General features: G+C 29.8%; 106 protein-coding genes and 1 other annotated feature. Of the genes, 78 read left to right on the plus strand and 28 right to left on the minus strand.

Translation table 11 applies throughout. The features are described 5' to 3' along the window. The first annotated feature begins 170 nt into the window (after window positions 1-170). The 10 genes from FGQ49_RS00920 to FGQ49_RS00965 are packed head-to-tail and all read left to right on the plus strand — an operon-like array spanning window position 171 to window position 8,967. On the plus strand, window positions 171-1,307 hold the full coding sequence (locus FGQ49_RS00920; protein WP_138268043.1) for an ATP phosphoribosyltransferase regulatory subunit: 1,137 nt from the start codon (window positions 171-173) through the stop codon (window positions 1,305-1,307). Window position 1,308: 1 nt separating this feature from the next. After that, complete coding sequence (gene hisG, locus FGQ49_RS00925) at window positions 1,309-1,935, plus strand: ATP phosphoribosyltransferase (protein WP_138268044.1); 627 nt, start codon at window positions 1,309-1,311, stop codon at window positions 1,933-1,935. 4 nt (window positions 1,936-1,939) lie between these two features. Further along, complete coding sequence (hisD, locus tag FGQ49_RS00930) at window positions 1,940-3,223, plus strand: histidinol dehydrogenase (RefSeq protein WP_138268045.1); 1,284 nt, start codon at window positions 1,940-1,942, stop codon at window positions 3,221-3,223. Next, window positions 3,223-4,281, plus strand: coding sequence for a histidinol-phosphate transaminase (gene hisC / locus FGQ49_RS00935; protein ID WP_138268046.1), 1,059 nt, complete (start codon window positions 3,223-3,225; stop codon window positions 4,279-4,281). The genes hisD and hisC overlap by 1 nt, the downstream gene beginning before the upstream one ends. Further along, complete coding sequence (hisB, locus tag FGQ49_RS00940) at window positions 4,282-4,860, plus strand: imidazoleglycerol-phosphate dehydratase HisB (RefSeq protein WP_138268047.1); 579 nt, start codon at window positions 4,282-4,284, stop codon at window positions 4,858-4,860. Next, entirely contained in the window at window positions 4,857-5,462 is a 606-nt protein-coding gene (gene hisH, locus FGQ49_RS00945; RefSeq protein WP_138268048.1) for an imidazole glycerol phosphate synthase subunit HisH, read from the plus strand. Before hisB ends, hisH begins: the two co-directional genes overlap by 4 nt. Window positions 5,463-5,464: 2 nt before the next feature. Continuing rightward, window positions 5,465-6,169 (plus strand): 1-(5-phosphoribosyl)-5-[(5-phosphoribosylamino)methylideneamino]imidazole-4-carboxamide isomerase, encoded by a 705-nt coding sequence (hisA, locus tag FGQ49_RS00950; RefSeq protein WP_138268049.1) that lies wholly within the window; start codon window positions 5,465-5,467, stop codon window positions 6,167-6,169. Then, window positions 6,163-6,918 (plus strand): imidazole glycerol phosphate synthase subunit HisF, encoded by a 756-nt coding sequence (gene hisF / locus FGQ49_RS00955; RefSeq protein WP_138268050.1) that lies wholly within the window; start codon window positions 6,163-6,165, stop codon window positions 6,916-6,918. The genes hisA and hisF overlap by 7 nt, the downstream gene beginning before the upstream one ends. 1 nt (window position 6,919) lies before the next feature. Continuing rightward, a complete protein-coding gene (hisIE, locus tag FGQ49_RS00960; RefSeq protein WP_138268051.1) occupies window positions 6,920-7,561 on the plus strand; it encodes a bifunctional phosphoribosyl-AMP cyclohydrolase/phosphoribosyl-ATP diphosphatase HisIE in 642 nt (213 codons plus the stop codon). Between the two features lie 29 nt (window positions 7,562-7,590). Further along, window positions 7,591-8,967 carry a citrate/2-methylcitrate synthase gene (locus FGQ49_RS00965; protein WP_138268052.1) on the plus strand — a complete coding sequence of 459 codons (1,377 nt, stop codon included), beginning with the start codon at window positions 7,591-7,593 and terminating at the stop codon, window positions 8,965-8,967. Between the two features lie 8 nt (window positions 8,968-8,975). On the opposite strand, the gene FGQ49_RS00970 is transcribed toward FGQ49_RS00965, so the two are convergent. Further along, window positions 8,976-9,878: a DMT family transporter gene (locus FGQ49_RS00970; protein ID WP_138268053.1), complete on the minus strand. Its 903-nt coding sequence runs from the start codon at window positions 9,876-9,878 to the stop codon at window positions 8,976-8,978. Between the two features lie 57 nt (window positions 9,879-9,935). Further along, window positions 9,936-10,130 (minus strand): hypothetical protein, encoded by a 195-nt coding sequence (locus FGQ49_RS00975; protein ID WP_138268054.1) that lies wholly within the window; start codon window positions 10,128-10,130, stop codon window positions 9,936-9,938. 75 nt (window positions 10,131-10,205) lie between these two features. Here FGQ49_RS00975 and uvrC point away from each other — a divergent pair, with 75 nt between their 5' ends. Next, window positions 10,206-12,074, plus strand: coding sequence for an excinuclease ABC subunit UvrC (gene uvrC / locus FGQ49_RS00980; protein WP_138268055.1), 1,869 nt, complete (start codon window positions 10,206-10,208; stop codon window positions 12,072-12,074). Window positions 12,075-12,083: 9 nt separating this feature from the next. Next, a complete protein-coding gene (locus FGQ49_RS00985) occupies window positions 12,084-12,575 on the plus strand; it encodes a phosphatase PAP2 family protein (RefSeq protein ID WP_138268056.1) in 492 nt (163 codons plus the stop codon). Here FGQ49_RS00985 and FGQ49_RS00990 read toward each other — a convergent pair. Beyond that, complete coding sequence (locus FGQ49_RS00990) at window positions 12,572-13,159, minus strand: YitT family protein (RefSeq protein ID WP_138268057.1); 588 nt, start codon at window positions 13,157-13,159, stop codon at window positions 12,572-12,574. The two genes, FGQ49_RS00985 and FGQ49_RS00990, sit on opposite strands and share 4 nt — an antisense overlap. Window positions 13,160-13,237: 78 nt before the next feature. Here FGQ49_RS00990 and FGQ49_RS00995 point away from each other — a divergent pair, with 78 nt between their 5' ends. Both FGQ49_RS00995 and FGQ49_RS01000 read left to right on the plus strand, forming a co-directional pair. Next, window positions 13,238-14,041 carry a MerR family transcriptional regulator gene (locus FGQ49_RS00995; protein ID WP_138268058.1) on the plus strand — a complete coding sequence of 268 codons (804 nt, stop codon included), beginning with the start codon at window positions 13,238-13,240 and terminating at the stop codon, window positions 14,039-14,041. A gap of 139 nt (window positions 14,042-14,180) precedes the next feature. Further along, window positions 14,181-15,080, plus strand: a complete 900-nt coding sequence (locus tag FGQ49_RS01000; protein WP_138268059.1) for a helix-turn-helix domain-containing protein — start codon at window positions 14,181-14,183, stop codon at window positions 15,078-15,080. Window positions 15,081-15,103: 23 nt separating this feature from the next. On the opposite strand, the gene FGQ49_RS01005 is transcribed toward FGQ49_RS01000, so the two are convergent. From FGQ49_RS01005 to FGQ49_RS01025, 5 genes are all read right to left on the minus strand, one after another. Continuing rightward, window positions 15,104-16,021 carry a SufB/SufD family protein gene (locus FGQ49_RS01005; protein ID WP_138268060.1) on the minus strand — a complete coding sequence of 306 codons (918 nt, stop codon included), beginning with the start codon at window positions 16,019-16,021 and terminating at the stop codon, window positions 15,104-15,106. Beyond that, window positions 16,014-16,745, minus strand: a complete 732-nt coding sequence (locus tag FGQ49_RS01010) for an ABC transporter ATP-binding protein (protein WP_138268061.1) — start codon at window positions 16,743-16,745, stop codon at window positions 16,014-16,016. The genes FGQ49_RS01005 and FGQ49_RS01010 overlap by 8 nt, the downstream gene beginning before the upstream one ends. Before the next feature lie 99 nt (window positions 16,746-16,844). Then, window positions 16,845-17,774 carry a DMT family transporter gene (locus FGQ49_RS01015; protein ID WP_138268062.1) on the minus strand — a complete coding sequence of 310 codons (930 nt, stop codon included), beginning with the start codon at window positions 17,772-17,774 and terminating at the stop codon, window positions 16,845-16,847. A gap of 36 nt (window positions 17,775-17,810) precedes the next feature. Beyond that, complete coding sequence (gene rsmI / locus FGQ49_RS01020; RefSeq protein WP_138268063.1) at window positions 17,811-18,638, minus strand: 16S rRNA (cytidine(1402)-2'-O)-methyltransferase; 828 nt, start codon at window positions 18,636-18,638, stop codon at window positions 17,811-17,813. Between the two features lie 2 nt (window positions 18,639-18,640). Then, on the minus strand, window positions 18,641-19,921 hold the full coding sequence (locus FGQ49_RS01025) for an adenylosuccinate synthase (RefSeq protein WP_138268064.1): 1,281 nt from the start codon (window positions 19,919-19,921) through the stop codon (window positions 18,641-18,643). A 194-nt stretch (window positions 19,922-20,115) separates the two neighbouring features. Between FGQ49_RS01025 and FGQ49_RS01030 the strand changes: the two genes are divergently transcribed. After that, the gene (locus FGQ49_RS01030; protein ID WP_138268065.1) at window positions 20,116-20,937 is read left to right on the plus strand and encodes an MBL fold metallo-hydrolase; all 822 of its coding nucleotides are present in this window, start codon (window positions 20,116-20,118) and stop codon (window positions 20,935-20,937) included. Between the two features lie 3 nt (window positions 20,938-20,940). On the opposite strand, the gene FGQ49_RS01035 is transcribed toward FGQ49_RS01030, so the two are convergent. After that, window positions 20,941-21,429, minus strand: coding sequence for a hypothetical protein (locus FGQ49_RS01035; protein WP_138268066.1), 489 nt, complete (start codon window positions 21,427-21,429; stop codon window positions 20,941-20,943). Window positions 21,430-21,584: 155 nt separating this feature from the next. On the opposite strand from FGQ49_RS01035, the gene spoIIIAA reads away from it, so the two are divergent. The 9 genes from spoIIIAA (at window position 21,585) to FGQ49_RS01080 (ending at window position 26,767) form a co-directional block, all read left to right on the plus strand. Further along, complete coding sequence (gene spoIIIAA, locus FGQ49_RS01040; RefSeq protein WP_138268067.1) at window positions 21,585-22,499, plus strand: stage III sporulation protein AA; 915 nt, start codon at window positions 21,585-21,587, stop codon at window positions 22,497-22,499. Further along, window positions 22,496-23,014 carry a stage III sporulation protein AB gene (locus tag FGQ49_RS01045; protein ID WP_138268068.1) on the plus strand — a complete coding sequence of 173 codons (519 nt, stop codon included), beginning with the start codon at window positions 22,496-22,498 and terminating at the stop codon, window positions 23,012-23,014. Before spoIIIAA ends, FGQ49_RS01045 begins: the two co-directional genes overlap by 4 nt. A gap of 11 nt (window positions 23,015-23,025) precedes the next feature. After that, the gene (gene spoIIIAC, locus FGQ49_RS01050; RefSeq protein WP_138268069.1) at window positions 23,026-23,223 is read left to right on the plus strand and encodes a stage III sporulation protein AC; all 198 of its coding nucleotides are present in this window, start codon (window positions 23,026-23,028) and stop codon (window positions 23,221-23,223) included. Window position 23,224: 1 nt separating this feature from the next. Continuing rightward, window positions 23,225-23,608: a SpoIIIAC/SpoIIIAD family protein gene (locus FGQ49_RS01055; protein ID WP_138268070.1), complete on the plus strand. Its 384-nt coding sequence runs from the start codon at window positions 23,225-23,227 to the stop codon at window positions 23,606-23,608. Next, the gene (locus tag FGQ49_RS01060; protein ID WP_138268071.1) at window positions 23,605-24,762 is read left to right on the plus strand and encodes a stage III sporulation protein AE; all 1,158 of its coding nucleotides are present in this window, start codon (window positions 23,605-23,607) and stop codon (window positions 24,760-24,762) included. The genes FGQ49_RS01055 and FGQ49_RS01060 overlap by 4 nt, the downstream gene beginning before the upstream one ends. A gap of 1 nt (window position 24,763) precedes the next feature. Next, a complete protein-coding gene (locus FGQ49_RS01065; RefSeq protein WP_138268072.1) occupies window positions 24,764-25,276 on the plus strand; it encodes a stage III sporulation protein AF in 513 nt (170 codons plus the stop codon). Further along, complete coding sequence (locus FGQ49_RS01070) at window positions 25,269-25,832, plus strand: hypothetical protein (RefSeq protein ID WP_138268073.1); 564 nt, start codon at window positions 25,269-25,271, stop codon at window positions 25,830-25,832. The genes FGQ49_RS01065 and FGQ49_RS01070 overlap by 8 nt, the downstream gene beginning before the upstream one ends. A 13-nt stretch (window positions 25,833-25,845) precedes the next feature. Further along, a complete protein-coding gene (locus FGQ49_RS01075; protein ID WP_138268074.1) occupies window positions 25,846-26,475 on the plus strand; it encodes a SpoIIIAH-like family protein in 630 nt (209 codons plus the stop codon). Between the two features lie 115 nt (window positions 26,476-26,590). After that, window positions 26,591-26,767, plus strand: a complete 177-nt coding sequence (locus FGQ49_RS01080; protein WP_347559319.1) for a toxin-antitoxin system protein — start codon at window positions 26,591-26,593, stop codon at window positions 26,765-26,767. Between the two features lie 26 nt (window positions 26,768-26,793). Here the strand turns inward: FGQ49_RS01080 and FGQ49_RS01085 are convergent, their stop codons facing one another. The 6 genes from FGQ49_RS01085 to FGQ49_RS01110 are packed head-to-tail and all read right to left on the minus strand — an operon-like array spanning window position 26,794 to window position 31,632. After that, entirely contained in the window at window positions 26,794-27,705 is a 912-nt protein-coding gene (locus FGQ49_RS01085; protein WP_371922829.1) for an RluA family pseudouridine synthase, read from the minus strand. 6 nt (window positions 27,706-27,711) lie between these two features. Next, window positions 27,712-28,455, minus strand: a complete 744-nt coding sequence (locus tag FGQ49_RS01090; RefSeq protein ID WP_138268077.1) for an RNA-binding protein — start codon at window positions 28,453-28,455, stop codon at window positions 27,712-27,714. A 6-nt stretch (window positions 28,456-28,461) separates the two neighbouring features. Further along, complete coding sequence (locus tag FGQ49_RS01095; protein ID WP_138268078.1) at window positions 28,462-28,929, minus strand: cell division protein SepF; 468 nt, start codon at window positions 28,927-28,929, stop codon at window positions 28,462-28,464. Next, entirely contained in the window at window positions 28,919-29,620 is a 702-nt protein-coding gene (locus FGQ49_RS01100; RefSeq protein WP_138268079.1) for a YggS family pyridoxal phosphate-dependent enzyme, read from the minus strand. The genes FGQ49_RS01095 and FGQ49_RS01100 overlap by 11 nt, the downstream gene beginning before the upstream one ends. 10 nt (window positions 29,621-29,630) lie before the next feature. Next, the gene (locus tag FGQ49_RS01105; protein WP_138268080.1) at window positions 29,631-30,995 is read right to left on the minus strand and encodes an HlyD family efflux transporter periplasmic adaptor subunit; all 1,365 of its coding nucleotides are present in this window, start codon (window positions 30,993-30,995) and stop codon (window positions 29,631-29,633) included. Window positions 30,996-31,008: 13 nt separating this feature from the next. Then, entirely contained in the window at window positions 31,009-31,632 is a 624-nt protein-coding gene (locus FGQ49_RS01110) for a sugar transferase (RefSeq protein WP_138268081.1), read from the minus strand. Between the two features lie 161 nt (window positions 31,633-31,793). Here FGQ49_RS01110 and FGQ49_RS01115 point away from each other — a divergent pair, with 161 nt between their 5' ends. From FGQ49_RS01115 to FGQ49_RS01125, 3 genes are all read left to right on the plus strand, one after another. After that, window positions 31,794-32,894, plus strand: a complete 1,101-nt coding sequence (locus tag FGQ49_RS01115) for an LCP family protein (RefSeq protein WP_171020547.1) — start codon at window positions 31,794-31,796, stop codon at window positions 32,892-32,894. Window positions 32,895-32,898: 4 nt separating this feature from the next. Continuing rightward, window positions 32,899-34,809: an ABC-F family ATP-binding cassette domain-containing protein gene (locus FGQ49_RS01120; protein WP_171020548.1), complete on the plus strand. Its 1,911-nt coding sequence runs from the start codon at window positions 32,899-32,901 to the stop codon at window positions 34,807-34,809. A 61-nt stretch (window positions 34,810-34,870) separates the two neighbouring features. Beyond that, window positions 34,871-35,473, plus strand: coding sequence for a hypothetical protein (locus FGQ49_RS01125; protein WP_138268084.1), 603 nt, complete (start codon window positions 34,871-34,873; stop codon window positions 35,471-35,473). Window positions 35,474-35,493: 20 nt separating this feature from the next. On the opposite strand, the gene FGQ49_RS01130 is transcribed toward FGQ49_RS01125, so the two are convergent. Next, window positions 35,494-36,486, minus strand: coding sequence for an isocitrate/isopropylmalate dehydrogenase family protein (locus FGQ49_RS01130; protein WP_138268085.1), 993 nt, complete (start codon window positions 36,484-36,486; stop codon window positions 35,494-35,496). Window positions 36,487-36,688: 202 nt separating this feature from the next. Between FGQ49_RS01130 and FGQ49_RS01135 the strand changes: the two genes are divergently transcribed. From FGQ49_RS01135 to FGQ49_RS01155, 5 genes are all read left to right on the plus strand, one after another. Continuing rightward, a complete protein-coding gene (locus tag FGQ49_RS01135; RefSeq protein WP_138268086.1) occupies window positions 36,689-37,489 on the plus strand; it encodes a Cof-type HAD-IIB family hydrolase in 801 nt (266 codons plus the stop codon). Between the two features lie 46 nt (window positions 37,490-37,535). Continuing rightward, entirely contained in the window at window positions 37,536-38,333 is a 798-nt protein-coding gene (locus FGQ49_RS01140; protein WP_138268087.1) for a Cof-type HAD-IIB family hydrolase, read from the plus strand. A 3-nt stretch (window positions 38,334-38,336) separates the two neighbouring features. Further along, complete coding sequence (locus FGQ49_RS01145) at window positions 38,337-39,128, plus strand: HAD-IIB family hydrolase (protein ID WP_138268088.1); 792 nt, start codon at window positions 38,337-38,339, stop codon at window positions 39,126-39,128. Window positions 39,129-39,130: 2 nt separating this feature from the next. Then, on the plus strand, window positions 39,131-39,934 hold the full coding sequence (locus tag FGQ49_RS01150) for an HAD family hydrolase (protein WP_138268089.1): 804 nt from the start codon (window positions 39,131-39,133) through the stop codon (window positions 39,932-39,934). A gap of 74 nt (window positions 39,935-40,008) precedes the next feature. Beyond that, window positions 40,009-40,821 carry an HAD-IIB family hydrolase gene (locus FGQ49_RS01155; RefSeq protein ID WP_171020549.1) on the plus strand — a complete coding sequence of 271 codons (813 nt, stop codon included), beginning with the start codon at window positions 40,009-40,011 and terminating at the stop codon, window positions 40,819-40,821. Between the two features lie 25 nt (window positions 40,822-40,846). Here the strand turns inward: FGQ49_RS01155 and FGQ49_RS01160 are convergent, their stop codons facing one another. The 4 genes from FGQ49_RS01160 to FGQ49_RS01175 form a co-directional block, all read right to left on the minus strand. Then, complete coding sequence (locus FGQ49_RS01160) at window positions 40,847-41,482, minus strand: SdpI family protein (RefSeq protein ID WP_138268091.1); 636 nt, start codon at window positions 41,480-41,482, stop codon at window positions 40,847-40,849. Beyond that, window positions 41,463-41,747: an autorepressor SdpR family transcription factor gene (locus FGQ49_RS01165; protein ID WP_138268092.1), complete on the minus strand. Its 285-nt coding sequence runs from the start codon at window positions 41,745-41,747 to the stop codon at window positions 41,463-41,465. Before FGQ49_RS01165 ends, FGQ49_RS01160 begins: the two co-directional genes overlap by 20 nt. Before the next feature lie 90 nt (window positions 41,748-41,837). Next, complete coding sequence (locus tag FGQ49_RS01170; protein ID WP_138268093.1) at window positions 41,838-42,446, minus strand: GNAT family N-acetyltransferase; 609 nt, start codon at window positions 42,444-42,446, stop codon at window positions 41,838-41,840. A gap of 74 nt (window positions 42,447-42,520) precedes the next feature. Further along, the gene (locus tag FGQ49_RS01175; RefSeq protein WP_138268094.1) at window positions 42,521-43,033 is read right to left on the minus strand and encodes a putative ABC transporter permease; all 513 of its coding nucleotides are present in this window, start codon (window positions 43,031-43,033) and stop codon (window positions 42,521-42,523) included. 116 nt (window positions 43,034-43,149) lie between these two features. Between FGQ49_RS01175 and FGQ49_RS01180 the strand changes: the two genes are divergently transcribed. The 3 genes from FGQ49_RS01180 to FGQ49_RS01190 are packed head-to-tail and all read left to right on the plus strand — an operon-like array spanning window position 43,150 to window position 44,893. Next, a complete protein-coding gene (locus FGQ49_RS01180) occupies window positions 43,150-43,752 on the plus strand; it encodes an N-acetylmuramoyl-L-alanine amidase family protein (RefSeq protein WP_138268095.1) in 603 nt (200 codons plus the stop codon). Window positions 43,753-43,796: 44 nt separating this feature from the next. Continuing rightward, on the plus strand, window positions 43,797-44,225 hold the full coding sequence (locus tag FGQ49_RS01185; RefSeq protein ID WP_138268096.1) for a hypothetical protein: 429 nt from the start codon (window positions 43,797-43,799) through the stop codon (window positions 44,223-44,225). A 56-nt stretch (window positions 44,226-44,281) separates the two neighbouring features. Beyond that, on the plus strand, window positions 44,282-44,893 hold the full coding sequence (locus FGQ49_RS01190) for a M23 family metallopeptidase (protein ID WP_138268097.1): 612 nt from the start codon (window positions 44,282-44,284) through the stop codon (window positions 44,891-44,893). Window positions 44,894-44,949: 56 nt separating this feature from the next. Here the strand turns inward: FGQ49_RS01190 and trxA are convergent, their stop codons facing one another. Next, complete coding sequence (trxA, locus tag FGQ49_RS01195) at window positions 44,950-45,285, minus strand: thioredoxin (protein WP_279222098.1); 336 nt, start codon at window positions 45,283-45,285, stop codon at window positions 44,950-44,952. 482 nt (window positions 45,286-45,767) lie between these two features. On the opposite strand from trxA, the gene FGQ49_RS01200 reads away from it, so the two are divergent. The 8 genes from FGQ49_RS01200 to FGQ49_RS01235 all read left to right on the plus strand — a co-directional run bounded on the left by FGQ49_RS01200 (window position 45,768) and on the right by FGQ49_RS01235 (window position 53,183). Then, the gene (locus FGQ49_RS01200; protein ID WP_138268099.1) at window positions 45,768-46,439 is read left to right on the plus strand and encodes a Crp/Fnr family transcriptional regulator; all 672 of its coding nucleotides are present in this window, start codon (window positions 45,768-45,770) and stop codon (window positions 46,437-46,439) included. A 35-nt stretch (window positions 46,440-46,474) separates the two neighbouring features. Next, window positions 46,475-47,236, plus strand: a complete 762-nt coding sequence (locus FGQ49_RS01205; protein WP_138268100.1) for an SDR family NAD(P)-dependent oxidoreductase — start codon at window positions 46,475-46,477, stop codon at window positions 47,234-47,236. A 196-nt stretch (window positions 47,237-47,432) separates the two neighbouring features. After that, window positions 47,433-48,473 (plus strand): heat-inducible transcriptional repressor HrcA, encoded by a 1,041-nt coding sequence (gene hrcA, locus FGQ49_RS01210; RefSeq protein ID WP_138268101.1) that lies wholly within the window; start codon window positions 47,433-47,435, stop codon window positions 48,471-48,473. 9 nt (window positions 48,474-48,482) lie between these two features. Further along, window positions 48,483-49,106 (plus strand): nucleotide exchange factor GrpE, encoded by a 624-nt coding sequence (grpE, locus tag FGQ49_RS01215; protein ID WP_138268102.1) that lies wholly within the window; start codon window positions 48,483-48,485, stop codon window positions 49,104-49,106. Between the two features lie 25 nt (window positions 49,107-49,131). Beyond that, window positions 49,132-50,979, plus strand: a complete 1,848-nt coding sequence (gene dnaK / locus FGQ49_RS01220) for a molecular chaperone DnaK (RefSeq protein ID WP_138268103.1) — start codon at window positions 49,132-49,134, stop codon at window positions 50,977-50,979. Between the two features lie 73 nt (window positions 50,980-51,052). Next, on the plus strand, window positions 51,053-52,192 hold the full coding sequence (gene dnaJ, locus FGQ49_RS01225; protein ID WP_138268104.1) for a molecular chaperone DnaJ: 1,140 nt from the start codon (window positions 51,053-51,055) through the stop codon (window positions 52,190-52,192). Window positions 52,193-52,258: 66 nt separating this feature from the next. Beyond that, window positions 52,259-52,672: a DUF3788 domain-containing protein gene (locus tag FGQ49_RS01230; protein WP_138268105.1), complete on the plus strand. Its 414-nt coding sequence runs from the start codon at window positions 52,259-52,261 to the stop codon at window positions 52,670-52,672. Window positions 52,673-52,736: 64 nt separating this feature from the next. After that, a complete protein-coding gene (locus tag FGQ49_RS01235) occupies window positions 52,737-53,183 on the plus strand; it encodes a GNAT family N-acetyltransferase (RefSeq protein ID WP_138268147.1) in 447 nt (148 codons plus the stop codon). Between the two features lie 103 nt (window positions 53,184-53,286). On the opposite strand, the gene FGQ49_RS01240 is transcribed toward FGQ49_RS01235, so the two are convergent. Continuing rightward, entirely contained in the window at window positions 53,287-56,397 is a 3,111-nt protein-coding gene (locus FGQ49_RS01240; protein WP_138268106.1) for an ABC transporter permease, read from the minus strand. A 33-nt stretch (window positions 56,398-56,430) separates the two neighbouring features. Further along, entirely contained in the window at window positions 56,431-57,135 is a 705-nt protein-coding gene (locus FGQ49_RS01245; RefSeq protein ID WP_138268107.1) for an ABC transporter ATP-binding protein, read from the minus strand. Between the two features lie 173 nt (window positions 57,136-57,308). Between FGQ49_RS01245 and FGQ49_RS01250 the strand changes: the two genes are divergently transcribed. The 8 genes from FGQ49_RS01250 (at window position 57,309) to FGQ49_RS01285 (ending at window position 65,463) form a co-directional block, all read left to right on the plus strand. Beyond that, entirely contained in the window at window positions 57,309-58,151 is an 843-nt protein-coding gene (locus tag FGQ49_RS01250) for a fumarate hydratase (RefSeq protein ID WP_138268108.1), read from the plus strand. A 1-nt stretch (window position 58,152) separates the two neighbouring features. Further along, window positions 58,153-58,707 (plus strand): Fe-S-containing hydro-lyase, encoded by a 555-nt coding sequence (locus tag FGQ49_RS01255; protein WP_138268109.1) that lies wholly within the window; start codon window positions 58,153-58,155, stop codon window positions 58,705-58,707. A 98-nt stretch (window positions 58,708-58,805) separates the two neighbouring features. Further along, window positions 58,806-59,450 carry an HAD hydrolase-like protein gene (locus FGQ49_RS01260; protein ID WP_171020550.1) on the plus strand — a complete coding sequence of 215 codons (645 nt, stop codon included), beginning with the start codon at window positions 58,806-58,808 and terminating at the stop codon, window positions 59,448-59,450. A 116-nt stretch (window positions 59,451-59,566) separates the two neighbouring features. Continuing rightward, window positions 59,567-62,665, plus strand: coding sequence for an isoleucine--tRNA ligase (gene ileS, locus FGQ49_RS01265; RefSeq protein WP_138268111.1), 3,099 nt, complete (start codon window positions 59,567-59,569; stop codon window positions 62,663-62,665). 295 nt (window positions 62,666-62,960) lie between these two features. Next, window positions 62,961-63,311 carry a helix-turn-helix domain-containing protein gene (locus FGQ49_RS01270; RefSeq protein ID WP_138268112.1) on the plus strand — a complete coding sequence of 117 codons (351 nt, stop codon included), beginning with the start codon at window positions 62,961-62,963 and terminating at the stop codon, window positions 63,309-63,311. Between the two features lie 4 nt (window positions 63,312-63,315). Then, window positions 63,316-63,573 carry a hypothetical protein gene (locus FGQ49_RS01275; RefSeq protein ID WP_138268113.1) on the plus strand — a complete coding sequence of 86 codons (258 nt, stop codon included), beginning with the start codon at window positions 63,316-63,318 and terminating at the stop codon, window positions 63,571-63,573. 75 nt (window positions 63,574-63,648) lie between these two features. Further along, a complete protein-coding gene (locus FGQ49_RS01280) occupies window positions 63,649-64,164 on the plus strand; it encodes an SLOG family protein (protein WP_138268114.1) in 516 nt (171 codons plus the stop codon). A gap of 99 nt (window positions 64,165-64,263) precedes the next feature. Continuing rightward, entirely contained in the window at window positions 64,264-65,463 is a 1,200-nt protein-coding gene (locus FGQ49_RS01285; protein ID WP_138268115.1) for a MalY/PatB family protein, read from the plus strand. Between the two features lie 32 nt (window positions 65,464-65,495). Here the strand turns inward: FGQ49_RS01285 and rbr are convergent, their stop codons facing one another. Then, complete coding sequence (gene rbr / locus FGQ49_RS01290) at window positions 65,496-66,035, minus strand: rubrerythrin (protein WP_138268116.1); 540 nt, start codon at window positions 66,033-66,035, stop codon at window positions 65,496-65,498. Between the two features lie 258 nt (window positions 66,036-66,293). On the opposite strand from rbr, the gene rpsU reads away from it, so the two are divergent. The 24 genes from rpsU (at window position 66,294) to secF (ending at window position 86,198) form a co-directional block, all read left to right on the plus strand. Continuing rightward, entirely contained in the window at window positions 66,294-66,473 is a 180-nt protein-coding gene (gene rpsU / locus FGQ49_RS01295) for a 30S ribosomal protein S21 (RefSeq protein ID WP_138268117.1), read from the plus strand. A gap of 16 nt (window positions 66,474-66,489) precedes the next feature. Further along, window positions 66,490-66,933, plus strand: coding sequence for a GatB/YqeY domain-containing protein (locus FGQ49_RS01300; RefSeq protein WP_138268118.1), 444 nt, complete (start codon window positions 66,490-66,492; stop codon window positions 66,931-66,933). 46 nt (window positions 66,934-66,979) lie between these two features. Next, window positions 66,980-67,423, plus strand: a complete 444-nt coding sequence (locus FGQ49_RS01305) for a DUF523 domain-containing protein (RefSeq protein ID WP_138268119.1) — start codon at window positions 66,980-66,982, stop codon at window positions 67,421-67,423. Between the two features lie 169 nt (window positions 67,424-67,592). Then, window positions 67,593-67,817, plus strand: a complete 225-nt coding sequence (locus tag FGQ49_RS01310) for an acyl carrier protein (RefSeq protein WP_138268120.1) — start codon at window positions 67,593-67,595, stop codon at window positions 67,815-67,817. A gap of 165 nt (window positions 67,818-67,982) precedes the next feature. Then, on the plus strand, window positions 67,983-68,429 hold the full coding sequence (gene accB, locus FGQ49_RS01315; protein ID WP_171020551.1) for an acetyl-CoA carboxylase biotin carboxyl carrier protein: 447 nt from the start codon (window positions 67,983-67,985) through the stop codon (window positions 68,427-68,429). Next, window positions 68,430-69,800, plus strand: a complete 1,371-nt coding sequence (locus FGQ49_RS01320; protein WP_138268122.1) for an acetyl-CoA carboxylase biotin carboxylase subunit — start codon at window positions 68,430-68,432, stop codon at window positions 69,798-69,800. Continuing rightward, window positions 69,784-70,659, plus strand: a complete 876-nt coding sequence (accD, locus tag FGQ49_RS01325) for an acetyl-CoA carboxylase, carboxyltransferase subunit beta (protein ID WP_138268123.1) — start codon at window positions 69,784-69,786, stop codon at window positions 70,657-70,659. Before FGQ49_RS01320 ends, accD begins: the two co-directional genes overlap by 17 nt. After that, window positions 70,656-71,579 carry an acetyl-CoA carboxylase carboxyltransferase subunit alpha gene (locus tag FGQ49_RS01330; protein ID WP_138268124.1) on the plus strand — a complete coding sequence of 308 codons (924 nt, stop codon included), beginning with the start codon at window positions 70,656-70,658 and terminating at the stop codon, window positions 71,577-71,579. The genes accD and FGQ49_RS01330 overlap by 4 nt, the downstream gene beginning before the upstream one ends. Before the next feature lies 1 nt (window position 71,580). Beyond that, entirely contained in the window at window positions 71,581-72,549 is a 969-nt protein-coding gene (locus tag FGQ49_RS01335) for a beta-ketoacyl-ACP synthase III (protein ID WP_138268125.1), read from the plus strand. Between the two features lie 9 nt (window positions 72,550-72,558). Continuing rightward, window positions 72,559-73,503 (plus strand): DUF561 domain-containing protein, encoded by a 945-nt coding sequence (locus FGQ49_RS01340; protein ID WP_207669778.1) that lies wholly within the window; start codon window positions 72,559-72,561, stop codon window positions 73,501-73,503. Further along, complete coding sequence (locus tag FGQ49_RS01345; protein ID WP_138268127.1) at window positions 73,503-74,591, plus strand: NAD(P)H-dependent flavin oxidoreductase; 1,089 nt, start codon at window positions 73,503-73,505, stop codon at window positions 74,589-74,591. Before FGQ49_RS01340 ends, FGQ49_RS01345 begins: the two co-directional genes overlap by 1 nt. Next, window positions 74,591-75,508, plus strand: coding sequence for an ACP S-malonyltransferase (gene fabD, locus FGQ49_RS01350; RefSeq protein ID WP_138268128.1), 918 nt, complete (start codon window positions 74,591-74,593; stop codon window positions 75,506-75,508). Before FGQ49_RS01345 ends, fabD begins: the two co-directional genes overlap by 1 nt. Next, complete coding sequence (gene fabG, locus FGQ49_RS01355; protein WP_207669779.1) at window positions 75,505-76,245, plus strand: 3-oxoacyl-[acyl-carrier-protein] reductase; 741 nt, start codon at window positions 75,505-75,507, stop codon at window positions 76,243-76,245. The genes fabD and fabG overlap by 4 nt, the downstream gene beginning before the upstream one ends. An 11-nt stretch (window positions 76,246-76,256) precedes the next feature. Next, entirely contained in the window at window positions 76,257-77,495 is a 1,239-nt protein-coding gene (gene fabF, locus FGQ49_RS01360; RefSeq protein WP_138268130.1) for a beta-ketoacyl-ACP synthase II, read from the plus strand. Window positions 77,496-77,500: 5 nt separating this feature from the next. After that, on the plus strand, window positions 77,501-77,926 hold the full coding sequence (gene fabZ / locus FGQ49_RS01365) for a 3-hydroxyacyl-ACP dehydratase FabZ (RefSeq protein WP_207669780.1): 426 nt from the start codon (window positions 77,501-77,503) through the stop codon (window positions 77,924-77,926). Window positions 77,927-77,998: 72 nt separating this feature from the next. Further along, window positions 77,999-78,760 carry a class B sortase gene (srtB, locus tag FGQ49_RS01370; protein WP_138268132.1) on the plus strand — a complete coding sequence of 254 codons (762 nt, stop codon included), beginning with the start codon at window positions 77,999-78,001 and terminating at the stop codon, window positions 78,758-78,760. A 214-nt stretch (window positions 78,761-78,974) separates the two neighbouring features. After that, window positions 78,975-80,156, plus strand: a complete 1,182-nt coding sequence (locus FGQ49_RS01375) for an iron-containing alcohol dehydrogenase (RefSeq protein ID WP_138268133.1) — start codon at window positions 78,975-78,977, stop codon at window positions 80,154-80,156. 14 nt (window positions 80,157-80,170) lie between these two features. Beyond that, window positions 80,171-80,410 (plus strand): glutaredoxin domain-containing protein, encoded by a 240-nt coding sequence (locus tag FGQ49_RS01380; protein ID WP_138268134.1) that lies wholly within the window; start codon window positions 80,171-80,173, stop codon window positions 80,408-80,410. Between the two features lie 164 nt (window positions 80,411-80,574). Further along, window positions 80,575-81,729, plus strand: a complete 1,155-nt coding sequence (locus FGQ49_RS01385; protein ID WP_138268135.1) for a cysteine desulfurase family protein — start codon at window positions 80,575-80,577, stop codon at window positions 81,727-81,729. A 12-nt stretch (window positions 81,730-81,741) separates the two neighbouring features. Beyond that, a complete protein-coding gene (locus tag FGQ49_RS01390) occupies window positions 81,742-82,119 on the plus strand; it encodes an iron-sulfur cluster assembly scaffold protein (protein ID WP_138268136.1) in 378 nt (125 codons plus the stop codon). A gap of 69 nt (window positions 82,120-82,188) precedes the next feature. After that, entirely contained in the window at window positions 82,189-82,323 is a 135-nt protein-coding gene (gene scfA / locus FGQ49_RS01395) for a six-cysteine ranthipeptide SCIFF (RefSeq protein ID WP_138268137.1), read from the plus strand. Window positions 82,324-82,384: 61 nt separating this feature from the next. Further along, window positions 82,385-83,749, plus strand: coding sequence for a thioether cross-link-forming SCIFF peptide maturase (scfB, locus tag FGQ49_RS01400; protein WP_138268138.1), 1,365 nt, complete (start codon window positions 82,385-82,387; stop codon window positions 83,747-83,749). Between the two features lie 54 nt (window positions 83,750-83,803). After that, complete coding sequence (gene secD, locus FGQ49_RS01405; protein WP_138268139.1) at window positions 83,804-85,096, plus strand: protein translocase subunit SecD; 1,293 nt, start codon at window positions 83,804-83,806, stop codon at window positions 85,094-85,096. Then, window positions 85,086-86,198 (plus strand): protein translocase subunit SecF, encoded by a 1,113-nt coding sequence (gene secF / locus FGQ49_RS01410; protein ID WP_243112198.1) that lies wholly within the window; start codon window positions 85,086-85,088, stop codon window positions 86,196-86,198. Before secD ends, secF begins: the two co-directional genes overlap by 11 nt. A 24-nt stretch (window positions 86,199-86,222) precedes the next feature. Here secF and FGQ49_RS01415 read toward each other — a convergent pair whose 3' ends face one another. From FGQ49_RS01415 to FGQ49_RS01425, 3 genes are read right to left on the minus strand one after another with little or no spacing between them, the layout of a single operon-like run. Then, complete coding sequence (locus FGQ49_RS01415; RefSeq protein WP_138268141.1) at window positions 86,223-88,061, minus strand: heavy metal translocating P-type ATPase; 1,839 nt, start codon at window positions 88,059-88,061, stop codon at window positions 86,223-86,225. A gap of 21 nt (window positions 88,062-88,082) precedes the next feature. Continuing rightward, window positions 88,083-88,298 carry a cation transporter gene (locus tag FGQ49_RS01420; protein WP_138268142.1) on the minus strand — a complete coding sequence of 72 codons (216 nt, stop codon included), beginning with the start codon at window positions 88,296-88,298 and terminating at the stop codon, window positions 88,083-88,085. Window positions 88,299-88,319: 21 nt separating this feature from the next. Further along, complete coding sequence (locus FGQ49_RS01425; RefSeq protein ID WP_138268143.1) at window positions 88,320-88,679, minus strand: ArsR/SmtB family transcription factor; 360 nt, start codon at window positions 88,677-88,679, stop codon at window positions 88,320-88,322. Window positions 88,680-88,841: 162 nt separating this feature from the next. Between FGQ49_RS01425 and FGQ49_RS10675 the strand changes: the two genes are divergently transcribed. The 3 genes from FGQ49_RS10675 to FGQ49_RS01440 all read left to right on the plus strand — a co-directional run bounded on the left by FGQ49_RS10675 (window position 88,842) and on the right by FGQ49_RS01440 (window position 92,057). Next, window positions 88,842-89,234: a MerR family transcriptional regulator gene (locus FGQ49_RS10675; RefSeq protein ID WP_171020552.1), complete on the plus strand. Its 393-nt coding sequence runs from the start codon at window positions 88,842-88,844 to the stop codon at window positions 89,232-89,234. 12 nt (window positions 89,235-89,246) lie between these two features. Beyond that, window positions 89,247-90,251, plus strand: coding sequence for an aldo/keto reductase (locus FGQ49_RS01435; protein ID WP_138268145.1), 1,005 nt, complete (start codon window positions 89,247-89,249; stop codon window positions 90,249-90,251). A 135-nt stretch (window positions 90,252-90,386) separates the two neighbouring features. Next, window positions 90,387-90,639 (plus strand) — a binding site (T-box leader). A gap of 47 nt (window positions 90,640-90,686) precedes the next feature. Continuing rightward, window positions 90,687-92,057 (plus strand): TrpB-like pyridoxal phosphate-dependent enzyme, encoded by a 1,371-nt coding sequence (locus FGQ49_RS01440; protein WP_138268146.1) that lies wholly within the window; start codon window positions 90,687-90,689, stop codon window positions 92,055-92,057. 34 nt (window positions 92,058-92,091) lie between these two features. Here the strand turns inward: FGQ49_RS01440 and FGQ49_RS10270 are convergent. Further along, window positions 92,092-92,468: hypothetical protein (locus FGQ49_RS10270; RefSeq protein ID WP_171020553.1), on the minus strand; the 377-nt coding region annotated here is incomplete at its 5' end.

Here is a 92,468-nt window from a genome sequence, read left to right on the forward strand (position 1 = left end):
ATTTATTTTGTTAGCTTTTTTGGAGTTATAAGGATATAACTATTTAAATTGATTTTATAAATATAAATAGATTAAATTTTCTGAATTTTTACTTATTTATGTTTCCCATATAGATAAAATATGATATAATGAATTAATTATACTTAACTTGTAAGCTGGGGGAGGTTTATATGTTACAAAAAGAAGACAATACTCAAAAAAAATATGCGTTTATGAAAGATACTTTAAGTATGCTATATAAAAAATATGGTTATGAACAAATAACAATACCAATGTTTATGCCTTATGATTTATATAAAAAATATGATATTAGTCATAGCAATGAACAATTAAAATTAATTGATGGGGAAGGTAATATTCTTGTAATAAGACCTGACGCAACTTTTCATGTTTTAAAAACTGTTGCTAATATGAAAAATAAAGAAAGCGAAAAATATTTTTACGAATCAAAAGTATTTAGAAATAAATTTAAAGATTATACTTTAGATGAAATTAACCAAACAGGAGTTGAATGTTTCTTAAAAGAAAGCGACTTAGTAGATAGTGACATTATCGCACTTGCTCTTAATAGTGTTTTTGCTCTTGGAATTGAAGATATAAGACTTGATTTATCTCATGCAGATTTTGTTTATGGACTTATAGAAGAAATACATGAAATAAAAAAAGAAGAGGTAGAAACTGTTCATAAATACATAGAACAAAAAAACAGTGCAGACTTAATAAGCTTTTTGGACGGAAGAAATATAGATAAAAAATATCTAGATAAACTTATTGATATATGTATGCTTTTTGGTGACTTTGAAGATGTAATGAATAAAGCAAGAGACATAGCCGTTAATGATAAAATGAATAATGCTCTTGATAAAATTGAAGGCGTTTATGAACTTTTAAAAATTCATGGTCTTGATAAGTTTGTTTACTTAGATTTAGGTTTTACAAACGCAATGCATTATTACAGCGGAATAATGTTTAAGGTTTATTCTATTGATGCCGGAGGAGAAATCATTACAGGGGGAAGGTATGACAGACTTGCAAAGAAATTCGCAGGTAGACAAGGTGCATGTGGATTTAGTCAAAACTTAGATTTAACTTCTCAAATACTTAAAGAAGATACAAAATTCTTCGGGGTAGATTATATAGTTCATTGTTTGGAAAGCGATAGTAAAAAAGGTATTGAAGTTTCAAATAAATTAAGACAAAAAGGCTATAATGTTTCAATGGTAGCAGATAAGAGTTTTAAGGTTGTAGCAAAAGAAAATAATAAAACCTTAAAAGAAAATGAATTATTAGATATTTTAGGAGAGTAATATGATAAAAATAGCAGTTGCAAAAGGAAGAGTAGCAAAACAAGCCATAAAGTTGTTTAATGAATTCGGTATTACTTTTTCCGAATTTGATTTGAATAGAAAACTTATTTTAAACAGCGATGATAACAGTGTACAAATGGTTCTTGTAAAACCAAGTGATACTCCTATATATGTAGAAAGCGGAGTATGTGATTGTGGTATTGTAGGTAAGGATATACTTCTTGAAGATAATCCTGATGTATATAGATTGTTCCCTTTAAATATTGGAAAATGTAAAATGTGTGTTGCAGGATTTAAAGGTACAGATGTAAAGAATATGAAGCAAATTGTTGCTGCTTCAAAATTTGTAAATATTGCAAAAGAATATTTTGACAAACTTGGAATAAAAGCAAAAATTATAAAAATAAACGGTTCCGTTGAGCTTGCACCCCTTCTTAAAATGTCAGATGTAATAGTTGATATTGTTGAAAGCGGGGTTACTTTAAAAGAAAACGGACTATGTGTATTAGAAGAAATTTTTGATATATATTCTGTTTTTATCGTAAATAAAGCAAGTTTAAAAATGAAACATTCTTCATTAAAACCATTTATAGAAAACTTAAAAGCAGCAAATGAAAGAATGGAGTAAAAAGATGAAAATAATAGATTTAAAAAATAAAGAAAATTATTTAGATATATTAAAAGAAATTTTACAAAGACATGGTAATAAGTTAAACGAAGTAGAAAAAATTGTTGAAAATATAATTAATGACGTAAAAGAAAATAAAGATGAAGCTTTAAAAAGAATGATGAAAGACTTTGACCATGTTGAAGTTAAAAGTTTAAGAGTTGATAAAGAAGAAATAAAAAAAGCATATGAAAATGCAGATGAATATTTTATTGAAGTATTAAAAGAAAGTAAAGAAAATATAGAAAAATATCATAAGAACCAAAAATATTCTCATTTTGATATGGATGAAGGAACAAAAAGACTAACTCAAAAAGTTACTCCTATCGAAAGAGTGGGATTATATATTCCAGGAGGGAAAAGTCCTTATCCTTCAACCGTTCTTATGAATTCGATACCTGCAAAAGTTGCTGGAGTAAAGGAAATTGCCCTTATTACTCCTCCTGATAAAGAAGGAAAAGTAAATCAAAATATTCTTGCTGCGGCTTATGTTTGCGGAGTTGATGAAATTTACTTATCAGGTGGTGCCGGAGCAATAGCGGCTCTTGCTTATGGAACAGAGAGCATAAAACCCGTATATAAAATTTGTGGTCCTGGAAACTTATTTGTTGCAGAAGCAAAAAGAAAAGTTTATGGTGATGTAGATATAGATATGCTTGCCGGACCAAGCGAAGTTTTAGTGATTGCCGATGAAAATGCAAATCCTGTTTATGTTGCTGCTGACTTATTATCTCAAGCAGAACATGACGAGAATGCGGCTTGTATTTTGGTTACTACAAGCGAAAAATTGGCAAAAGAAGTTGAAAAAGAAGTATACAGACAATTAAAAGAACTTACAAAAGAAGATATAGCTTCAAAAGCTGTTGAAAATTACGGAATGATATTCCTTGTTGAAGATATAGACAAAGCCTTTGATGTTGCGAATGAAATAGCACCGGAACATTTGGAAATATCTCTTGAAAATCCTTTTGACTATATAGATAAAGTCCAAAATGCAGGAAGTGTATTTATGGGTGAATATACTCCTGAACCTGTGGGAGATTATTTTGCAGGCTCAAACCACACAATTCCTACATCAGGTAAAGCAAAGTTTTATTCCCCATTATCAACTTATGATTTTATGAAAAGAACAAGTATAGTTTATTATTCAAGAGAAGAACTTATGAAGCATAAAGATAAAATCATTGCATTTGCAAACAAAGAGGGGCTTACTGCCCATGCAAAAGCTGTTGAAAGGAGATTTGAATAATGGATATAAGAGAGCTTGTTGTTCCAGCCTTAAAAGATTATGAATGTTACAAGGCTGCGGGACAGGATTACAGAATAATATTAAATGCAAATGAGCATTATGAAAATTTTCTTGGAACAAAACTTCAAAATGATTTTATTGAAAAAATGAAAAATATCAATATAAATCGTTATCCGGATCCTGATGCAAAAAAATTAAGAAAAGCATATGCAGATTTAATAAATGTTGATATGGATAAATTGATTGCAACTTCAGGCTCAGATGAAGGTATTACTATAATCAGTGCTACTTTTGTGGATAAAGATGATGTTGTAATGAGTTGTGATCCTACGTTTTCAATGTATGGTCAAGCAGCTATTTTAGCAAAGGGTAAATATATAGGAATAGAAAGTGATAAAGAAGATTTTACTCCTGACATTGATACATTAATAAAAAGAGCAAATGAAGAGAATGCAAAAATAATTTATATATGCACACCAAACAATCCAACAGGATATTTGTATTCAAAGGATGACATAAAAAAAGTTATTGACAATACAAGTGCTATGGTTGTAATAGATGAAGCATATATTCATTTTGCAGAAGGTGAAAACCTTGATTTGCTTGATTACAGTAATAGAGTAATAATTTTAAGAACCTTATCCAAAGCATTTAGCGGTGCGGGACTAAGAGTTGGGTTTATAATTGCAAATAAAGAAGTTATTGATTTCTTATATGCTGCAAAAGCTCCATATAATTTATCAGTTACTTCTCAAACAGCAGGAGAGGTTTTGGTTGAAAACCATAAATACATAGAAGATGAAATAGAAGTTATAAAGGAACAAAGAGACAGGATAGTCGATGTACTAAAAGAGTGTGAAGGAGTATTTATATTTCCACTAAACGCAAACTTTATAACAATAAGAAGTGATAAGGCATATAAACTTTATGAAGAATGCGAAAAGAAAAGCATATCTATAAGGGCATATGGAGAGAGCCTAAAAAATATAGTAAGAATAACAGTTGGAAGCAAAGCAGAAAACGATGAACTTATTGAAGTAATAAAGGAGGTTTTCTAAATGAGATCAAGTTATGAACATAGAATAACAAAAGAAACCGACATTGAAATTAATTTGAATTTAGACGGAAGTGGTAATGTTTATGCTGATACGGGGGTAGGTTTTTTTAATCACATGATTACTCTTTTAGCATCTCATTCAAAATTTGATATAGACATTAAAGCAAAAGGTGATTTTGAAGTTGATAATCATCATACCGTAGAAGATATAGGTATTGTTTTAGGTAAATGCTTTAAAGAAGCTGTAGGGGATAAAAGAGGCATTAACAGATATTCAACTTTTTTCATTCCTATGGATGAAGTTCTTGCAAGAGTAAGTGTTGATGTTAGCGGCAGAGGATATCTTGTATATGAAAATCCTTTTAATGTTGAAAGAATAGGGGACTTTGAAACTGAAATATTAGAAGACTTCTTATATGCATTTTGCATAAACGGAGGGCTTAATCTTAATATAAAAATATTAGACAAAGGTAATAATCATCATATGTGTGAAGCTATCTTTAAAGCTTTAGCCAGAGCTTTAAAAGAAGCTGTTACAATTACAAGTGATGAAATTCCTTCAAGTAAAGGTGTATTATGATAGGTATTATAGATTACGGTGCAGGAAATTTAAAGAATGTATACAATGCTCTTTTAAGGCTTGGATTTGACAGTGTTATTACAAATGACAAAGACGTTCTTTCGAAATGCGATAAACTTATTATTCCAGGCGTTGGAGCTTTTGGGGATGGGATGGAAGGTTTAGTAGAAAATGACTTGATAGACTTTATTAATAATTGGGTAGAGGAAGGTAAGTATCTTCTTGGGATTTGTCTTGGAATGCAGTTATTATTTGAAAAAAGTTATGAAATGGGAGAGCATAAAGGTCTTTGTTATATAAAAGGAGAAATTGTTCCTTTTGATATACCTAAAGAATATAAAGTTCCTCATATGGGATGGAATGAACTTGTTATTAATAGAGAAGATAACATTGTTAAAGGCATAAATAACGGAGAATATGTTTACTTTGTTCATTCTTATCATGCAGATAAGATGAATGATGAAAACTTAATTGCTTACAGTGAATATCATTATAAAGTTCCTGCAGTCGTTAGAAACGGTAATGTTATAGGTATGCAATTTCATCCTGAAAAAAGCGATAAGACAGGAGAAAAATTACTTTTAAACTTTTTGGGAGAATAAATATGATAATTTATCCAGCAATAGATATAAGAAACAGTAAATGTGTAAGACTTTCACAAGGAGATTATGACAAAGAGACAGTTTACTTTGACAGTCCTTTGTCGGTTGCAAAAGATTTTGAAAAAAAAGGTGTTAAATATCTTCATGTAGTCGATTTGGATGCTGCTTTACTTGGTCAGATGCAAAACTATGATGTTATAAAAAGCATCATAGAAAATACAAGTATGAAAGTTGAAGTAGGCGGAGGAATCAGAGGAGAAGAACAAATAAAAAAATATGTGGATATCGGTGTTGATAGGGTGTCCATAGGAACAAAGGCTGTTAAGGATTTTGATTTTTTGAAGGAAATGGCAGATAAATACCCATATAAAATCAGTCTTTCATTAGATGTTAAAGATGAATATGTATATATAAAAGGCTGGAGTGAAAACAGCGGTATTTTAATATGGGATTACCTTGAAAAAATAAAAGATTTACCTCTTGTAAGCATTGTAGTTACGGATATAAAAAAAGACGGAATGCTTTCAGGTCCAAGCTTTGAGCTTTACAAAAGATTAAGTGAAGCTACAAAACATAATATTGTCGTTTCAGGAGGAATATCTTCTCTTGAGGATATTAATAAATTAAGAGAAAACGATACTTATGCTGTTATTGTAGGTAAGGCATTATATGAAAATAAATTTAAAGTAGAGGATTTGGTATGTTAGCAAAAAGAATTATACCTTGTCTTGATGTTGATCACGGCAGAGTTGTTAAAGGTAAAAATTTTGCAAATATAAAGGATGTTGATGATCCTGTTAAACTTGGAAAAAATTATTCTAAGCTTGGTGCCGATGAGCTTGTGTTTTATGATATAACTGCATCAAGCGATGAAAGAGATATCTTTATTCATACAGTTGAAAATATTGCAAAAGAGGTTTCTATTCCTTTTACAATTGGAGGAGGAATAAGAACGGTAGAAGATTTTAGAAAAGTTCTTTTAGCCGGAGCAGATAAGGTAAGCGTAAACTCAAGCGCTGTTGTGAATCCAAGCATAATAAGTGACGGAGCAAAAAAATTTGGTTCCCAGTGCGTTGTTTTATCTATTGACGCAAAGAGGAATGAAAAAAACAGTTGGGATGTTTATGTAAAAGGTGGTAGAGAAAATACTCATATTGATGCAATTGAATGGGCAAAAAAAGGTGAAGACCTTGGAGCCGGTGAAATTTGTATTAATTCCATTGATACTGACGGTGTAAAAGATGGGTTTGATCTTGAGTTAATAGAAAAGCTAAATGATGTTTTATCTATTCCTATTATTGCATCCGGAGGAGCAGGAAAAATGGAACATTTTTTGGAAGTTTTAAAATGCGGAGCAGATGCGGCTCTTGCTGCCAGTGTATTCCATTTTGGTGAAATAGATATAATGGATTTAAAAAGATATTTAAAAGATAATGATATAGAAATGAGGATATAAAATGGAATTTAAAGATTTTAAATTGGACGAAAACGGACTTTTACCCGTTATTGTTCAAAATTATAAGACTAAAAAAGTTCTTATGCTTGGTTATATGAACGAACAGGCTTATAATGATACATTAAAAACAGGAAAAGTTAATTTTTATTCAAGAAGCAGAAAAACACAATGGTTAAAAGGAGAAAGCAGTAAGAATTATTTAAATGTTGTAAGTATCGCAAGTGATTGCGACAATGATACTTTGCTTATAAATGCAAATCCTGACGGACCAACTTGTCATACAGGAAGTGAAAGCTGCTTTTTCAATGATATAGTAAAAGCTGATAAAGATGAAAGTGCAGAAATCTTATTTACAATTCAAGATACAATAAATGAAAGAAAAGAAGGAATAAAAAATCTTGAAAAGATGCCTACAAAATATGAAGGTTCTTATACTCAGTATCTTTTAATTGAAGGTATAGATAAGATTTGTAAAAAAATTGGTGAAGAAAGTGCGGAAACTATTGTTGCCGCTAAAAACAATAATAAAGAAGAAATTATAGGGGAAGCAAGCGACCTTATATATCATTTGCTGGTGCTTTTAAATGACAGAGATGTAAACATAGAAGACATATTTGCTAAGTTAAATTCAAGACATAAATAATATATTTTATCAAACAAAGGAGGGGTAAAATGAGACATAAAGGAACAGAAATAAATTTCTCTGATATTACGCCTGAAATAAAAAAATTAAGTAAGACATGTGAAGATAACTGTTTTATTGATCAAGAACTTTATAAGATACATAATGTAAACAGAGGGCTTAGGGATAAAAACGGTGTTGGTGTTTTAACTGGGCTTACAGAAATATCTGATGTTTGTGGAAGTAAAATTGTAGATGGCAAAAAAACATCAATAGACGGATATTTAAGATACAGAGGTATTCCTATCGAATCTTTGGTTGACGGATTTATTGAGGATAATAGATTTGGTTTTGAAGAAGTAACATATTTGCTTCTTACTGGAAAGCTGCCTAAAAAAGATGAACTTAAATCATTTGAGGCTCAAATTGCAAAATATAGAAGTTTACCGCCTTCTTTTGTTAGGGATATTATAATGAAATCTCCAAGTGTTGATGTTATGAACACTATGGCGAGAAGTGTATTAACGCTATATGCTTATGATGAACATCCTGATGATATTTCAATCGATAATGTTCTTAGACAATGTATTCATTTAATATCAATTTTCCCTATGATTGCAGTATACGGATATCAAGCAAGTATGCATTATAATAACGGAGAAAGTTTATTCATTCATTCTCCAAAACCAGACCTTTCGACTGCGGAAAATATTTTACATATGCTTCGTCCTGACAGCAAATATACAAAGCTTGAAGCAAGGATTCTTGATTTGGCTTTAGTTTTACATGCAGAACATGGGGGAGGAAACAACTCTTCATTTACAATGCACGTAGTATCTTCTTCAGGTACGGATACATATTCTTCCGTTGCTGCTTCTCTTGCATCTTTAAAAGGTCCAAAACACGGTGGTGCAAACGTGAAAGTTGTGAATATGTTTGAAGAAATTAAAAGAGCTGTTAAAGACTGGAAAGACGAAGAAGAAGTTTCTCGTTATTTAAATAAGATTTTGGATAAAGATGCTTTTGATAAACAAGGTTTAATTTATGGTGTAGGTCATGGTATATACTCTTCTTCTGACCCAAGAGCATTGATATTTAAGTATTTTGTTGGAAAATTATCGGAAGAAAAGGGGCTTAAAGAAGAATTTGAATTATATGAATTAGTAGAAAAATTAGCGCCTGAAATTATAGCTTCAAGATTTAGAACATATAAAGACATTTGTATTAACATAGACTTTTACAGTGGATTTGTTTATAAAATGTTAGGCATACCAAAGGAACTATTTACTCCTTTATTTGCTATTGCAAGAATTTCAGGTTGGTCTGCTCATAGACTTGAAGAACTTATAAATGCAAGTAAGATTATAAGACCTGCATATATGAATGTTCAAGAAAAAAGAGAGTATATTCCTATTGATGAAAGATAAAAGATGCTTTATGCATCTTTTTTGTTTTTATAATATAACAAACTTCCAAGAAGTATCATAAATAAACCTATAACTTGAATTATGGTGAATTTTTCACCTAAGAATATTATTCCTGCAAGAGTTGATATTAGAACGGTTATATTATTCATAAGCCCAACACTTATTACGCTTATGCTTTTTACTGCATAATTATTTAAATAAAATACAAGTATTGTTGCAAGCAGGGATAGATATAGTATTCCAAAGATAAAATCTTTAAGAAAAATTATTTCTAAAATATCTATTGTAGGGTTTAGGAAAAAGAAAATAAAAAACATTATTGTAAATGCAATAAATCCATAAAAAATTTGGTAAATTGATACTGTATTTATTTCTTTAATTTTAAGCTTCTTTAGTTTTCCTTGGTAGTAGGCTCTTGAAAAAATAGATAAAATAATAAGCATGGTTCCTAAAAAAGCAAACTGAGTTTTATTGCTATTTGAAGATGAAACACTTGCAATGAGCGTACCTAAAACACATATTCCCATAAACATACTTTCTTTTAAGTTAGGTTTTTCTTTTAATAAAAAATAACTTACTATAACATTTGCAATTGGAATAAGGGCTATAAGAACACTTACGGTTGTTACGGGGCATAACATTACCCCTATTGTTTGAAAAGAAAAATTTATTACCGGATTATAAAAAGACAGTCTAAATAAATCTTTATTTTTAAAAGACAGATGTATTTTTATTTTTCTTATATAAAAAATTAAAAGCATAAATATAAATGCAATAAAAAATCTAATGCTTAAAACTAAAAAAACATTATTATGGGATAATTTTATTAAATCTTTTATAAAGATATACTGCATTCCCATTATTAAACTCATTATTAAAGTTGCAATATATCCTTTTTTATCGCTACTCATAATAGTAGTATATGTAAAAAAAATTCAAATATAAAAAAAACAGAGAATAACTCTGTTTTAGTCAAGCATGCTATATGCAATTTTATCAAGTTCTTCGCTTGTTAAATTTTCGTTTATATCAATTTTTTGAACCAAGTCATAAAAGGTTCCTTTTAAAAATTTTTTTAAAGTATATCCTAAAAAAACTTTTTTTGTTACATATATGTCATACTTGTCATTACTTGCTCTTAATTCGTTAAAATTACTTTTCATGTCATACTCCTATGTTTTATTAAATTATATGATATAATAACCAAGTAGAAAAATCAATAATTTAAAGGTATTTTTATGAGAGAAAACTTCAGTGAAAATTTAAATAAAAAAATAAAACTACTTCCTCAAAATAGTGGCGTATATCTTATGAAAGATGAGAATGGTACTATTATTTACGTTGGAAAAGCAAAGGTTCTTAAAAATAGGGTAACCCAATATTTTAGAAAAAATTCAAATCATACACCTAAAGTTCTTAAAATGGTTGAGAATATTGCTGATTTTGAATATATTATTACTTCCAACGAAATGGAAGCGTTGATTTTAGAGTGTAACTTAATAAAAAAATACAGACCTTATTATAATATTTTAATGCGAGATGATAAAACATATCCATATATTAAGCTTACAACAAAAGATGAATATCCAAAATTATTTATAACAAGAAAATATGTAAATGACGGAAATAAATATTTTGGACCATACGCAAATGCAACATATGCAAAGAAAACAGTAAGTACAATAAATGAACTGTACCCAATTGCAATGTGCAAGAAAGAATTAAAGTATGGCGTTAAAAAGGGTAATGTATGTCTAAATTATCATATCGGACAATGCCTTGGAGTTTGTCAGGGAAATGTTAATAAAGACTTATATAATTCATATATAAAAGAAATAACAGATATTCTAAATGGTAAAACAGGTAAAATAATATCAAGTCTTGAAAGCAAAATGAATGCTTACAGCGAAAATTTAGACTTTGAAAATGCCGGTAAGGTAAGAGATAAGATTTTTGCAATAAAAGGGCTTAAAAGCGAGCAGAATGTCTCTAATGCCACAGCAGACAACATGGATATACTTGGTCTTGCAATGGGGGAAGATATGGCTTGCGTACAGGTTTATGCCTTAAGGGATAAAAAAATTGTTGGAAGAGAGAATTATATTTTAAAAGGGCAAAACGAAAAAGATGCAGGAGAAGTTTTGTCTGCTTTTGTAAAACAATTTTATACAAATACTCCTTTTATTCCTCCTCTTATATTGGTAGAAAGGGAGTTTGATGATATTGAAAATATACAAAATCTTCTTAGTGAATTAAAAACTACAAAAGTCCAAATTAAAGTTCCTATAAGAGGAGAAAAGAAAAAATTATTAAAACTTGCTACTGATAATGCAAAATTAAATCTTGAAAATATTGTAGGCAAAGAAAAACAAAGAATACTTATGGAAAAGAAAGCCGTTGAAGAAATAAATGATTACGCTGGAATAATAAAAGAAGGTAACTTTAGATATGAAGCATATGATATTTCAAACACTTCCGGAGTTGACAGCGTCGGTGTTATGGTAGTGTTTGACGGAGCAAAAAGGAATAATAAAGCTTACAGAAAGTTTAGAATAAAATCAGTAGAAGGTCCAAATGATTACGGAAGCATGGTTGAAGTAGTATTCAGAAGACTTAACAGAGCAAGAAAAGAAATGGAAGAACAAGATGAAAATGCAAGGTTTTTACCTCTTCCTGATATTATATTTGTAGATGGTGGAATAGGGCATGTGAATGCAATAAAAAATGTTGTAGATACGTTTGGATTTAATATTAAAGTTTTAGGGCTTGGAAAAAACAACAAACATAAATTAAAGGAAGTTGTTAAAGACAGCGAAGAAGCAAGAAACATAAAAGATTTTGAATATGCAAAAAAACTTCTTAATGATATAAGTGAAGAGGTTCATAGATATGCTATTGATTATCATAAAAACTTAAGAAGTAAAAGTTTCTTAAAAACGACATTGGAAGAAATTGAGGGAATAGGAAAAGTAAAATGCAGAAATTTACTTACTCATTTTAAAAACTTAGAGGAAATAAAGAATGCTTCAATAGAAGAGATTATGAAAGTTGACGGGATGAATGAAGCTTTGGCAAAAAAAGTTAAAGATTATTTGAAAAATGATTAGGGAGAGCGAATGGATAAAAATTTTTATTTAAAACTTTATGAACCATATAAAAAAGATTTAGCTAAAAAAAGAAGGCTTAATATTCTTGATAAGATAGTAACATATTCTGTATTTATTTCTTTTCCTGTTTTTTTGATAATAGGATTTCTTATGGGGAAAGATTTTGTATTAAGGATTGTTCTTACTACTTTTATTCCTTTTGTTCTTTTAAGTTTTTTTAGAAAACTATTTAACTTTAAAAGACCATATGAAGTTTTTAATATTACTCCTGTTTTGGATAAGGATACTAAAGGTAAATCTTTTCCAAGCAGGCATGTTTTTTCTGCATTTTTAATTGGAACTTCCTGTTTGTTTGTTAATGTTTATTATGGTGTTATTGTTTTGATTCTTGGTATTTTTCTTATGTACATAAGAGTGGTTGGAGCCGTCCATTTTTTTAGAGATGTGGTTTGTGGTATGATTTTGGGTGTATCTTTCGGAATATTGTTTATGATATTTTAAATGTTATTTTTTTTAGTGTCTTTTATAAATTCAATAATAAATGATGAAATTGTAACAGTTATTACCGATAAAAAAATTTTTTTTATTGGAAGATAAGAAAAAGACAATAACAGTACTGTAAGGTCCATTATCAAATAAGCATATGATATTTTTATATTTGTATTTTTTGTTATTGTAAGTGCCAAAGCATCATCTCCACCTCCTGCTCCTCCTTGTCTTATGATTAATCCCGTCCCCACTCCAATAAAAATTCCTCCCAAAATTGTAATAATAAACATATTGTTTAATTTTATTATTGGAGGGAATGTTTCCCAAATTTTAAAAAATACACTTAAACTGATTGTGGATATTAACGATACTGCAATAAATTTTTTACCTAAATATCTTATTGCAAGTATGTAGCAAAAAGTATTTAATATTGGAGAAAGAATATGTTGAGGAATGTTCATATGGTGGTGTAATAGTAATGTTAATCCTATTATGCCTCCTTCTGTTATGTTATATTGTTGGTGTATATTATAAATTCCGAATGAAATAATCATAGCTCCTAATATAATTATTAAAGTCATTTTTATTTTTTTCATTTTAAAACCTCCTTTATTAACATGATAAACTCTAGTATAATACTAATGTCAATGGTATTTTGATTCGGAGGCTCATAAATGAAAGAATATTATAAAATAAGCGAGATATCAAAGTTATATAATATAGGTGTTGATTCTTTAAGATATTATGAACGTTTGGGGATTTTAAAACCACAAAGGAGTAGAAATAATTATCGTATGTATTCTTTAAAAGATATGTATATTTTAAATATAATTAAAGATTTAAGACTATTAAATTTTTCTATGAAGAGGATAAAAGCATATATTGATAATTTGGATATTGACAATACATTAAAAATGTTAAATGAAGAATACAGTGCTATATCATGTGAAATTGAACGATTGAATGATAAGAAAAAATTGATTGAAAGTAGGGTTAAAAAATTAAATGACTTTTATAATTTTTCGTCTGATAAAATTTTAATAAAAGATTTAAAAAGCAGATATTTGGTTACGATTTCCGCCAATATTTCATCTGATGAAGAAATGGATATAGTTGTAAAAAAGCTTCATAGAAAGCATGAGAAAAAATTTTTGGATTTGGGAAATCAAACGATAGGTGCGTTTATATCTTTAAAAGATACTTTGAAAAAAGGAAAAATTTTATATAATTCTGTATTTTTATTGTCATGTTCTGATATTTTTAATTATGATTATAAATTATTATCGGGTAAGTATTTATCCGTAACTTACAAAGGTAGTTATAATCAACTTATGGAGAAAATAAACGATATGTATAATTACGCAAAAATAAATAAAATAGATTTGGATGGGGAACCTTTTGAAATCTATCATATCGATAATAGGTATACTATTGATGAAAATGAATTTGTAACAGAAATTCAATGTAAAATCAAATAATTATTATAATTTGCATTTTATACATTAATGATTATTCATGCAACCGCAAGTTTACATAAAAACTTTAAGTTGCAAATAAAAGTTGGTAGAAAAAATGGTAATGCTCTATTAATATTATTGCAAACAGGAGGTGAAAAAAATGAATTTTGGAACAAATTTACAAAACTTAAGAAAAAAGCATGATTTATCCCAAGAGCAATTAGCAGAAAAATTGGAAGTTTCAAGGCAAGCTGTTTCAAAATGGGAAAATGGTTCTTCTTATCCTGAAATGGATAAACTTATAATGTTAAGCGAGTTATTTAATATTGATATTGATATGCTTATTAAAGGAAATCTTGATATTGAAAATAATGAAGAAGGCAGAGAGTTATATGAGAAAATGTATAATAAGTTTACTAAGATGATTACTCTTGGAGTAGTTCTTATTCTTCTTGGTGTTACCTTTGTTGCTTCTTTTGAAGAGACTTATGCTAACAATATTAAAGCTTTTCCTGTTATAGTTTTATTAACTCTTATTGCAATATCAGTTTTTTTATTTGTTTATTATGGAATAAGCTGGGGTAACTTTACTGAAGAGCATCCTTATTTTGAAGATTTCTATACAAAAGATGAGAAAAGAAGATTTAATAAACTTTTTGCAGGCATGATATCCTTTGGTGTATTTTTAATACTTCTTGGAATCATTGTTGTTGTAATTGGAGAAGAGGTCTTACAGTTAGGTGAGGATTATCCTCCTATAATTACAGTATTTTTACTTTTGGTTACAATTGCCGTTGGAATATTTGTTTATTTTGGAATGCAAAAAGCAAAGTACAATATAAGTGAATACAACAAAGAATATAATAAAGAAAATGAAAGTTATGAATTAAGTAAAAAAGAAATTTTTTCAGATAAAATACAAGCTATAATAATGCTTATTGCTACAATAATATTTCTGCTTATTGGTTTTATTTTCGGATTATGGCATCCAGGCTGGGTTGTTTTCCCAATTGGTGGAATATTATGTGGAATAGTTTCAATTATATTTGATGAAAAATAAAAAACGAGGTTTGACCTCGTTTTTTATTTTAAAAATCCAGAAATGATTTTTTCTTCAGCTTCTTCTTTTGTAAGTCCAAGACTTTGAAGTTTTAAAATTTGGTCTCCGGCGATTTTTCCAATAGCTGCTTCGTGTATAAGTTCTGCATCTAAGTTAGAAGCTACAAGGGCTGGAGCTGCGGCAACTTTTCCGTTTCCAACAAGTATTGCATCACATTCAGAATGTCCGTTGCATTTTGCTTCTCCGTTCATTTTAGAAGTAAATTCTTGATAAGAATTTCCCTTTGCAACAGAACGTGATACTAAATCTGCAGATGAGTTTTCGCCTTTTAATGTTACATCAAAATCAGTTTTGGCAATTTCATCTCCGTCTGTCATTATTCTTTCTCTTACAAGAAGTTTTGCGCCTTCTTCAACTACGCCACTTGTTTTTCTTATTGAGCTGTCTACGCCTTCAAGTTGTATTGTGTCCATTTCAAGTACTGAATTTTTCTTAAGGTAAACATCTGTAACAGGATCAATTCTCTTTGTTCCTTTTCCTTTACCTGTTGCAATGTGTTTTTCTTCATATACTACATGAGCATTTTCTTCAAGGAAAAATCTATGTATTCCGTTGTGTCTTGCATCATGTCCATCATCTGTATGAACTCCGCATCCCGCAATGATTTTTACATCTGCATTTTCACCCACAAAAAAGTCGTTATATACAAGGTCATCTACGTTCCCGTGAGTTACACAAGCTGGAATGTATACATTTTCGCCCTTTGTATTTGGTTTTATATGAATTTCAAGTCCTGGAGCATCTTTTTTAGATTCTATTTTAATATTTTCACTTGATTGTCTACCTGCACACTTACCGTCTTCTCTTATATTAAAAGCACCTTCAAATTTTCCACTGAATCCTGAAACTACTTTTAAAAGTTGTTCTGTTGTTTTATTCATTTACTGCTGCCTCCTTTTCTTTAGGGCACATATTTGCTCTTTCTTCTTTGAATAATGTTGGTAAAATCTCTTTTTTATTTCCTTTAGCTCTTACTTTTCCGTCTGATATTACTACTATTTCGTCTGCTATTGAAAGTATTCTTTCTTGATGAGAAATAATAAGAAGAGTTCCTTTTGTATGTTTTCTTAAAATTTCAAAGGTTTCAACAAGTTTTGCAAAACTCCAAAGGTCTATTCCTGCTTCAGGTTCGTCAAAAATATATAGTTTTGCATCTCTTGCAAGAACTCCTGCAATTTCTATTCTTTTGCTTTCTCCTCCTGATAAAGAATCGTTTAATTCTCTATCAATATATTCTTCTGCACATAAACCGACTTTGCTTAGTAATGCACAGGCTTCTCCTTCATTAAGGTCTTTCCCCGCAGATAATTTAAGAATATCTCTTACGGTTAATCCTTTAAATTTTACAGGTTGTTGGAAAGCATAGGCTATTCCTTTTTTTGCTCTTGTTGTTATGTCTAAATTTGTTATATCTTCATTATCTAAGAATATTTTACCGTCTGTTACATTTTTTATTCCTGCAATTAATTTTGCAAGACTTGTTTTACCGCCTCCGTTTGGGCCTGTAACAACGATAAGTTTACCGTCTTCTATATCAAGATTAATATCTTTTATTATAGATTGACCATCTTCTGTATCCCATTTTATATGTTCAAGTTTTAACATTTTATTGCCTCCGTTTTTATATGAAAAGATATTTTATTTCTATTTCGTTGATAGTATATCATAAGTTTTTATTTAAGGAAAGTATTTCCTACTAATTTACTATTCTTTTTCTTTGTTTACTAAATATATGCCTATGCAAACCAAAATCAGTGATATGATTCCAAGAATATTAAATACGCTTCCTTCTTTTAGAAGTATCGCAGAAAGAATTACTCCGCATACAGGGTTTAAAAATCCATAAACAGCAACTTTCCCAACAGGATTATATTTAAGAAGTGTAGCCCATAATGAATAGGCAACTGCTGAAATAAAAGCCATATAAATTAATAGAATAATACCGTTTATTGTTATATTATTTATTTTTCCGCCTGTAAATATACCGATTAATATCATTATTATACCGCCGATTACAAATTGGTAACCGCTTAATATAACCGGTTTTTCATGTTTTGAATATTCTTTTATCATGATTGATGAGAATGCATAAAATACGGCAGAAAGAAAAATTAAACCTTCTCCACTTAATTTCATGTTAAAGTCAAAACTGCTTCCGTTTAAGTTTATAATTACAACTCCAATAAAGCCTATTAAACACCCAAATATTTTTGATGGGGTAAGTTTTTCATGTTTTAAAATAAGTGCGGGGATAAGGATTGCAAGAAATACATTTGATGCTTCTATTATTGATGCTTTTGTTCCCGTTGTGTTTGCAAGTCCAACATAAAAACATACATATTGCAGTACGGTTTGTACCATTGATAATTTTAAAATAGAAGGGTAGGCTTCTTTTTTAGGTATAAGAACTTTTTTAGAAAGAATGCTTCCGATAACTATTGCAAGTATGCCTGCCATTGTGAATCTAAGTCCTGCAAAAAGCATTTGACTTGCAGTATCATTTCCTGCTATGTTGAATAATTCATATCCAATTTTTATTGCAGGAAATGCACTCCCCCAAAGGATGCAGCAGATTGATGCCAAAAGGCAAATTATTATAGGTTTAGTTAATACTGTTTGGTCGTTTTTTTTCATTATATGTCCTTTCAAGTAAAAAAGCCCTTTGGGGCTTTATTTTTTCATAAGAAAATTATATAATTCTCTTTTGTTTAAATTATTTTCTTTTGCAAGATTTTTTATTATGTCTTTTGGATTTTCTCCGCTTTCAACTCTTTTTTGAAAAATTTCTTTTGTTTCTTCCATAGAAAGATTTTTCTTTTCTTCTTTGTTGCCTTCAACGACAACAACAAATTCTCCTTTGATATTTTCTTCATTTTCAAAAATATCAATAAGATTTATAACTTCGTCTCTGTAAGTTGTTTCATGAATTTTTGTTATTTCTTTTGAAATGGCAACCTTTCTGTTTCCTAAAACATTATTTATTGCTTTTAACAAATCTTTTAATTCATAAGGGGAAGAATAGAAGATAAGCGTTTTATCCAAATCCTTTAACGTTTTTAGTTTTTCCTCTTTTTTATTATATTTCTTTTGAAGAAATCCTATAAACAAAAACTCTTCACTGTTAAATCCCGATAATATCAAAGCTGGTAAGAGTGCATTTGCTCCCGGAACAACCGTAAATTTTATATTATTTTCTATAAGCTCTTTTACGAGTATGCTTCCTGGGTCTGATATAAGGGGAGTTCCTGCGTCAGAAATAAGCGCAATTTTCTTTTCTTCATTAATCAAGGAAAGAATATAATCTATTCTTTCCTTTTCATTAAATTTATGGTAACTTATTAACTTATTTTTTATTTCAAAATGGTTAAGAAGTTTTATGGAATGCCTTGTATCTTCACAAAGAATTACATCCACTTCTTTTAAAACTTTAACCGCTCTGAAAGTCATATCTTCTAAGTTTCCTATTGGGGTGGAAACTATGTATACTTTATCATTCATAATTAAAAATATTGTCTTCTTACTATTGTATCTTCTCTATCAGGACCAACAGAAACTATTCCGATAGGTATTTCGCAAAGTTCTTCAACTCTGTTTACATATTTTTTAGCATTTTCAGGAAGATCTTCAAATTTTCTTACTTTTGAAATATCTTCATTCCAGCCTTCAAATTCTTCATAAACAGGTTCACATTCTGAAAGAACGCTAAGTTCTGCCGGGAAGTCAGTTATAATTTCATCTTTGTATTTATATCCTACACAAAGTTTGATTTTATCCATTCCTGTTAATGTATCAAGTTTTGTGAATACTATGCTTGTAAGAGAATTAATTCTTACTGCATATTTTAGAATTACAGCATCAAGCCATCCGCATCTTCTTGGTCTGCCTGTTGTTGTTCCGTATTCATATCCTTTTTCTCTTAAGAAATCTCCGTCTTCATCGAATAACTCTGTAGGGAAAGGTCCTTTTCCTACTCTTGTTGTGTATGCTTTTGCTATACCGCATACATCATCAATAAAAGCAGGTCCAATACCTGAACCGATACAAGCTCCTGCAGCTGTAGGATGTGAAGATGTAACATAAGGATATGTACCAAAGTCTATATCAAGAAGTGTTGCTTGAGCACCTTCAAATAATACTTTTTTACCTTTTTTAATGTAATCATATATAATAACTGTTGCATCATCAACATATTTTCTTATGATATCTGCACATTTATTGTATTCTTCAAAAATATCTTCAAATTTTAAAGCTTCTCCGCCGTATACTTCTACGATTTCTTTATTTACGCTTTCAAGATTAATTTTTAATTTTTCTTCAAATAGTTTTGTATCTATTAAATCACAAATTCTTATACCGCTTCTTTTGATTTTATCTGTATAAGCAGGTCCGATACCTCTTTTTGTAGTACCGATATCATTTTTGCCAAGGGATTTTTCGATAAGTTCATCAAGTACTCTGTGATAAGGCATAATTACTTGCGCTCTTTTATCAATAATTAATTTGTCAAATTTAACACCTTGTTCTTTTAATGTGTTCATTTCTTGTACTAACCATGTAGGGTCTACTACCATTCCTGCGCCGATAATTGATGGTTTGTCTTGAATAACACCTGAAGGAATAACGTGTAATTTATATGTAATTCCGTTTGCTATAACCGTATGACCGGCATTGTTTCCTCCTGAACTTCTTACTACGATATCGCATCTATCTGTAAAATAATCTGTTATTTTTCCTTTTCCTTCGTCGCCCCATTGAGAACCGACTACTACTAAATTTCCCATCATTAATACCTCCTAGTACTTTTTCACGACACTTAATTGTACCTTATTTATATTGTTTTATCAATAGCAAAATCCTTAATTTATCGACTTTTTACATAACTTTCATGAATTTTCAGAATTATTTTATAAGTTGATTTTAAATATTTTTTTATTCTTATGTTATAATCGAGTTATAAGTAAAAAAGAGGTGTGATATGAAAATTACAGTACTAAACGAAAACATGGTTTACAGAAAAAACATAATCGCCGAACATGGACTTTCTGTACTTATAGAGCATGATAATAAAAAAATATTAATGGATGTTGGACAGAGTGATGTATTTTTAAAAAATGCACAGGCTTTAAATATAGATTTGAATGATTTGGACGCAGTTATTATATCTCATGGACATTATGATCATGGAGGAGGAATAAAATATCTTAAAAATTTAAGTAATATTCCTAGTATTTATATAACAAAGAATGCTCTTATTCCTAAATACAGCATAAATAAAAAGACAAATAAATATTATTTTAACGGGATAAATGAAAGTGATTTGAATTTATTTAAGAATAAATTATATTTTACAGATGAAAAGGAAGAAATCTTTAATAATTTTTATTTAATAAGTAACATACCTTATGTTAACAGTTTTGAAAATAAACCAAGTAAATTTTATTTAAAAAAGAATAACAAAATGATAATGGATGAAATGAAAGACGAGCAGGTTTTTGTGATAAGAACAAAAAACGGGCTTTGTGTTTTTATGGGGTGTGCTCATATGGGGGTAGTGAATGCAATAGAATATATAAAGAAATTGTTTAAGGGAGAAAAAATATATTCTTTATTTGCCGGTATGCATCTTATAAATGCTGATAGTGTAAGAGTAAATAAAACAATAGAATATCTAAAAAATAATAATATACAATATATTATGCCTTGTCACTGCAGCGGATATAGAGTTGTTTCCAAAATAGCCGATGAATGCGAAAAGAATTTCATTGAAGTGCAGTGTGGCAAAACAATACAGCTATAAAATTTATAGCTGTTTTTTTGTATCTTTTATAAACTTTATAATTTCTTTTATATTTTCTTCTTTTACATAATCTATGCCATTTTTCGTAATATCAATATTTTCTTCTTTTTCTGGCTTTAACAATTTTGGTGCAATTTTAATAATTGTTTTATGAATAAAATTAAGTTTTGTTAAATCTATTCCACCTTGAAGATAGAAAAAAGGGATATCAATATTATTGTTTTTAATTAAATTATTTATGTTATCTTTATCATCTTTTGAATATATTCCAACGCCTGCCAAACCCTTAATATTAAAATTTTTCCTTGCTTTTTTAAATCCGCAAATTTGACTTGCACATATCCATCCTATAAAAAAAATTTCAGCATTTTTATTTAAAATATTTAAAGCTTCATCAATATCATAACACTTTAAGCCTGTTTCTTCTTTTATCATTTGAGCATATCGTAGAGAATGTCCGGAATTACTTTTATATACTATTGTTTCTACCATTTTATTTCTCCTTAAAGTTATATAACTATTTTACACTATTTTTTTATTAACTTCAATTTTATTTATAAAAAGTTAAAGTTCATTCCTCTCTTTTCTCAAAAACGACACTATAAATAAGTATATTAATACTAAATTAAAGTTAAAGGACAAGTTATATGAATTTAAATGAAATACCAAAGGAAGTAACTGATATATTGCCAGAAAAAATGCTTCAAGTAATTGAGAAGGTTGAAACAAAAAATCAAGTTGAAGAAATAAGAATCAGGCTTGATAAAAATATACATATAGTATGTTCAAATGAGGATTTTTTAATTTTATATAAAGTTACAAAAAGCGATATAGAAGGAATATTAAATCTTGCAACGGATTATTCCTTTTACGCAAATGAAGAAAGTTTATTAAAAGGGTTTATTACATTAAAAGGCGGACACAGAATAGGTTTTAGCGGAAGTGTAATAAAAGAAAATGACAAAATAATTTCTATAAGAAATATTAATTCCTTGAATATTAGGATTGCAAGAGAGATTGTTGGAGTAAGTAACCTTGTAATGCCATATATATTAAATAAAGACAAAATACTAAATACTCTTATTGTTTCTCCTCCAAAAGTAGGAAAAACAACATTGCTTCGTGATATTTCCAGGGAAATATCCACGAATAAAAAAGGATATATAGGTAAAAGGGTATGTATTGTCGATGAAAGAAAAGAGATTGCAGCACTACATAACGGTATAAGCCGCTTAAATGTAGGACAGAAGAGTGATATTTTGGAAGGAATTGATAAGGCGTATGGAATGAATATGCTTATAAGAGCAATGTCACCACAAGTGATAATAACCGATGAAGTAGGGAAGATTGAGGATATTTCCTCTTTGGAAAATTGTGTTTTAAGCGGAGTTAATGTGATTTCTTCTGCTCATGGGGAAAGTATGCAAGATATATTAAATAAAAAAGAGTTTGTCCCCATTATTAAAAAAGGTATTTTTGATAGATATATTTTTCTTGAAAATAAAAATGGAATAAGAAAATTAAAAGAAATATATAACAGAAGTTTAGAGAGGTTAATATGATTGTTTTTAAAATTACAGGAATGTTTTTTTTGTTTCTATCCAGTGTGTTTTGTTCAAAACAGATTACATCAAAAATAAAAAAGAGAGTTTATGAACTTGAAGAAATAGATAATATTTTAAATGATTTTATTGTAAGTATAAATGTTGGACTTTACGATGTTAGTTTTTTACTTTCAGAAGCTATAAAAAGAACAAAGACAAAATACCATGATTTTTTATGTGAAGTAAAAGATAATCTTGATAAAAAATCTTCAAATTATTTTTCAAAGATTTGGTTTGATTGTTTGAAGCATTATCACTTTGATATTACATTGGAAGAAAAGATACTTCTTGAAAATATCGGTGCAAGTCTTTCCTTTAATGATAAAAACAGAATGATAAAGCAGCTTACTTTACTTCAGACTTCTATTGAAAATCAAATACAAAAAGCGAGAAAAGATAAAGATACAAAAGTTTCGTTATATGAAAAAATGGGAGTTTTGGTAGGAGGTTTTTTAGTGATTATTTTTATATAAGGAGAGAGTAAATGCAGATAGATATTATTTTTAAAATAGCAGGTGTAGGTTTTATTGTTGCTGTTTTAAGCATAATTTTGAAAAAAAGCGATAGGGATGATATGGCAACAATGGTCGCTTTAGCGGGAATAATCGTTGTTTTAATGCTTATTGTAAATATGGTAAATGAGTTCTTCTCTACGGTAAAAACTATGTTTGGATTATATTAATATGGATATTGTAAAAATTGCTATTGTTGGAATTCTTGGCAGTATCATAAGTTTGTTTTTTATAAAAGATTTTAAAGAATATGCTTTGTTTGTTTCTGTTATTGCAGGAATAATTATATTAGGTTTTGCCGTTAAATATTTATATGGTGTTATAGATGTAATAAATACTTATTCCGTTAAAGCAAATTTGGACATGCTTAACATAAAAGCAATATTTAAAATAATAGGTATATCGTATATAGGGCAGTTTGCGTCGGAACTGTGTATTGACAGCGGTAATAAAATGCTTGGAACAAAGGTAAGCTTTTTTACAAAAATACTTATATTGTATTTTTCTCTTCCGCTATTAATAAGTTTGTTTTCTTATATCGAGGAAGTATTATGAAAAAAATATGTTTTTTGTTTATATGTTTTTTTATTATTGTCTGCCCTGTAATAGTTATTGCTGGGGAAGAGGGAAATAGTGAAGATTACAGCTCTTTAATAGATGGAATATATGAGCAAGGACAAATTTATAAACTTGATATGTATACTAACGATAATAGCTTCTATGAACTTTTTAATTTTAATAATATCCAAACTTTCATAAAAGATGTTTTAAGCGGAAATTATTCTTTTGATTATGACAGGTTTATAAATACCATAAAAGATATGTTTTTTTATACCTTTAAAGAAAGCTCTTCTATACTTTTAACTTTTATTGCACTTTCTATATGTTTAAGTCTTATTAACTTATTAAATTCTTCATTCATGAACAAAGAGATAAGCGATGTTGCATTCTTTGGAGTGTATCTGGTTCTTATTATGGTTGTTGTTAAATGCTTTTTCGATATTGTAAGTACAGCTTATTCTCTTGTTAAAGCAATAACAGGTTTTATGAATGTGCTTCTTCCAATAATAATAGTTTTACTTAATTTGAGCGGGAATGTTTTTTCCGGAAATATAATAAGCGTAAGTTTAGTATTTATAATAAATTTCTTTGCATCATCTATGACATATTTTATTATTCCAGCTTTAAGCTTTGGTTTTATATTAAGCATAATAGATAACATTTTAATAGATATAAATATTTCTTATTTGGTATCTTTTATAAAACAGATGGTGTTGTTTTTAATGGGGATATTTTCATGTTTGTTTTTAGGTATTTTAGGTCTTCAAGGAAGTTTGTTTTCATCTATTGACAGTCTTTCATTAAAGACAGCAAAATTTGCGGTAAGTAATCTCGTCCCTGTTCTTGGTTCTTTAATTTCTGATAGTACGGACACGGTGATTGGGTTTATAAAGGTTATAAAAAGTTCTGTAGGAATTGTAGGTATACTTATTTTTATATCTTTGCTTATTATTCCGCTTATTCATATGCTTTGTTTGGTTGTAACTTTTAAAATATCCGCTTTTTTATCCCAGCCTATAACGGATGCAAGAATAAGTAAGGCTCTTAATGATACAGCCGGATTTTTAAGTTTGATTTTTGCTTGTTTTATGGTTGTTTCTATATTATTTATTATGCTTATTGGCATCATCTCAATGATAGGAGGGTAGGATGAATGAGTATTTAAAAAGTTTTATATATTTAATGCTTGTTATAAGTATTTTAAGGATGTTATCACCAGCTAAAGAATATGATAAATACATAAAATTTTTTGTTTCATTACTATTTGTGGTATCAATTTTATCGCCTATTATATCTGTGGTAAAAAAGGGGGAGTTCTCTTCTTTTTTAAATAAAAATTATGTAACTATGGATGAGTTGGAAACGAGTATCAATAATGGAAATATTGACATTAACACCCTTGTGAAAGATGAATATAAAAAGAAACTTGAAAATAACATTAAAAGTACACTAAAAAAACAATATTATGTTAATGCTGATGTTTTGGTAGTAATAAATGAAGATGAAAATTCTGCGTATTATGGGGATATAAAAAACGTAACAGTTACTTTAAACGAGGAAGATATAAAGAAAAAAGACAAAATAAAAAGTTACATAAATAAAACATATATGATTGATATAAAGAATATAAATATAAAGACAGGAAGTGTATCAAATGGATAATAAGAAGATTTGTGATATGTTTAACAAATTTTTTAAAGATAGTGATAGTAGTAAATCATTGCTTGTTTTACTTTTAATAATAGGGTTATGTTTGATATTTTTTTCTTCTTTCTTTTCATCTTCGTCTAAGGAAGATATTAAAAAAAACAGTGAAGACATATCGGCAAATGAATATAAAGAAAGTTTAGAGAAAAGTATCGAAGATACCTTAAAAGATGTTAGCGGGGTAGGTGATGTAAGCGTAACAATTACACTTGACGGCGAGGTGGAAAAGAATATCGCTTATAATGAGAACAATTCTTCTTCTTCCTCATCAAATGATAATACAAATTCATCTGATAATAATACTTCTTCAAAAGATGCGGTAATGGTGAGGGAAGGTTCAAGTGAGACACCTTTTACAACAAAAGATACATATCCTGATGTTGTAGGAGTTGTTGTGGTAGCGCAAGGGGCAAATGATAAAACCGTAGAGTATTACATTACAAAAAGTGTAGAAGCTTTATTGGATTTGCCTAGTTATAAAGTGGTAGTTTTACCAAGTAATAATAAATAAGGAGAATGATCATATGAAAAATGTAAAGAAAAAAAATGCAGTATTATTGGGGCTTGTTGCTTGTCTTCTTGCCATAAGTATTGCAAATTATACGGTGTTTTATAATGATGATACCAGCGTATCAAATGTAGAAGATGGACCAAGCAATGCAACGTTGGTTTCAAATGTTACAGAAGAAGACATATTAAGCGGAAATGCAGAGCTTTCTTCTGAGTTTTTCAGCGAATATAGATTAAACAGAGATAAAGTTAGAAGTCAAAATTTAGAAGCTCTTCAAAATATTACAAAGGATACATCACTTGATAAGGATATAATAAAAGAAGCTGTGGAAGAAAGCGTTAGTATCTCAAAATTATCTGAAACAGAACTTGTTGTAGAAAACCTTATAAAATCAAAGGGTTTTGATGATGCAATTGTAATAATACATGAAGGGTATGCAAATGTTATTGTAGATGCAGCTACATTAACACCTTCAGATGCAGCACAGATACAAAATATTGTAAATAAAGAATGTAATATTGCCATTTCCAAAATAACAATTGCTACAAGCAATAATGGTGAAAAGGGAAATTCTCAAGATAATAATCAGAATGAAGAAAATACTAAAAACACTGAAAATGAACAAGAAAATCTACAAAATTAAATTTTTTGACAAAATATGACAAAATACGATTATATATTACTTTATCATATTTTAAAATAATGTAAAAATTTGGTAGTATACTATATAATAAAATATGATTAAGTAATATGGGAGGATGAAGAAATTGAGACCATTAAAAGCAAAAGTTAGTATTACCCTGGATGAAGAGTTGATAAAAGATGTAAAAAAGTTAGCAGAACAAGATGATAGATCATTCTCTCAATATATTAATGTTGTATTAAACAAACATCTTATGGAAATAAAGAAAAATGATAATAAAGAAGTTAAATAAAAAAGAATAGTAAAACTATTCTTTTTTTATTTATCAATTAATTTATAAAAATATTCAGGAAGCTCACTGTTAAATTCCATGTATTTTTCTGTTGAAGGATGAATAAATCCGAGTTTGTATGCATGTAATAGCTGTCCTGTAAACATTTTGTCTATTTTTTTATTATATCCATATACTTTATCTCCAACAACAGGATGAGATATATATTTTAAATGTACTCTTATTTGGTGTGTTCTTCCTGTTTCAAGATGTACATCTAAAAAAGTATAGTCTTCATATCTTTTTAATACATCAAAATGTGTTACTGCTCTTTTTGAGTTCGTCTGAGTTACGCACATTTCTTTTCTTTTTATTTTATCTCTTCCAATAGGAGCATCTATTGTTCCTTGATTTTCGTTAATCACTCCGTGGCATATGGTTTTATATCTTCTGTTTATTGAATGTTCTTTAAATTGTGCAGCCAAATGGTTATGTGCATGGTTATTTTTTGCTATTATTAAAAGACCAGAAGTGTCTTTATCTATTCTATGAACTATTCCGGGTCTAATAACTCCGTTAATTGTAGATAAGTCTTTTATATGATACATTAATGCATTAACAAGTGTACCGGTATAATTCCCATTGGCCGGATGAACTACCATTCCTTGTGGTTTATCCACAATAACGACATCGTTGTCTTCATAAACGATGTTTATTGGAATATTTTCTGCTTCTACGTTAAGAGTTTCTATTTCTGGCAGTATAACAGAAATACTATCATTTTCTTCTATTTTTTTTGAAGGTTTTATAATCTCTTCATTAATAAAGACTTTTCCGTCTTTAAAGAGTTTTTTTATTTTTTCTCTGGAAAAGTCTTCTAATTGTTCTGCTAAAAATTTGTCACATCTTTTATTTATATCTTCTTTTGAAATAATAAAATTCTTTTTATCCAAAATTATACCTGCTTAAATAAATTTTTTAACTAAAAGTTTTGTGTTACCTTTTTTTGTTTGACCGTTTTCGCTGTCTATAATTGCTCTGCCTTTTGTTCTTACGGATATCATATCACCTGCTTTGACATTCATTGCAGGTTTAGAAACAGGGGTATGGTTTACTTTTACTTTACCGCCTTTTACAAACATATTTGCTTCATTTCTTGAAAGTTTAAAAATATTTCCTATAACCGCATCAAGTCTCATAGATGGAACTATGATATTTTGTTCTTTGAATTTTGGCTCTACAATGGTTGCTTGTGAAATGTCATATTCTTTAAATGTTACGCTATGTCCGCCGATTTTAGTTAGTTCTTTTGTTAGAAATTCACTTATTGTATCATAAACAAAGATTTGAATATGGTCGTCAAGTATATTAATATCACCAATTTTTGATCTTTCTATGCTTAAAGATAAAATTGAGCCTAAAACGTCTTGGTGTCTTACATCAAGCGCTTCTTGTGATTTTAATACCTTAATAGGGTATTCTAAATTTTCAGGTTCTTTGTTATTAGGGAAAATACTCATGACTTTTCTTTCGGTATATACATGACCTCCAAAAAAAGCGCAATCCATATTTTTATATCTTCCTATTTCTCTTCCTGCTAACATCTGGTTTGTAGGATCCAAGAAATCAGAAAAGACACTTCCATCTTTTTTATCAGATAAAAGTGCCATATCTTCTATTCTGGATATGAAAATATCATATTCGTTCATTGTGTTTTATCCTTCGTATTCCCAAGTATCTTTATGTGATGTTGTGTAAGAATCATTAGGTCTTTCTTGAGTTTCAACTTCAACGCCATATGGTGCTAAAATAAATACGTTTTGAGCAATTCTTTTCATGCTTGCTGCAAGTACATAAACAGCACCGCTTAAAAAATCGAAGATTTTTTTAGCATCATCATTTTCTACTTTATCCATGTTTACAACAACGGTAATGCCGCCTTTTAGTTTATCACAAACTAAAGGAGCATCGTTAAAGTTTCTTGGTTCAATAAGCATTACAGTAGATGCAGCATGAGTTGCTACTGGTGCATTATCATTTCTTGAACTTGATTTTTTACCAAATAAACCACCTCTTTTTGGTTCATCTTCATAATATTCATCTTCATAGTATTCATCTTCGTAATATTCATCTTTGCCAACAATTTTTTCGCCTAATTCGCCTATAAAATCATTAAATCCCATTTTTCTCTCCTTTAAATATACTTGTCCCTACACGGACAATATTACTTCCTTGCTCTATGGCAATTTCATAATCATTTGACATTCCCATAGATATTATAGTTAAATCTATATTATCACATTTGTTATATGTTTTTCTACAATTATCATAAATTTTTCTTAACTTTCTAAAAACATTCACAATAATTTCTTTATTGTCTGTAAAAGGAGCCATACACATTACACCTTTTACTTTTATATTTTTAAATTTCATAGCATTCTCAAATATAAAATCAACTTCATCTTCGTTAAAACCATATTTGTTTTCTTCTTTTGCGATATTAAATTCAATTAATATATTTGTTATAACGTTTTTCTTTTCTGATTGTTTGTTTATTTCTTCCATTAGCCTTATGGAGTCTACTGAATGTATTAAGGCAGTTTTTCCTATTAAATTTTTAACCTTGTTTCTTTGAAGATGACCGATAAAATGCCAGTTTATATCTTCACCTTTAAAAAATTCATATTTTGATTCAAATTCTTTTACTTTGTTTTCTCCAAGATTATTTATTCCAAAATCTAAAACTTCCTTTATTTCATCTGTTGTTCTGAATTTTGTTACAGCAAGGAGTGTAACATTTTCATCAAATTTGCTGTTGTTTTTGCTATTTTCAATGTTTTGTAGAATTTGTGCTAAATTATCTTTAATACTCATTTTAAACCTCCTATGTTGGATTTGATATTATTTCCATATTTTCCTTTAAATCAGGGTTTTCACTTGGTTTAAGGAGTACGGTTCTAAATTCTTCACTGTAAATTTTAACTTCAACCAGTTCTTTTAAATTTCCGTCTGTAACGGCATATACATATGTTTTACCATCTTTTTCTATAATTGCTTTCTTAGGTATTTTATAAACAGTTACTTCATTTGTATGTATATCAAGTTTTGTTTTATCTACATTAATTAGATGGCTAAATTCATCTTTTAAACATATAACCAGAATTTTTTTATCTTCTCCGTAATCAAGGGAATTGATTAAATAACCTTCATCTGTTTTCCCTTCGTTATCTTCAAATTTAATAGTAGGATACGTTATTAAAATATCAACTCTTGTAAGGAGATAATCATAATAATCTCCGTCTGTTTTTAAATCGTGGTTTTTCTTAACAGATGCATTATATTCTTTTGCTTCTTCTTCACCTTCTACATATGTATCTTTATTTACTACTGCGCAAACATATGCACATTGATTGTTTACTATTTTTATTATTGATTTATCTTCACTTGTACTTTCAGGTTTGAAGTTTTTTAAATAATCAATATAGTCACTATCTAAGGCTGCCATTACATTGGTATTTAAAACTTCTTCGTACCCTGTTCTTGAAAAATATATATTTCCGGTAAAAGAAAAGTTTAAGTTAGATATTGTAAGGTCTTTTTCATCAGAACTCATTTTGCTTTTTAGTTCTTCTTTGAGTTTTTTTAATGTTTCGTCATCTGCAAAAATATATTTCATGGATTTTTGCATCATTTCTTTTTGGCTTTTAAGTTTTGTCAGTTCTGTGCTGTATTCATTCATTTTTGTTGTATTGTTTGTTGATTTTGCCTGATTATAATTATTTTCAACATTACTTATTTCTTCTTCGAGTTTATTTAAATCTTTGAAAAAGACATCACGGTTTTCATAAGAATCGTTTTTAAGTCTCCAGTCTATAACGCTTATGGCATCATCTATATATTTGTTTGTTTTTATTTTGTATGTTTTTGAAAGTATAGTATTGGCACCTACTTTTTGTCCTTCTTTTACAGTATATTTTATTGATGTGCTTTCATTTAAATCAACATATTCTGAATTTGTGAAAATATAACTTTCAGCAGTTTCTGTCGTTATATCTTTTTGTGCATTTAAAAGAATAGTATTTTCAGAATGCAATATGGAAAATAAAAAAAAGACCAAAATAGAACCCAAGATAATTATTTCTTTATATCTTTTTTGAAAGAAATTTTTTTTATGTCTTTTCCTTTTAATCGGAATATTTTGTGAAACCATTACCGGATTGTTATTTATGTCTTTATTTTTTCTTTTCATAGTTATATACCTCTTATATACCTTTTAACACAACAAAAATTGTAGAGAAAAATATTTTAAGGTCTAAAAGTAAGGAATAATCATTTAAGTATTCAAGGTCTATTTTTACAACTTCATGAATATTTAATTTTGATCTTCCCTTTAATTGTGCAAGCCCCGTAAGTCCCGGGTATGCAATATTTCTTTGCAGTTCATATTCATTAAGTAAATTTGTTTCTATAGGTATAAAAGGTCTCGGACCTATAAGGCTCATATCTCCTTTTAATACATTAATGAGTTGTGGTATCTCATCAAAACTTGTTTTTCTTAAAAATTTTCCGAATTCAGTAACTCTAGGGTCTTGTTTTATTTGAACAAACCCATTTCTGGATTTCTTTAATAATTTTTTCTCTTCCTTTTCGCTTCCTTCTTTCATTGTTCTGAATTTAATTATGTTAAAGCTTTTTCCGTATCTGCCAATTCTTTCCTGAACAAAGAATATTTTCCCGCCGTCGGAAAGTTTTATTATAATTGCTATTACTACTCCGGGAATAATAAAAGCTATGCAAAGTAAAAGAGAACATATAATATCAACAAGTCTCTTTACAATGATAGTGCTATTATATTTCCTTATTTTTTCTTTACTTATTTCTTTCATAATTTTTCCTTATATAAGTAATAATTTGCTGATTATATATTATATCATTTTATAATAATTTTTACAAATATTTCTTTAAATGGTATAAAAAATTTAAAAAACTAATATAATGAAGAAATTTTATGGTATAATTAAAAATTATAAAACCTATGGAGAAATTTATGAGGAAAAATAAAGTTGTTAAACCCAAAAAAGTCTTAAAAAAACATTCTAAACATAAAGCATATGAATCAAAAAAAACAAGAAGAAAAAAAATATGTATTATATTAATGACATTGCTTATTATATTTTCTTCAAGTGGACTGGGACTTGCAAAGTCTTTAGGATATAACGTACTAAATAGTAATCCTTTTCAAAGTCCAAAATATATAAGGTTAAGTGATAAAACAAAACTTAACAATTCTGCAACATTGGAAGATACAATAAATATACTTATATTCGGTATTGACAAAAACGAAGAAAGAAGTCAGTCTGCGACAATTTTTAGACCTGATACAATAATGCTTGCAAGTATAAATACAAAAGATAAAACCATAAAGCTTATTTCAATTCCTCGTGACAGCAGGGTGGATATATATAATAGAGGTGGAAGAGATAAAGTAAATTCATGTTTTTATTATGCGAGTCTTGGTTTGTCTGAAGCAGATATGAATAATCAAGAAAAATTATTTGATACGGGTGTTACATATTTAAAAAATACTGTAAGCGATATTTTAGGTGGAGTACAAATAGATTACTATCTTGGTATAGATATGGATGCACTTCCTCAGATTGCTGATGTAATGGGGGGGGTAACCATAGATGTTCATCAAGATTTATATGCACACAATGGTTATGATACTTCTCAAATTGTAATAAAAAAAGGAACTCAGGTTTTAAATGGGGAGCAGCTTCTTTACTACAGTCGATACAGAGCATATGTTGACGGAGATATAGGAAGAGTTCAAATACAACAAAAAATAATGAAAGCAATCTTTACGGAATTTAAAAATAAAGGAACTTTTTCTCAAATTCCACAAATTTATAATCTTGTACAAAGTATGGTTGAAACAGATTTGCAATTTGCACAGATTGCATCTTTAGGGTTATCTTTTAAAGATTTCAACATAGATAATTTACAAACCTATACATTACCTGGCAATTTTGGTAATTTGGGCGGAGTTTCGTATTGGATAGTTAATCAATCGGAAAGAGTAACCTTTATTAAAGAGTTATTTAACATAGATGCTGAGCAGTTATCTCAGGATCCAAGGAGTGATTAAAAATATGCAAATTAACATAAATAGTTTAAGTAAAAGTTTTGGAAGCGAACATTTATTTACTATTGATTCCCTTGTTATAAGTGATAAAGATAAGGTGGGCATTGTCGGCAGAAACGGAGCCGGCAAGTCCACCTTGCTTAATGTTTTAATGGGAATTGATGATGATTATACGGGCAATATTTCTAAAATAGATAAAGATAAAATAGGATTTTTAAGACAAAATCTTAATTTGAATTTAGATAATGATATCTATTCTGAAGTTTTATTAGGTGCAGAAAAATACACAAAAAAAGAAGAAGAAATAGAAGAGCTATCTATGATGCTTGAGTTTGAATCGGATAAACAAAAGCTTATAGAATTAAATGAGAAATATCACGAACTTGTAAGTGAGTTTGAAGATATGGACGGATATAAGTATAAAAGTTTATTGGTTGGGATTATAAAAGGGCTTGGTTATAAAGAAGAAGATTTTTCAAAAAAAATCTTCACTTTATCCGGAGGGCAGAAAATGAGAGTAGCCCTTGCAAAGTTATTGGTTTCTTCTCCTGAAGTTTTAATACTTGACGAACCTACCAACTATTTGGATACGGACAGTATTTCATGGCTGGAAAATTTCTTGTATTCTTTGAAATCAACTGTTATTGTCGTAAGTCATGATAGATATTTCTTGGATAAATTCACAAATAAAATAATAGAAATAGAAAATAAGAAATGCTATGTATACAGCGGAAATTATTCTGACTATGTAATAAAGAAAAAACAAAGAGTTGATATTGAAAAAAATGCTTACAACAAGCAACAAGCAGAAATAAAAAGACAAGAAGAAGTAATAAAGACTCTAAAGCAATTTAACAGAGAAAAGAGCATTAAAAGAGCAAGAAGCAGAGAAAAAATGCTTGAAAAAATGGAAAGAGTTGATAGTCCTTATTATGCTAAGAATTCTTATATAAAATTTGGATATATTCCAATGATAAGTAAAAAAGCAATAACAGTTGAAGGACTTGACTTTGGATATACAAAAGAAAAGAAATTGTTTAATGATTTTAATATTACCATTTCAAGCAGTGACAGGCTTGGTATTTGCGGAAGAAACGCAACCGGAAAATCTACTTTTTTAAAACTTATTACCGGTATTTTGAAAGAAGACAAGGGGCTTATAAAGAAAAATCCTAAATGTCAGATTTTATACTTTGAACAAGAACATAACGACCTTGATGATTCTCTAACTATTTTAGAAGAACTTAGAAAATCTACAAATGCTGATGATGGTGAAATAAGAAATATTTTGGGATGTATGCTTTTTAGCGGTGATGATATAAACAAGAAGATTTCTATGCTTTCTGGTGGGGAAAAGAGTCGTGTTGCCATCGCAAAACTCATGATGAAAGAATCCAATGTGCTTATACTTGATGAACCTACCAATCATTTGGATATTGAAACAAAAGAAGTACTTGAAGAGGCTTTATTAAAATATGACGGAGCAGTCATAAGTGTAAGTCATGATAGATATTATTTAAATAAAATATGCAACAGAATAATGTATTTGACCGGTAGCGATATAAAAGTATATGACGGTAATTATGACTATGCGATGGAAAGAGAGGCTCTTTTAAATACAGAAAAAATACAGGAAACAAAAAAGGAAGTAAAGAGCGAAAAAAAAGAAAAGAAAAATTCATCTTTAAGCAACAACAAGAGAAAAGCATATGAAGAAGAGCTTAAAACTATAGAACAGGATATAGAAAGTTTGGAAGAAGAAAAAACTGAATTTGCAAATAAGATGAATGACCCTGAATATTTCAATGATGTAAACAAGGCACAAAATGTTTCCATAAGATTAAATGAGATAGAATTGTTACTTGAGGAAAAAGAATCAAGATGGCTTGAAATCAGTGAGATTTTAGAAAATGATTAATATTTTGGCTATATATTGTTTAATATATAGCTTTTTTAATAAATAAAAAGAAGGTTTTGTTATGCAAAAGGTAAAATCTTTATCGAAAAAAGAAATAGATGATATCGTTAAAATTTATGTTGAGTCAAATTTAAATGAAGAGGGTACGATTTCCTTATTTAAAGATGAGAATACATTTAAAAGATATTTAAAAGTACTAATAAAAGCAAGTATTAAAAATAATATGTTGTATTCTTTAAGTGAAAATAATGAGGGATTTATTATATTAAACAGTACTTTAAATCCTTTAAGAGTAAGTGCTAAAATATATATGCTTTTAAATATTATTAGAATTTTTGGATTTAAAGGATATTATAATTTTTTGGAATCAATGAAAAGTGATAAAGTTTCTTTAATAGATAAATTTAGGAAGGAAAATAAAGACTTTATAGAAGTGGAAATGGTTCTTATAAAAGCAGAGTTTCAAAATAAAGGATATATGCATAAAATTATGAATGAAATTCTTAAATTTGCAGATGAGTATTCTCTTCCTGTTATATTGTCAACTGACAGCGAGCTTAAGAAAGATAAATACGTGCATATAGGTATGAAATATTTATATAAAAGAAAATTAAAAGGCGGAATATATATTTATGAATTAATAAAAGAAAAAAAAGACACTTAAAAGTGTCTTTTTTATTTGTTTTATAATCTTTCAATTACTTTCTTTGTAAATTCTTTTGTTCCAAGGTTTCCACCTAAATCTTGTGTTAGGTATTTACCTTCTTTAATTAATTCTTCAATTGTTTTTTCTATTCTAGCGCCTTCTTCCTTGTAACCTATATAGTTAAGCATTTTTGCACCTGCAAGAATACATGCTGTAGGATTTGCTATGTTTTTACCTGCAATATCAGGGGCTGAACCGTGTACAGCTTCAAAAATTGCACCGTCTTCACCAATGTTTGAACCTGTTGTAAGACCAAGACCGCCTATTAATCCTGCACAAAGGTCGCTTACAATATCTCCAAATAAGTTTGTTGCAAGTAATACATCATATTTTTCAGGGTGCATAACAAGGTTCATACAAGCTGCATCTATAATTAAATCATTAAGTTCAATTTCAGGATAATCCTTATGAACTTCATTTACTGCATCTAAAAATACTCTGTCTGTAAGTTTACAAATATTTGCTTTATGAAGAGCTGTTACCATTTTTCTGTTTTCTCTTCTTGCAAGTTCAAAAGCATATTTTGCAATTCTTTCACTGGCTTTTTTTGTGATAAGTCTTGTTGTTTCTGCTCCGCCTTCAATTTCTTTTTCAATTCCTGCATATAGTCCTTCAGTGTTTTCTCTGATTATTACAAGGTCAATATCTTCATATCTATTTTTTAGTCCTTCATATGTTTTTACAGGTCTCACGTTAGCATAAAGGTTAAGTTCTTTTCTTAAAGTTACATTTACGCTTCTAAATCCTTTACCTACAGGAGTTGTTACAGGTCCTTTTAGAGCTACTTTGTTTTTCTTTATACTATCAATTACTTTTTTAGGAAGTGGTTCACCGTATTTTTCAACGGCTTCAAGTCCTGCTATTTCTTCTTCAAAATTAATTTCTGCGCCTGTTGCTTTGATTACTTCAACGGCACTTGCCATTACTTCTTTTCCTATACCATCACCATAAATTAATGTTACGTTTTTCATGAATATTCTCCTTTTTTAAGCTTAACTGTTATTATACTTTACTTAAAGACATTTAACAATAGTAAAATGTCTAAATATTCAAAATATTAGACACTCGTATTAACTGGTATTATTTGACATAACCGTGTTTTTTATAGTAAAATTATAAAAGATAATTAAGTTTGAATTTAATGATTTTTATATATTATTTTAAGGAGGAGTTATGGACTATAAATTACTTATCACCGATTTGGACGGAACTATGCTTAATTCTAAAAGCGAAATTAGCGAAAGGAATTTAAAAGCAGTTCATGAACTTCAAAGAAGAGGGAAATTTATAAGTGTCGGAAGCGGCAGGCTTTATGTTGATGCAATAAAATATGCAAGACAACTTGGTTGTCAATATAATTACAATATTGCAAATGCAGGTCTTACGATATTTAAAGAGGGTGAAGAAGAATATGTTGCTCATTTTGAAGAAGGATATTATAAAAGAATAGTTGATATTTTAAGATACAATCATATTCCTTTTGTCGTTATGACAAGCGATTATGAAGGTTCTTTTTATGATGAAACAAGTGAAGAATTTGTCCATAGATGTAGAGAGTTAAATCAAGGAACGCTCATTGATTTTATTGAAGCTGATGTAAGAGATTTAAAAAACGTATATAAAATAAGTTCTTCTTACAGAAATGTTGATGATATTTTTCTTCATAGAGAAGTTGAAAGATTAAACCGTCAAATAAGAGCAGATATATCAGGAGAATATTTTATAGATTTATCTCCAAGAGGTATTTCAAAATGGACAGGTGCAATAAGGCTTGCAAAAGAAATGGGAATATCTACAAAAGAGATAATAGCAGTTGGAGATCAGGAAAATGATATGCAGATTGTTGCAAATGTAGGGCTTGGTGTTGCAATGAAAAATGCTGTGGACAGTTTAAAGAAAGTAGCAGATGTTGTTCTTCCTTATACCAATGATGAAGACGGAGTTGCTTATTTAATAGAAAAATATATGCTTTAAATTGATAATAATAATTGGTATTTGTTTAAATGATAGGGAGGATTTTATGAAATATAAACTTATTGTAATGGATGTTGATAATACGCTTTTATGCACAGATAAAAGTATATCAAAGAAGAATCTAAAAGCCATAAAAAAATGCATGGATAAAGGTGTAATGGTTTCTCTTGCCAGTGGAAGACCTGCACTTGATGTTTTATACTTTGCAAAACAAATAGGTATAGAAGATAATTATCACGTTTCCGATAACGGTGCAGGAATATTTAAAGGTAATGATAGAAAAATAATAAAAGAATTTAACAGAGATTTTTATCTTGATTTAATAGATAAACTTAAATCTAAAAATATAGAATGTGGAGTTTTCTCCAGTGAAAACTTTGATTTTGTTTATGAAGAGGGCGATGATGTAATTGCAAAGGGAATAAAAATATACTTCCCTGTTACAAAATCAAGAATAGGTAATATTAAAGATATAAAAGGAGTATACAAAGTAAGTGCATATTTTCATAATGATGAAGAATATGAATTTGTAAAAGGACTTGAAAAAGAAGGTGAAATGCAAGGTGTAGTACCTGATCCTAACTTTTTTGATATGATGCCTTATAATGTTACAAAAATTGAAGGTACAAGAGCAATAGCAGAAAAACTTGGAATTTCTATGGATGAAGTTATAGTAATGGGAGACCAGGGTAACGATTATACAAATGTAAAATATGCAGGTCTTGGAGTTGCTGTGGCAAATGCAACAGATGATTTAAAAGAGGTTGCGGATGTGGTTTTAAAGCAAAGTTGTGATGAAGATGCTGTGGCTTATGTAATAGATAAATATATTTTAGGAGAATAGACATTGAAGTACGAATTGCTTATTACAGATCTTGACGATACACTATTAAAAGATGACGGAACGATTTCTAAAAAGAATAAAGATGCACTTAGAAAACTTATAAACAGTGGTGGTAAAGTTGCTCTTGCAAGCGGAAGAGCAGAGCCAGCAATGGAAAATGTTATAAAAATGGTAGGGCTTAGTGATCAAAAACATCTTGCTCATAATGGACTTAGTGTTTTTAATTTAGATGGATACAGAAAAGTATACAATTTTATTCCAAAAGATGAGATTAAAAGGATTTTAGATTTATTAAAGGTAAATGATATAGAATCTAACGTACTTAGCTTAGATGGAATATTTCATAATCATAGTTATAAACTTGTTGATGTTATGGATAAGTATGAACATGGATATCCTGTAATTGATGTTGATTATACACCTTATGATATAGAAAATATATTCTTAATGTATGGGCTTATTAATAATGAAGAACAAAGAAAAATGATGCGTTCATGGGGGAATGATGTTATAGAAACGGGAGAGGGAAATGGTTTTGTAATATTCTTTGTAAGGGGAGAAGGAAAGTTTCAAGGTGCAAAAAGACTTGCAAAAGAGTTTGGGATTGATGAAGAAAAAATAGTATGTGTGGGAGACGGAGGGAATGACCTTCAAATGCTTAGGGATGCTCCTCTTGGAATAGCAGTTAAAAATGCAGTAGACGAAGCAAAAGAAGCTGCAAAAGTAGTTATTGATAAAACAAATGAAGAAGATGCAATAAGTTATGTAATAGAAAAATACTTTTTAGGAGAATAAACATGATTAAATTATTTGCGGTGGATTTAGATGATACTTTACTTAGGGACGGTAATATAATTTCAAAAGAAGACAAACAGGCTATAAGAGATTTAGAGGAAAGTGGTGTTAAGGTTGTTATTGCTTCGGGAAGAAGTGAACCTACTCTTAAAGATGTAATATTAGAACTTGGACTTGAAAAAAATAAACATGTAGGAGTAAATGGTGCATTAGTTCTTGATTTAAATGGAAAAAATGAATTTTCTAAATACATTGACAGGGATACATATGTAAACCTTATAGAAAGATTAAGAAGCGAAAACAGAGAATTTTTCTGTTACTGCGATGGGGGGCTTATGTATGAACATGTGGATAAACTTAGACCTCAAGTTGAGTATTTCCACTCTGCAAAGGCTCTTATTAAAGGGGATGTTATGAGTATTCCTCAGTGTCCTAGAGTAAATACATATTATGGTGATGAAGAAGAGCTTTCTTATGTAAGAAGTATATGTCCTGAAGGTTTGTATTCAACTGCAAATAGCGGTATTTTGGATTATATGCCAATAGGATTAAATAAATTTTCAGGGTTAGAACTTGTATTAAAGGAATATGGAATAGATAAAAAGGATGTTGCATGTATAGGGGATCAAGAAAGTGATCTTGATATGTTCAATAACTGTGGATATTCTTTTGCAGTAAGTAATTGCGATGATTTTGCAAGAGAAGCTGCTGATATAGTTCTTCCAAGAAGTCACAACGAAAACGGTGTTGCATATGCGATTTATAAATATTTATTAAAAGACGAAGATAAATTATCGAAGATTTAAGTAGAAAAAAATAAATAAATTCGGTATAATAGCCATGGCTTAATGTTATGGCTATTAATTTTATGGAGGAAAAAATGATAAAATTATTCGCAGTAGATATGGACGATACTTTCTTGGATAAGAATGATAATATGTCAAAAGAAAACATACAGGCAGTAAGAGACCTTGTAGATGCAGGAGTTAAGGTAGTTATAAATTCAGGTAGAACAGAAGTTTTAATGAGAGAACATATTCATGATTTAGGTCTTGAATATGTTAAACATGTTGCCGTAAACGGCGCTTTAATTCTTGATGTTAAAGGGGAAAATGAACTTATTTCTTATTTTAATAAAGAAGATTATGATAACTTTATAAAGATTTTAAGAAGGGAAAACAGAGGGTTTTTCTGTTTCCATAAAGACGGAATAATGTATGAGAATGCAGATGAAAAACTTATGAACCACATAAAAAGATTCCATACTTTGAAAATGGCTTGTGAAGGAGATACTCTTTCTCTTGATAAATGCTGCAGAGTAGCGGTTGTAAGAAACAATGAAGAGGATGTTCCTTATCTAAGAAGCCTTGCACCTAAAGGAGTTTATACAACTGCAAGACCTTTTGGTTCTTGTGTAAGTTATATGCCTGACGGACTTAACAAAGCAAACGGCTTAAAAGTCTTAATGGATGAATATGGAATAAATAGTGAAGAAGTTGCAAGTATTGGAGATCAAGAAGTAGATACATATATGTTTGATATATCAAAATATGCATTTGCAGTAAAAAACAGTGATGAAAAAACAAAACAGAGAGCAAATATAGTGTTGCCTAGAACAAATAATGAAAATGCATTTGCTTATGCTGTTTATAAGTATATTTTAAAAGATGAAAATAAACTTAAATTAGTTTAAAAAAAGAACGCATATGCGTTCTTTTTTATATTCCTTTTTTATATAAAATAAATGAGTATGCAATTGGTACTATTACCATTACTGCTACACTAGTTAAGAAAACAGCTTGAGGTAATCTGAAGAATGCCGATGCAATTTGAATTATTCCTGCTATAACCCATATGAAACCGGATAGTCTATGAGTTTTGTTCCAGTTTTCTTCACTGTTTAATGTCCATGGCAGTTTTACTCCCATTGTGTAATTTTGTTTGCATTTTGGAAGATAGTTTCCAATAATAATAAACACCAAACCCATTAATGCGAGAACAAAAGTCGATGTATTTATATTTTCATAAAGAGCAGATAATATAGATATAAAACAAAATAGAATTGTTAGTATCGGTATTATCCATTTACTTAATGTAAATATAACCTTTGAAGCATTTTTTCTTTTTGGGTCATTATTTATAAATACATTTACCAGCAAGTTTAAAGCAGCATAAACAAAAGGCATTACAAAGATAAATACTTCTTTTGATACATATCCGTCGGGATTTCCTGATGCGTCAAAATGTATCGGTAAACTTGTTGGAAGTTTGTTGTATACAAAAAGACATAAAATTGTAGGTATAAAACAACATATTGTTGAAAGGATTATTTCTTTATTTATTTTTATTTTCATCTTTTCCTCCGCTGAACTGAGATAACCACAACATTAATTCTTCAAATACAGATGTGTTTATATCGTAGTAAATAAAGTTTTTATATTTTGTTTCGAATATTAAATCCGCTTGTTTTAATTTTGATAAATGATAGGATACCGTTGCTGCAGTCATATCGAATTTTGAAGCAATTTCTCCTGCCGACATTCTGCCGTCTTTAAGCATTACAAGAATATCTCTTCTAACCGGATCAGACAGTGCCTTTAGTGTGTTTGCAAAACTCACTTTGTTATCTCCTTTCTTCTATTTAGATATTTTTCTAAATAGATATTATATCTTTCCTATAAAAAAGTCAAGAACTATTTAGAAAATTTTCTAAATAGTTCTCTTGTTTAAAATATTATTGTATTTTTGTATTATTTTATCTTTTTCTTTATTGTCTAATTCATTTATAGGGATAATGGCTTTAGGATATTTTTCAAATTTGCCAATTTCTAAGCTATACCATGCTGTGTCATACCAGTTATTATCTTTATACCCACTTTTTTCAAAAAATCCTATTTCTTTAAATCCTAATTTTTCATGGAATTTATTACTTCCCAGTGTTTTATGTACGGTTATACAGGCATATACTATTTTAAAGTTTTGTTTTTTTAGTATTTCTATTAATGCCATGTATAAATTTTTTCCTATGCCTTTTTTATTATATCCCTCTTTTATATATATAGACAGTTCTACCGTGTAGTCATAGGCTTTTCTTCCTTTGTATTCACTTGCATAAGCATATCCTATAATTTTATTATTTTCTTCACATACCAAATAAGGATATTTACTTGTTATTTTTCTTATTCTTTCTTTAAATTCCTTAATACTTGGTACGTCATATTCAAAAGTAATGGGAGTATTTAATATATAAGGTTCGTATATTTTAAGAATGTCTTTTGTATCTTCAATTGTAACTTGTCTTATGTTTAATTTGTCCATTTATAATACCTTCTTAGTTTATAATAATTATCTATTTTAAATTAAATAAATAATATAGTCAATTTTAAATTAACTCAATTTGAATGTTTAATGTTATATAGACTTAATATCAAATCAATTGTAGTAAAAAATAAGAGAGTAAATACAGCATATACTATGGCTCTTTGAGATAAGTTTTCTTTTACAATTTCCAGTAAAATTGGATGAAGAAAGTTAAGCAGAAAAAGCCCAAAAACTCCAAATACTATAAACCCAATGGCACAGACTCTGCCGTCTAAATTAAATAAGTTATTTGAATAATCCCAGTATTTTTTATCAAATTTTTTTTCTAAAATGTAAGAGCTAATATATTCTATGGTGCATGAAAAAAATCCAACAAGAAAAAATAATGGAAGAGTATCTATATGGAAATTATAAAAAACTAATATAAGAAGAATACATCCAAAACCGTAAATGGGTCTTAAAGGACCGTAAAGAAATCCCCTTGAGTTAATTGGAACTTTGTTTTTTAAATTAATTAATGTTTCATAAATATATCCAAGAAAACTATATATAAATATAAAAAGAATGGTTGTAAAGAAATTCATAAAAATACCTTTTATTTTTTATAATGTGTAAAACTAAATAAAAAATACGAAAAAGAATAAACAAAAAGAAATTTTTTTCATAGTATATTTTGAAGGATATTATTTTGGAGGTAAATATGGTAGATGTATATATTTCTCCGTCAGTGCAACATTTTAATTTAGGTTATGACGGGTTTGGAAGCGAAGAAGAAAGAATGAACGAGATTGCGGATATTGTTGAATACGAACTTAACAGGCATGGGCTTGTAACGGCGAGGAATTCTCCTAATATGACTCTTGCACAAGTTGTTGAGGATTCAAACAGCATTAAACCGAGGGTTCATGTTGCAATACATTCTAATGCTTCAAATGGAGAAGCCAGAGGTGCTGAAATCTATGCTCACAGGTTTGGCGGTGAAGGTGAAAAACTTGCAAGGGATATTTATCCTTATCTTGAAATGTTAACACCTACTGATGATTTGGGCGTAAAAGAGGGGTATTTAACCTTTAACGGAAAAGGAATGTATGAACTTAGAAAAACAGTATCTCCTGCGGTGCTTATGGAAGTTGCTTTTCATGATAATCCAGAAGACAGCGATTTTATCATAAATAATATATATGAATACGGTGTAGGTATTGCTAAAGGTATACTTGATTATTTTAATATACCTTATGTTGGAGACAGTAAAGAAAATATTGATTTTTTAAAAAATAAATATAACGGAAAATATTATGAATAAAAATTGCTTTCTTTTTTAATAATAAAATAAAAAAGGAAGTTAGTATGGATAACACAATTAAATTATTGGAATTTATTTATAAAAATGCAAAAATGGGCTCAACTTCTATTGAAGATTTGATAGATGTTAACGAAGATTTAAGATTTAGAGATGAACTTGTTCATGAGAAAGAAACTTATGATGCTTTTGTTAAAAAAGTAATAAAAGTAATGAATGATATGGGCAAGGAAGTAAAAGATTTATCTTATTTTTCAGAACTTCAAAGTTATTTTATGATAAAAATGGAAACAATAAAGGATAAATCTGTTGAACATCTTGCGGGAATGATGATGCAGGGAAGTACGATGGGAATAGTTCAAATAACAAAGAAAATAAGAGATTATAAAGACAGCGACAAAAGAGTTGTTGCTTTAGCAAAAGAACTTCTTGAAATAGAAGAACAGAATTTTTATGAACTTAAAAAGTATTTATAAAACAGGCTATGCCTGTTTTTTAGTATAATTAAATTTTTATTTCATATATTTAATTGATGAGAAGAAAATTAAATATTAAAAGAAAATTTTATAAAAAAGTATTATATTTTATTTTAAATTTATTTTTTACTTTTATTATTTTATATCCTGTTTTAAATGATATTGATACAATATTCTATCTATTTAATAAAAATTATATTATAAGTAAAAACGAAACAAACCTTATAGAATATAAGGCTGAAAAATCTGATTTTATTAAACCTGTGGAGGGAGTAATTACAAGTGAATTTTCTTATAGAATTCACCCAATAACAGGTAAAAAAACAAAACATAACGGTATTGATATTGGAGCAAAGTGGCATGATGACATAAAGGCAACGGCAGATGGAGAAGTTGTTGAAGTGGGGTGTGATAAAGAAGGGTATGGAAATTACATAAAAATAAAACATGAGTATGACATATATTCTTTTTATGCTCATCTATCAAAAATAAGTGTAAAAGAAGGGCAGAAGGTCAAGCAGGGATATGTTATAGGAAAAGAAGGGGGAGATCCTAAAAAAGATAAGAATCCAGGCTCCTCTACGGGGCATCATCTGCATTTTGAAATAAGGACATCTTCAGATGTTAAAGATTGTATAAATCCTCTTATATTTGTTGATTATAAATAAAAAAAGAGCATAAGCTCTTTTTTTACAAACAATTTTATTTTAGGGAAATATATATATTATTTTAATGAGTTAATTAGTTCTACTAATTCATTTTTTGAAAGTCTTCCTTGAGATCTTTCTACTTGTTTTCCGTTTTTATAAATTAATAATGTAGGAATTGACATTACTCTATTTTTCATTGCAAGCATTCTTTCTTCATCAACGTTTACCTTGCATATTTTTACATCATCCATTTCTTCGCTTACTTCATCAATTATAGGTGAAAAAGCTTGGCAAGGTCCGCACCATGGAGCCCAGAAATCTACTACTACCAATTTGTCATCATTAATTTCACTTTTAAATGTTTTATTTGTTAAATTCATTACACTCATTTTATTTACCTCTTTTCTTATCTTTGATTATATTATAAATAAATAAAAATATAATACAGTGACTAAGTCACATAGAGATGAAATTTATAAATTTATTGACATAATAATGTTTTATAAAATAAAATAATAATAATTGGCAAAGAAAGATATGAAAATATTATTAGTAGCACTTTTAACTTTATTTTTAATATTAAATGTAGGTGTTGTATATATTTTGCAAATGAAAATCAAAATAGAGATGAAAAAGATTCTGTTGTTACTTCAAATGGAATAGCGCTGAGAATGTAGATTTTTATATCTACATAATAAATGTAAACAACTTACTCTTGCAAAAGATATTGATTATGTTATTAAAAAAGAGATAACAGATAAAAGTATAGATTTTTATATAACTTTTAAAGGAAATTATGAAGGTGTAGTTAAAGAAGAGTGTTAATATAAAAGATAGTGAAAATATGGAAGTCGTAAAAAATTAAAAGAAGAAAAATAAAAAGGGAAAGAAAATGGAAACAAATAATATAGAAGAAACTCTTTCTTATTTAATTCCCGTATGGGACAAAATGGAAGAAAAACATAAAAATCTTATTTTAAATAATATTGAATATAAAACATTTAAACAAAATGATGCTGTTCATGACAATGATGTAAGCTGTCTTGGTTTGGTACTTATAAAAAAAGGTAAGCTTAGAGCATATATGGTTTCTGAGAGTGGAAGAGAAATAAGCCTTTATTATCTAAATGATATGGATATTTGTTTAATGTCTGCATCTTGTGCCATGAAAGATATCTCAATTGATGTGTTTATAGATGCGATGGAAGAAAGCGAAGTCATAATAATTCCTACAATTATATATAATAGGATTTCAAAAGAGTCTTTAGTTTTCTCAAATTATATAAATGAAATAATGGCTTCAAGATTTTCTGATGTGATGTGGCTTTTAGAGCAGGTTATGTTTAAGAAGTTCGACCAAAGGCTTGCGGAATTTGTTCTTTATCATATGAACGACGATAAAAAATTAAATATGACCCATGAACAAATTGCAAATCACCTAGGAAGTGCCAGGGAAGTTGTAAGCAGGATGCTTAAACATTTTGTTTCTTGTGGGTACATAAAATTATATAGAGGTGGTATTGAGGTAGTTGATGAAAAAGGTCTTAATCGTATTAGTGAATGAAATGAATAAAAATATATAAATAAGGGAGAAAAGATATGTTGCAAATTGATTTAACAGGAAAAAAAGCTTTTATTACAGGAGGAAGCAGAGGCGTTGGAAAAGCTATTTGTCTTACATTAGCAGATTGTGGAGCAGATGTAGCTTTTACTTATCTTTCAAGAGATGAAGCAGCAATGGAAGTAGTAAGAGAAATTGAGGATATGGGAAGAAAAGCTTTATGCTATAAATGTGATGTTGGTAATTTTGAGCAGATGAAAGAAGTTCTATCGGATGTTAAAAATAAGTTTAGTAAACTTGATATTATTATAAATAATGCGGGTGGCTCTAAGGTATTTGAAATTGATGAGCTTACCCCTGAATATCTTGACAGTGTATTAAAATCAAACTTATACGGTTCTTTTTATTCTATAATGGCAGGCGGTTTGGATTTATTAAGAGAAGCCGGTGGAGGAAGTATAATAAATATAGGTTCTTCTGCAATGTATTCAGGTATGGGCGGAGGCCCTCAGTATTCTTCTGCTAAGGCAGGGCTTATGGGACTTACGAGATATATGGCTGTTCAATATGGCAGTGAAAATATAAGATGTAATACTCTTGCAATTTCTCTTATAAAAACAGAACAGTTAAATAAGTTTGATGAAGAAATGACAAAGAAAAAAATCGCTACTGTTCCTGTTGGAAGACTTGGTACTCCTGAAGATGTAGCTTATATGGCAGCATTCTTATCAAGTGATATGGCAACTTATGTAAGCGGCGAAATTATCCTTATGGATGGTGCAAGAACATATGCAAAATAAAACTCCTTATGGGAGTTTTTTTGTTTTTATAAATGAATTATATAAGTTTTAAATAAATCATTTTGTAATATTAAAATTTCATTAAAAATAGAAAATAAATTTAAATAATCTATTGACAAAGTATAGTCGTGGTGGTATATTTATGACAGTGTTAGCACTCATGTTTAAAGAGTGCTAATAAGAAGGAGAAAGGAAAATGAACTGGGAAGATAGAAAGTTTATTATTTTAAATGCAATAATACATGATTATATTAAAACAGCAGAACCTGTTGGTTCAAGAACTCTTGAAAAAAAATATAAGCTTGGTGTATCTTCTGCAACTATCAGAAATGAAATGTCCGATTTGGAAGATATGGGCTTATTAATAAAACCTCATACTTCTGCGGGTAGAATTCCTTCTACTACGGCATATAGATTATATGTCGATAACTTTATGAAGAAAAATGCTTTAGATGAAAAAATAAGAGATGTTGTTAAAGCTGAGTATGAAAATTATATGTTTGAACTTAATAAAACAATAGAACAAACACTTAATATTCTTACTAAAATGACGAATTATACTTCTCTTGTTATGGCTCCAAGACTTTCATCTTTAAATGTAAAAGACGTAAAACTTGTTTACATTGAAGAAAAAAGAGTCATGATTATCGTTGTAACAAAAGAAGGTCTTATCAAAAATGCAGAGATAAGGTTAAAATACAGCGTTACTTTAGAGCAGCTAGAAAAAATAAATAATTTCCTTATTTCAATAATAAGAAACAGACCTGCAAATGAAGTAATTGAACTTCTAGGTAAAGCAATTGACGGTTTAAGTGAAGATGAAAACAGAATTTTATCGGAAATAATGCCTGTATTTAGAAGTTTAGTTGAAAAGGCGCATTCTTCAAAGATTTATTCTAAAGGAGTAAGCAAAATATTAAACTATCCGGAATTTGAGGATTTGGAAAAAGCTAAACACTTTATTGATTCTGTAAACAGCAAAGATACATTGGAAAATGCAATACTATCTGCTGTGGATGATGATAAAGATATTCATATAGTTATAGGTAATGAAAACAAAGTTGAGGACTTTAGTGATTGTTCGATTATAACTGCCGATTATAAATTAAACGGCAAAACAATAGGAACAATTGGTGTTATTGGTCCTACAAGGATGAATTACGATTATGCTATTTCAACACTTGATGTTTTAAGTGATGAACTAACAAAGCATATTTCAAAAATATTTGAAAAGTGAGGTAGCTAAATGGATAATGGTAATATTAAAGATATAAATGAGCTTAGAAAAGAAAAAGAAGAAAAAGAAAAACAAAAAAATATGAAAGATGAAGAAAAAGAAGTGAAGAAAGAAGAAAACAAAGAACAGATAAAAGAAGAAAAAGTAAATGAAACAATAGAGGAAAAAGAAGAAGTTAAAGAAGAAAAGAAAGAAGAGAGCTTTGAAGAAAAATATAATAAATTAAATGAGAGCTATCTTAGAATTTTAGCCGATTTTGATAATTATAAGAAAAGAGCTGCAAAAGACAGAGAGGCAATGATTATTTATTCAACATCTAAATTCGCAGAAGGCTTATTTCCTATAATTGACAACTTCAAAAGAGCTCTTGAAAGTGAGGAGGATAAAGAAAGCGGTTTTTATGCAGGTGTTAACATGATATTCACTCAATTAAGTGAACTGTTAAAAAGTGAAGGAATTGAGACAATCGAAGCTATTGATACCGCATTTGATCCAAACAAACACAATGCGGTAGCAGTTGACAAGGTTGAAGATAAAGAAGATAATATTGTTCTTGAAGTTTTTCAAGACGGATATGTTTATAAAGAAAAAGTCTTAAGACCGGCTATGGTCAAAGTTAATAAGTTAAAATAGATTTTATAAAAAGGAGAGATTTAAAATGAGTAAAGAAAAAATTATAGGTATCGATTTAGGTACAACAAATTCATGTGTAGCAGTATTAGAAGGTGGGGAAGCTGTTGTTATAGCTAATGCAGAAGGCGCAAGAACTACTCCATCAGTAGTAGCATTTACAAATGACGGAGAAAGATTAATTGGTCAAGTAGCTAAAAACCAAGCAGTTACAAACCCAGAAAAAACAGTTGCTTCAATTAAAAGACATATGGGAAGCGATTATAAAGTTGATATTGATGGTAAAAAATATACACCACAAGAAATTTCAGCTTTTGTATTACAAAAATTGAAAAAAGATGCTGAAAGTTATTTAGGACAAACTGTTTCTAAAGCAGTTATTACAGTTCCTGCTTACTTTACAGATGCTCAAAGACAAGCAACAAAAGACGCTGGTAAAATCGCAGGTCTTGAAGTTTTAAGAATTATCAACGAACCAACAGCAGCAGCTCTTGCTTATGGTCTTGATAAAGAAGAAAATCAAACAGTTATGATTTTCGACCTTGGTGGTGGTACATTCGATGTATCTATCTTGGAACTTGCTGATGGCGTATTTGAAGTTAAAGCAACAAATGGTAATAACCACTTAGGTGGGGATGACTTTGATAATAAAATCATTGAATATCTAATTTCTGAATTCAAAAAAGCTAACGGTATTGATTTAAGCGGCGATAAAATGGCAATGCAAAGACTTAAAGAAAGTGCTGAAAAAGCTAAGATTGAACTTTCAAGTAAAACAACAGCTCAAATCAATATTCCATTCATTACAATGGACGCAGCTGGTCCTAAACATTTAGACGTAACTTTAACAAGAGCTAAGTTTGATGAACTTACAGCAGACCTTGTTGAAGCAACAATGGAACCAGTAAGAAAAGCAATCGCTGACTCTGGTTTATCAGCAAGCGATATTCATAAAGTAGTACTTGTTGGTGGTTCAACAAGAATTCCGGCAGTTCAAGAAGCTGTTAAGAGAATCACAGGAAAAGAAGCTGATAAAGGTATCAACCCTGATGAATGTGTAGCAATTGGTGCTGCTATTCAAGGTGGTGTACTTGCAGGGGATGTTCAAGACGTATTACTTCTTGATGTAACTCCATTATCACTTGGTATTGAAACTCTTGGTGGAGTATTCACTAAATTAATCGACAGAAACACAACTATTCCAACAAAGAAAAGCCAAGTATTCTCAACAGCTGCAGATGGTCAAACAGCAGTAGATATTCATGTTCTTCAAGGGGAGAGAGGAATGGCTGCCGATAATAAAACATTAGGTAGATTCCAACTTACAGGAATTCCTGCAGCTCCAAGAGGAGTACCACAAATCGAAGTAACATTTGATATTGATGCTAATGGTATCGTTAATGTTACAGCAAAAGATTTAGGTACAGGAAAAGAACAAAACGTTGTAATCCAATCTTCTTCTAACATGTCTAAAGAAGAAATTGATAAAGCTGTAAAAGAAGCTGAACAATATGCTAACGAAGATAAAGCAAAAGAAGAAGAAATTAATACAAGAAATAACGCCGATGCAGCAGTTTACAATGCTGAAAAGACATTAAAAGATCTTGGCGATAAAGTAACAGATACAGAAAAAGCTCCTGTTGAAGATGCAATTAAAGACTTAAAAGAAAAATTAGAAGGTTCTGATACAGAAGCAATTAAAAAAGCAACAGAAAAATTAAGTGAAGCTTTATATCCAATAGCAGAAAAATTATATGCTGATCAAGCTAACCAACAAAACGCAGGTGCAAATGCTCAAGGTACAAGCGATGCTGGAAAACAAGATGATAATGTTGTTGATGCAGATTATGAAGTAGTAGATGATGACGATAAATAATTAAAACAACTTCACCCTGCTAAGTAGATACTTTGCGGGGTGATTTTTCAAATTTAAAAGGGAGTAGATAATAATGGCAAAAAGGGATTATTACGAGGTTTTGGGCGTAGATAAAAGTGCCAGCGAAGCTGATATAAAGAAAGCATATAGAAAACTTGCTATGAAATATCATCCTGACAGAAATCCTGGTGATAAAGAAGCAGAAGAAAAGTTTAAAGAAATAAACGAAGCTTATGAAGTTTTATCTGATGCTGATAAAAAAGCCAAATACGATCAATTCGGTCATGCTGCTTTTGATCCAAACATGGGCGGTGGAGCCGGTTTTGGCGGTGCCGGATTTGGTGGATTTGAAGATATGTTTGGTGATATCTTCGGTTCAATGTTTGGCGGCGGATTTTCTTCAGGTGCAAATAGACAAAATGCTCGTCAAAAAGGTAGAGATTTAAGAGTTAATCTTTCAATATCTTTTAATGATGCAATTTTTGGATGTAAAAAAGAAATCAAATTAAAAAGAACAGAAACTTGTGAAACCTGTGCAGGCAGGGGGGCTGTAAATGATGCTGACATTAAAACATGTGAAACTTGTCATGGAACAGGTCAAGTAAGAGTAACTCAACAAAGCTTGTTTGGAACTGTTCAAACAGTAAAAACTTGTAGTGAATGTAATGGTACAGGTAAGAAAATTATTAAACCTTGTCCTACATGTTCCGGCAGCGGTACTGTAAGAAAAGAAAGAGTTATTTCAATTAGAATTCCGGCAGGTGTTGATACAGGAAGTGTTCTTCCTTTAAGAGGCGAAGGTGAAGCCGGTAAAAACGGAGGTCCTAACGGAGATGTATATATTTACATAACTGTAAAACCTCATCAAATATTTACAAGAGACGGTAGCGATATTTATTGCAAAATACCGATAACTTTTGTTCAAGCAGCTTTAGGGGATCATATAATGGTGCCTACTGTTGATGGACAGGTTAAACTAAAAATTCCTGAAGGAACACAATCAGGTCAAGTATTTAAACTTAAAAATAAAGGTATTCAAAATGCCAACGGTTTTGGCAAAGGTAACCAATATGTTGAAATAAAAGTTGAAGTTCCTAAGAACTTAACAGAAAAACAAAAATCTAAGTTAAGAGAATTCGGGGAACTTTCAAGTGATAAAAACAATGAACAAAATAAAAGTTTCTGGGATAAGGTAAAAGATAACTTTAAATAAAAAGACTTCTTTAGAAGTCTTTTTTTATGTTATATTATAAATATAAATTTTGGAGGAAATAAAGTTATGCTTGATAGAATACCAAGTAAAGAGGATATGACAGTTTTGGTAGGACAATCTTTATATGATGTTTGGGAAAAGTTGTGTAATTTAATTGATGAAAGATATGAAATGGATAGGTTATGGAATACCGGCGGTAAGAAATGGGCTTATGAATATAAATATCTAAGAGGTGGTAAAACACTTTGTGCATTATATGCTAAAGAAAATTGTATAGGATTTATGGTTATACTTGGAAAAGAAGAAAGAGCAAAGTTTGAAGAAGGGAGAAACATTTATTCTAAAGAAGTTCAAAAAGTTTATGATGAAGCGAAAACATATCGTGATGGTAAATGGATAATGTTTGAGCCAACAAATACCGAGCAATTTGATGATTATATTAAGTTACTTACTATAAAGAGAAAACCAAATAGAAAATAATATTTTTAAGTTATATATTTTAGATGAATTTAATTAAAATTTGTGAGGTGAAAATAAAGTGGAATTGGAAATAATTGAAATAAAAGACAGAGATTCTATTTTAATACAGAATTTATTAGATGTATGGGAAAGTTCGGTTAAAGCTACTCATTTATTTTTATCTAAAGAAGAAATAAATAATATTAAGAAGTATGTTCCTTTTGCTATAAAAGAAGTACCTGTTTTAGTGATAGCTAAAAATGTAGATAAAAACATAACTGGATTTATGGGGACTAAAGATAAGATTCTTGAAATGTTATTTATTTCAGATAAATATAGAGGGCAGGGAATAGGAAAGATGTTGTTACAATATGGAATAAAAAATTATAATATAAATGAACTTACAGTAAATGAACAAAATCCCCTTGCAAAAAAGTTTTATGAGTATATGGGCTTTAAAGTTTATAAAAGAATGGAGCTAGATGAACAGGGCAATCCTTATCCATTATTGTATATGAAAATGACTGAATAAATTTTTAAATAAAGTATTGAATCTATTAACGTTTTTTATTATTAGTCATTTTATAAATTAATTTATTAATAATAAAAAAGAGAAGTTTTAAACTTCTCTTTTTTTATTCTACGCTTTTTAGTGATTCTACCATGTTAATTTTTTTCAGTGTTCTGTTTAAGAAAATATTTACTATTACCGCAAATACAATCGTAAGAACTACGCCATATATATAACTTGATATTAAAATATCATTATAAAATTGTACGAAGTCAACAGCAACTGTGTTCATAAGGTATTGATGGAAGAATTTTCCTATTAAGCATCCTACTATTATACCGATTATATTAAGTATAATATTTTCTCTTACAATATATAAGTTTACTTCATTATTATAAAATCCTAAAACTTTTATGGTTGCAATTTCTCTAAATCTCTCACTTACATTAATATTATCAAGGTTAAACATTACTATAAATGCTAACATCCCTGCTGCGATAATTATTACAACAATAACAAAATCCAAACTGTCGAGCTGTTGAGAAAATCCTTCTGCCGTTCTTTGATTAAATTCAACACTTAATATATTTTTGTTTTTCAAAATTTCTTTACTTAGCTCATCATAAGTTTCTTCATCATTATTTGTAAGTCTTGATAAAATAAGATTTGCATTTACATCTTCATTTGTTAATTGTTCATAATAATCTTTACTGATGAATGCATAGTGGTAAATATAATTATTTACTACCCCTGCTACAGAAACTTGATATTCTTTTCCGTCCATATCTTTTATTTTAATTTTATCGCCTTTTTTTATTCCTGCTATTTCACTTAATCTGCTGGTTATTATAATGCCATTATCAGGAAGAGTTAAGGTTTGTTCCGTTTCGTAGTCGGTTAAGTAAATATAGTTGTTCATTGCATCAGTATCTATCGGAACCATTAAAGAGAAATTATAACTTTTTTTATCTCCTTCTACTTCATAGGTATCTTGATAGAATAGTTTGCTTTCTTTTATTTCGCTGTTACTATTAAATTCCTGTTCAATCTCTTTTATTTCTTTTGTAGATACATCGCTATCCAAAGATGTTTCCATGTTGTAATTTCTTACATGAGTATATTGTAAATCTATCATTGATGATACTGAATATCTAAGCCCAAATCCTGCGATTAAAAGTCCGCAGCATGCGCCGATCCCTAAAACGCTCATTATAAGTCTTTTCTTATATCTCATAAGATTTCTTATTGTTATTTTCCATTTAAAGCTTAATCTGTTCCAAATAAAAGGAATTCTTTCAAGTAATGCTTTTCTTCCGCTTTTCATTACTTTTGGTCTAAGAAGACTTGCTGCAACTTCTCTTAAGTCTGAACTGCAAGCTACATAAGCACTGAGAACCGTACACATCACACCTACTATAAGAGAAATAACGATGTAGTTAGGATAAATTACAGGGATAAGTTCAGGTGTTTTATATAAAATTCTATATGCTTCATAAATCATGTTTGGAACAAATGTAAATCCTATGATAAGTCCTATAATGCTGCCGATAAAACTTGCAAGGAATGCATAAACAATAAATTTCATGCTTACGGCAAATTTGCCAAATCCCAAAGCTTTTAATATTCCAAGTTCCGTTCTTTTTTCTTCAACCATTCTTGTCATGGTTGTTAAGCATACAAGTGCTGCAACGAGGAAGAATATTAAAGGAAATACTTTTGCGACTGATGTTATTTTTTTTGAATTTTCTGCGTAGCTGAAATAACTTTCGTTTGTGTTTCTGTCAAGTGTATACCACTTAACTTCTTCCATATCTTCAACTTCTGCTTTTGCATCATCTATTTTCTTTTGTGCATTTGCAAATTCTTCATCTGCTTTTTCTTTGTTTTTGTTGTATTCGCTGTATCCGCTGTCAATTTCTTTTTGTGCTGATGTTATTTGGTAAGATGCGTTTGCAAATTCTTTGTTTGCTGTATTTTCTTGTTTTTCTATTTCGCTGTATCCGCTTTTAATTTCTTTTTTTGCGTTTGTGATTTGAGTTTGTGCGATGCTTAATTCTTTTTCTTTTGTCTCTAATTCCGTTTTTGCATCTTTTAATTCTTGTTCTTGTTTAGAAAGAATATCTTTTAAGGCTTCTTTTTCCTCTTCTGCTAATGAAGCTACATAGTTATAAAATTCTTCTTCTTGTTTTTCTAATTCCTCTTTTGCTGTTTTTAATTCTGCTTTTGCGGAATTTATTTGTTTTTCTTTAGTTTCAAGTTCTTTTTCGCTTTTATTTAGTTCAGCTTTTGCGTTTGCAATTTCGTTTTTTAAAGTTGACTTCTGACTTTCAAGTTCATTTTTAGAATTAGAAAGTTTAGAAGTGCTGTTTTTAAGTTTCTCTTCGGCACTGGATAATTCATTGTAAGCATCTTTTTTCTTTTCGTCCAGCTCTTTTTGTGAATCGTTTATTTCTTTATATGCTTTGTCTTTTTCTTCTTGTAACCTTTGAGTTTCTCTTAAAGATGTTGTTTCTTCTATTTTATCTTTGTAATCAGTAATGATTTGTTCATATTCTTCACTAAAACAATTTATATCTTTAGTTGATTTTAAACTTACGTATAAGTCAGTGTAGTAATCGCTGCCAAAAGTATCCATACTTAATATTAAGAATGTGTTTATTGTTCCGTCTCCAAGTTTTGAAGAGCCGTAATCATCATCAGTAATGTAATATGACCAGCTTGCTGTTCCTACTATTTTTAGTTCTTTTTCTTTAATTTTTACGCTTTCATAATCTTCTACTTTTAAAGTATCTCCGAGTTTTAAATTGTTTGCTTTTAAATAATTATCTGATATTACACATTCATTTGATTCTTTTGGATAACTTCCGCTTATAAGTTCATAATCCATCATTACAATATCTTCTTTGTTTGGCATACCATAAGCCTTAGCTACAATGCTTTTGTCGTTATGACCTAAAAGAAGATCTGTTGAATATGTGGCAAAAATATCTTTTGTGTCTTTATCGTTTTTTATCGCTTCTATGTCTTTATTACTAAAACCATATGTGGACATAAAACTTATATCGTACAAGTTGGTGTCTTCAAAATATTTATTTGCCGTATACTCCATTTGCGGTCCTATTACTCTTAGCCCGACAAAAAAGCACACTCCAAGAAGAGTGATTAATAAAATGGATATAAATCTATTTTTTGTAAGTCTGATTTCTCTTAATAAGTCTTTTATTAATGTCTTCATTTAAGGCACCTTCATATGTTGTTATTTAAAATTCTACCATTCTATGTCTTCGACGTTTTTAACATTTTCGTTAATTATAATATCTTCAATTTGTCCGTTTTTTACCTTTATGATTTTATTTGCCATTTCCGTTAATGCAAGGTTGTGGGTTACCACTATTACGGGAATATTGTTCATAAAGCAAATGTCTTGAAGTAGTTTTAATATTGATTTTCCTGTTTTATAGTCAAGTGCTCCCGTTGGTTCATCACATAATAATAGTTTAGGATTTTTTGCAAGAGCTCTTGCTATTGATACTCTTTGTTGTTCTCCGCCGGATAATTGAGACGGGAAATTATCGGCTCTTTTTTTTAGCCCTACATCTCTTAGAGCATCCACCGCGGATATGCTTGATTTTGATATTTCAGTTGCAAGTTCTATATTTTCTTTTGCAGTAAGGTTTTGAACAAGGTTATAAAACTGAAAAACAAAGCCTACATCGTATCTTCTGTATGAGGTAAGTTCTTTTTCGCTTAATTTGCTTAAGTCTTTGCCATCTACGATTATGCTTCCTTTTGTGATTGTGTCCATTCCTCCAAGGAGATTAAGAAGTGTTGTTTTTCCTGCACCGCTTTGTCCTACTATAATCGTAAATTTGCCTTTTTCGATTTCAAAGCTAACGTTATCCAAAGCTTTTACTTCGTTTTCTTTGCTGCCGTAAATTTTACTGACGTTTTGAATAATAATATTATCAGCCATATCTTTTCTCGCTTTCGTTTATCCTTTGTTTTCAATTAAACCTTTTCATTTATATTATTATACTATATTATTATGTTTTAACATAATAATATTTGAAATAACTTTGTGATGAAAAGTAGAAAATAAAATATACCTGTGCTATACTCTAATATATAAATTTTTTAGAGGTTATTATGAGACAAATAGATACTAAAATTATAAAAGAAGAAGTAAAAAAACTTATCCTTGAAGCAAATGTTTTTCTTGGAGATGATATTAAAAATGCTTTGATTGAAAGTGAAAAAGAAGAAAAGTCAGAGATTGGAAGAGGACTTTTAAGTGTTATAAACGATAATATAGATATTGCAGCGAAAGAAAACTGCCCTATATGTCAAGATACGGGTATGTGCCTTGTGTTTTTGGAGGTAGGTCAGGAAGTTTTCTTTACGGGTAATTACATTTATGATGAAATAAACGATGCTATAAGAGAAGCTTACGATGAAGGATATTTTAGAAAAAGTGTTGTAGGTTGTCCTTTAAGAAGAGAGAATACCAAAGATAATACTCCTGGGATAATATATTATAACGTAGTAAAAGGTGATAAAGTTAAAATAAAAGTTATGCCAAAAGGTTTTGGCAGTGAAAACTGCGGTGATACAAAGATGTTAAAGCCAGCAGATGGATATGAAGGAGTTGTTGATTTTATATTACAAACAGTTGAAAAGGCAGGAAGCAAACCATGTCCTCCTATGATTGTTGGAGTTGGAATAGGAGGGACAATGGAAAAGGCTGCATTAATGGCAAAAGAAGCTTTACTTCTTGATATTAATCACAAAAATGAAGATGAGTTTTATAGAAATATGGAAGAAGAGCTTATTGATAAAATCAATAAACTTGGAATAGGTCCGGGAGGACTTGGGGGAAGTACTACAGCTCTTGGAGTAAATATTCTAACTTATCCTACTCATATTGCAGGACTGCCTGTAAGTGTTAATATAGGTTGCCATGTATCAAGACATAAGGAAACGGAGATTTAATATGGAAAAGAAAGTAAAATTACCACTTAGTGATGATGAAATAATGGATATAAATGCAGGGGATAAATTATATTTAACGGGATATATTTATACTGCAAGAGATGCTGCTCATAAAAAAATGGTGGAAACAATGGAAAATGGCGATAAGCTTCCTTTTAATATAAAAGGAGAGTGTATATATTATGCAGGTCCATGTCCAGAAAAACCAGGTGAAGTAATAGGTTCATGCGGACCTACAACATCTGCAAGAATGGATAAATATACTCCGTTTTTACTTGAAAGAGGATTAAAGCTTATTATAGGAAAAGGCGAGCGAAACGACGAAGTAGAAAAAAGTTTAAAGGATAATAATGCTTTATATCTTGCGGCAGTTGGAGGATGTGGAGCTTTAATAAAAAAATGTATAAAAGAAGCTGAGCTTATAGCTTATCCGGAGTTGTTATCCGAAGCCGTTAGAAAATTATATGTAGAGGATTTCCCTGTTATTGTGGCAATAGATTCAAAAGGAAATAATTTATATAAAACAGAAAAAGAAAAATATAAAAGACCTTTCTAAAAAGGTCTTTTTTTATTAATCTTCTGATACTCTTACCCCTTTATTTTAAGGCGTTTTTATTATATAATTGAAAGGTAATTAAATTTTGGAGAATGGATATGTATAAGTATATTGTTTTTGATTTAGATGGAACTCTTATTGATACTGCTGAGGGGACGGTAAAAATGTTTCAAGAGGGGCTAAGATATGCAGGAATCATTGAAGATGACAAAGTAGTAAAATCTCTAATAGGACCTCCCTTTGCAAGAACTCTTGTAACAAAATATGGGCTAAGCGAAGAAAAAGCAAAAAAAGCCATAGATGTAAGTAACGAATACATGTTTGACAAAGGCGTTTATGAATGTAAACTTTTTGATGGAATGAGGGAAACTTTGGAAATGCTTAAAGCGAATAATATAAAATTATCAGTAGCGACAAGCCAGCCCGAAGATTCCGCATTGATAGAAGCAAAACATGTAGAAATACTTGATTATTTCGATCATTTTATTGCAAATAACCTTTATCAGACAAGAGGAAGCAAAAGCGATTTTGTTGGAATGTGCATTGATAAAATGGAAGTATCAGACAAAAGCAGTGCAATTATGATAGGAGATAAAAAACCGGATATAATCGGGGGGAAAGAAAACGGCATTGCTACTATGGGTGTTTTGTATGGATATGGTGATTTGTCTGAGATTAAAGAAAGTAATCCTATACATATTGTAAAAACACCGATTCAGATTAAAGATATTATTTTAAAATAGATTTATTATTTTTCTTGACAGTAATAATTACAATATATTAAAATTATATTTTAAGGAAAAGCAAAAAATAGCAATATTACAAGCTTTTTAATATAAATTTAGGAATGGAGTAAGATATGGTTTTTGAAGATTTGAATAAAAACAGTGTTAAAGACATGGAAAAAGAAATATCAAATTATTGGGAAGATATTGATATTCTTAAAAGGTCTCTTGAAACCAGAGAAGGCTGTGAAAACTTTGTATTCTTTGAAGGTCCTCCTACAGCTAACGGTAGACCTGGAATTCACCATGTTATTGCAAGAACATTAAAAGACAGCGTGTGCAAATTCAGAAACATGCAAGGTTACAGAGTTAAAAGAAAAGCAGGTTGGGATACACACGGACTTCCTGTTGAAATTGAAGTTGAAAAAACTTTAAATATGAACGGAAAAGGTGATATCGAAAAATACGGTATTGCAGAATTTAATAAAAAATGTAAAGAAAGTGTATTTACTTATGAAGCTCTTTGGAGAGAAATGACAAAGAGAATGGGGTATTTTGTAGACCTTGATAACCCATATATTACACTTGATAATAACTACATTGAAACAGTTTGGTGGATTTTAAAAGAATTCTTTGATGCAGGACTAATTTATGAAGGTCATAAAATCGTTCCTTACTGCCCAAGATGTGGTACGGGTCTTGCTTCTCACGAAGTAGCTCAAGGATATAAAAACATTAAAACAAATTCTGTTTATGTTGCATTTAAAATAAAAGATAAAGATGAATATTTCTTAGTTTGGACAACAACTCCTTGGACACTTCCTTCAAACGTTGCCCTTTGTGTTGGTGCTGATATTGATTATGTAAAAGTAAAATCAAAAGGAGTAACTTTCATTCTTGCAAAAGCACTTGCTAATACTGTTCTTGGTGACGAGTATGAAGTAATCGAAGAAATGAAAGGTAAGGACCTTGAATATATCGAATATGAACAACTTCTTGACTTTGTAAAAGTTCCAAACGGCAAGAAAGCGCATTATGTAATCCTTGGAGATTTCGTTTCTACTGAAGATGGTACAGGAATCGTTCATATTGCTCCTGCTTTTGGGGAAGACGACTACAACGTATCAAGAAAATACAATTTACCTGTATTAAATCCTGTTGGTGAAGACGGTAAATTCCTTGAAACTCCATGGAAGGGTACTTTTGTTATAGATGCAGATTTAGATATTATTAAATATCTAAAAGAGCATGATATGTTATTTAAGAAACAAAAAATTGAACATAACTATCCACATTGCTGGAGATGTAAAACTCCATTGTTATACTACGGAAAACCAAGTTGGTATATTGAAATGACAAAACTTAGAGATGACCTTGTTGCAGCAAATAATACTGTAAAATGGTATCCTGAATTTGTTGGTGAAAAGAGATTTGGTAACTGGATTGAAAATGTAAAAGACTGGGCAATTTCAAGAAGTAGATACTGGGGTACTCCTCTTAATATTTGGAGATGTGAATGTGGAAATATTCACAGTGTAGGTTCAAGAAAACAACTTGTAGAAGAAGCAATTGAAGATATAGATGAAAGTATCGAACTTCATAGACCATATGTTGACGATGTTCATATTAAATGTGATAAATGCGGTAAGACAATGACTAGAGTAACAGACGTTATTGACTGTTGGTTTGACTCAGGTTCAATGCCTTTTGCTCAACAACATTATCCATTTGAAAATAAAGAAGAGTTTGAAGAACAATTCCCTGCAAACTTCATTTGTGAAGGTATTGACCAAACAAGAGGATGGTTCTATTCACTTCTTGCAATATCAACATTCCTAATGAAAAAAGCTCCTTATAAGAGTGTTCTTGTAAATGACTTAATTCTTGATGCTAACGGTCAAAAAATGAGTAAATCAAAAGGAAACACAGTTGACCCATTTGATTTATTTGACAGATACGGCGCCGATGCACTTAGATGGTATTTACTATATGTATCACCTGCATGGACTCCAACTAAATTTGATGAAGAAGGATTAAAAGAAGTAATTTCTAAATTCTTCAATACATTAAAAAATGTTTATACATTCTTTGTAATGTATGCAAATACAGATAATGTAGACCCAAGAGAATTCTTTGTTGAATATAAAGACAGAGATGAAATAGATTTATGGATATTATCTAAATACAATAACCTTGTTAAAGCCGTAACTGCTGATATGGAAATTAATGAACATACAAAAGCAGTTAAGAAAATACAAGATTTTGTAAATGAAGATTTATCTAACTGGTATATCAGAAGATGTAGAAGAAGATTCTGGGCAAGCGAACTTGATAATGACAAAAAAGCCGTATACAATACAACTTACGAAGTATTAACAGGCTTAAGCAAACTTATTGCTCCATTTGCTCCATTTATTTCTGAAGAAATTTACAGAAAATTAACAGGTAAAGAATCAGTTCATATTGAAAGATATCCTGCCATCAATGAAGATTTAATCGACGAAAAGAATGAATTTAAAATGGATTTAGTCAGAACTCTTGTTTCTCTTGGAAGAAGTGCCAGAGAAGAAGCAAATATCAAAGTTAGACAACCTGTAAAAGACATTCTTGTTTATGGTGCTGATAAAGAAGTTATAGCAGGGCTTGTTGATTTAATCAAAGAAGAGCTTAACGTGAAAGAAGTTACATTCCCTGAAAACCTTGAAGAATACATGAACTTTATTTTAAAACTTGACTTTAAAGTTGCTGGTAAGATTTTAGGTAAAGATGTTAAGAGAGCTGTTGCTGCATTAAATAGCTGTGATGCAAAAGCAGTAATTGACGAACTTGATAAAAATGGTGAAGTAACACTTGATACACCTGAAGGTCCATTAATGCTTAAGAAAGAATGGGTTGAAATAAGAACAGAAGCAAAAGAAGGCTTCAATGTTCAAAAACAAGATAATTTATTCGTAATCTTAGATACAAATCTTGATGAAGATTTAATCAAAGAAGGTTATGTAAGAGAAGTTATTTCAAAAGTCCAACAAATGAGAAAAAATAATGATTATGAAGTAACAGACAGAATTAACATAACAATTGATTGTAGCGATGTAATCAAAAATTCTATTGAAGAATTCAAAGCTTATCTTACAAAAGAAACTCTTTGCGATGAAATTATCTATGCAGAAAATGACGGTGCTAATGTTAAATTAAACGATCAAGAAGCAGTAATAAAACTTGAAAGAAAATAGAAAAAAAAGACTCCTTATGGAGTCTTTTTTATTAAAAAAAATTATATTTTATCATTAAAGACTTTTAGGTCTTTTTTTATTTTGACATTTTGTGAATGTCATATAAAAACAAAATTTATATATAATTTTATAAAAAAGGTTGTTTTTTATAGATATAAAAATTTGTTGTGTTTAGTAGTTCTTTAATAAGTATATTGTTTTATATAGCATTTTTATTAGTTTTTATAATCTTTTTTACGACATTCTAATCATTTTGTGAATTTTGTAAAATGAAACAAAAAAGTGTGGCTTTGGTATGGAAATAAATTATAAAACATTGGGATTGAAGATAAAAGAAAAAAGAAAAAAATTAGGGTATACACAAGAAAGTTTATCAGAAAAAATTGATTTGTCTGTAAGTCATTTAAGCCACATAGAAAATGGAAGTGCGAAAGTTTCCCTGCATGCAATAGTTAATATTGCCAGTATATTAAATTTAAGTTTAGATGAGCTTTTTAGTATTGATCTTGGTAATAATTTTATAAGCGAAAATATTAAGGATATTAATGAGTTTTTAAAAAATTGCAGTAAAGAAGAGAAAAAGCTTTTATTTGAGAATCTAAATTTTTTAAAAAAAGTAAATTTAAAAGAGAGTGAATATATTTAATAAAATGAGCGAAAGTATTTTAAATGAATTTCTATATTTTTATTTTGAAAATAATAAATGTGATGATAATCAAAAAATGCTAAATGAAATTATTGATTTGTTTGAAAAACTAAATAAGAACATTGATAAAACATACAGTGAAAGCGTTGAAGAAATCTTTGAAAAGATGCTTAGATATAATCAAAAAGAAAATGAATATTGTTTTAAACTGGGATTTAATATTTGCATGAGAATAGTTATAGAGATGTTTAGTTTTACATAATACATATTTTGACAAATTTCGCACTTTAATAAATGTATCTTTTATCTTGTAAAAAAATATTAAGGGGATAAGATAATGGATAAAAAGTGTGCCATAACGGGAATAAGGGATGTGAAAAATTTTGATGAAGAGAAAAAGACAATATTGTTTGAAAAGATAAAAAATATAATAGGATTACTACATGTGAAATATGAAATAAATACATTTTATTGTGGAATGGCTCTTGGTGCGGATTTGTTATGTGCCGGAGCTATTTTAGATTATAATGACAGATTTAATACAAATATTAAAATTATTCCCGTTATTCCTTATAAAAATCAAACTAAATTATGGAAACAAGAAGATATTAAAAACTATAATTACATATTAAATAACTCTTTAGATGCAATAATTCTAAATGAAAAATATACAAGAACTTGCATGCTTGAAAGAAATAGGTATATGGTAGATAACAGTGAGTTTTTGTTTGCCGTTTATGACGGAAGAGACAGCGGGGGGACTAGATACACCATTGATTATGCAATAAAAAAAGAAAGAAAAATAATTTTTATAGATACGAAGACTTTTAAATTGTTTAAAAATTTTTATTAATGGAGATATTTTAATGGTGGAAAATATTTTATCAAAGTGATACTATATATAAAAATGTAGGAATAAATAATATAGTTAAATTTTTTTAAGAGGTAAAATATGAAGTACGATTTTGATAAAATAATTGATAGAAGAAATACAAACAGTGAAAAATATGATAGTTTAAAAAGAGCATATCCTCTTTCAGATGAAAATACCATACCTTTATGGGTGGCTGATATGGATTTCCCTTGTAGTGATGCGATAATCGCAAGCATAAAAGAAAGGCTTTTAAATCCTGTTCTTGGATATACTTTTGTTTATGCTGATGATGAATATAAAAGTGCCGTTTGTGACTGGATGAAGGATAAACATGATTTTATAATTGATAAAAAAGATATATATTATTCCGGCGGTATTGTTCCTGCAATGTGCGTTTTAATAAACACTTTAACAAATGAAGGAGACAGCATTATTGTAAATCAGCCTGTGTATACTCCTTTTATGAATATAGTAAAATCAAATTATAGAAATCTTGTAAATTCACCACTTATAAAAGATGAAAATGGAAATTATACTCTTGATTTTGATGATTTTGAAAAAAAGATAAAAAATAATAACGTAAAAATGTTTCTTTTCTGTTCACCTCATAATCCAATAGGTAAAGTTTGGACAAAAGATGAACTTTTAAAAATAGGTGAAATATGTAAAAAATATAATGTTATAGTTTTTAGTGATGAGATACACTGTGATATTGTAAGAAAGGGAATAAAACATATTCCTATTGCTTCATTATTTGAAGATGACGATATATTTATAACAGGAACAGCACCAAGCAAGACATTTAATATTCCTGGTATGAAGGTAAGTAATATAATTATAAAGAATGAAGAATATAAGAGTAAATGGAAATATTACACACAAAAAAGACTTCATGTTGCTGATCCTAATGTATTTGTACCGGGGCTTGTTAAGGCTGCATATAAAAACAGTGATGATTGGTATAATTATATGCTTGAATACGTAGAAGAAAATTTTAAATACATAAAAAAATTCGTTGATGAAAATTTAGAAAATGTAGGTTTTGAAATTCCTCAGGCGACATTCCTTGGCTGGCTTGATATGAATAAGTACGATATAGATTATAGTAAATTATCAGATTTATTCGTCACAAAAGGCGGTTTTGCTATTCAGCACGGTAAACAGTTTGGAGAAGAAGGGATAGGTTATTTTAGAATAAACGTTGCAACCAGCAGGAAAAATATCGAAAAAGCAATGAATGCAATGAAAGAAGTATTAAAAGATATACCTATAAAATAAAAAAAGAACATCATAAGATGTTCTTTTTATTTTTAGTAATTTTTAGCTTTAATAAAGAAATGAGCTCTTGGATGGTCACATACAGGACAAACTTCAGGAGCTTCTTTTGCAACTACTAAGTGTCCGCAGTTTCCGCATTCCCAAACAACTTCTTCTTCTCTTTTAAATACTCTTCCTTTTTGGATGTTTTCGCATAAAGCTCTGTATCTTTCTTCATGAGCTTTTTCGATTTTTGCAACACCTTCAAAAGTTTCAGCTATATCATCAAAGCCTTCTTCTCTTGCTTCTTTTGCGAATGTAGCATACATGTCTGTCCATTCGTAATTTTCGCCTGCTGCTGCGTCAAGAAGATTTTCTTCTGTTGTTCCGATTCCATGAATTAATTTAAACCAAAGTTTAGCGTGTTCTTTTTCATTGTTTGCTGTATCTTCGAACAATGCGGCAATTTGATTGTAACCGTCTTTTTTTGCTTTGCTTGCGTAGTAAGTGTATTTGTTTCTTGCTTCGCTTTCTCCTGCAAATGCAGTTTTTAAGTTTTCAAGTGTTTTTGTTCCGTCTAATTTATTAGCCATATAATTTACCCTCCTATATGCGTTTCTTGTTAAAGTCATTATATCACAAAAAAAATTTTTAGTGTAGAAAATAAAGAAAAGTTTAGTTAAATTTAATATATTTATTATTGCTAAAAATTTTTATAATTATTTGTAAATTAAAGAATTTTAATAATCAAAAAAACGAATATTTTTTATTGACATATCTTGTATATTTTTTTATAATAATTTGTGTTGACTATAAACGTGATAACCCACGGTAGAGGGGAGGGTTGAGAGATGTCAGAAGTAAGATTAAGAGAAGGCGAATCACTAGAAAGCGCTTTAAAAAGATTTAAGAAAAAGACTGCTATGGCTGGTGTTATGTCTGAAATCAGAAAAAGAGAACACTATGAAAAACCTAGTGTAAGAAGAAAGAAAAAAGCTGAAGCAGCAAGAAAGAAAAAAAATAAAAGATAATTAGGAAGTGTTTTATATGTCACTTAAAGAAACTTTACTTGGCGATTTAAAAAAAGCCATGAAAGAAAAAGACAATATAACAAAATCTACTGTTACTATGGTTAGAGCTGCAATCTTACAAGTTGAAAAAGACAATAAAGTTGAACTTGGCGATGAAGAAATTGTAGATGTAGTTGCTAAACAAGTAAAACAAAGAAAAGATTCTCTTGCTGAATTTGAGAAAGCGGGAAGAGAAGATCTTATAGCTGAAGCAAAAGCAGAACTTGAAGTTCTAATGAGATATTTACCAAAGCAGCTGACAAAAGATGAGGTTAAAGAAATAGTAAAAGAAGCTATTGAAAAAACCGGAGCTGAAACGGTAAAAGATATGGGCAAAATCATGGGCGAAGTTATGCCTAAAGTAAAAGGTAAGGCTGATGGTAAAATCGTTAATGAAGTTGCCAGAGAATTATTAGGCTAATTTAAGGAGTGTATTACACTCCTTATTTTTTTACTGTGAGGTATATATGAGCAAGGAAAATATAATTGTATCGGCATGTTTGTTTGGAGAGAACTGTAAATACAGCGGTGGTAATAATGAAATAGAAAAAGAAATTATAGAGAAAATAGAAAATAAATATAATGTTATATTATGTTGTCCGGAATGTCTTGGAGGACTATCTACTCCAAGAGAGCCAAGCGAGATAAGAAAAGGAAAAGTATTTTCAAAAAGCGGAAAAGACGTTACTGAGGAATATAAAAAAGGAGCAATGATTTGCCTTAATATTGTAAAAGAAAACAATGTAAAATTAGCATTAATGAAAGCAAATTCTCCTTCCTGCGGAAATAAAAAAATATACGACGGAAGTTTTTCATCTGTTTTGATTGATGGTAAGGGAATAACTGCAAAGCTTTTTGAAGAAAATGGAATTGAAGTAATAAGTGAGAAAGAACTTGAAAAGTTATTCTAAATTTGTATGAAAATGTTTTTAATGATACTGAGTATTATTAAGAGTAAAAAAAGCATATAAATAATAAAAAAAGTTAATAAAATGAACAAAAAACTATTTACTTTATAACCTTAACAGTTTATAATACAAAAATACTTTGAATATCAAAGAACTCAGGAGGAATATAATTATGTTAGAAGATATTAAAAAGGTATTAGTAGATGCGTTAGATATTGACGAAAGTCTTATCACACCGGAAGCAAGATTAAAAGAAGATTTAGATATCGATTCTTTAGCTGCTGTTGAATTATCACTTGAACTTGAAACAGAATTCGATGTTCAAATCGAAGATGAAGAATTAGAAAAACTTGTTACTGTACAAGATATCATTGACATTATTAAAGAAAAACAATAATATCACTTTTTTATTCAGTATAATATTTGGGCTTACGGGCCCTTTTATATTACATTTATTCATTATATTTTATTTTTTATTTATTCGGTTTTATAGGATATTATAGTTTGAATATCAAAGTATTATTTATTGATTTCTTTAAAATTAATTCAAAAGGAGAAAATTTTGGATACTAAAGCAATAAAACAAGTTATAGATATTTTTGAAGGCTCAAATGTTCATAAAATGGAAATTGAAGCCGGAGAAATGAAGATTAAACTTGAAAAAGAAGATAGCAAAAGTGTTGTAAATTATGTTAAACCACAAGAATATATTGTGGAATCACAACCAGTTATAAAAGAAGATACTGAAGAAGTTATAAAAGAAGAACCAAAAGGGAATTGGGTAAAAAGTCCTATTGTAGGAACATTTTATTCAAAACCAAATGAAAGTTCACCTGCTTATGTAAACGTGGGAGACAGTGTAAACAAGGGAGATATCGTTTGTATCATTGAAGCAATGAAAGTAATGAACGAAATAAAAGCTCCTTGCAGTGGAAAAATCATAAGTGTTGCAAAACAAGACGGTGAAATGGTTCAGTTTGATGAAAATCTAATATGTATAGGTGATTAAATGATAAAGAAAATTTTAATTGCAAACAGAGGAGAAATAGCAGTAAGAATAATAAGAACTTGTAAGGAAATGGGAATTAAAACCGTAAGTGTATATTCAACTGCGGATAAAGATGCCTTACATGTTCAAATAGCAGATGAAGCTGTTTGTATAGGTTCGCCTAAAGCAATGGATAGTTATCTAAATATGAGTAATATCATAGAAGCTGCTTGTCAGACAGGATGTGATGCCATACATCCGGGATTTGGTTTTTTAAGTGAAAATCCAAGATTTGCAAGACTTGTTATTGGATGTGGATTAATTTTTATTGGTCCAAATCCTGAAACAATCGAAAAACTCGGTAATAAGAGTGAAGCAAGAAAAATAATGATAGAAGCTGGGGTGCCTGTTGTTCCCGGTTCTAAAGAAATTATAAAAGATGTAGATGAAGGTAAAAAGCTTGCAAATGACATAACATATCCCGTAATTATTAAAGCCAGTAATGGCGGCGGCGGAAGAGGCATGAGAATTGTAAGAAAAGAAGAAGAATTTGAAGATGCTTTTAATGCTGCTACAAGTGAGGCAAAGGCTTGTTTTGGGGATAGTGATGTATATATAGAAAAATACATAGAAAAGCCAAAACACATTGAAATTCAACTTATAGCCGATAAGCATGGTAATGTTATACATTTATTTGAAAGAGACTGTTCTTTCCAAAGAAGAAACCAAAAGCTTATAGAAGAAGCACCATGTCATATGCTTAAAGATGATATAAGGCAGTCTATGATAAATGATGCAATAAAAGCATGTAAATATGTTGGATATGACAGTGTAGGAACAATTGAATTCTTGCTTGATAAAAGCGGCAAATATTATTTTATGGAAATGAATACGAGAATTCAGGTTGAACATCCAATATCAGAAATGATAAGCGGAGTTGATATAGTAAAACAACAAATTAAAGTTGCAGGCGGACAAAAACTTACTTTAAAACAAGAAGATATAAAACAAAATGGTTATGCAATAGAATGCAGAATCAATGCGGAAGATGTAGAAAGAAATTTTGCACCTTCCGGAGGAAAGATAAACTTTTTACATATTCCCGGAGGAAGAGGAATAAGAGTTGACAGTGCTGTGTATACAGGATATGAAATACCTCCGTTTTATGATTCTATGATTTTAAAACTCATTGCTTTTGCACCTACAAGGTTAGAATGCATAAAGAAAATGAGAGTTGCATTGGAAGAGTTAATTATAGACGGAGTAAAAACAAATATAGAATTTCATTATTTGGTGCTTCACAATAAAACTTTTATTGAAGGAAAATACGATACGGGATTTTTTGAAGAGTTTATAAAGGAGTTGGAAGAACAAAGTGGAGAACTTATTTAGAAAAAGACAGGAAAGACTTGAACTTTTTAAGTCCAGAAGAATAACTTCTTCGAAAGAGGTTACAAAAAGAGAAGTTCCTGAAAATTTAATAAAAAACTGTGAAGTATGCCATAAAAATACTCCATATGATGAAATGATGGAAAATCTTTATGTCTGTCCAAATTGCGGTCATCATTTAAAGATAAGTGCAAGAGAAAGAATAAGACAACTTACGGATAAAAGAAGTTTTAGGGAAATGGATAAAAACATTGAAAGTAAAAATGAAGATAATTTCCCAGGTTATTCTAATAAACTTGATAAGTTAAAAAGAGCAACAGGACTTCATGAAGCAGTTGTTACCGGAGTTGGAAAAATAAACGGTCAAAGAATTGCCATTGCTGTTATGGACAGTAATTTTATGATGGGAAGTATGGGGCAAGTTGTTGGAGATAAAATTACTAGAATAATAGAGCTTGCAACGAAAAGAAAACTTCCCCTTCTTATAAGCTGTACCAGTGGCGGAGCAAGAATGCAAGAAGGGATTATGTCTTTGATGCAAATGGCAAAAACAAGTGCTGCACTAAAGAGATTTTCTGATGAAGGTGGCTTTTATATCTCTTTACTTACTCATCCCACTACAGGTGGCGTAAGCGCATCATTTGCGATGCTAGGAGATATAATAATTGCTGAACCGAATGCTCTTGTAGGCTTTGCCGGAAAAAGAGTTATTGAAAATACAATCAATGAAACTCTTCCAAAAGAATTCCAAAGAGCTGAGTTTTTACTTGAAAAAGGTTTTATAGATATGATTGTAAAAAGAACAGACATGAAGAAAACCATTTATGATCTTATAGTACTTCATAAAGGAGTAAAACAATGAGCATAAAAGAATGTGAAATTAAAATACGAGAATTGGAAGCAAAAAAGGCTTCTCTTTCTTTAACGGACAATGAAGAATTTGACAAAATAAATAAAGAAATAAGACAGCTAAAGAAAAAGGCATATGCAAAATTAGAGCCTTGGGATAGAGTATATCTAGCAAGACATCAAGACAGACCAAAAGCAAGCGATTATATATCACTTCTTTTTGATAATTTTTATGAGCTTCATGGGGATAGATGTTTTGGAGATGATAGTGCGTTAATTGGGGGTATTGGAACGTTTAATGATATTCCGGTAACCGTTTTGGCACAGGCTAAAGGAAAAACTTTAGAAGAAAATTTAAAGAGAAACTTTGGAATGATGAATCCTGAAGGTTATAGAAAGGCTTTAAGACTGGCAAAAGAAGCAGAAAAATTCCATAGACCTATTATTACAATAGTTGATACGGCAGGTGCGTATCCAGGAAAAGGTGCTGAGGAAAGAGGACAGGCTGAAGCTATTGCAAAATGTCTTTATGAGTTTTCAAATTTGAAAACTCCTGTTATAAGCGTTGTTATTTCCGAAGGAGGAAGTGGTGGGGCTTTGGCTTTAAGCGTTGCCGATAAAATAATAATGCTTGAAAATGCAATATATTCCGTACTTTCTCCTGAAGGATTTGCGAGTATTTTGTGGAAAGACGAAAGCAGAGCCGAAGAAGCAAGTAAATATATGAAGCTTACTTCTTTTGATTTGTATGAAAAAGGAATTGTTGACCACATAATTAAAGAACCTGAGGGAGGGGCTCAAAACGGACTTGAGTATGTAGTTGCTCAAATATCCGTTTATATTCAAAATGAGCTTATGGAATTATCAAATAAAAAAGACAGACAACTAATCAAGGAAAGATATTTAAAATATCGAAAAATAGGAATGATTTAAGATGAAAAATAGAAAAATTATTGGATACGGTTATTACATACCCAAAAATTTAATAACAAATCAAGACCTTGAGAAAATCGTAGATACAAATGACGAATGGATTAAAAGCAGATCTGGAATAGAAACAAGGTATATAAGCAGTACGGAGAATACGAGCGATATTGCTTACAATGCTGCCATAAAGGCTATTGAAGATGCAAATATCGCTAAAGAAGATATAGACTTAATTATATGTGCAACATGTACTCCTGACAATATGACCCCGTCTACTGCTTGTTTAGTTCAAGAAAAGCTTGGACTAAATGATTCACATGTAATGGCTTTTGATTTGAATGCTGCTTGTAGCGGTTTTTTATATTCAATGCAGGTTGCATCGTTTATGTTAAGTGAATATAAATGTGCATTAATTATCGGAGCTGAAACATTAAGCAAGGTAATTGACTGGACAGAAAGAAGTACCTGTGTTCTCTTTGGAGACGGAGCAGGAGCTGTAATAATGAAAAGAGAACAGACCGATAATGATATGTACTTTTATTCTAACGCAGAAGGGGATAATCAAGGGAAATTAAGAATACAAGGCTTAAGTTTAAAACAACCACTTCAAAATGAAGAAAGAAAAGTAGGTCATATTGAAATGGCTGGTAACGATGTTTTTAGATTTGCAGTAAGAGCCATGAGTGATGCTTTAAAGGAAGCTTTAAACAAAGCAGGTAAATCAATAGATGATATTGACTTAGTAATTCCGCATCAGGCTAATTATAGGATTATAAAACACGTTATAAAAAAACTTAAGATAGATGAAGATAAAGTATATATTAACCTAAATAAATATGGTAATACATCAGCGGCGAGTGTTGCAATTGCACTTGCAGAAGCTAAGGAAAAAGGATTAATAAAAGAAGGAGCAAAAATTGTTTTGATAGGCTTTGGAGCCGGATTTACATACGCTTCAGGGTATATTGAAATATAGTAAAAAATTATGACAATGTTAAATAAAATTTTAGGTATTAAATATCCTATTATCCAAGGTGCCATGGCAAACATTGCAACCGCAGAATTTGCGGCAAGCGTTAGTAATGCAGGCGGTCTTGGTATAATTGCCACAGGGGCAATGACTTGCGAACAAGCAAGAGAAGAAATAAGAAAATGTAAGAAATTAACAGATAAGCCTTTTGGGGTAAATGTAATGATGATGAACCCGCAAACAGAAGAAATCATGAATATGATATGCGAAGAAAAGGTTGATGTTGTTACAACGGGAGCAGGAAATCCCGGAAAATACATTGAGAAATTGAAAGAAAGCGGAACAAAAGTATTTCCTATCACTCCAAGTGTTGCTTTAGCAAAAAGACTTGAAAGAAGCGGAGTTGATGCATTAATTGTAGAAGGTGGAGAATCCGGCGGTCATGTTGGAGAACAAACGACTATGAGCCTTGTTCCTCAAGTTGTAGATGCGGTTAATATTCCTGTTATTGCGGCAGGTGGTATTGCTGATGGAAGAGGTTTTAACGCTGCATTATCATTAGGTGCAATAGGTGTTCAAATAGGAACTTGTCTTCTTGCAAGCGAAGAGTGTCCTATTCATGAAAACTATAAAAATGCAGTTTTAAAGGCAAAAGATACAGAAACAATCGTTACGGGAAAAAGCCTCAATGCTCCTGTAAGAGTTATGAAGAATAAAATGAGCAGAGAGTATGTTAAGCTTGAAGCCCATGCAGGAAGCAGGGAAGAACTTGAAAAACTTACTTTAGGCGGGCTTAGAAGAGCCGTTTTTGAAGGTGATATGGTAACAGGTTCAGTAATGATGGGGCAAATTGCCGGAATGGTAAAAGAGATTTTGCCTTTAGAAAAAATATTACAAAATATTATTGACGAATCAAAAGAAGAGTTAGAAAAACTTATTGAAAAACACAAGGAGCTATAATGTTAAAAGAAGTAAAAATCAAAGATAAAATTTTACAAGTACCAATCATTCAAGGAGGAATGGGAGTAGGTATTTCTCTATCTTCTTTGGCAGGTAATGTAATGAAAGAAGGAGCAATGGGCGTAATAAGTGCTGCTCACCCGGGATATAAAAAAGAAGGATTTAATAAAAATTCTCTAAAATGTAATGTGGAAGCAATCCTTGAAGAAGTAAAAAAAGCAAGAGAAATAAGCATGGGAAAAGGACTTTTAGGTGTAAATATTATGGTTGCAAGCAAAGATTATGCACAATATGTTAAAGCAGCCGTAAAAGCAAAAGTTGATGCAATAATTTCCGGTGCAGGGTTACCTCTTGAACTTCCAAAGCTTGTAGATGATAAGAGTATTTTGTTAGCTCCAATCGTTTCAAGTGGAAGAGCTATAAGATTAATACTTAAAAGATGGGATAAAAGACATAATACGGTTCCTGATTTTGTTGTGATTGAAGGAAGTGAAGCCGGCGGGCATCTTGGGTTTAAAAAGGAAGAGCTTTTAAACGGAACATGTGAAAGTTTAGATAAAATCTTTGATGACGTAAAAAAAGAGCTTCAACCTTTTGAAGAAGCTTATGACAAAAAAATTCCTGTATTTGTTGCAGGAGGCATATTTACAGGAAGTGATATTGCTCATTTTATAAAAAAGGGCGCTGACGGAGTACAAATGGGAACAAGGTTTATTGCGACAGCGGAATGTGATGCAGCTAAAGAGTTTAAGGATATGATAATAAATTGTAAGAAAGAAGACATTGCAATTGTAAAAAGTCCTACAGGTTTCCCTGGAAGAGGAATAATGAACTCTTTTATGAAAAAAACAGAAGAAAGAGGAAATATATCTATGTCTTCTTGTTTCAACTGTTTGTCACTATGTAATCCTTCCGATACACCTTATTGTATATCAGGAGCTCTTATTGAAGCTGTAAAAGGGAATGTAGATAACGGACTTGTGTTTGTGGGCAGTAATGCATACAGAGTAAATGAAATGACTACGGTACATGATTTGATAAACGAGCTTGTAAGTGAAGCAAATGAAAAGTTAAAGGAGAATGATTAATGAAAATAGGATTTTTGTTTGCCGGACAAGGCAGTCAAAGTGTGGGAATGGGAAAAGAATTATATGATACATATGAAGAAGCAAGAGAAGTTTATAATAGTATTAGCCTTGATTATGATGTAAAAGATTTATGTTTTAACGGACCAAAAGAACAGCTTGATGATACTGCATATTCTCAAAGTGCTATTCTTACAACTTCTATGGCAATAGCAAATGTTGTAAAATCAAAAGGAATAAACCCTGATTATGTATGCGGACTTTCTCTTGGAGAATATTCTGCTCTTTGTTTTAGCGGTGCTTTTAGTGTTAACGATGCTGCAAACATAGTTAGAAAAAGAGGAGAAATAATGGCAAATGCTCTTCCTAAGGGAACATCAAAAATGGTTGCAGTAATGAATTTTGATAAAGATATTATAAAAGAAACTTGTGAAGAAGTTAAAAAAGAAGGTATATGTGAAATAGCAAATTATAACTCTCCTGCTCAAATCGTTATAACAGGAGAAGTAAAAGCCGTAGATAAGGCTTGTGAAATATTAAAGGAAAAAGGTGCAAGAAGACTTATTCCTCTTAATGTAAGCGGAGCCTTTCATTCATCTTTGCTTGAAGATGCTTCGGTAAAATTAAATAAAGTTTTAGGTGAATATGAAATAAAAACTCCTGAAATTCCTGTTGTTTATAATGTTACGGGAAAAGAATACGATGGTGACATAAGAAAAATTTTAACAAAACAAATCAAATCAAGCGTGTATTTCATGCAAATGGTTGAATATATGATAGATAACGGAGTAGAGGCTTTTGTTGAAATAGGACCGGGAAAAGTATTAAAGGGATTTGTAAGAAAAATCAATAAAAATATTCCGGTGTATAGTGTGGAAGATAAAAAATCACTTGAAGAAATGTTAGGAGCATTGAAATAATGGAAAGAAAAACAGCAGTTGTAACAGGTGCAAGCAGAGGAATTGGTAAAGCTATTGCTTTAGCTCTTGCAAAAGAAGGTTTTAATGTAGTTGTTAATTATAACGGTAACAAAGAAAAGGCAGAACAAGTAAAAAAAGAATGTGAAGATTTTGGAGTTAACGCAATAACAGTTAAAGCAAATGTTGCTGATTTTAGCGAAAGCGAAAATTTAATAAAAGAAGCAGTTTCAACATTTGGAAGTATTGATGTTTTGGTAAATAATTCAGGAATAACAAAAGATACATTACTTCTTAGAATGAAAGAAGAAGATTTTGACAGTGTAATAGATGTTAATCTAAAAGGAACATTTAATACCATAAAACACGCAGCAAGACAAATGATGAAACAAAGAAGCGGAAGCATTATAAATATGTCAAGTGTTGTAGGAATATCAGGAAACGCAGGACAAATTAATTACGCAGCAAGCAAAGCAGGGGTAATAGGGCTTACAAAATCTGTAGCAAGAGAACTTGCTTCAAGAGGGATAAGAGCAAATGCAGTTGCTCCCGGATTTATTGAAACAGATATGACAGATGAGTTAAATGATAAAGCAAAAGAAGAAATTTTAAAAACAATTCCTTTAAACGATACTGGTAAAAGTGAAGATGTTGCAAATTTAGTTGTATTTTTAGCATCTGAAAAAAGCAGATATATAACAGGTCAAGTAATCCACGTAGACGGTGGAATGTTAATGTAGTAGGAGGAAAGATGAAAAGAAGAGTAGTAATAAGCGGACTTGGTGCGGTTTCACCTATAGGAAATGATGTTGAAACAATGTGGAACTCAATCAAGGAAGGTAAATGTGGTGTTGATGAAATAACTCATTTTGATACAAGTGATTATAAAGTAAAATTAGCTGCAGAAGTAAAAGATTTGGATATGGAAAAATATCTAAAAAGAAGAGAAATTAAATTTAATGATAGATTTACTTCTTTTGCAAGAATTGCTTCAATGCAAGCTATGGAAGATAGCAAAATTGATTTGGAAAGTGTTGATAAAAATCGTTTTGGTGTTATAATTGCCAGCGGTATAGGTGGAATTGAAACTATTGAAAACGCTCAAAAAAATATGGAAAAAAGAGGTCCGGCAAAGGTTTCTCCATATTTTATTCCGATGTGCTTAATTAATTTAGCAGCGGGCAATGTTGCAATTGATTTTGGTTTAAAAGGTCATTGTTCTTCTACTGTTACAGCTTGTGCAGCAGCAAGTAATGCAATAGGCGAAGCTTTCCATAAAATAAGAGACGGATATGAAGATTTAATGCTTGCTGGAGGAAGTGAAGCTTCTATTACACCTCTTGCAATGGCAGGTTTTATGTCAATGAGAGCTTTACATGAAGGAGACGATAAGGAAAGAGCAAGTATTCCTTTTGATAAAGACAGAAGTGGTTTTGTTATGGGCGAAGGTGCAGGTATATTACTTCTTGAAGAATATGAACATGCAAAGAAAAGAGGCGCAAAAATATATGCTGAAATCGTAGGTTATGGTGCAACTTGTGATGCATTCCATGTAACAGCTCCAATTTCAGACGGAAGTGGTGGAGCAGGTGCAATGGTAAATGCTATTGAGGATGCAGGCATAAACTATAAAGATATTGATTATATTAATGCCCATGGAACAAGCACACCTTTAAATGACAAAACAGAAACTTTAGCTGTAAAAACAGCGTTTAAAGATCATGCAAAAGAACTTAAAATATCTTCTACAAAATCTAATACAGGACATCTTCTTGGTGCATCAGGTGCAATAGAAGCAATTATCTCTGTAAAAGCTTTAGAAGATGGATATATTCCTGCAACAATAAATTATAAAAATAAAGATGAAGACTGTGATTTAAACATAGTTCCAAATGAAGGAATTAACGAAGATATTAGTTATGCCATGAGCAATTCTTTGGGATTTGGTGGACACAATGTTTCTTTAATATTTAAAAAGGCGGAAGAATAATAATGATATATAATTCTAATGATATACAAAATATAATACCACATAGATATCCATTTTTACTTGTTGATACAATAGAAGAAATAATAGACGAAACTTGTATAATAGGCAAGAAAAACGTAACTGCAAATGAAATGCATTTTATGGGGCATTTCCCTCAAAAACACGTTATGCCCGGTGTTTTAATCGTCGAAGCCTTAGCACAGACAGGTGCTGTTTTACTTCTTTCAAAAGAAGAAAACAAAGGTAAAATTGCGGTTTTAGCCGGTGTAAACAAGATGCGTTTTAAAAGACAGGTTATACCGGGGGATACGCTTACTTTAAAGGTTGAGCTAACAAGAATGAAGGCAGGCATAGGTTTTGCCAGTGCAACAGCATTAGTAGGTGATGAAGTTGCGGCAAAAGGAGAGATTATGTTTGCTATTGATAAATAAAAGAGAGGTTACTCTCTTTTTTTATTGATTATAATGTTGCATTAAACTTAGTTAGGATATATAATATAAAACATGAAAAAGAGAAAAGTAAAAGTAATTAAAAAAAGAAAATCAACTGAACCTATAAAAAAAGATAAAAAAAGTATTGTTTTATATTTGTTAATAGCGGTATTTAGTATTACTCTGTTATTTTCTGCATATAAAATATATTCAATTATGTCTGAATATAACAAAGGAACTTCAACCTATGATAATTTAATAAGTGAAGTTAAAAAAGATAAAGAAATTGATTTTGATGCTTTGAAATCAATAAATCCAGATGTTGTAGGTTGGATATATTCTGAAGGTACTGTTATTGATTATCCTGTTGTTCAAGGAAGCGATAATGATTATTATTTACATCATTTATTTGATGGTACATCAAATTCAAGCGGTACTGTATTCCTTGATTATACAAAGAATAAAGACTTTACATCGAAAAACTCTATTTTGTATGCTCATAATATGAAAAACGGAAGTATGTTTGCAAGTTTAATGGGGTATAAAGATCAAGAATATTATGATGCTCATAAAACCATGGATTTATATACTCCGGATAAAAATTATGAAATAGAAGTAGTTTATGGATTTGTTATTGATGCATACAAATGGGATGATAATGGATTTGCTTCAGATGATAATGTTGAAGATTTGCTTCTTCATGCAAAATCAAATACAACATTTGACAGCGGTAAGACCATATCTTCTGATGATAAGATAATAACACTTTCTACATGTTCATATGAAATAGAAGAAGGAAGATATGTATTAATAGGGAAATTAGTTGAAAAATAAAAGGTAAGATTTCTTACCTTTTTTTTATTTTAATAAAAAATAAAGATTAAATTAATAAAAAGGTATTATATTTATATTATAGTTAAATATGATATTTTACATCATTCTACATAAACTTTGTCTGTTTTATGATAAAACATTTTGTGTAGCAATTTATAATATTGGAAAAAGTATATTTATGTGGTAAAATATATTCAAAATTAGGAGGTTTGTCATGAGTGGTTTTAATTTAGTTGTTCCGAGTAAAATAATTTTTGGTGAAGGGAAGGTTCATACATTAGATAAATACATATTGGAATATGGTGATAAGGTTTTATTGTTATGCGGAAAAGCTTCATTAAAAAACTCAGGGATGTTCGATAAAATAATTGGTAATTTTGAAACAGATAATATAAGTTATGAAATACATACAATAAGCGATGAACCGGATGTTGAAACAATAGATAATCTTGCAAATGAATACAGAAATAAACCTGTTGATCTAATCGTAAGTATAGGTGGTGGAAGCGTTATTGATACAGGTAAAGCTTTGAGTGCAATGTTAAAAGAAGAAGGAAGTATTGTAGACTATCTTGAAGGTGTTGGAGATAAAGTCCCAAGCGGGAAAAAAGTTCCTTTTATTGCTGTGCCTACAACAAGCGGTACAGGTAGTGAAGCTACTAAAAATGCTGTTATAAAAGGACAAATCGGGGATGTGAAATTTAAAAAATCAATCAGACACGATAATCTTGTTCCAAACGTAGCTTTGGTTGACCCTGTTTTAACTTTAAATTGTTCTAAAAAGGTAACAATGCAAAGCGGTCTAGATGCTTTTTGTCAGCTTCTTGAAGCATATATTTGTACGAACTCTAATGCTTTTACGGATATGCTTGCTGAAAAAGGTCTTAGAAGAATGAGTGAAAGTTTGTTAAGTGCATATAATAACGGTGAAGATCTTGATGCAAGAAATGATGTATCTTATGCAGCTTTATTATCAGGTATATGTATGGCAAATGCAGGACTTACTACAATACATGGTTTTGCATCTGTAATTGGTGGTTTGTATGACGGCATTCCTCACGGTGCAATATGTGCAAGCTTACTTCATGGAGCGACTGTTGTTAATATTCAAAAGATAAAAGATTTTGAGCCTAACAATCCTTGTGCATATAAATATGCTAAACTTGGAGCTTATTTAATGCGTGCAACATATTCTCCGGATAGACATGAGGTGTTTTTCAGAGCTGTTGTTGACACATTAAAAGAATGGAATGAAAAAATGAATATTCCTAGACTTTCTGATTTTGGAATTGATAAAGATGATTTCTGGAAAATTTTGGATGAAGCTAAACAAAGAAATAATCCGGTTAAATTATCTGATAGCGAAATGGAACAAATTTTAGATATTAGTTATTAGAAAGGAAGATTATTATGGCAAGAGTAACTATTTATACAACCAAAACATGTCCTTACTGCAAAATGGCTAAGGAACTTTTAAAACAAAAAGGTATTGATTTTGAAGAAAGAATGTTAGAGTTCGGAAGTGATGAACTTATAGAGCTTGTAAATAAAACACATCATAGAACTGTGCCTCAAATTTTCTTTGGAGAAGAATTTATAGGCGGTTATGATGATTTACAAAAATATTTAACAACAAAAGAATTTATTTAAAAAAGAAGGCAAAAGCCTTCTTTTTAATTGACAGAAAATTGCAATCGTTTTCCTTTTCAAAATTAAATAAATAAAAAGAAAATATGTTTTTATTCTTGCAAATATTATATTTTTTCCTTATTATAGTCATGCTATAAACAGACGTGTTTGAAAGGAGAAAATATATGAGGGTATATTTAGATAATGCGGCGACAACAAGACCTTATAATGAGGTTATAGATATAATTAACGAATATAATACTGAGTATTATGGCAATGCTTCTTCTCTTCACTCTTTTGGTAGAGAAGCAAGAAAAGGAATTGAATGGGCAAGAGAAGAAATTGCAAATTTGATTAATGCATCAGCAAGAGAAATTTTATTTACAAGCGGTGCTACTGAAAGTGATAACTGGGCCATAAGAGGAGCGGCTTATCACAATATAGAAAAAGGAAAACATATAATAACTTCTGCAATTGAGCACCATGCTGTTCTTCATACTTGTAAACAACTTGAAAAAGAAGGTTTTGAAGTAACTTATCTTCCTGTTGACAGTGAAGGTAACATCAATTTAAGAGATTTAAAAGATGCAATAAGAGAAGATACAACTCTAATAAGCATTATGGCTGCAAACAATGAAATAGGTACAATTGAACCTATTAAGGAAATAGGAGAAATTGCAAGAAAAAAAGGTATACTTTTCCATACAGATGCAGTTCAAGCCATAGGAAAAATGGATATAGATGTTGAAAAAATGAATATTGATATGCTTTCAATGTCTGCTCATAAAATACACGGACCAAAAGGAATAGGATTTTTGTATATAAATAAAAAAGTAAGAATTGATGTTTTTATGCAAGGAGGAGGACAAGAAAGAGCTTTAAGAGCTGGAACTTATAATGCACCTTGCATTGCAGGAATGGGTAAAGCCGTTGAAATAACAAAGGCAAACATGGAAAAAAATATTCCATATATGAAAGAACTTAGAGATTATTTTATAGATGAAATATTAAAAGATGTACCTGATACAATATTAAACGGAAGCAGAGAAAAAAGATTATGTAACAATATTAATTTTACTTTTAAAGGAATTGAAGGGGAAGCATTGTTATATGCTCTTGATTTAAAGGGTATAGCTTGTTCAACAGGATCTGCTTGTACGGCTGATTCTGGAAGTGAATCTCATGTTATAGATGCTTTAGGAGATAATAATAAGTTTGAAATAGGTGCAAGTGTAAGATTCTCTTTAAGTGAATTTAATACAAAAGAAGAAGTAAATTACACAATTGCAGTTTTAAAAGATACAATAAATAAATTAAGAAAATTAAGTCCATTTTATTAGGAGGTAAAGAAAATGTATAATGATAAGGTATTAGATCATTTCCAAAATCCAAGAAATGTAGGAGTAATAGAAGATGCTACTGTAGTAGCAAAAGAAGCAAGCCCATCTTGTGGGGATACAACAGAATTTTATTTAAAAATAGATGAAAATGATGTTATAACAGATATCAAATTTAGAACTTTCGGATGTGCTGCAGCAATAGCAAGTGCAAGTATGTCAACAGAGCTTTTAAAAGGCAAAACAGTAAAAGAAGCAAGAGAAATAACAAATAAGAAAGTTGTTGAAGAACTTGGGGGACTTCCTCCTGCAAAAGTTCATTGTTCTGTTTTAGCAGAAGGTGTTATAAATAAAGCTTTGGATGAATATGAAGAAATGAAAAAGAACAAATAAACTTTATTGTAAATATAATTTATTTATGATATAATTTTAAGAAGAAAAAATATTTTTCGGAGGATAGATATGAAACATATTAAAAAAGTGAACGAAGTTAGAGAAGCAAGCAAAAATAAAGGCTGCGGAGAATGTGCTACATCTTGTCAATCAGCATGCAAGACTTCTTGTACTGTTGGTAACCAACCTTGTGAAAATAAATAAAAAAATAAATAGAATAAAAAAAGCAACCTAAAGGTTGCCTTTTTTTAAGTTAGAGGAAGATATGGGTATATATAAATATAAATTTAAAGATAAATATATTGTTTTAGATGTCAATTCATCTCTTGTTTATGATGTAGATGAAATGACTTATGATGTTTTAGATTATTATAAAGATAAAAATGAAGAAGAAATTGTTGCTATCTTAAAAGATAAATATGATGAAAATGAAATAAAAGAAGTAATAGGTGAATTAAAAGAACTTGAAGAAGAAAACAGACTTTATACACCAGAAAAGAAAGTTAACAGAAAATTATTTGAAAAAGGCATTGTAAAAGCAATGTGTCTTCATGTTTCTCACGATTGTAATTTAGCTTGTCGTTACTGTTTTGCTTCCGGTGGAAATTTCAATATGAAAAAGGAAGTAATGAGCTTTGAAACTGCAAAAAAAGCAATTGATTTTATTATTAACAATTCAGGAAATAAAGTTCATCTTGAAGTTGACTTTTTTGGGGGAGAACCTCTTTTAAACTTTGATGTTGTTAAAAAGACAGTTGAATATGCAAAAGAAGAAGCTAAAAAATACGGTAAGATATTTAGATTTACATTAACAACAAACTGCGTTCTTTTAAATGATGAAATTATAGATTATTTAAATAAAGAAATGTATAATGTTGTTTTATCAATTGACGGAAGAAAAGAAATCAATGACTTTACAAGACCTACTGCAAATGGTAAAGGAAGTTATGATTTAATAATAGAAAATATTAAAAAGGTTGCTAAATCAAGAGATGAACTTGGTCTTGATTATTACATAAGAGGTACTTATACAAAACATAATTTAGATTTCTATAAAGATGTTGAACATTTTTCTGATCTTGGTTTAAAACAACTTTCTGTTGAAAGTGTTGTTGCCGATGAAAAAGAAGATTATGCAATAACAAAAGAAGATTTACCTGAAATTATGGAAAGCTATGATAAACTAACAGATATCTATCTTGAAAGACTTGGAACTGATAAAGAATTTAGATTTTTCCACTTTAATGTAGATTTAGATGGTGGAAAATGTGAATATAAGAGAGTTTCAGGTTGTGGTGCAGGATGTGAATATGTTGCTGTTACTCCTTTTGGAGATATTTATCCTTGTCATCAATTTGTAGGTAACACTGATTTTATAATGGGTAATTTAGATGAAGGAATTACAAACGATAAATTAAGAACTGAATTTTATGATTCAAACAGTGTTCTTGACAAAAAAGAGTGTGAAAACTGTTTCTGTAAATATTTCTGTGGCGGAGGTTGTCACGCAAACAGCTACAACTTTAACGGCAGAATAAACGGTATTTATGAAACAGGATGTGACATTTTAAGAAAAAGAATAGAATGTGCTATTTATATTAAGTGTAAAGAGAAAGAACTTATTGACTAGGTTATAATAACGTTGTAGAATATACAAATATTAATATATAGGAGAAGATCATATATGAAAAAAAAGAAAAACGGGCTAAAGATGTTTATTATTTTAGTCATAGTTGCTTTTTGCTATTGTCTCTTTATGTTCGGGCTTCCTTTAAGTAAAGTAATAGGTATTTATGACATAGAACCTTTAAAAGATACCATAAATTATGGACTTGACTTAACAGGGGGAGTTAACGTTGTTTTACAAGCCAAAGAAAGTAATGGCAATGAAGTAACAGGCGAAACTTTAGATAAGGCGATTGAAACAATCAGAACACGTATAGATTCATTAGGTGTAAAAGAACCTACTATTTCAAAACAAGGAACTGATAAGATCAGAGTATCAATTCCTGATGTTGAAGATCAAGAAGAAGCATTAGCATTAATTGGTAAAACAGCTAAATTGGAATTTGTTGATCCTGACGGAAATGTTATTCTTGATGGTTCAAATGTAAAAAGTGCTAAATATGAAATTCAAAAAAGTGATGGTTATGTAGAACAACCTGTTGTTGCTTTAGAATTGGATGATGAAGGTGCAAAGGCTTTTGCAGAGGCTACAGAAAAAAATATTGGTAATGTAATTTCAATCAAATTAGATGATGAAGTTATTTCTGCGCCAACAGTTCAAAATGCAATTACAGATGGTAAGTGTGTAATAACAGGTATGAAAGATTCTGAGGAAGCTACAGAGCTTGCAACTTTAATAACAGCCGGTTCTCTTCCTGTTGATTTGGAAGCTGTTGAAATAAGAACAGTAGGACCTACACTTGGTCAAGATTCTTTGACAAAAAGTTTAACTGCCGGAGTTATCGGTGTAGCATTGGTATTCTTATTTATGATAGTAATGTATTTACTTCCTGGTGTTGTTGCTGATATATCTCTTGCAATTTATATTATTGTATATTTGATTTTAATGGCAGGGCTTGGAGTTACTTTAACGCTTCCTGGTATTGCAGGTATTATTCTTTCAATAGGTATGGCTGTTGACAGTAACGTTATTATATTTGAAAGAATGAAAGAAGAATTAAGAGCCGGCAGAAGTGTAAGAGGTGCCATTGATGCAGGTTTTTCGAGAGCTCTTACTTCTATTATAGATGCAAACATTACAACTGTAATAGCCGGATTGGTTCTATTTTTCCTTGGTGCCGGAACAATTAAAGGTTTTGCGCTTACTTTAATGGTTGGGGTTGTTGTAAGTATGTTTACGGCTGTATTTGTAACAAAGAGATTAATGATATTATTTACCGAATCAGGTAAATTTGATGATCTAAAATTTTTCGGAATAAAGAGTGTGGGAGGTAATGAAAATGAATTATAATTATAAAATTAATTTTGCCAAACACGCAAAAAGATTCCTTACTATTGCAATTGTTTTAATGTTGGTATCAATATTTTCTTTAATATTTAAAGGTTTGGATTTTGGTATTGACTTTAAAGGCGGTACAATCGTAACAATTGAGCTAAATAAAACATTTACCACTGATGAAATAAAGAATATAACTGATAAGTATGATCCTAAAGCGGAAATTACATCTTCTGGGGATAATGCGACTCAAGTTGTAATAAGTACAAGTAAAGATTTAAGTGATTCTGAAAGAAAATCTTTATTTAATGATTTTAAAGCTGAGTATAAATTAGATAATAAAGACTTATTATCTATTGATAATGTTTCAGGTACAATCGGTGATGAGCTAAAATCAATGGCAATAAAAGCTTGTATTATTACTGTTATATGTATGCTTATTTACATTACTTTTAGATTTGAGTTTTTACAAGGTTTATGCGCAGTATTTGCGTTAATATTTGACTTATGTATGGTTGTTGGAGTTTTCTCAATATTTGATATACAGGTAAATTCAACATTTATTGCCGCAACACTTACAATTTTAGGTTATTCCATAAATGATACAATAATAACCTTTGACAGAGTTAGAGAAAATATAATAAAAGTCGCTAAGGGTGATTTTTATAATTTAACAAATATCAGTATTAATCAGACAATGAGGCGTTCAATCAATACTACACTTACAACGCTTCTTGCCGTTACTCCTCTTTTAATATTTGGTACAACATCAATAAGAGAATTTGTATTTCCTATGATGATTGGATTTATTTCAGGGGTATTTTCTTCAATTTGTGTTGCTGTTCCTATGTGGTATTTGATAAAAGAATATCAAAAGAAGAAAAATCCAAAGAGCGTAAATATGTCTTCTAAAAAAGCAAGTAAACCAATTAATCAAGATTTATTAGATCCTGATTTTAAAGGTGCAAGTGAATATAGCTATGATGCTGATTATGCAAAAGACTTTGTAATGGAAGAAAAAAGCGACGAAGAACTTTTAAGAGAGAAAGAAGAAAGAAAAGCTAAAAGAAAAGCTAGAAAAGAAAGAAAGAAGAAAAGAAAAAAAGGACAAAGATAAAAGACCACATATGTGGTCTTTTTTTTATTTATATTTTAAAGCTCTAATGGAATTTAATATTGCGATTATTGCAACACCCACATCTGCAAAAATTGCTTCCCACATATTTGCCATTCCAAATGCGCCTAAAATCATTACTCCTATTTTTACTGCTAAGGCTATAACTATATTTTGTTTTACTATAGAAAGTGTCTTTTTTGAAATTCTGTAGCCTGTAATAATTTTACTTGGTTCATCAGTCATTATAACAATATCGCTGGCTTCAATTGCTGCGTCACTTCCAAGACCGCCCATTGCAATTCCTATATCTGCCATTGTAAGAACCGGAGCATCGTTTAAACCATCTCCTACAAATACGAGTTTGCCTTTTTCTGATTTTGTTTGCATCAATTCTTTAACTTTATTTACTTTATCAATTGGGAGTAAGTTGGTATAAACATCATCAATTCCTATTTGATTTGCAACATATTCTCCAATTTCTTTTTTGTCTCCGGTAAGCATTACGGTCTTTTTAATGCCTAATTTTTTTAAGGATTTTATAGTTTCTTTTGAGTCCTCTTTTATTTCATCTAAAAGTAGGATATAACCTAAATATTGTTTTTCTTTACTTACATATAGTACAGTTCCTATACTTTTGGTTTCTTCTAACTCAATACCATTTTGTTTCATTAAATCGAAGTTACCAACTAATATTTCATTTTCATCAATAACAGCTTTTATTCCAAAACCTGATAGTTCTTCTATATTTTCTACTCTACTTGTATCAATATGTTTATTATATGTTTGTTTAACAGATATTGCCAAAGGATGATTTGAATATGCTTCTGCATAAGCTGTAAGCTCAAGCAGTTCTTCCTTTTTAATATCTTTTGCATAAATTTCTTCTACTTTAAAATGTCCTTTTGTAAGAGTTCCTGTTTTATCAAAAACCATTATTTCAGCTTTTGATAATGCTTCTAAATAGTTACTTCCTTTTACTAAAACACCACTACTGCTTGCGGCTCCTATTCCACCAAAGAATCCAAGAGGGATTGAAATAACAAGAGCACAAGGACAGGATATTACAAGAAATATTAAAGCTCTATAAATCCAATCAGAAAAAGGTGTAGATGTTACTATTGGAGGAATTAAAGCAAGTATTAATGCACATGAAACTACTATTGGCGTATAATACTTAGCAAAAACAGAAATAAAATTTTCTGTATGGGATTTTTCGCTGCTTGCGTTTTCTATAAGTTCCAAAATTTTTGTAGCCGTTGATTCATCAAATTCTTTTGTAACTTTTATTTTAAGTATTCCGTTTAGGTTAATACACCCACTTAAGACTTCATCGTTTTCTCTTACATCTCTTGGTAGAGATTCACCTGTAAGAGCGGAAGTATCAAGGGTTGATTTACCACTAAGTATAATACCATCAAGTGGTATTTTTTCTCCCGGTTTAACTATAATTTCAGCTCCAATATCTAAATCATCAGGATCAACTTTTATTAATTCTCCATCTTTTTCTATATTTGCATAGTCGGGGCATATATCCATAAGTTCACCTATGGATTTTCTTGATTTATTTACTGCATAACTTTGGAACCATTCTCCTACTTGATAGAAAATCATAACGGCAGATCCTTCTGCATAGTCACTTAAAATTATAGAGCCTATTGATGCAATTGCCATTAAAAAGTTTTCATCAAATACTTTTCCCTTTGATATATTTTTTATTGCTTTTAAGATAATGTCATACCCTGATAAAATATATGCCAGTAGAAATAAAACAGGTGAAAAACTTGTATTTTTAAATATAAAACCGAAAACAAAAAGCGTTAAAGCAATGGTAATTTTGTATAGTTGCTTTTGTTGTTTGTTCATTCTTTTCTCCTTAATTTTTAATTATAGAATAATAGCTTCTTCGTCTATATCTTTAATAGCAACTCTTGCTTTTTCAATTATTTCTTCAAAATCTTCTTCATTTGCTTCCAATGTTAATTTTTGAAGCATAAAGTTTATATTTGCACTTTCTACTCCATCTATCTTTCTAATAGCTTCTTCCATTTTCATTGCACAATTTGCACAGTCAATGTTATCCATTTTAAATTTCTTTTTCATTTCTTTTCTCCTTTTTTATTTTTATTCTTCTATGTGATCAATTCCTTGGTTTAATATAGTCATAACATGTTCATCTGCTAAGGAATAAAAAACGGTTTTTCCTTCTTTTCTGTTTTTTATAAGTCTTGCTTGTTTTAAATTTTTTAATTGATGTGATACTGCTGATTGAGTCATATTTAAAATATTAGCAATATCGCAAACACACATTTCGCTGACAAGAAGAGCATTTAATATCTTAATTCTTGTACTGTCTCCAAAAACTTTAAACAGTTCTGCAAGGTTGTAAAGTTCTTCTTCGTTCGGCATTTTTTCATGCACTTTATCAACAATATCTTTATGAATGTGTTTTAATTCACACATTTCTATTTTTGCTGCTGCCATAGCATCCTCCTTTACATATGAATATATGAATACTTGTTCATATATTTAATTATATATATTTTAATTCTGTTGTCAATATAAAATAAAAAAAATATAAATTTATGCTTGACTTAGAGTTGACTTTAAGTCGTATATTAGAATATAGAAAGGATGGTGTAGATATTGAAAATAAAAGAAGCATCAATATTAACTGGGATTTCAGAAAATAATTTAAGATATTATGAGAAAATAGGGCTTATTCCAAAAATAAAAAAAGATGAATCAGGTATAAGAGATTACAGTGAAGAAGATATTAGATGGATAAAATTTATATTAAAATTCAAAGAAACAGGTGCAAAACTTGAATACATAAAGGAATATATGCATCTTGCACATTCAAATGATGACACAAAGGAAAAAAGAAGGAATATTCTTTTGAATATAGAAAATGACCTTGAAACGCAAATAGCACATTTACAAGATTGTCTAAATATTGTAAGATGCAAAATTAAAAATTTTGATGATCTTTGTAATCCTGAAACAGAAAAAATAATTAGTACAATTAAAGATAATTAAGGGGTATATAAAATGAAAAAAAGGTATTTAGGAAAAAATAAACTTGAAGTTTCTTCAATTGGTCTTGGTTGCATGGGCTTTACTCAAAGTTATCCTCCATATATTACAGATGGCGAGGCTATTGAAGTAATAAGAAAAGCCGTTGACCTTGGGATAACTTTTTTTGATACAGCAGAAGTTTACGGTCCCTATGAAAATGAAAGTTTACTTGGTAAAGCATTAAAGCCATATAGAGATAAAGTAAAAATTGCAACGAAATTTGGATTTGACATAGAAAATAATCGAGTTGATGAGCTTGGCAGACCTGTTGTGTTATCAAGTAGTCCCGATTCGATAAAAAAATCAGTTGAAGGTTCTCTAAAAAGACTTAATACGGATTACATAGATTTATATTACCAGCATAGAGTAGATCCAAAGATAGAAATCGAAGAAGTGGCATATACTATAAATGAACTTATTAAAGAAGGTAAAATATTGAATTGGGGACTTTCAGAAGCGAGCGTTAACACTATAAAAAGGGCAAATACAGTCTGTCCGGTAACGGCAGTACAAAGTGAGTATTCTATGTGGTATAGAGAACCCGAGAAAGAACTAATCCCAGCTTTAAAAGAGCTTGGTATAGGATTTGTTCCATTTTCACCTCTTGGTAAAGCGGTATTAACCGGAAGATTTAATGAAAATACAATATTTGAAAAAAATGATTTTAGAAGTCAAATACCAAGATTTAATAAAGAGAATTTGCCCAAAAATATTATTTTGGTAGATTATGTAAAAAATATTGCCATTAAAAAAGAAGCTACTCCCGCACAGGTTGCACTTGGATGGCTATTATCGAAAGAAGACTTCATTGTTCCAATACCAGGAACAAAAAAAATATCAAGAATTGAAGAAAATATAAAAGGAGAAGATGTAATTTTTTCGGTTGAAGAAATGAGAGAAATAGAAAGAGATTTGAATAATATTGAAATTACAGGAGCAAGATACCCAAAAGAACAAGAGGAATTAATTGATAAATAATATTCTGCTATTACATTCTTAAATGTGATAAAAATATGAATTCAAATAGAAAGGAACCTTAAAAAGGATAAATTTTCAAAATATTCTTGACTTTTTATTGTTTATACTTTAATATAAATAAAAATTGAATCAATTATAAACCATATAGATGAGAGTAAGTAATTAAATAATTTTATTTTACAGAGAGTCGGTGGTTGGTGTAAACCGATAAATATGTATTTAATGAATGGACTTATCTTGGGCAGTGAACAAATCATTTATGAGAGTATTCGCTGACGGGATCTTCGCCCGTTATAAAGGAAGCATATATGATAGTATATGACAAAGCGGCTTTTTAGCAATTTGGGTGGTACCGCAGGAAATTAGTAATCTAACTCTTGTCCCTTATGTTTGGGATAAGAGTTTTTTTTATAAATAAGGAAAAGGAGAAAAACTATGAAAGAACAAATACCTTACAAAATATATCTAAGTGAAGAAGAGATGCCTAAAAAATGGTATAACATAAAAGCGGATATGAAAGAACAGCATGAACCTTTCTTAAACCCTGCAACAGGTGAAGCTATAACAAAAGATGATTTAAGACCAATCTTCTGTGATGAATTAATAGATCAAGAACTTGATACAACAACAAGATTTTTTGATATTCCAAAAGAAATACAAGATTTTTATAAAATGTATAGACCTTCACCTTTGGTAAGAGCATATTTTTTAGAAAGATACTTGGATACTCCGGCACATATTTATTATAAATATGAAGGAACAAATACATCAGGTTCACATAAATTAAATACAGCTATTGCTCAAACATATTATGCAAAAAAACAAGGTGTAAAAGGTCTTACAACCGAAACGGGAGCAGGTCAATGGGGGACTGCAATGTCAATGGCTTGTGCATATTTTAATCTTCCATTAAAAGTGTTTATGGTAAAAGTTTCTGCTGAGCAAAAACCATATAGAAAGGCTGTTATTCAAACTTACGGAGGAGAAGTTATTCCTTCTCCATCAGACACAACTAAAATAGGAAGAAAAATCTTAGAAGAAAATCCTGGAACAGGTGGAAGTCTTGGATGTGCTATTTCCGAAGCAATTGAAGAAGCGGTTAAAAATGATTATAAATATGTTTTAGGTTCTGTTCTTGACCATGTTGTTTTACATCAAAGTATTATAGGACTTGAAACCAAAAAAGCTTTAGAAAAATATGATATAACTCCTGATATTGTTATAGGTTGTGCCGGAGGCGGTTCAAATCTTGGTGGGCTTATTGGTATTTTTGCAGGAGAAAAAATTCAAGGTAAAAATAATATTCACTTTATCGCTGTTGAGCCACAGTCTTGTCCATCAATGACAAGAGGAAAATATGCTTATGATTTCTGTGATACAGGTAAAACAACACCTCTTGCAAAAATGTATACATTAGGCAGCGGTTTTATTCCATCTCCAAATCATGCGGGAGGACTAAGATATCACGGAATGAGTCCTATTGTTTCAAAACTATATCATGATGGAATACTTGATGAAGCAAGAACTGTTGCTCAAAGTGAAGTATTTAAAGCAGCAACTGAATTTGCCAGAGTTGAAGGAATTCTTCCAGCACCTGAATCTTCACATGCTATCAAGGTTGCAATGGATGAAGCTATAAAATGTAAGGAAACAGGGGAATCAAAAAATATTGTATTTGGTTTAACAGGTACAGGATACTTTGATATGAGTGCATATATGCAATACAACGAAGGAACAATAATAGATCCTGAAATTACAGATGATATTTTACAAAAGGGTTTTGATACTCTTCCAAAAATTAAATAATTAAAAAAGATAAAAGAAACGTTTTACGTTTCTTTTATCTTAAATTAAGAACAAGTTGACTAGAGTCTATTGTTTCGTCTGTTCTGTATTTTATTATCTTATTTAAAGAAATTTTTATTTGACTTTTATTCCCTTCTTTATTTTCTGTCGTTATTTCTTTTATTATTTTATTATCTTTATAGTCTGATATTTTTGCTGTTTCTGCATCGACATTATCAAATGTTATTATAATTTCTTTTTTATCTTTTGAATAATTAATTATATGTGTAGGTATTGTATTAGTTTGTTCAAAATCAATAATAACTTTAGTATCGCCGATTAAATCATTAATCCATATTTTTTGTATTGATGTATTTTTTGTGTTTTTTCCACCTTTAAAAGTTTCATTTGTTAAATAGTTACTTTTTTCGT

This window comes from Anaerofustis stercorihominis (assembly GCF_005844425.1).
Lineage (GTDB): Bacteria > Bacillota > Clostridia > Eubacteriales > Anaerofustaceae > Anaerofustis > Anaerofustis butyriciformans.

Bases quoted from the DNA above. Each gene is read 5' to 3' on its own strand.
- FGQ49_RS00920 (WP_138268043.1), top strand. From the start codon at position 171: ATGTTACAAAAAGAAGACAATACTCAAAAAAAATATGCGTTTATGAAA.
- hisG (WP_138268044.1), top strand. From the start codon at position 1,309: ATGATAAAAATAGCAGTTGCAAAAGGAAGAGTAGCAAAACAAGCCATA.
- hisD (WP_138268045.1), top strand. From the start codon at position 1,940: ATGAAAATAATAGATTTAAAAAATAAAGAAAATTATTTAGATATATTA.
- hisC (WP_138268046.1), top strand. From the start codon at position 3,223: ATGGATATAAGAGAGCTTGTTGTTCCAGCCTTAAAAGATTATGAATGT.
- hisB (WP_138268047.1), top strand. From the start codon at position 4,282: ATGAGATCAAGTTATGAACATAGAATAACAAAAGAAACCGACATTGAA.
- hisH (WP_138268048.1), top strand. From the start codon at position 4,857: ATGATAGGTATTATAGATTACGGTGCAGGAAATTTAAAGAATGTATAC.
- hisA (WP_138268049.1), top strand. From the start codon at position 5,465: ATGATAATTTATCCAGCAATAGATATAAGAAACAGTAAATGTGTAAGA.
- hisF (WP_138268050.1), top strand. From the start codon at position 6,163: ATGTTAGCAAAAAGAATTATACCTTGTCTTGATGTTGATCACGGCAGA.
- hisIE (WP_138268051.1), top strand. From the start codon at position 6,920: ATGGAATTTAAAGATTTTAAATTGGACGAAAACGGACTTTTACCCGTT.
- FGQ49_RS00965 (WP_138268052.1), top strand. From the start codon at position 7,591: ATGAGACATAAAGGAACAGAAATAAATTTCTCTGATATTACGCCTGAA.
- FGQ49_RS00970 (WP_138268053.1), bottom strand. From the start codon at position 9,878: ATGAGTAGCGATAAAAAAGGATATATTGCAACTTTAATAATGAGTTTA.
- FGQ49_RS00975 (WP_138268054.1), bottom strand. From the start codon at position 10,130: ATGAAAAGTAATTTTAACGAATTAAGAGCAAGTAATGACAAGTATGAC.
- uvrC (WP_138268055.1), top strand. From the start codon at position 10,206: ATGAGAGAAAACTTCAGTGAAAATTTAAATAAAAAAATAAAACTACTT.
- FGQ49_RS00985 (WP_138268056.1), top strand. From the start codon at position 12,084: ATGGATAAAAATTTTTATTTAAAACTTTATGAACCATATAAAAAAGAT.
- FGQ49_RS00990 (WP_138268057.1), bottom strand. From the start codon at position 13,159: ATGAAAAAAATAAAAATGACTTTAATAATTATATTAGGAGCTATGATT.
- FGQ49_RS00995 (WP_138268058.1), top strand. From the start codon at position 13,238: ATGAAAGAATATTATAAAATAAGCGAGATATCAAAGTTATATAATATA.
- FGQ49_RS01000 (WP_138268059.1), top strand. From the start codon at position 14,181: ATGAATTTTGGAACAAATTTACAAAACTTAAGAAAAAAGCATGATTTA.
- FGQ49_RS01005 (WP_138268060.1), bottom strand. From the start codon at position 16,021: ATGAATAAAACAACAGAACAACTTTTAAAAGTAGTTTCAGGATTCAGT.
- FGQ49_RS01010 (WP_138268061.1), bottom strand. From the start codon at position 16,745: ATGTTAAAACTTGAACATATAAAATGGGATACAGAAGATGGTCAATCT.
- FGQ49_RS01015 (WP_138268062.1), bottom strand. From the start codon at position 17,774: ATGAAAAAAAACGACCAAACAGTATTAACTAAACCTATAATAATTTGC.
- rsmI (WP_138268063.1), bottom strand. From the start codon at position 18,638: ATGAATGATAAAGTATACATAGTTTCCACCCCAATAGGAAACTTAGAA.
- FGQ49_RS01025 (WP_138268064.1), bottom strand. From the start codon at position 19,921: ATGGGAAATTTAGTAGTAGTCGGTTCTCAATGGGGCGACGAAGGAAAA.
- FGQ49_RS01030 (WP_138268065.1), top strand. From the start codon at position 20,116: ATGAAAATTACAGTACTAAACGAAAACATGGTTTACAGAAAAAACATA.
- FGQ49_RS01035 (WP_138268066.1), bottom strand. From the start codon at position 21,429: ATGGTAGAAACAATAGTATATAAAAGTAATTCCGGACATTCTCTACGA.
- spoIIIAA (WP_138268067.1), top strand. From the start codon at position 21,585: ATGAATTTAAATGAAATACCAAAGGAAGTAACTGATATATTGCCAGAA.
- FGQ49_RS01045 (WP_138268068.1), top strand. From the start codon at position 22,496: ATGATTGTTTTTAAAATTACAGGAATGTTTTTTTTGTTTCTATCCAGT.
- spoIIIAC (WP_138268069.1), top strand. From the start codon at position 23,026: ATGCAGATAGATATTATTTTTAAAATAGCAGGTGTAGGTTTTATTGTT.
- FGQ49_RS01055 (WP_138268070.1), top strand. From the start codon at position 23,225: ATGGATATTGTAAAAATTGCTATTGTTGGAATTCTTGGCAGTATCATA.
- FGQ49_RS01060 (WP_138268071.1), top strand. From the start codon at position 23,605: ATGAAAAAAATATGTTTTTTGTTTATATGTTTTTTTATTATTGTCTGC.
- FGQ49_RS01065 (WP_138268072.1), top strand. From the start codon at position 24,764: ATGAATGAGTATTTAAAAAGTTTTATATATTTAATGCTTGTTATAAGT.
- FGQ49_RS01070 (WP_138268073.1), top strand. From the start codon at position 25,269: ATGGATAATAAGAAGATTTGTGATATGTTTAACAAATTTTTTAAAGAT.
- FGQ49_RS01075 (WP_138268074.1), top strand. From the start codon at position 25,846: ATGAAAAATGTAAAGAAAAAAAATGCAGTATTATTGGGGCTTGTTGCT.
- FGQ49_RS01080 (WP_347559319.1), top strand. From the start codon at position 26,591: ATGAAGAAATTGAGACCATTAAAAGCAAAAGTTAGTATTACCCTGGAT.
- FGQ49_RS01090 (WP_138268077.1), bottom strand. From the start codon at position 28,455: ATGAACGAATATGATATTTTCATATCCAGAATAGAAGATATGGCACTT.
- FGQ49_RS01095 (WP_138268078.1), bottom strand. From the start codon at position 28,929: ATGGGATTTAATGATTTTATAGGCGAATTAGGCGAAAAAATTGTTGGC.
- FGQ49_RS01100 (WP_138268079.1), bottom strand. From the start codon at position 29,620: ATGAGTATTAAAGATAATTTAGCACAAATTCTACAAAACATTGAAAAT.
- FGQ49_RS01105 (WP_138268080.1), bottom strand. From the start codon at position 30,995: ATGAAAAGAAAAAATAAAGACATAAATAACAATCCGGTAATGGTTTCA.
- FGQ49_RS01110 (WP_138268081.1), bottom strand. From the start codon at position 31,632: ATGAAAGAAATAAGTAAAGAAAAAATAAGGAAATATAATAGCACTATC.
- FGQ49_RS01115 (WP_171020547.1), top strand. From the start codon at position 31,794: ATGAGGAAAAATAAAGTTGTTAAACCCAAAAAAGTCTTAAAAAAACAT.
- FGQ49_RS01120 (WP_171020548.1), top strand. From the start codon at position 32,899: ATGCAAATTAACATAAATAGTTTAAGTAAAAGTTTTGGAAGCGAACAT.
- FGQ49_RS01125 (WP_138268084.1), top strand. From the start codon at position 34,871: ATGCAAAAGGTAAAATCTTTATCGAAAAAAGAAATAGATGATATCGTT.
- FGQ49_RS01130 (WP_138268085.1), bottom strand. From the start codon at position 36,486: ATGAAAAACGTAACATTAATTTATGGTGATGGTATAGGAAAAGAAGTA.
- FGQ49_RS01135 (WP_138268086.1), top strand. From the start codon at position 36,689: ATGGACTATAAATTACTTATCACCGATTTGGACGGAACTATGCTTAAT.
- FGQ49_RS01140 (WP_138268087.1), top strand. From the start codon at position 37,536: ATGAAATATAAACTTATTGTAATGGATGTTGATAATACGCTTTTATGC.
- FGQ49_RS01150 (WP_138268089.1), top strand. From the start codon at position 39,131: ATGATTAAATTATTTGCGGTGGATTTAGATGATACTTTACTTAGGGAC.
- FGQ49_RS01155 (WP_171020549.1), top strand. From the start codon at position 40,009: ATGATAAAATTATTCGCAGTAGATATGGACGATACTTTCTTGGATAAG.
- FGQ49_RS01160 (WP_138268091.1), bottom strand. From the start codon at position 41,482: ATGAAAATAAAAATAAATAAAGAAATAATCCTTTCAACAATATGTTGT.
- FGQ49_RS01170 (WP_138268093.1), bottom strand. From the start codon at position 42,446: ATGGACAAATTAAACATAAGACAAGTTACAATTGAAGATACAAAAGAC.
- FGQ49_RS01175 (WP_138268094.1), bottom strand. From the start codon at position 43,033: ATGAATTTCTTTACAACCATTCTTTTTATATTTATATATAGTTTTCTT.
- FGQ49_RS01180 (WP_138268095.1), top strand. From the start codon at position 43,150: ATGGTAGATGTATATATTTCTCCGTCAGTGCAACATTTTAATTTAGGT.
- FGQ49_RS01185 (WP_138268096.1), top strand. From the start codon at position 43,797: ATGGATAACACAATTAAATTATTGGAATTTATTTATAAAAATGCAAAA.
- FGQ49_RS01190 (WP_138268097.1), top strand. From the start codon at position 44,282: ATGAGAAGAAAATTAAATATTAAAAGAAAATTTTATAAAAAAGTATTA.
- FGQ49_RS01200 (WP_138268099.1), top strand. From the start codon at position 45,768: ATGGAAACAAATAATATAGAAGAAACTCTTTCTTATTTAATTCCCGTA.
- FGQ49_RS01205 (WP_138268100.1), top strand. From the start codon at position 46,475: ATGTTGCAAATTGATTTAACAGGAAAAAAAGCTTTTATTACAGGAGGA.
- hrcA (WP_138268101.1), top strand. From the start codon at position 47,433: ATGAACTGGGAAGATAGAAAGTTTATTATTTTAAATGCAATAATACAT.
- grpE (WP_138268102.1), top strand. From the start codon at position 48,483: ATGGATAATGGTAATATTAAAGATATAAATGAGCTTAGAAAAGAAAAA.
- dnaK (WP_138268103.1), top strand. From the start codon at position 49,132: ATGAGTAAAGAAAAAATTATAGGTATCGATTTAGGTACAACAAATTCA.
- dnaJ (WP_138268104.1), top strand. From the start codon at position 51,053: ATGGCAAAAAGGGATTATTACGAGGTTTTGGGCGTAGATAAAAGTGCC.
- FGQ49_RS01230 (WP_138268105.1), top strand. From the start codon at position 52,259: ATGCTTGATAGAATACCAAGTAAAGAGGATATGACAGTTTTGGTAGGA.
- FGQ49_RS01240 (WP_138268106.1), bottom strand. From the start codon at position 56,397: ATGAAGACATTAATAAAAGACTTATTAAGAGAAATCAGACTTACAAAA.
- FGQ49_RS01245 (WP_138268107.1), bottom strand. From the start codon at position 57,135: ATGGCTGATAATATTATTATTCAAAACGTCAGTAAAATTTACGGCAGC.
- FGQ49_RS01250 (WP_138268108.1), top strand. From the start codon at position 57,309: ATGAGACAAATAGATACTAAAATTATAAAAGAAGAAGTAAAAAAACTT.
- FGQ49_RS01255 (WP_138268109.1), top strand. From the start codon at position 58,153: ATGGAAAAGAAAGTAAAATTACCACTTAGTGATGATGAAATAATGGAT.
- FGQ49_RS01260 (WP_171020550.1), top strand. From the start codon at position 58,806: ATGTATAAGTATATTGTTTTTGATTTAGATGGAACTCTTATTGATACT.
- ileS (WP_138268111.1), top strand. From the start codon at position 59,567: ATGGTTTTTGAAGATTTGAATAAAAACAGTGTTAAAGACATGGAAAAA.
- FGQ49_RS01270 (WP_138268112.1), top strand. From the start codon at position 62,961: ATGGAAATAAATTATAAAACATTGGGATTGAAGATAAAAGAAAAAAGA.
- FGQ49_RS01275 (WP_138268113.1), top strand. From the start codon at position 63,316: ATGAGCGAAAGTATTTTAAATGAATTTCTATATTTTTATTTTGAAAAT.
- FGQ49_RS01280 (WP_138268114.1), top strand. From the start codon at position 63,649: ATGGATAAAAAGTGTGCCATAACGGGAATAAGGGATGTGAAAAATTTT.
- FGQ49_RS01285 (WP_138268115.1), top strand. From the start codon at position 64,264: ATGAAGTACGATTTTGATAAAATAATTGATAGAAGAAATACAAACAGT.
- rbr (WP_138268116.1), bottom strand. From the start codon at position 66,035: ATGGCTAATAAATTAGACGGAACAAAAACACTTGAAAACTTAAAAACT.
- rpsU (WP_138268117.1), top strand. From the start codon at position 66,294: ATGTCAGAAGTAAGATTAAGAGAAGGCGAATCACTAGAAAGCGCTTTA.
- FGQ49_RS01300 (WP_138268118.1), top strand. From the start codon at position 66,490: ATGTCACTTAAAGAAACTTTACTTGGCGATTTAAAAAAAGCCATGAAA.
- FGQ49_RS01305 (WP_138268119.1), top strand. From the start codon at position 66,980: ATGAGCAAGGAAAATATAATTGTATCGGCATGTTTGTTTGGAGAGAAC.
- FGQ49_RS01310 (WP_138268120.1), top strand. From the start codon at position 67,593: ATGTTAGAAGATATTAAAAAGGTATTAGTAGATGCGTTAGATATTGAC.
- FGQ49_RS01320 (WP_138268122.1), top strand. From the start codon at position 68,430: ATGATAAAGAAAATTTTAATTGCAAACAGAGGAGAAATAGCAGTAAGA.
- FGQ49_RS01330 (WP_138268124.1), top strand. From the start codon at position 70,656: ATGAGCATAAAAGAATGTGAAATTAAAATACGAGAATTGGAAGCAAAA.
- FGQ49_RS01335 (WP_138268125.1), top strand. From the start codon at position 71,581: ATGAAAAATAGAAAAATTATTGGATACGGTTATTACATACCCAAAAAT.
- FGQ49_RS01340 (WP_207669778.1), top strand. From the start codon at position 72,559: ATGACAATGTTAAATAAAATTTTAGGTATTAAATATCCTATTATCCAA.
- FGQ49_RS01345 (WP_138268127.1), top strand. From the start codon at position 73,503: ATGTTAAAAGAAGTAAAAATCAAAGATAAAATTTTACAAGTACCAATC.
- fabD (WP_138268128.1), top strand. From the start codon at position 74,591: ATGAAAATAGGATTTTTGTTTGCCGGACAAGGCAGTCAAAGTGTGGGA.
- fabF (WP_138268130.1), top strand. From the start codon at position 76,257: ATGAAAAGAAGAGTAGTAATAAGCGGACTTGGTGCGGTTTCACCTATA.
- srtB (WP_138268132.1), top strand. From the start codon at position 77,999: ATGAAAAAGAGAAAAGTAAAAGTAATTAAAAAAAGAAAATCAACTGAA.
- FGQ49_RS01375 (WP_138268133.1), top strand. From the start codon at position 78,975: ATGAGTGGTTTTAATTTAGTTGTTCCGAGTAAAATAATTTTTGGTGAA.
- FGQ49_RS01380 (WP_138268134.1), top strand. From the start codon at position 80,171: ATGGCAAGAGTAACTATTTATACAACCAAAACATGTCCTTACTGCAAA.
- FGQ49_RS01385 (WP_138268135.1), top strand. From the start codon at position 80,575: ATGAGGGTATATTTAGATAATGCGGCGACAACAAGACCTTATAATGAG.
- FGQ49_RS01390 (WP_138268136.1), top strand. From the start codon at position 81,742: ATGTATAATGATAAGGTATTAGATCATTTCCAAAATCCAAGAAATGTA.
- scfA (WP_138268137.1), top strand. From the start codon at position 82,189: ATGAAACATATTAAAAAAGTGAACGAAGTTAGAGAAGCAAGCAAAAAT.
- scfB (WP_138268138.1), top strand. From the start codon at position 82,385: ATGGGTATATATAAATATAAATTTAAAGATAAATATATTGTTTTAGAT.
- secD (WP_138268139.1), top strand. From the start codon at position 83,804: ATGAAAAAAAAGAAAAACGGGCTAAAGATGTTTATTATTTTAGTCATA.
- secF (WP_243112198.1), top strand. From the start codon at position 85,086: ATGAATTATAATTATAAAATTAATTTTGCCAAACACGCAAAAAGATTC.
- FGQ49_RS01415 (WP_138268141.1), bottom strand. From the start codon at position 88,061: ATGAACAAACAACAAAAGCAACTATACAAAATTACCATTGCTTTAACG.
- FGQ49_RS01420 (WP_138268142.1), bottom strand. From the start codon at position 88,298: ATGAAAAAGAAATTTAAAATGGATAACATTGACTGTGCAAATTGTGCA.
- FGQ49_RS01425 (WP_138268143.1), bottom strand. From the start codon at position 88,679: ATGGCAGCAGCAAAAATAGAAATGTGTGAATTAAAACACATTCATAAA.
- FGQ49_RS01435 (WP_138268145.1), top strand. From the start codon at position 89,247: ATGAAAAAAAGGTATTTAGGAAAAAATAAACTTGAAGTTTCTTCAATT.
- FGQ49_RS01440 (WP_138268146.1), top strand. From the start codon at position 90,687: ATGAAAGAACAAATACCTTACAAAATATATCTAAGTGAAGAAGAGATG.